At 39.6% G+C, this 115,343-nt stretch carries 115 protein-coding genes, 2 tRNA genes and 3 rRNA genes (2 of these 120 only partly in view); 68 read left to right on the forward strand and 52 right to left on the reverse strand.

Annotated elements, in window-relative coordinates; all coding sequences use genetic code 11:
- The 4 genes from HCN_RS02250 to HCN_RS02265 form a co-directional block, all read left to right on the forward strand.
- Window positions 1-142, forward strand: the end of a protein-coding gene (locus HCN_RS02250; RefSeq protein ID WP_002957049.1) for a phosphate signaling complex PhoU family protein. Its footprint begins 431 nt before the window's first position; the window shows 142 of its 573 coding nt (coding positions 432-573); its start codon lies off the left edge, out of view; its stop codon occupies window positions 140-142.
- A gap of 32 nt (window positions 143-174) precedes the next feature.
- Window positions 175-843, forward strand: a complete 669-nt coding sequence (locus HCN_RS02255) for a response regulator transcription factor (RefSeq protein ID WP_014666422.1) — start codon at window positions 175-177, stop codon at window positions 841-843.
- A gap of 29 nt (window positions 844-872) precedes the next feature.
- On the forward strand, window positions 873-2,579 hold the full coding sequence (locus tag HCN_RS02260; protein WP_014667519.1) for a sensor histidine kinase: 1,707 nt from the start codon (window positions 873-875) through the stop codon (window positions 2,577-2,579).
- Window positions 2,580-2,692: 113 nt separating this feature from the next.
- Window positions 2,693-3,964 (forward strand): adenine-specific methyltransferase EcoRI family protein, encoded by a 1,272-nt coding sequence (locus HCN_RS02265; protein ID WP_014666423.1) that lies wholly within the window; start codon window positions 2,693-2,695, stop codon window positions 3,962-3,964.
- Window positions 3,965-4,014: 50 nt separating this feature from the next.
- On the opposite strand, the gene HCN_RS02270 is transcribed toward HCN_RS02265, so the two are convergent.
- The 6 genes from HCN_RS02270 to HCN_RS02295 form a co-directional block, all read right to left on the reverse strand.
- A complete protein-coding gene (locus HCN_RS02270) occupies window positions 4,015-4,989 on the reverse strand; it encodes an iron-sulfur cluster assembly scaffold protein NifU (protein ID WP_014666424.1) in 975 nt (324 codons plus the stop codon).
- A gap of 103 nt (window positions 4,990-5,092) precedes the next feature.
- The gene (locus HCN_RS02275) at window positions 5,093-5,842 is read right to left on the reverse strand and encodes a PDDEXK family nuclease (protein WP_014667520.1); all 750 of its coding nucleotides are present in this window, start codon (window positions 5,840-5,842) and stop codon (window positions 5,093-5,095) included.
- Entirely contained in the window at window positions 5,843-6,814 is a 972-nt protein-coding gene (gene dcm, locus HCN_RS02280) for a DNA (cytosine-5-)-methyltransferase (RefSeq protein WP_002957043.1), read from the reverse strand.
- A 354-nt stretch (window positions 6,815-7,168) separates the two neighbouring features.
- Window positions 7,169-8,335, reverse strand: coding sequence for a NifS family cysteine desulfurase (locus tag HCN_RS02285; protein ID WP_014666425.1), 1,167 nt, complete (start codon window positions 8,333-8,335; stop codon window positions 7,169-7,171).
- Between the two features lie 121 nt (window positions 8,336-8,456).
- Complete coding sequence (locus HCN_RS02290) at window positions 8,457-9,962, reverse strand: SLC13 family permease (protein WP_014666426.1); 1,506 nt, start codon at window positions 9,960-9,962, stop codon at window positions 8,457-8,459.
- Window positions 9,963-10,002: 40 nt separating this feature from the next.
- Complete coding sequence (locus HCN_RS02295; RefSeq protein WP_014666427.1) at window positions 10,003-10,818, reverse strand: carbon-nitrogen hydrolase family protein; 816 nt, start codon at window positions 10,816-10,818, stop codon at window positions 10,003-10,005.
- A gap of 172 nt (window positions 10,819-10,990) precedes the next feature.
- Here HCN_RS02295 and purB point away from each other — a divergent pair, with 172 nt between their 5' ends.
- Genes purB through HCN_RS02310 form a run of 3 tightly spaced genes read left to right on the forward strand, consistent with a single transcriptional unit; the run spans window position 10,991 to window position 13,931 of the window.
- Window positions 10,991-12,319, forward strand: coding sequence for an adenylosuccinate lyase (gene purB, locus HCN_RS02300; RefSeq protein ID WP_014666428.1), 1,329 nt, complete (start codon window positions 10,991-10,993; stop codon window positions 12,317-12,319).
- 21 nt (window positions 12,320-12,340) lie between these two features.
- A complete protein-coding gene (locus HCN_RS02305) occupies window positions 12,341-13,303 on the forward strand; it encodes an HTH domain-containing protein (protein WP_014666429.1) in 963 nt (320 codons plus the stop codon).
- Between the two features lie 55 nt (window positions 13,304-13,358).
- Window positions 13,359-13,931 carry a hypothetical protein gene (locus HCN_RS02310; protein ID WP_014666430.1) on the forward strand — a complete coding sequence of 191 codons (573 nt, stop codon included), beginning with the start codon at window positions 13,359-13,361 and terminating at the stop codon, window positions 13,929-13,931.
- A gap of 49 nt (window positions 13,932-13,980) precedes the next feature.
- Here the strand turns inward: HCN_RS02310 and HCN_RS02315 are convergent, their stop codons facing one another.
- Window positions 13,981-14,331 carry a hypothetical protein gene (locus tag HCN_RS02315; protein WP_014666431.1) on the reverse strand — a complete coding sequence of 117 codons (351 nt, stop codon included), beginning with the start codon at window positions 14,329-14,331 and terminating at the stop codon, window positions 13,981-13,983.
- 254 nt (window positions 14,332-14,585) lie between these two features.
- Here HCN_RS02315 and HCN_RS02320 point away from each other — a divergent pair, with 254 nt between their 5' ends.
- The 6 genes from HCN_RS02320 (at window position 14,586) to HCN_RS02345 (ending at window position 19,573) form a co-directional block, all read left to right on the forward strand.
- Complete coding sequence (locus HCN_RS02320) at window positions 14,586-15,869, forward strand: citrate synthase (RefSeq protein ID WP_002957035.1); 1,284 nt, start codon at window positions 14,586-14,588, stop codon at window positions 15,867-15,869.
- 59 nt (window positions 15,870-15,928) lie between these two features.
- The gene (locus HCN_RS02325) at window positions 15,929-16,465 is read left to right on the forward strand and encodes a 50S ribosomal protein L25/general stress protein Ctc (RefSeq protein WP_014667521.1); all 537 of its coding nucleotides are present in this window, start codon (window positions 15,929-15,931) and stop codon (window positions 16,463-16,465) included.
- Complete coding sequence (gene pth / locus HCN_RS02330) at window positions 16,465-17,196, forward strand: aminoacyl-tRNA hydrolase (RefSeq protein ID WP_002957033.1); 732 nt, start codon at window positions 16,465-16,467, stop codon at window positions 17,194-17,196. The genes HCN_RS02325 and pth overlap by 1 nt, the downstream gene beginning before the upstream one ends.
- Window positions 17,196-18,272, forward strand: coding sequence for an LptF/LptG family permease (locus HCN_RS02335; RefSeq protein ID WP_002957032.1), 1,077 nt, complete (start codon window positions 17,196-17,198; stop codon window positions 18,270-18,272). Before pth ends, HCN_RS02335 begins: the two co-directional genes overlap by 1 nt.
- A 73-nt stretch (window positions 18,273-18,345) precedes the next feature.
- Window positions 18,346-19,026: a F0F1 ATP synthase subunit A gene (locus tag HCN_RS02340; RefSeq protein ID WP_014666432.1), complete on the forward strand. Its 681-nt coding sequence runs from the start codon at window positions 18,346-18,348 to the stop codon at window positions 19,024-19,026.
- Window positions 19,013-19,573: a thiamine phosphate synthase gene (locus HCN_RS02345; RefSeq protein WP_002957030.1), complete on the forward strand. Its 561-nt coding sequence runs from the start codon at window positions 19,013-19,015 to the stop codon at window positions 19,571-19,573. Before HCN_RS02340 ends, HCN_RS02345 begins: the two co-directional genes overlap by 14 nt.
- 9 nt (window positions 19,574-19,582) lie before the next feature.
- Here HCN_RS02345 and HCN_RS02350 read toward each other — a convergent pair whose 3' ends face one another.
- Window positions 19,583-21,727 carry an LTA synthase family protein gene (locus HCN_RS02350; protein ID WP_014666433.1) on the reverse strand — a complete coding sequence of 715 codons (2,145 nt, stop codon included), beginning with the start codon at window positions 21,725-21,727 and terminating at the stop codon, window positions 19,583-19,585.
- Window positions 21,728-21,832: 105 nt separating this feature from the next.
- Here HCN_RS02350 and HCN_RS02355 point away from each other — a divergent pair, with 105 nt between their 5' ends.
- The gene (locus HCN_RS02355; RefSeq protein ID WP_014666434.1) at window positions 21,833-22,963 is read left to right on the forward strand and encodes a DMT family transporter; all 1,131 of its coding nucleotides are present in this window, start codon (window positions 21,833-21,835) and stop codon (window positions 22,961-22,963) included.
- A 76-nt stretch (window positions 22,964-23,039) separates the two neighbouring features.
- A complete protein-coding gene (locus HCN_RS02360; protein WP_014666435.1) occupies window positions 23,040-23,411 on the forward strand; it encodes a TRL-like family protein in 372 nt (123 codons plus the stop codon).
- A gap of 9 nt (window positions 23,412-23,420) precedes the next feature.
- Here the strand turns inward: HCN_RS02360 and HCN_RS02365 are convergent, their stop codons facing one another.
- The 3 genes from HCN_RS02365 to HCN_RS02375 form a co-directional block, all read right to left on the reverse strand.
- The gene (locus HCN_RS02365; RefSeq protein ID WP_002957025.1) at window positions 23,421-24,224 is read right to left on the reverse strand and encodes a polysaccharide deacetylase family protein; all 804 of its coding nucleotides are present in this window, start codon (window positions 24,222-24,224) and stop codon (window positions 23,421-23,423) included.
- 3 nt (window positions 24,225-24,227) lie between these two features.
- The gene (locus HCN_RS02370; protein WP_014666436.1) at window positions 24,228-26,021 is read right to left on the reverse strand and encodes a Na/Pi cotransporter family protein; all 1,794 of its coding nucleotides are present in this window, start codon (window positions 26,019-26,021) and stop codon (window positions 24,228-24,230) included.
- A gap of 84 nt (window positions 26,022-26,105) precedes the next feature.
- Window positions 26,106-27,011 (reverse strand): AEC family transporter, encoded by a 906-nt coding sequence (locus HCN_RS02375; RefSeq protein ID WP_002957023.1) that lies wholly within the window; start codon window positions 27,009-27,011, stop codon window positions 26,106-26,108.
- Between the two features lie 192 nt (window positions 27,012-27,203).
- Between HCN_RS02375 and HCN_RS02380 the strand changes: the two genes are divergently transcribed.
- Together HCN_RS02380 and HCN_RS12340 are read left to right on the forward strand one after the other, a co-directional pair.
- A complete protein-coding gene (locus tag HCN_RS02380; RefSeq protein WP_014666437.1) occupies window positions 27,204-28,304 on the forward strand; it encodes an Mrp/NBP35 family ATP-binding protein in 1,101 nt (366 codons plus the stop codon).
- Between the two features lie 11 nt (window positions 28,305-28,315).
- Window positions 28,316-28,438 carry a hypothetical protein gene (locus tag HCN_RS12340; protein ID WP_002957021.1) on the forward strand — a complete coding sequence of 41 codons (123 nt, stop codon included), beginning with the start codon at window positions 28,316-28,318 and terminating at the stop codon, window positions 28,436-28,438.
- A gap of 3 nt (window positions 28,439-28,441) precedes the next feature.
- Here HCN_RS12340 and HCN_RS02385 read toward each other — a convergent pair whose 3' ends face one another.
- Together HCN_RS02385 and HCN_RS02390 are read right to left on the reverse strand one after the other, a co-directional pair.
- Window positions 28,442-29,773, reverse strand: coding sequence for a hypothetical protein (locus tag HCN_RS02385; protein WP_014666438.1), 1,332 nt, complete (start codon window positions 29,771-29,773; stop codon window positions 28,442-28,444).
- 31 nt (window positions 29,774-29,804) lie between these two features.
- Entirely contained in the window at window positions 29,805-30,215 is a 411-nt protein-coding gene (locus HCN_RS02390; RefSeq protein WP_014666439.1) for a hypothetical protein, read from the reverse strand.
- A 126-nt stretch (window positions 30,216-30,341) separates the two neighbouring features.
- On the opposite strand from HCN_RS02390, the gene lysA reads away from it, so the two are divergent.
- The 8 genes from lysA (at window position 30,342) to HCN_RS02430 (ending at window position 38,844) form a co-directional block, all read left to right on the forward strand.
- On the forward strand, window positions 30,342-31,652 hold the full coding sequence (gene lysA, locus HCN_RS02395; protein ID WP_002957018.1) for a diaminopimelate decarboxylase: 1,311 nt from the start codon (window positions 30,342-30,344) through the stop codon (window positions 31,650-31,652).
- 16 nt (window positions 31,653-31,668) lie between these two features.
- Window positions 31,669-32,748 carry a chorismate mutase gene (gene pheA / locus HCN_RS02400; protein ID WP_002957017.1) on the forward strand — a complete coding sequence of 360 codons (1,080 nt, stop codon included), beginning with the start codon at window positions 31,669-31,671 and terminating at the stop codon, window positions 32,746-32,748.
- Between the two features lie 12 nt (window positions 32,749-32,760).
- On the forward strand, window positions 32,761-33,693 hold the full coding sequence (locus HCN_RS02405) for a DUF2156 domain-containing protein (RefSeq protein ID WP_014666440.1): 933 nt from the start codon (window positions 32,761-32,763) through the stop codon (window positions 33,691-33,693).
- A 1-nt stretch (window position 33,694) separates the two neighbouring features.
- On the forward strand, window positions 33,695-34,510 hold the full coding sequence (locus HCN_RS02410) for a glycoside hydrolase family 25 protein (RefSeq protein ID WP_014666441.1): 816 nt from the start codon (window positions 33,695-33,697) through the stop codon (window positions 34,508-34,510).
- 20 nt (window positions 34,511-34,530) lie between these two features.
- The gene (locus HCN_RS02415) at window positions 34,531-35,496 is read left to right on the forward strand and encodes an alpha/beta fold hydrolase (protein WP_014666442.1); all 966 of its coding nucleotides are present in this window, start codon (window positions 34,531-34,533) and stop codon (window positions 35,494-35,496) included.
- Between the two features lie 157 nt (window positions 35,497-35,653).
- Window positions 35,654-36,841: a ribonucleotide reductasen gene (locus tag HCN_RS02420; RefSeq protein WP_014666443.1), complete on the forward strand. Its 1,188-nt coding sequence runs from the start codon at window positions 35,654-35,656 to the stop codon at window positions 36,839-36,841.
- 10 nt (window positions 36,842-36,851) lie between these two features.
- Window positions 36,852-37,985 (forward strand): acyl-CoA dehydrogenase family protein, encoded by a 1,134-nt coding sequence (locus HCN_RS02425; RefSeq protein WP_014666444.1) that lies wholly within the window; start codon window positions 36,852-36,854, stop codon window positions 37,983-37,985.
- Between the two features lies 1 nt (window position 37,986).
- Window positions 37,987-38,844, forward strand: a complete 858-nt coding sequence (locus HCN_RS02430) for a phosphate/phosphite/phosphonate ABC transporter substrate-binding protein (RefSeq protein ID WP_014667522.1) — start codon at window positions 37,987-37,989, stop codon at window positions 38,842-38,844.
- A gap of 65 nt (window positions 38,845-38,909) precedes the next feature.
- Here HCN_RS02430 and truD read toward each other — a convergent pair whose 3' ends face one another.
- The 4 genes from truD to recR all read right to left on the reverse strand — a co-directional run bounded on the left by truD (window position 38,910) and on the right by recR (window position 42,117).
- Entirely contained in the window at window positions 38,910-40,037 is a 1,128-nt protein-coding gene (truD, locus tag HCN_RS02435) for a tRNA pseudouridine(13) synthase TruD (RefSeq protein WP_081495222.1), read from the reverse strand.
- A 3-nt stretch (window positions 40,038-40,040) separates the two neighbouring features.
- Window positions 40,041-41,087 carry an alanine racemase gene (locus HCN_RS02440; protein ID WP_002957009.1) on the reverse strand — a complete coding sequence of 349 codons (1,047 nt, stop codon included), beginning with the start codon at window positions 41,085-41,087 and terminating at the stop codon, window positions 40,041-40,043.
- Between the two features lie 42 nt (window positions 41,088-41,129).
- Window positions 41,130-41,435 (reverse strand): c-type cytochrome, encoded by a 306-nt coding sequence (locus tag HCN_RS02445; RefSeq protein ID WP_002957008.1) that lies wholly within the window; start codon window positions 41,433-41,435, stop codon window positions 41,130-41,132.
- 82 nt (window positions 41,436-41,517) lie between these two features.
- Complete coding sequence (gene recR / locus HCN_RS02450; RefSeq protein ID WP_002957007.1) at window positions 41,518-42,117, reverse strand: recombination mediator RecR; 600 nt, start codon at window positions 42,115-42,117, stop codon at window positions 41,518-41,520.
- Between the two features lie 139 nt (window positions 42,118-42,256).
- Between recR and dnaJ the strand changes: the two genes are divergently transcribed.
- Window positions 42,257-43,423: a molecular chaperone DnaJ gene (gene dnaJ / locus HCN_RS02455; protein ID WP_002957005.1), complete on the forward strand. Its 1,167-nt coding sequence runs from the start codon at window positions 42,257-42,259 to the stop codon at window positions 43,421-43,423.
- A gap of 69 nt (window positions 43,424-43,492) precedes the next feature.
- On the opposite strand, the gene HCN_RS02460 is transcribed toward dnaJ, so the two are convergent.
- From HCN_RS02460 to HCN_RS02480, 5 genes are read right to left on the reverse strand one after another with little or no spacing between them, the layout of a single operon-like run.
- The gene (locus HCN_RS02460; protein ID WP_014666446.1) at window positions 43,493-44,146 is read right to left on the reverse strand and encodes a hypothetical protein; all 654 of its coding nucleotides are present in this window, start codon (window positions 44,144-44,146) and stop codon (window positions 43,493-43,495) included.
- A 6-nt stretch (window positions 44,147-44,152) separates the two neighbouring features.
- Window positions 44,153-44,722 carry a D-sedoheptulose 7-phosphate isomerase gene (gene gmhA, locus HCN_RS02465; protein WP_002957003.1) on the reverse strand — a complete coding sequence of 190 codons (570 nt, stop codon included), beginning with the start codon at window positions 44,720-44,722 and terminating at the stop codon, window positions 44,153-44,155.
- A 3-nt stretch (window positions 44,723-44,725) separates the two neighbouring features.
- A complete protein-coding gene (rfaE1, locus tag HCN_RS02470; RefSeq protein ID WP_014666447.1) occupies window positions 44,726-46,156 on the reverse strand; it encodes a D-glycero-beta-D-manno-heptose-7-phosphate kinase in 1,431 nt (476 codons plus the stop codon).
- A 10-nt stretch (window positions 46,157-46,166) separates the two neighbouring features.
- Window positions 46,167-47,171 (reverse strand): ADP-glyceromanno-heptose 6-epimerase, encoded by a 1,005-nt coding sequence (gene rfaD, locus HCN_RS02475; protein WP_002957001.1) that lies wholly within the window; start codon window positions 47,169-47,171, stop codon window positions 46,167-46,169.
- Window positions 47,172-47,198: 27 nt separating this feature from the next.
- Window positions 47,199-47,744 (reverse strand): D-glycero-alpha-D-manno-heptose-1,7-bisphosphate 7-phosphatase, encoded by a 546-nt coding sequence (locus HCN_RS02480; protein WP_002957000.1) that lies wholly within the window; start codon window positions 47,742-47,744, stop codon window positions 47,199-47,201.
- A gap of 222 nt (window positions 47,745-47,966) precedes the next feature.
- On the opposite strand from HCN_RS02480, the gene HCN_RS02485 reads away from it, so the two are divergent.
- The 8 genes from HCN_RS02485 to HCN_RS02505 all read left to right on the forward strand — a co-directional run bounded on the left by HCN_RS02485 (window position 47,967) and on the right by HCN_RS02505 (window position 53,159).
- On the forward strand, window positions 47,967-48,179 hold the full coding sequence (locus HCN_RS02485; protein WP_014666448.1) for a hypothetical protein: 213 nt from the start codon (window positions 47,967-47,969) through the stop codon (window positions 48,177-48,179).
- Window positions 48,180-48,380: 201 nt separating this feature from the next.
- Window positions 48,381-48,488, forward strand: a complete 108-nt coding sequence (locus HCN_RS12475; protein WP_220703538.1) for a Plug domain-containing protein — start codon at window positions 48,381-48,383, stop codon at window positions 48,486-48,488.
- 42 nt (window positions 48,489-48,530) lie between these two features.
- On the forward strand, window positions 48,531-48,683 hold the full coding sequence (locus tag HCN_RS11415) for a hypothetical protein (RefSeq protein ID WP_158309887.1): 153 nt from the start codon (window positions 48,531-48,533) through the stop codon (window positions 48,681-48,683).
- Window positions 48,653-49,279, forward strand: a complete 627-nt coding sequence (locus HCN_RS12345; protein ID WP_268899031.1) for a TonB-dependent receptor domain-containing protein — start codon at window positions 48,653-48,655, stop codon at window positions 49,277-49,279. Before HCN_RS11415 ends, HCN_RS12345 begins: the two co-directional genes overlap by 31 nt.
- Window positions 49,269-50,000 (forward strand): TonB-dependent receptor domain-containing protein, encoded by a 732-nt coding sequence (locus HCN_RS12350; protein WP_014667524.1) that lies wholly within the window; start codon window positions 49,269-49,271, stop codon window positions 49,998-50,000. Before HCN_RS12345 ends, HCN_RS12350 begins: the two co-directional genes overlap by 11 nt.
- A gap of 189 nt (window positions 50,001-50,189) precedes the next feature.
- Window positions 50,190-50,786 (forward strand): peroxiredoxin, encoded by a 597-nt coding sequence (locus HCN_RS02495; RefSeq protein WP_002956997.1) that lies wholly within the window; start codon window positions 50,190-50,192, stop codon window positions 50,784-50,786.
- Window positions 50,787-51,114: 328 nt separating this feature from the next.
- Complete coding sequence (locus HCN_RS02500) at window positions 51,115-51,504, forward strand: DUF485 domain-containing protein (RefSeq protein WP_014666449.1); 390 nt, start codon at window positions 51,115-51,117, stop codon at window positions 51,502-51,504.
- Window positions 51,501-53,159: a cation acetate symporter gene (locus HCN_RS02505; RefSeq protein ID WP_014666450.1), complete on the forward strand. Its 1,659-nt coding sequence runs from the start codon at window positions 51,501-51,503 to the stop codon at window positions 53,157-53,159. Before HCN_RS02500 ends, HCN_RS02505 begins: the two co-directional genes overlap by 4 nt.
- A gap of 130 nt (window positions 53,160-53,289) precedes the next feature.
- Here HCN_RS02505 and HCN_RS02510 read toward each other — a convergent pair whose 3' ends face one another.
- Together HCN_RS02510 and uvrB are read right to left on the reverse strand one after the other, a co-directional pair.
- Window positions 53,290-53,475: a hypothetical protein gene (locus HCN_RS02510; RefSeq protein WP_014666451.1), complete on the reverse strand. Its 186-nt coding sequence runs from the start codon at window positions 53,473-53,475 to the stop codon at window positions 53,290-53,292.
- Window positions 53,476-53,656: 181 nt separating this feature from the next.
- Window positions 53,657-55,633, reverse strand: a complete 1,977-nt coding sequence (gene uvrB, locus HCN_RS02515) for an excinuclease ABC subunit UvrB (RefSeq protein ID WP_014666452.1) — start codon at window positions 55,631-55,633, stop codon at window positions 53,657-53,659.
- A gap of 67 nt (window positions 55,634-55,700) precedes the next feature.
- On the opposite strand from uvrB, the gene HCN_RS02520 reads away from it, so the two are divergent.
- The 6 genes from HCN_RS02520 to acpS are packed head-to-tail and all read left to right on the forward strand — an operon-like array spanning window position 55,701 to window position 59,858.
- Window positions 55,701-56,003, forward strand: coding sequence for a hypothetical protein (locus HCN_RS02520; protein ID WP_014666453.1), 303 nt, complete (start codon window positions 55,701-55,703; stop codon window positions 56,001-56,003).
- The gene (locus HCN_RS02525; protein WP_002956992.1) at window positions 56,003-56,269 is read left to right on the forward strand and encodes a hypothetical protein; all 267 of its coding nucleotides are present in this window, start codon (window positions 56,003-56,005) and stop codon (window positions 56,267-56,269) included. The genes HCN_RS02520 and HCN_RS02525 overlap by 1 nt, the downstream gene beginning before the upstream one ends.
- 29 nt (window positions 56,270-56,298) lie before the next feature.
- The gene (locus tag HCN_RS02530; protein ID WP_014666454.1) at window positions 56,299-58,212 is read left to right on the forward strand and encodes a primosomal protein N'; all 1,914 of its coding nucleotides are present in this window, start codon (window positions 56,299-56,301) and stop codon (window positions 58,210-58,212) included.
- 10 nt (window positions 58,213-58,222) lie between these two features.
- The gene (gene rsmD, locus HCN_RS02535; RefSeq protein ID WP_014666455.1) at window positions 58,223-58,882 is read left to right on the forward strand and encodes a 16S rRNA (guanine(966)-N(2))-methyltransferase RsmD; all 660 of its coding nucleotides are present in this window, start codon (window positions 58,223-58,225) and stop codon (window positions 58,880-58,882) included.
- Between the two features lies 1 nt (window position 58,883).
- Complete coding sequence (fliL, locus tag HCN_RS02540; protein ID WP_002956989.1) at window positions 58,884-59,474, forward strand: flagellar basal body-associated protein FliL; 591 nt, start codon at window positions 58,884-58,886, stop codon at window positions 59,472-59,474.
- Between the two features lie 3 nt (window positions 59,475-59,477).
- Window positions 59,478-59,858, forward strand: a complete 381-nt coding sequence (gene acpS / locus HCN_RS02545; protein WP_014666456.1) for a holo-ACP synthase — start codon at window positions 59,478-59,480, stop codon at window positions 59,856-59,858.
- Between the two features lie 113 nt (window positions 59,859-59,971).
- On the opposite strand, the gene rsfS is transcribed toward acpS, so the two are convergent.
- From rsfS to nikR, 3 genes are read right to left on the reverse strand one after another with little or no spacing between them, the layout of a single operon-like run.
- Window positions 59,972-60,346: a ribosome silencing factor gene (gene rsfS / locus HCN_RS02550; RefSeq protein WP_002956987.1), complete on the reverse strand. Its 375-nt coding sequence runs from the start codon at window positions 60,344-60,346 to the stop codon at window positions 59,972-59,974.
- Window positions 60,347-60,380: 34 nt separating this feature from the next.
- Window positions 60,381-61,034 carry a nicotinate (nicotinamide) nucleotide adenylyltransferase gene (nadD, locus tag HCN_RS02555; protein ID WP_002956986.1) on the reverse strand — a complete coding sequence of 218 codons (654 nt, stop codon included), beginning with the start codon at window positions 61,032-61,034 and terminating at the stop codon, window positions 60,381-60,383.
- An 8-nt stretch (window positions 61,035-61,042) separates the two neighbouring features.
- Entirely contained in the window at window positions 61,043-61,474 is a 432-nt protein-coding gene (gene nikR / locus HCN_RS02560) for a nickel-responsive transcriptional regulator NikR (protein ID WP_002956985.1), read from the reverse strand.
- A 225-nt stretch (window positions 61,475-61,699) separates the two neighbouring features.
- Between nikR and exbB the strand changes: the two genes are divergently transcribed.
- Genes exbB through HCN_RS02575 form a run of 3 tightly spaced genes read left to right on the forward strand, consistent with a single transcriptional unit; the run spans window position 61,700 to window position 63,173 of the window.
- A complete protein-coding gene (gene exbB, locus HCN_RS02565; protein ID WP_002956984.1) occupies window positions 61,700-62,128 on the forward strand; it encodes a TonB-system energizer ExbB in 429 nt (142 codons plus the stop codon).
- A gap of 3 nt (window positions 62,129-62,131) precedes the next feature.
- Entirely contained in the window at window positions 62,132-62,512 is a 381-nt protein-coding gene (gene exbD / locus HCN_RS02570; RefSeq protein WP_014666457.1) for a TonB system transport protein ExbD, read from the forward strand.
- Window positions 62,478-63,173 (forward strand): energy transducer TonB, encoded by a 696-nt coding sequence (locus HCN_RS02575; RefSeq protein ID WP_014666458.1) that lies wholly within the window; start codon window positions 62,478-62,480, stop codon window positions 63,171-63,173. Before exbD ends, HCN_RS02575 begins: the two co-directional genes overlap by 35 nt.
- Window positions 63,174-63,357: 184 nt before the next feature.
- On the opposite strand, the gene HCN_RS02580 is transcribed toward HCN_RS02575, so the two are convergent.
- The 5 genes from HCN_RS02580 to HCN_RS02600 form a co-directional block, all read right to left on the reverse strand.
- Complete coding sequence (locus HCN_RS02580; RefSeq protein ID WP_014666459.1) at window positions 63,358-64,098, reverse strand: amino acid ABC transporter ATP-binding protein; 741 nt, start codon at window positions 64,096-64,098, stop codon at window positions 63,358-63,360.
- Entirely contained in the window at window positions 64,095-64,751 is a 657-nt protein-coding gene (locus HCN_RS02585) for an amino acid ABC transporter permease (RefSeq protein ID WP_014666460.1), read from the reverse strand. The genes HCN_RS02580 and HCN_RS02585 overlap by 4 nt, the downstream gene beginning before the upstream one ends.
- Window positions 64,751-65,410 carry an amino acid ABC transporter permease gene (locus tag HCN_RS02590; protein ID WP_014666461.1) on the reverse strand — a complete coding sequence of 220 codons (660 nt, stop codon included), beginning with the start codon at window positions 65,408-65,410 and terminating at the stop codon, window positions 64,751-64,753. Before HCN_RS02590 ends, HCN_RS02585 begins: the two co-directional genes overlap by 1 nt.
- An 88-nt stretch (window positions 65,411-65,498) precedes the next feature.
- The gene (locus tag HCN_RS02595) at window positions 65,499-67,565 is read right to left on the reverse strand and encodes an Lnb N-terminal periplasmic domain-containing protein (RefSeq protein WP_231997590.1); all 2,067 of its coding nucleotides are present in this window, start codon (window positions 67,563-67,565) and stop codon (window positions 65,499-65,501) included.
- A gap of 228 nt (window positions 67,566-67,793) precedes the next feature.
- Entirely contained in the window at window positions 67,794-68,231 is a 438-nt protein-coding gene (locus HCN_RS02600; RefSeq protein WP_002956977.1) for a DUF3015 family protein, read from the reverse strand.
- Window positions 68,232-68,424: 193 nt separating this feature from the next.
- On the opposite strand from HCN_RS02600, the gene HCN_RS02605 reads away from it, so the two are divergent.
- Window positions 68,425-68,970, forward strand: coding sequence for a hypothetical protein (locus HCN_RS02605; protein ID WP_014666463.1), 546 nt, complete (start codon window positions 68,425-68,427; stop codon window positions 68,968-68,970).
- Window positions 68,967-71,390 (forward strand): ATP-dependent nuclease, encoded by a 2,424-nt coding sequence (locus tag HCN_RS02610; protein ID WP_014666464.1) that lies wholly within the window; start codon window positions 68,967-68,969, stop codon window positions 71,388-71,390. Before HCN_RS02605 ends, HCN_RS02610 begins: the two co-directional genes overlap by 4 nt.
- Before the next feature lie 92 nt (window positions 71,391-71,482).
- On the opposite strand, the gene HCN_RS02615 is transcribed toward HCN_RS02610, so the two are convergent.
- Genes HCN_RS02615 through panD form a run of 8 tightly spaced genes read right to left on the reverse strand, consistent with a single transcriptional unit; the run spans window position 71,483 to window position 76,628 of the window.
- The gene (locus HCN_RS02615) at window positions 71,483-72,370 is read right to left on the reverse strand and encodes a carbon-nitrogen hydrolase (protein WP_014666465.1); all 888 of its coding nucleotides are present in this window, start codon (window positions 72,368-72,370) and stop codon (window positions 71,483-71,485) included.
- A gap of 6 nt (window positions 72,371-72,376) precedes the next feature.
- Window positions 72,377-72,541 (reverse strand): hypothetical protein, encoded by a 165-nt coding sequence (locus tag HCN_RS11420; RefSeq protein WP_015453311.1) that lies wholly within the window; start codon window positions 72,539-72,541, stop codon window positions 72,377-72,379.
- A complete protein-coding gene (locus HCN_RS02625) occupies window positions 72,534-73,217 on the reverse strand; it encodes a ThiF family adenylyltransferase (RefSeq protein WP_014666466.1) in 684 nt (227 codons plus the stop codon). Before HCN_RS02625 ends, HCN_RS11420 begins: the two co-directional genes overlap by 8 nt.
- Window positions 73,214-74,002, reverse strand: coding sequence for a 5'/3'-nucleotidase SurE (gene surE / locus HCN_RS02630; protein WP_014666467.1), 789 nt, complete (start codon window positions 74,000-74,002; stop codon window positions 73,214-73,216). Before surE ends, HCN_RS02625 begins: the two co-directional genes overlap by 4 nt.
- 9 nt (window positions 74,003-74,011) lie before the next feature.
- Entirely contained in the window at window positions 74,012-74,881 is an 870-nt protein-coding gene (locus HCN_RS02635) for a polyprenyl synthetase family protein (RefSeq protein ID WP_014666468.1), read from the reverse strand.
- 8 nt (window positions 74,882-74,889) lie between these two features.
- Window positions 74,890-75,933, reverse strand: coding sequence for a DUF7488 domain-containing protein (locus HCN_RS02640; RefSeq protein ID WP_014666469.1), 1,044 nt, complete (start codon window positions 75,931-75,933; stop codon window positions 74,890-74,892).
- A gap of 7 nt (window positions 75,934-75,940) precedes the next feature.
- Window positions 75,941-76,264 (reverse strand): YbaB/EbfC family nucleoid-associated protein, encoded by a 324-nt coding sequence (locus tag HCN_RS02645; RefSeq protein WP_002956966.1) that lies wholly within the window; start codon window positions 76,262-76,264, stop codon window positions 75,941-75,943.
- Between the two features lies 1 nt (window position 76,265).
- Window positions 76,266-76,628 carry an aspartate 1-decarboxylase gene (gene panD / locus HCN_RS02650; RefSeq protein ID WP_002956965.1) on the reverse strand — a complete coding sequence of 121 codons (363 nt, stop codon included), beginning with the start codon at window positions 76,626-76,628 and terminating at the stop codon, window positions 76,266-76,268.
- A gap of 974 nt (window positions 76,629-77,602) precedes the next feature.
- On the opposite strand from panD, the gene HCN_RS02655 reads away from it, so the two are divergent.
- The 7 genes from HCN_RS02655 (at window position 77,603) to HCN_RS02680 (ending at window position 84,688) form a co-directional block, all read left to right on the forward strand.
- Window positions 77,603-79,101, forward strand: a 16S ribosomal RNA gene (locus HCN_RS02655).
- A gap of 123 nt (window positions 79,102-79,224) precedes the next feature.
- A tRNA-Ile gene (locus HCN_RS02660) sits at window positions 79,225-79,301 on the forward strand.
- 215 nt (window positions 79,302-79,516) lie between these two features.
- Window positions 79,517-79,592, forward strand: a tRNA-Ala gene (locus HCN_RS02665).
- Between the two features lie 599 nt (window positions 79,593-80,191).
- A 23S ribosomal RNA gene (locus tag HCN_RS02670) occupies window positions 80,192-83,080 on the forward strand.
- 201 nt (window positions 83,081-83,281) lie between these two features.
- Entirely contained in the window at window positions 83,282-83,509 is a 228-nt protein-coding gene (locus HCN_RS10930) for a hypothetical protein (protein WP_015453216.1), read from the forward strand.
- A 245-nt stretch (window positions 83,510-83,754) separates the two neighbouring features.
- Window positions 83,755-83,870, forward strand: a 5S ribosomal RNA gene (rrf, locus tag HCN_RS02675).
- Together the 16S, 23S and 5S rRNA genes with 2 tRNA genes alongside form the textbook arrangement of a ribosomal RNA operon.
- Before the next feature lie 305 nt (window positions 83,871-84,175).
- Complete coding sequence (locus HCN_RS02680) at window positions 84,176-84,688, forward strand: ClbS/DfsB family four-helix bundle protein (protein ID WP_002956215.1); 513 nt, start codon at window positions 84,176-84,178, stop codon at window positions 84,686-84,688.
- Window positions 84,689-84,711: 23 nt separating this feature from the next.
- On the opposite strand, the gene HCN_RS02685 is transcribed toward HCN_RS02680, so the two are convergent.
- From HCN_RS02685 to HCN_RS02720, 8 genes are read right to left on the reverse strand one after another with little or no spacing between them, the layout of a single operon-like run.
- Complete coding sequence (locus HCN_RS02685; RefSeq protein ID WP_014666470.1) at window positions 84,712-85,596, reverse strand: ferritin-like domain-containing protein; 885 nt, start codon at window positions 85,594-85,596, stop codon at window positions 84,712-84,714.
- On the reverse strand, window positions 85,596-86,744 hold the full coding sequence (locus HCN_RS02690) for an MFS transporter (protein ID WP_014666471.1): 1,149 nt from the start codon (window positions 86,742-86,744) through the stop codon (window positions 85,596-85,598). Before HCN_RS02690 ends, HCN_RS02685 begins: the two co-directional genes overlap by 1 nt.
- Window positions 86,745-86,760: 16 nt before the next feature.
- Window positions 86,761-87,969: a phosphoglycerate kinase gene (locus tag HCN_RS02695; RefSeq protein ID WP_014666472.1), complete on the reverse strand. Its 1,209-nt coding sequence runs from the start codon at window positions 87,967-87,969 to the stop codon at window positions 86,761-86,763.
- Between the two features lie 47 nt (window positions 87,970-88,016).
- Window positions 88,017-89,498, reverse strand: a complete 1,482-nt coding sequence (locus HCN_RS02700) for an FAD-dependent oxidoreductase (protein WP_014666473.1) — start codon at window positions 89,496-89,498, stop codon at window positions 88,017-88,019.
- A 2-nt stretch (window positions 89,499-89,500) separates the two neighbouring features.
- Window positions 89,501-90,565, reverse strand: a complete 1,065-nt coding sequence (locus tag HCN_RS02705) for a Gfo/Idh/MocA family protein (protein WP_002956220.1) — start codon at window positions 90,563-90,565, stop codon at window positions 89,501-89,503.
- Window positions 90,566-90,579: 14 nt separating this feature from the next.
- Window positions 90,580-91,344, reverse strand: a complete 765-nt coding sequence (locus HCN_RS02710; protein ID WP_014666474.1) for a glycosyltransferase — start codon at window positions 91,342-91,344, stop codon at window positions 90,580-90,582.
- Between the two features lies 1 nt (window position 91,345).
- Window positions 91,346-92,311, reverse strand: a complete 966-nt coding sequence (locus HCN_RS10935) for a glycosyltransferase family protein (RefSeq protein WP_014666475.1) — start codon at window positions 92,309-92,311, stop codon at window positions 91,346-91,348.
- Between the two features lie 28 nt (window positions 92,312-92,339).
- Entirely contained in the window at window positions 92,340-92,639 is a 300-nt protein-coding gene (locus HCN_RS02720; RefSeq protein ID WP_231996639.1) for a hypothetical protein, read from the reverse strand.
- A gap of 93 nt (window positions 92,640-92,732) precedes the next feature.
- On the opposite strand from HCN_RS02720, the gene hypF reads away from it, so the two are divergent.
- The 7 genes from hypF to hypE are packed head-to-tail and all read left to right on the forward strand — an operon-like array spanning window position 92,733 to window position 100,917.
- On the forward strand, window positions 92,733-95,216 hold the full coding sequence (hypF, locus tag HCN_RS02725) for a carbamoyltransferase HypF (RefSeq protein ID WP_014666477.1): 2,484 nt from the start codon (window positions 92,733-92,735) through the stop codon (window positions 95,214-95,216).
- Entirely contained in the window at window positions 95,213-95,971 is a 759-nt protein-coding gene (hypB, locus tag HCN_RS02730) for a hydrogenase nickel incorporation protein HypB (RefSeq protein ID WP_002956224.1), read from the forward strand. Before hypF ends, hypB begins: the two co-directional genes overlap by 4 nt.
- A gap of 9 nt (window positions 95,972-95,980) precedes the next feature.
- A complete protein-coding gene (locus HCN_RS02735; RefSeq protein WP_002956225.1) occupies window positions 95,981-96,253 on the forward strand; it encodes a HypC/HybG/HupF family hydrogenase formation chaperone in 273 nt (90 codons plus the stop codon).
- On the forward strand, window positions 96,250-97,053 hold the full coding sequence (locus HCN_RS02740) for a glycosyltransferase family 25 protein (RefSeq protein WP_014667525.1): 804 nt from the start codon (window positions 96,250-96,252) through the stop codon (window positions 97,051-97,053). The genes HCN_RS02735 and HCN_RS02740 overlap by 4 nt, the downstream gene beginning before the upstream one ends.
- A 16-nt stretch (window positions 97,054-97,069) precedes the next feature.
- Window positions 97,070-98,197, forward strand: coding sequence for a hydrogenase formation protein HypD (gene hypD, locus HCN_RS02745; RefSeq protein ID WP_014666478.1), 1,128 nt, complete (start codon window positions 97,070-97,072; stop codon window positions 98,195-98,197).
- Window positions 98,198-98,209: 12 nt separating this feature from the next.
- A complete protein-coding gene (locus HCN_RS02750; RefSeq protein ID WP_014666479.1) occupies window positions 98,210-99,910 on the forward strand; it encodes an AAA domain-containing protein in 1,701 nt (566 codons plus the stop codon).
- The gene (hypE, locus tag HCN_RS02755) at window positions 99,907-100,917 is read left to right on the forward strand and encodes a hydrogenase expression/formation protein HypE (RefSeq protein WP_014666480.1); all 1,011 of its coding nucleotides are present in this window, start codon (window positions 99,907-99,909) and stop codon (window positions 100,915-100,917) included. Before HCN_RS02750 ends, hypE begins: the two co-directional genes overlap by 4 nt.
- 329 nt (window positions 100,918-101,246) lie before the next feature.
- On the opposite strand, the gene HCN_RS02760 is transcribed toward hypE, so the two are convergent.
- The 3 genes from HCN_RS02760 to secA form a co-directional block, all read right to left on the reverse strand.
- The gene (locus tag HCN_RS02760; protein WP_014666481.1) at window positions 101,247-101,492 is read right to left on the reverse strand and encodes an RNA recognition motif domain-containing protein; all 246 of its coding nucleotides are present in this window, start codon (window positions 101,490-101,492) and stop codon (window positions 101,247-101,249) included.
- A gap of 94 nt (window positions 101,493-101,586) precedes the next feature.
- Window positions 101,587-102,927: an ABC transporter permease gene (locus HCN_RS12560; RefSeq protein WP_014667526.1), complete on the reverse strand. Its 1,341-nt coding sequence runs from the start codon at window positions 102,925-102,927 to the stop codon at window positions 101,587-101,589.
- A complete protein-coding gene (secA, locus tag HCN_RS02770; protein WP_002956232.1) occupies window positions 102,927-105,482 on the reverse strand; it encodes a preprotein translocase subunit SecA in 2,556 nt (851 codons plus the stop codon). The genes HCN_RS12560 and secA overlap by 1 nt, the downstream gene beginning before the upstream one ends.
- Before the next feature lie 191 nt (window positions 105,483-105,673).
- On the opposite strand from secA, the gene lolA reads away from it, so the two are divergent.
- The 3 genes from lolA to HCN_RS02785 are packed head-to-tail and all read left to right on the forward strand — an operon-like array spanning window position 105,674 to window position 109,464.
- Window positions 105,674-106,210, forward strand: a complete 537-nt coding sequence (gene lolA, locus HCN_RS02775; RefSeq protein ID WP_014666482.1) for a LolA-like outer membrane lipoprotein chaperone — start codon at window positions 105,674-105,676, stop codon at window positions 106,208-106,210.
- A 15-nt stretch (window positions 106,211-106,225) separates the two neighbouring features.
- Window positions 106,226-107,863, forward strand: coding sequence for an anthranilate synthase component I family protein (locus tag HCN_RS02780; protein ID WP_014666483.1), 1,638 nt, complete (start codon window positions 106,226-106,228; stop codon window positions 107,861-107,863).
- A complete protein-coding gene (locus HCN_RS02785; RefSeq protein ID WP_014667527.1) occupies window positions 107,860-109,464 on the forward strand; it encodes a bifunctional anthranilate synthase component II/anthranilate phosphoribosyltransferase in 1,605 nt (534 codons plus the stop codon). Before HCN_RS02780 ends, HCN_RS02785 begins: the two co-directional genes overlap by 4 nt.
- 29 nt (window positions 109,465-109,493) lie before the next feature.
- Here HCN_RS02785 and HCN_RS02790 read toward each other — a convergent pair whose 3' ends face one another.
- Complete coding sequence (locus tag HCN_RS02790) at window positions 109,494-110,186, reverse strand: M48 family metallopeptidase (protein WP_002956236.1); 693 nt, start codon at window positions 110,184-110,186, stop codon at window positions 109,494-109,496.
- 56 nt (window positions 110,187-110,242) lie between these two features.
- Here HCN_RS02790 and rplI point away from each other — a divergent pair, with 56 nt between their 5' ends.
- From rplI to HCN_RS02820, 6 genes are all read left to right on the forward strand, one after another.
- Complete coding sequence (gene rplI, locus HCN_RS02795) at window positions 110,243-110,692, forward strand: 50S ribosomal protein L9 (RefSeq protein ID WP_014666485.1); 450 nt, start codon at window positions 110,243-110,245, stop codon at window positions 110,690-110,692.
- Between the two features lie 2 nt (window positions 110,693-110,694).
- Window positions 110,695-111,237 (forward strand): ATP-dependent protease subunit HslV, encoded by a 543-nt coding sequence (gene hslV / locus HCN_RS02800; protein ID WP_014666486.1) that lies wholly within the window; start codon window positions 110,695-110,697, stop codon window positions 111,235-111,237.
- A 10-nt stretch (window positions 111,238-111,247) separates the two neighbouring features.
- Window positions 111,248-112,576, forward strand: a complete 1,329-nt coding sequence (gene hslU / locus HCN_RS02805) for an HslU--HslV peptidase ATPase subunit (RefSeq protein WP_002956239.1) — start codon at window positions 111,248-111,250, stop codon at window positions 112,574-112,576.
- Between the two features lie 41 nt (window positions 112,577-112,617).
- On the forward strand, window positions 112,618-113,574 hold the full coding sequence (gene era, locus HCN_RS02810) for a GTPase Era (protein WP_014666487.1): 957 nt from the start codon (window positions 112,618-112,620) through the stop codon (window positions 113,572-113,574).
- Between the two features lie 17 nt (window positions 113,575-113,591).
- Window positions 113,592-114,599, forward strand: coding sequence for a L,D-transpeptidase Cds6 family protein (locus tag HCN_RS02815; RefSeq protein WP_014666488.1), 1,008 nt, complete (start codon window positions 113,592-113,594; stop codon window positions 114,597-114,599).
- Between the two features lie 86 nt (window positions 114,600-114,685).
- Window positions 114,686-115,343: the 5' end (the start) of an acyl-[ACP]--phospholipid O-acyltransferase gene (locus HCN_RS02820; RefSeq protein WP_014667528.1), read on the forward strand. The gene runs 2,831 nt beyond the window's last position; the window shows 658 of its 3,489 coding nt (coding positions 1-658); it begins with the start codon at window positions 114,686-114,688; its stop codon lies beyond the right edge, outside the window.

Raw genomic sequence — 115,343 nt, forward strand, 5'->3', positions numbered from 1 at the left:
TTGTTTTAGACAGATGAAAGAGCAGATCGCCCAAAAGCTACAAGATTCATATCTCAACGCACATTGGTGGCTTGAGATTCTTATGCTGTCAAAATATTTTGAAAAAATTGCTGATCATATCAGTGCGATGGCGTATGCGTAAGCTATAATTATGCGTTACATAAAGGATATAAAGTGATTTTTATACTTGAAGATGATGAGGGGATTTTGAGTCTTGTGCTGTATGCGTTAAACTCTGCAAATTTAAAGGCAAAGGGCTTTAGTCTGCCGAGTGAATTTTGGGAAGCTATGGCAAAGGAATCGCCTTCCTGCGTGGTGCTTGATGTGATGCTGCCTCAAGAAGATGGGCTAAGTGTTTTACACAAAATGCGTCAAAATCATAAGAGCAAAAATATCCCCGTGATAATGCTAACCGCACTTGGAAGTGAGTTTGATAAGATTAAGGGGCTAGATGGCGGGGCTGATGACTATCTTACCAAGCCTTTTAGTGCTTTGGAGCTTATTGCTAGAATTAAAGCGTTGTTGCGTAGAAGCCATACGCAGAATGATTGTGAGATGAGTTATGGCGATTTGAAATACTCTAAAACAATCCATAGCGTGAGTATAGGCGGAGAATCTTTACATCTCACATTAAAAGAGTTTGAGCTTTTGGGATTGCTAATGAGCTCTACTAATCGTGTTTTTAGCAGAGAAGAGTTGCTTGAAATTATTTGGGGGTATAATATCTCTGGGACACGCACGATTGATATTCACATTAACACCTTGCGTTCAAAGCTTGGCAAGTATGGCAAACATATCAAAACAATACGCGGTGTGGGGTATCAGTTTAATACAAACGCATAGCATAAGCTTCATTCACACAAAGGGGGAAAATGAAAAAAAAGATTTTTTATGCGATTTTTTTAGGTATCTTAAGTGTGCAGATTCTAAGTGTGCTGAGTGTAGCTTTTATCCTTGATAATCTTATTAAATCACAAAGCTTTGAGAGATTACACTACACGCTTAGGCATTTAAATACTGATGATATACAAGAGATTTTGTCCCAAAGGGAAAATATTCTTCCTGCTCCATATCGTATTACGCTGATTTCAACGCAAGGTCAAGTGCTTTATGATAGTAAGGCACAAGTAGAATCTATGGATAATCATCTTTGGCGACAAGAAGTCCAAGATGTTTTAACACAATTTGCAGCTCACGCGAACAAGCCCATTTTCACCCAAAGAGAATCTGCCACACTCAATGAGCAAACACTCTATGTCGCCACAATGATGAGTGTAGATTCGCAAAACATCATCGTGCGTTTAAGTGAGCAGAAAAAGGCTTTAAGCCTTGTGCTTTTTGACTTTTTGCCCTATTTGTGTGTGTTACTTCTTTTTGGCTTGGCACTAAGCGGGATTTTGGCTTCAATTTTGAGTAAGAAAATCATTAAGCCTATTGAAAATATTAATCTTTCTTTGCCCATACAGACAAATCCCTACCCAGAGCTTCAAATCTTTATGCAACGCATTGCCAAGCAAAAGAAAAAAATCAAAAAGCAACTCCGCATTATCAACGCACGACAGCACGAGATTGAGACGATTATCCAAAATATGAATGAGGGCTTTTTGCTCCTTGATAGCAAGGCTTGTATTAAATCTTACAATCATATCGCCCTTGAATATTTGCAGATAGATTCTATTGATACACTTTTTGAATCCCCACATTTAGCGACATTACAAGCCGAACTACAAAATATTATGAATAAGCCCCAAAATAATACAGAGGGTAGCGATTGTAGTTTTGAATGCGAGATAAAGGGACGCACTTTATATGTTATTGCCTTGCCTGTATGGGTAAAAACTCAGCTCCAAGCCATCGCAATGGTGCTTATTGATAAAAGCTCACAAAAACAAGCCCAAGATTTTAGAAAAGAGTTTAGCGCAAATGTTACCCACGAGCTAAAAACGCCCTTAGCCATTATCCTAGCAAGTAGTGAAATGCTAAAAAGTGGGCTTGTGAAGAAAGAAGATGAAGCGGAGTTTCTTACAAAAATTTATACAGAATCTAATCGTTTATTGACATTGATTGATAAGATTCTGCGTTTGTCATTTTTTGATGAAAATACCATTGAGCTAGAGAAAAGTCCGCTTGATTTGAGCGAGATTCTAAAGCGGGTGAGTAAGAATCTTAAGCCTTTGGCTGATGAGAAGGGCATTGAGATTGTTATTAGCATTAATGGGCGTGAAAGTAAGATTTGGGGCATTAGCTCTTTAATTGAAGATATGATTTATAACCTTGTGGAAAATGCCATTAAATACAGCAATGAGAAAAGTCAAATCACGCTACTTTTAAGCCAAAACGCCCAAGGTGTGAGTGTGTGCGTGAAAGATTCAGGTATAGGGATACCGCTAGAAGAGCAAGAAAGGGTATTTGAGCGGTTTTATTGCGTGGATAAGAGCCGCAGTAAGAAGCTTGGCGGCAGTGGGCTAGGGCTATCAATTGTAAAGCATATTGCTAAGATTCATAATGCAAAAATAGAGCTAAAAAGTCAGCTTGGAGTTGGCACGAGCATTCGCGTGGAGTTCCCTAAAACACGATAAATGTGATACTTGAGATATTTATAAAAACCTATAAGAGCTTTTTATAAAACAAATTTTCATTTTTTCTTTACTATAATTCCTATTTAAAAATCGCAAAAATACAAAGGACATAGATGAAGCAATATCTCTACATTGTGCAATCGCAGCTTGAAGTAAGTAAATGTAAAATAGGCATTACAAATGACCTTAATCGTCGATTGAAAGAATATAACGCCATCACAGGCATATCAAGCGATAATACTTATAGCATTCTCTTTGCTGCTGAAGTGAGCAATATGAGAGCCTTAGAGCAGGATATTAAAAATAACTTCGCTCATCTAAGAGAGCAGACAAACAGAGAAATCTACTTTTATAATCCAAGTCTTTTTGATATGTATGTGGATTTTATCTATGCGAGTGAGCATTTTCTCAAAAAAATCGTGCTAAAAGAATCTAAAAAGCCAAAAATCGCTAAACCAAAAACACCCAAACCAAGTATGAAAGACAGGGGCGTTACAAGAAAGACTTTGCTAGATAAGGCGATGAGAGTAAAGGACGATGAATTTTATACGCGTATGGAAGATGTGGAGAAAGAGCTCTCAATGTATCCTACAAAAATATGGAAAGACAAAGTCGTCTTTTGTAACTGCGATGACGCCATAGGCTCAAAACGCGACTATACAGACTCATCAGCCTTCGCACTTTATTTCATAAAACACTTTTTTAGACTAAAGCTTAAAAAGCTCATTTGCACACATTATAGTGGCAAGGTGGATTTGTTTAACGCAGGGACAAAGGGCTATATTTTTACCAAAGATGGTGCAAATGAGATGTTTGACACGCCAAAGGGCTATAATGGCGGCTTTGAAGAGACAGAATCTTTAAGGATTCTAAACGAAGAAGCGGATATTGTCTGCACAAATCCGCCCTTTTCTCGTGCGATAGAGTATTGGCAGATTCTAATAAGAAGTCAAAAGAAATTTATCATTATCTCAAATATTACAAATTGTGTAACCACCGCTTTTATTCCTTATTTTATGGATAAAAAGGCGTGGGCGGGATATACGCGGGTGGATTGGTATCTCAATCCAAAGAGAGTTGCCGTGGAGGCAGCAGGGCATTTTTTTACAAATTTTCCTATCAAAGATCGCCCTAATATCAAACGCTTAAAATTTATGCCACTTGATGAGATTCCAGATGTGTATAAAAGATTTGATGATGATAATATTTTATCTGTGGATAAAAATTATATTCCAAATGATTATGATAAACCCTTTGGGGTATCGGCAAGGCAGATTCTCAATGGAGTGTTAGAATGCGGATATATAATTGTCCAAAACAAGAAATATATGCCACACATCAATGGAAAAGAAAAATTCGCAAGGGTTTTAATCCAAAAATCTTAGTGAAGCTAGTTTCTAGCCACAAGCAAAGCTTTGCTAGAAACTAACTTCAATCATATCGGCAAAACGCGGATTTTAGAATCTAGTTGCTCTTGCAACACAGATTCTATGGCATACAATGTGCCTGTTGCCCCACTCGCACAGCCGCTACACGCCCCAAGATAGCGGATATACACATCAATGAATCCATCGCTTGTATCCTTAATGTCTAAAATCTCCATATCGCCCCCATCCATCATAAGCATAGGGCGGATATTGGCATCAATCACTTTATCAATCGCCTTTACCTTTTGCACCATTGTCATTTCAGCAAATGCGATGTCTCCGCCTTTATCAGCGACTTTTTTCATAGATTCTTTATCCATTTCAGCCCTGACTTCAGCAAGTATATCTACCAAATAATACTCCCTTTCCTCGTGTCCGCCCGGCTTAATGCAGCTTTTACAAAACGCCCCTGCTTTTGTGTAGTTTGTGATTTCTTCTACACTTTTTAAATCATTTAGTTTGATGACTTCTTTAATGGTAGATAGGCTAACTCTCGCACATTCACACACGATGATTTCACTCTCAAAGTCCGCTGCGTCCTTGCCTAGATAAATCCCCGCTGCTTTTTTAATCACATCATACGCCATAACAGAGCAGTGCATTTTCTGCCCCGGGACAGCCGGTGTATCAGGGTCATCACGCAAGGCGTGCTCTACATCAAGGTTTGTGATTTTTACCGCGTCCTGCACCTTTTTGCCAAGGCAGAGTTCTACCATCATATCGCTACTTGCAATCGCCGTCCCACAGCCAAAGCTTTTGAACTTCGCATCAATGATTGTATCATCAGAATCCACAAGCCAATACAGCCGCACCGCATCGCCACACGCTTCCGCGCCATAGTCTGCTACGATGAGTTTTGCTCCCTTTTCATCAGCATCTTTTTGTGTCAAAACGCCTAAATGTGTGGGATTATCCATTCTCTCACTTACTTTGTTTGAATATGCGTCCCATAACGCACCACCGATTAAATCATTCTTTGCCATTTTCTTTTCCTTTCAAATTTATGTTTAAACAAAAAGTTAGTAACACTTTATCTTGTGTTGCTAAGTTTTTGTTTAACTTTCCTTTCAAATTTGGTTTAGTTGCTTATTTTTGCATAAGTAACAGGGGATTAATCTTAAATTGCAACATTTTCGCACTTTCTCTGCCACCATCGCCACCTTTTCTTTGCATAGTAACCTTACCAATCTTAAGGCTTCTTTGTGGAGAAAACATAACTTCACCGCCATAAAAATTTATCACTTCATTGATAGGTTTTAGCACCCATTCTATGTTGCTTTCTAGTCTCAAAATTACCAAAAACCATTCGCTTGCAAACTGCCCTCTACCTTTTAAAATATCGTTTAAAATTAGAATCCTGTTTTCGTTAAAAAAGTTTAGAATCTTATCTTGTTCTTTTTGTGAAAATTCATTAAAAAACATTCGCCTTTTATCCTTTGGATTCTCTATTTTAGGCTCTTTTTCACCAACAAAATATTGCAAAATTTCATAAATATCTTTAGGAAAATTCCACAATTCATTATAGGAAGTAAGCCATCTTTTATCAATTTGATTGAAACCTTGATTATTAGAAACAAGTTTTACTTGGATATTTTGCACATCTTGCAATTTTTGTAATTTAATCTGCACTAAAATTACTATCTGCACATCGGCTTTAAAACTACCTTTGATTTTTTCTGCTTTTACTTCTTCTATTGATTCTAAGTCATAGCCCATAGCTTTAAGCCACTTTTGAGCTAGAATCTCATTTTGCCAATTATTAAAAATAGCCACAACAAAAGCTTCATTTTTGAATCCATTTTTTGCGGTTTGTGAGCCAAGCTTAACTTTATCCATTTATGCCCCCTTGCCGTCATTACATAATAAATCTTTGGCGATAGATTCTATAACATTAACACTCATTGCATTTCCGCATTGTCTTAAAATATCATTTTGCGATAAGTGCTTAATTTTTAACTCTATTTTTTGAATTTTTTCAAAGCCCTGCAATCTCAAAGCCTCTAAACCACTTAAGCGATAAAGTTCTTTATTAAAAACATAAAAAAGTCCTTGCCTATCTCGTCTTAGTGTTGGAATCTTGTTTTCATACAATCTTAAATCACTCTGTCTTGTATCAAGCACTAAAAAATCTTTATCTAAAATCTGTGTTAAATCAAATCTGCCTTTATTATATTTGTTTTCTAAAAATCTTAAAAAGGTTTGATAACTCTGCGAATCTCTGCTAAAAATGTTATCTTGTTTGGGCGTTAAAAACTCTTTTAATGCTTTTTTTGTCATTCTTTGACTAAAACTAAAATCACGCTTTTTATCCTTTCTAATCCCTACAAAATATACTCTCTCTCTAGCTTGGGCTAAGGCAAAATCAAGGCTATTTAAAAGCTTATGAAAAACTTGATAGCCACAAGATTCTAAAAGTTTTAGAATCTCTTTTAGCGTTTGCCCCTTATTGTGATTAAATAAGCCTTTAACATTTTCTAAGATAAAAAAGCTAGGTTGTTTAGCCTTTAGAATCTCAGCAAGATAAAAAATAATCTGCCCTTTTTCTTTATTCTCTAAGCCCTCTCTTTTGCCAACAATGCTAAAGCTTTGACAAGGAAAACCAGAAATAAGCAAATCAAAATCAGGCAAAGATTGTGGATTAATCTGCGTTAAATCGCCGAGTTCTAGCTCATTTGAAGTATTAAAAAAAGTTTTGTAAGTTTTAATGGCTGCCCTATCAATCTCACTAAAACCCAAGCATTTCAAACCACAAGATTCTAGCCCCAAACGCCCCCCGCCAATACCACTACAAAAATCTATAAAAGTCATCTTTTGCCCTATAATCGCAAATTTCTCATTAAAAATATGCGTCCCATAACGCACCACCGATTAAATCATTCTTTGCCATTTTCTTTCCTTTTTTTTGTTGTATAAATTTTACCGCTTAGATTCTAGAATCTAGCACATCAAAACACATTGCGGAAGTATCTTTATCTTTGAGATAAAAACATAAAATTCGCTTTTATTCAAAAACACAACACAAAACCCACATTCTAGCAGTTGCTGTATGGCTTTGTGGGCTTTATGGGGATTTTAGGGTAGGAGTTACCTAAAGCGGTAATGACTATCCTAAAATCCCCATAATCGCACAAATCGCATACCCAAATGCGAATGTCTTAGAATCTAGTTTTCATAACTACTAGAAATCGCCCTAAGTCTCCCCACCGCTTTCTTAAACACTTCAATAGTATAATCAATCTCTTCACTTGTAGTGAATCTACTAAGAGAGATTCTAATAGCTGTATGGGCTAGTTCCTTATCCGCTCCAATGGCTACCATTACAGGATTTGCCTCCAAGTCTTCACTCGCACACGCACTGCCCGTTGATGCAGCAATACCAGCTTTGTTTAAATCCCATAGCATTGCCTCACCTTCAATACCTCGCACACTAATGAGTGTCGTATTTGGGACACGATTTTCCCTTGTGCCAACGACAAACACATCAGGTATGCTTAAAAGTGCGTCTTCTAGCCTATCTCTAAGCTTTCTAACTTGTGTAAGCTCAAAGTCTAGGTAGTCTGTGGCAAGCTTCATCGCCTCGCCCATACCGATGATATAGGGGACATTGAGTGTGCCAGAGCGTCTGCCCCGCATATGCTCTCCGCCGTGTAAAAGCGGGGTAAGCTCCACACCTTTTCTAATATACAAGCCGCCAATGCCCTTTGGTCCGTGAAACTTATGTGCTGAAAAGCTTAGAAAATCCACATTTACCTTTTTCACACTGACTGGAATCTTGCCGATAGCCTGCACCGCGTCAGTATGGAAAAGCACACCTTTTTGTTTGCATAATGCACCAATCTCTTCAATAGGGAAAATAAGCCCGGTCTCATTATTCGCCCACATTATGCTAACAAGTGCGGTATCTTCACGCAGGGCTTCACGCACTTGCTCGGTAGTGATTGTGCCTTGTGCGTTAATGGGCAGATAGGTAACCTCAACACCCAAAGATTCTAAAAAGCTACAAGTTGCCCTAACTGCGGGGTGCTCCACCTCTGTGGTAACAATATGCTTCTTGCCCTTTTTCACGATCTCATCAAAATACACGCCCTTAATCACCCAGTTATTTGACTCTGTCGCACAAGAAGTGATGATAATATCATCATTATCGTCCGCATCAATGCCCTTGTATAGCTTCTCTATGGCTTCAGCAATCGCTGGGTGCGTCTCTGTGCCGTATTTATGCAAACTATTTGGATTCCCAAACTTTTCGCAAAAATAAGGCTCCATCAATGCCTTAATGCTAGGGTCTAGCATTGTCGTGGCATTGTTATCTAAATAAACCTTTTTCATCGTGGCTCCTAATTGTTGTTTGTTAAAAAAGTAAAGTTTATCTTAACCTTGACTAGCAAAGCGGCCAGATTCTATCATTTTATAATTAATTGATATTATCTTTTTTCATAAAATTATTTGCCTACTCTAAAAACCACCGCCAATACGCAAAGGCAAAGATACTCACAGCCACAATCCCCACAACACTTAGCAAGAATCCAAATCGCACCATATCCAACACTTTGATACCGCCTTTTTCAAAGACTATGGCATTAGGCGGTGTAGAGATAGGAATCATAAAAGAAAAACTCGCACAAATAGTAATCGCAAGCATTGTGATTGTCGGCTCATCTGCGACCAAAAACGACTGCGTAGCGGTATAAATGATAGGCAGTAAAATAGCAATAAGTGCCGTTGTGCTTAAAAAGCCCGTGGCGATAATCGCACACACACAAGCAAGAAGCAAAAATACAAAAAATGGCAAATTTGCAAACTGCATAAAATATCCTTCAAACACTCCACCAAGCTCGGATTGAGAAAAGGCAGTGGCAATACAAAACCCCGCACCAAACAAAAATATCAGCTCATAAGGGATAGATTTAGAATCATCCCAATCCAAAAACCCAAGCTTTGGCACAAACATCAGTAGCCCAAAGGCTAGTAAAATCACATTTTCATTTAGCCCCAAGCCATCATACAAAGGCTTAATGGGAGAGTTTAAAAACAGCACAACAAGCAAAAGAGCGATGAAAAATAATAACCGCTTGTGTTCAGTGCGAACTTGTATATTTTCAAATGCTTTAAACTCCACGCTATGACCTTGTGTGCCAAAAGATAGGATATAAATCATCGTATAAAGCATAAGGCAAGTAAGCGGAGCCATCATAAAAATCCAAGTGGTAAAGCTTATGCTATCAAAGCCAAGCTTTTCTAAGAATCCTAGGAAAATAAGATTCGGCGGTGAGCCAATAGGCGTTGTAATCCCGCTGATACTCGCTCCAAATGCCACAGCAAGTAAAAAACGCATTTTAAGAAAATAATCCTGCGTGATTGATAGGGCAATGGGTAGAAGCAAAATCGCGGTTGTGGAATTTGATAAAGCTGTGCCAAGCACACAAGAAGCAAGTCCAAGTGCGGAGATAACGCCCTTTGGATTCTGCGGAAAAAAGGAGAAAAACTTTTTGGCGATGATTTTATGAAGTCCGATTTTTTCTGTGGCGGTGGCTAGCATAAAGCCGCCCAAAAAGAGATAGATAATGGGATTGGCGTAATTTTCCGTGGCACTTTTGGTATCAAGTATGCCAAAGCTTGGGAAAAGAATAATAGGCAGAAGTGAGACAACCCCTAGTGGCAGGGCTTTATTCGTCCAAAGTGTAACAAGCAAGGCAATAATGCCAAGCAGGGCTGAAACCTTAAAAGAAGCCCCAAGATACACCCTTGCTAAAATTGCTGCGATAATGCCAAAAATAAGGGCTATGCCTACGCCTAGAATGATTTTTATTGTGCGTTCTTCTCTTGGTGCAGATTCTGATTCTATAGAATCTAAACTAGATTCTGGCGTGGCGTCCTTGATAAAATCTTTGATAGAGTCGTGGGTGGAATCTTGCGGGGTGGATTGTAAAGGTTGATGATTACTTTGTTGCAGCACTTGTGTCCTTGAAATAAGATGAGCCATTATAGCACATTTCTTAGATTCTAAATCCCCATTCTTTTTGTGCGTTTAGAATCTGCTCTTTTTCAATACTTACAAGTAGCATTCCCTCTTTATCGCCAAGATTTTCCTCAATCTCGCCATTGGCGTTAATAAACAAGCTATCGCCATAAAATTGCCACTGCGTTTCATCATACACGCCACTGCCTACACGATTGACACGCAAAAGTGCCATAGAGTTTGTAAAAGCACGCATAGAGCAGAGATTTCTCCAGCGTGTTTTGGAGCCAAAAGTATTGCTACAAGGCATAATCACAACATCTACTTTAGCATTCTTAAGCCTTAGCCATAGTTCATCAAAATGTGCTTCAAAGCCGCTAATCACGCCAAGATTCAGCCCACATTTCTCAAATACAGTGGGTGTTTTGGGGGATTTTGGAAGCTTATTATTAAAAAACTTCTTTTCATTCCAGTGTGGATAGGTAATAAGGCGTTGTTGATGATAAATATGTATGGAGTTTTTCTCATCATTGCTGATATGGACAATAGATTTATAAAGCTTGCCATTCCCACCATCTCCATTTTCGCCAAGTAGCAATGGAGCGATAATATCAAGCTTGTATTTTTTGGCTAGTTTTTGTAGCGTGTTTAGGGCGTTATGCGAAATGGCACTTATCATCTCTTTAGAATGATTTTTATCAAACTCCCTAAAAAATGGGTTAAAGACATATTCCCCAAACGCCACAAGGCTAACCTTTTGCTTTTTGCACGCACCTAGGTATTGATGCAGTCGCGTGTCGGTTGGGGAGAGTGGCGGGAGCTGTAAAAGGGCGATATTTAAAGGAGTATTCATAGGAATCCTTATCATTGTAGAATCTAGCTTTGGGCTTGTGATTTTACACTTGTCGTTTTCAATATTGTTTCAAATCCGCGATTGTAGCATATTAAGCTTAGATTCATTATAATTATCTCCACAAAGGCGGGTATAACGCGGTATAGATTTAACAAATGATGAAGGAGTAAAAATGGTAGAGCGATACGCAAGAGAAGAGATGAAAAAGCTATGGGATATGAATGCCAAATATTCTGCTTGGCTTGAAGTGGAAAAGGCGTTAGTGCGTGGCTGGAATAAGCTAGGGCTAATCCCCGATAGCGATTGTGAAAAGATATGCAAAAACGCGAAATTTGACATCGCTAGGATTGATGAGATTGAATCTGTTACCAAACACGACTTAATCGCCTTTACCACTTCTGTGGCGGAGAGCTTGGGAGAGGAGAGCCGGTGGGTGCATTATGGGATCACTTCTAGTGATTGCATAGATACCGCAGTGGCACTGCAAATGCGAGATAGCTTAAAGATTATTTTAGATGATATAAGACAGGTAAGATCGGCGATAAAGGTGCGTGCATATCAGTATAAAGACACGCTAATGGTGGGGCGAAGCCACGGAATCCACGGAGAACCTATCACTTTTGGGCTAGTTTTGGCGATTTGGTATGATGAGCTAGGGCGGCATTTAAAGGCGTTAGAATCTACGCTTGAAGTCATCTCTGTGGGGCAGCTAAGTGGGGCAATGGGGAATCTCGCTCATACGCCTATGGAGTTAGAAGAACTCGTCTGCAAAGAGTTAGGGCTAAAACCCGCCCCTGTGAGTAATCAAGTGATACAGAGGGATAGATACGCTAGGCTTATGAGTGATTTAGCCCTTTTGGCTAGTAGCTGTGAGAAAATCGCACTACAGGTGCGGCATTTGCAACGCACAGAAGTCTATGAAGCAGAAGAGTATTTTGAATCTGGGCAGAAGGGAAGCTCTGCTATGCCCCATAAGCGAAACCCGGTTTTGAGTGAAAATATCACGGGGCTTTGCAGAATGATACGCACTTATGCCCTGCCCGCAATGGAGAATGTCGCGTTGTGGCACGAGCGAGACATCAGCCATAGTAGTGTGGAGCGATTTATTTTACCTGATAGCTTTATCACCACAGATTTTATGCTAATGCGTTTAAAAGGGCTGCTTGAAAAGCTAGTGGTGTATCCTAAAAATATGATGAAAAATCTAAATCTCACCGGTGGGCTTGTGTTTTCACAACGAATCTTACTAGAGCTACCTAAAAAAGGCGTATCACGCGAAGATGCCTATAAAATCGTGCAAAGAAATGCGATGAAAGTTTGGGGTGATTTGCAGGAAGGCAAAGCGGCGGTAAATGACAAGGGTGAATCGCTTTATTTACAATATCTTTTAGCGGATAGCGAACTTGTAGGGCTTATCGGCATAGCGGCAATCCGCGAATGTTTTGAGTTTAGCTACTACACAAAAAATGTGGATTCTATATTCAAAAGGGTGTTTGGGTAGAGACTAAGAAAAAGGATAAAAATGCAAAAGAAAATGACATATTTGGAAGTGGCAAAAGCTGTGCTAGAGAGTGCGACTACTCCGCTTAAAGCGGGACAGGTTTGGGATATAGCGGTAGAAAAAGGATTGGATAAGAATCTAAAAAGTATCGGCAAAACACCAGAAATGACAATGTCAGCACAACTTTATGTGGATATACGCGATAGACAAGATTCTATCTTTATGAAAGCTTCAACTAACCCCACGACCTTTTGGCTAAAGGCAAGAGAGAATGAGCTGCAAAAGGGATTAGAATCTATAATGCAAACAAGCAAGATAAACCACGAGAAACAAAAAAGTAGGGGCTTTCACGAGCGGGATTTACACCCGCTGTTTGTGCGGTTTGCAAAAGATTATTTTGATGCGTATGCAAAGACTATTAAGCACGAAAAGAGTAAAAAGACACAAAGTGGGCAGGATAAGTGGAACTATCCCGATATTGTGGGTGTGCATTTTCCATTTAATGATTATAGTGAGAGAGAAACACTAGAGCTAAGTCAGAATCTAAACCGCCGCGATTTTAAGATTTACTCCTTTGAGCTAAAAGTTTCACTTGATTTTAGCAATTTGAAAGAGAGCTACTTTCAGGCGGTGAGTAACTCTAGCTTTGCAAATGAGGGGTATTTGGTGGTGTATGAAGAGCTAGATTCTGAAGTGTTTGATGAGCTAAGGCGGCTGCATAGTAGCTTTGGCATTGGGCTTATAAAGCTAGAGCTAGAGCCTACTGAATCTTCTGTGCTTTTGCCATCGTTAGTAAGAAACTTGGATTTTAGAACTATTGATATGCTAGTGGATAAAAACGCTGATTTTAGGGAGTTTATTGACACGATAAATGGCGATATACAGACAAATGATAAAAGGCGGATTGTCCTGCAGTATTATGATGAGGTGCTAGATGATGAGAGTTTGGATAGGTATTTGAGTGAGAAAGGCTTAAGGGGTTAGGTTTTTTGCAATCTTAATTTGGGGATAGTTGAAGCTATAAAAAAAAGGGGTGCTTATGCGGTTTATTGTGATTATGCTATGTGTGTTTTGGGCGATAGTGGCAGTGGAAGCTAGAGGTGCGGAATCTAAGCAAAAATGTCTTACCCAAGAGCAGATAGAGCAAAAAGCCTTTGCTGTGCGTGTAAGCAAGGAGTGGTTTGACACAGATAAAATAGAATCTATGTTGAGTAGGCTTAAAAGTTTATATCCGCAAGTCATATTTGTTAGGGCGTTATCGTGGGGGAATGAGAGTGAGATTCTAGCTTTTGAAGTGCCTGTAAAAGATGTGCGTGTGATAGGGCATAAGGATGATAAGAGTAGCGTTGATGATTGGTTTCCTAATGATGAAGGGTATGGGGACTTTAGGATAAATGGGCGTGAGATATCGTATAAAGAGCATTTGCCAAAGGGCAGTGTCTTAGCAGTCCAAAGTGCTACGCCCGGGAGTGCGAGTATTGGCGGGGTGGTGGAGTTTGTGCTTGAAAATGGGGTAAAGATAGAGCATAGAATCCACGAAGACGCCATAGGCACGGATTATTTTTACAACGCACAAGGGGAGATGTTGGTAGAGTGCGAGAGTGTGCTTTGAAAACCTTACACTCTCTCATTTGAAGTGAAAATTTTGAATCTAAGATGTATTACTTTTTCTTTTTATGACATTTGCGTCTGGCGCGTTGGGCTTTGCGTCTAGCAAGGAAAACTTGATAATGTGTTCTCCACCAAATGTAACTTTTAAGCTGTGAGCGTTTATGTGTCTCATAAAGTGCGCTAGCATCGGCATTTGGCTCAAGAGATTCTACGATTTGCAAAGATTCTTCTATGATTTGTTCAAGATCTTGATAGCCGCCTTCTTCTTGCTCTTTGGCAAGGAGTTCAAGCTTTTCTAAAATCTCTTTGGGCATAAGCTCTCGCTCGGCTTTTGTGATATTTAGCAATGGTGCGAGTTCTTCTCTGTCTTGGGTTGTTAAAACAACTTTATGCTTTGACATATTTCCTCCTTTTGCTGATTTGTTGGTGTATTATACAAAAAAATCAGCAAAACCCCGCAAAAATCGCTAAATTAAGAATATATTAAGTTTATTTGAATTTATTGCGGTGAGCATATATGATTTGACTGAATGTATCATTTGACACTTTTGGTGGCAGTTTTGCATAAAAATTTAATTTTTTTTTGACTTTATTGGGTGTTTGTGCCATAATGAAAGGGCGATTTAGATTCCAAATCTTACATAAAGGAGATGTTATGGCAACCATTACGCTAACAAATAACGCAACAAAAGAAAGCTTTGATTTTGAGCTGATTGAATGCACGAGAGGTCCAAAAGCGGTGGATTTTTCCAAGCTTTTTGAACGCACAAATATTTTCTCTTATGATCCGGGCTATGGCTCAACGGCTGGGTGTAAATCTACGATTAGCTACATTAATGGTAAAGAGGGGGAGCTACTCTATAAAGGCTTCCCGCTGCAAAAGCTTGTAGAGAAGTATCAATTTACCGATGTGTGTAAGCTTTTGATTACAGGTGATGCACCAAATAATGGTGCAGAATCTAAGGAGTTTGAAATAGAGCTTATGCATAGGAGTTTCCTGCACGAGGGGCTTATTAATATCTTTAATGCTTTCCCGGACACTGCTCACCCTATGGCAAATCTATCTGCTGCCCTTTCGGCTCTTTCTACATTTCACTTTCATCACTTGGATATGAGTAATGAAGAGGAGCGACAAGTAATGGCAAGACGCGCTATTGCTAAGATTCCAACGCTTGTGGCGTTTGCGTATAGACATTCGCTTGGGATTCCATATATTTACCCTGATGTGGAGCGTGGCTATGTGGAAAACTTCCTGTATATGCTTCGTGCGTATCCGGGCGGAAAAATGAAGCAAACAATTAGCGGTCCGGCTGAAATTACGCCTTTAGAGGTTGAGGCGTTGGATAAAATTTTCACACTTCACGCTGATCACGGACAAAATGCTTCCACAACAACGGTGCGTAATGTCGCTTCAACCGGAGCACACCCTTATGCGGCGTTGAGTGCTGGGATCAATGCGTTGTGGGGAGCAGCACACGGCGGAGCAAATGAAAAAGTGCTTGATATGCTTAATGAAATTGGCGATGCGAAAAATGTGGATAAATTTATCGCTAAGGCAAAGGATAAAAATGATCCATTTAGGCTTATGGGCTTTGGGCATAGGGTGTATAAAAACTACGATCCGCGTGCGAAGATTCTTAAAAAGCTTAAAGATGACTTGGACGCTAAGGGGATTAAGATGGATTCACGCTTGAGTGATTTAGCCCATAAGGTGGAGGAAGTGGCGTTGAATGATAGCTACTTTGTGGAGAGAAATCTCTATCCAAATGTGGATTTCTACTCTGGAATCATTCTTTCTGCGTTGAAGATTCCTGTTTCACTCTTTACGCCTATTTTTGTTATCGGTAGAATGCCCGGCTGGTGTGCGCAACTCCTAGAGCATATCAAAGATCCAACAACAAGAATCACACGACCTCGCCAAGTTTATATCGGGGAATAAAGTGTATTTAAGGGTTTTTAGCTATAATGCGACCCTTAAATTTTCAAAAAGGACTGACAATGTTAGAAGGACAAATTAGAGAGAGTATTTCAAAATCTCAAGCAAAGGCTTTGAGGAATGATGGTTATCTAATTGCAAACATCTATGGCAAGGGGCAAGAGAATATCCATTGTGCCTTTAAGTTGAATGATTTTATCAAGGCGGTGAAACACAAAAGCACATTGATTTTCCCTGTGAAAGTCGATGGAAAGACTTTAGATGTTGTGGTTCAAGAGTATCAAAAAGATCCTGTTACAAATACGATTATCCACGTGGATTTGCTTTTAGCTCAAAAAGGCGTAGTGAGTAAATATAAAGTTCCTGTGAGCGTAAAAGGCAGTGCAAAGGGGCTTAAGAATAAAGGTGTGCTATTTATTTCCACAAAGCGTATTAGCGTAAAATGCATAGCTGAAAAGCTTCCTAATACTTATGAACTTGATGTGAGTGATTTAGATGTAGGGGATTCTATCCTTATCCGTGATTTGCCACAGCTTGATGGTGTCAGTGTGCTAAATCGCCCTTCTGTTGCAGTAGTTGGAGTGATTAAAGCAAAATAATGTCCGCCCTTCTTATTGTAGGGCTTGGCAATCCGGGTGTCAAATACGAGAAAACTCGGCATAATGTCGGGTTTATGGTGCTTGATTTTTTATCAAAGGCTTTGGGTTTTGATTTTGCTTTTGATAAGAAGTTTAATGCTGAACTTGGGATTCTAAAAGCCTATAATCAAACGCTGTATTTTTTAAAACCTCAAACTTTTATGAATCTTTCTGGGGAGAGTGTAGCCCCTTTTGCTCGGTATTTTCAGCTTTCATCTGTGCTTGTTATCCACGATGAACTAGACATTCCTTTTGGTGATATTCGCTTTAAGTTTGCAGGATCAAGCGGTGGGCATAATGGGCTAAAATCCATTGATAACACGATGGGAAATGAGTATGTGCGTTTGCGTTTTGGTATTGGCAGGAGTGCTACACAAAGTGTGGTGGATTATGTGCTAAGCGATTTTAGTTTGCAAGAAATGGAGAGTTTTCACGCCCTTATGCCTCATCTGCAAGAGGCAATTTTGAGTTTTGCACAAATGGGGCAAGATAGTCTAAAAGATGTTGCGACAGCTTTGCAAAGTCGCTTTGGTATCAACGCAAGACAAAATGCTTCTAAACAAACCGCACAAAACAAAAAATCGCAAACTAAAGATTCTGCAAACTCTCTAGATTCTAAAAACATTCCTTTAGAAACTCATAAAATAGAATCTAGTTTTAGTTTTGCAACTAATCGTAAGGGCGGCGAGTAATGCTTATCCGTTTTGTGGGGTTTTATTATCTCAAATATTTTCTTATTATTTTTTTGGGATTGGAAGGCTTTTTTCTTGCCATTGATACGCTTAAATATATTGAAGAGTTGCCAGATTCTGCAAATTTGCTGATTTTATTTTTGTTTTATGATGGGGTTTTTGCGCTCACTTATACTTTGCCTATTTCGCTTGTTTTGTGTTCTATTATGTTTTATATGGCATTTCTTAAAAGCTCACAACTCACAGCTCTTATGGCTCTAGGCTATTCTAAAAGGCAGATTCTAGCACCATTGCTTTTGATTTCAAGTTTGCTGACTGCGGGTTTTATTGGGTTAAATGCCACGCCGTTTGCCTATGCAAAGGAATATGCAGAATCTATTATCTATCAAAACGCACAAAATATACGCGAGAATCTGCTATTAAAAAGTGGCAATCAATACATATTTCTCCGCAAACTTTATCCGTTGTTTAATGGTGAGGCAAGGGCAGAGGGCATTAAAGTTTTTACCCTAGATGAAAATAGCAATCTTGTGGCGTATCACGAGGCAAATGAGGCATTTTTTGAGAAAAATATATGGGTTTTGAAAAAGGCTAAAAGCGTGGATATTACAAATTCTCCAACGCTTGGAGAGAAGGCTTTGGATATAAGCTTGAAAGAAGAGTTAGAGATTTTAAAAGGTTTTAGCTCAAAAGTGCTTGAAACAATAGCACAAGATAAGCCTATTGCCTCTATTGTTGATGCCTTTGCCTCGCTTAAAATCGCCAAAAGGCAAAATGTCAGTTCCGATAAAATACGCGGGATTCTCTATGGGTTGCTTGTCATACCATTTTTCGTGCCTTTGTGTATTGCTATTATTGCCTATTATATTCCATCTTTGCCTAGATACGGGAATCTTACCTTGATTAGCTTTGTGAGTATTATTGTTGCGTTAGCGATATGGGGCGTGTTTTATTCACTCTCACAACTTAGTGTTGCTGGGCTTGTGTATCCTGAAGTAGGCTTGTTGCTTCCAATGGGAATTTTATGTGCTGTGTTTATGTGGCATATTTGGCACATTGATGAAAAGTTTTTATAAAATTAAAGAGTTTAAAGCAAAACTAACAAAAAACTTGGCATAATCCAAGCCATCTACATAAAAAGGCATTATTATGGATAATAGAGTTTTTACTTTCGCTGGTTTGATTAATGGTGATCACGATTTTATTATCGGGTTTCATACATTGCTTGTGGCAGTGATTATTTTGGTTCTAGCACGAGTTGCTACACACAGAATGCAGGTTGTCCCAAGTGGCATACAAAATGTATTTGAATATGTTATTTCCGGGATTGTCTCATTTGCTAAGGATATTGTGGGCGAGGAGATTGCGCGTAAATATTTTCCGCTTGCTGCGACTATCGCATTTTTAGTCTTTTTTGGCAATGCCATTGGCATTATTCCGGGCTTTGAATCTCCTACTTCAAGCTGGAGCTTTACACTTGTTTTAGCTCTTGTCGTGTTTTTCTACTATCACTTTGAGGGGATACGCGCTCAAGGTGTTTTTAAATACTTTAAACACTTTATGGGACCTGTATGGTGGCTTGCTCCGCTTATGCTTCCAGTTGAGATTATCTCGCATTTTTCTCGTATTATCTCACTTTCTTTCCGTCTCTTTGGGAATATCAAGGGTGATGATATGTTCTTGCTTGTTATGCTTATGCTTGCACCTTGGGTTGTGCCTGTGGCACCTTTTGCTATTCTTACTTTTATGGCGTTGCTTCAAGCATTTGTGTTTATGATTTTGACTTATGTGTATATTCACGGCGCAGTAGTCGTGGATGAAAACCACTAATTTCACTCCTATTCTTATTACGCCTTGCATTGACAGGGCGTATTTGCAAAAGCTCCCATTATATGCAAAATCAGCTTCTTGGCTTATGTATCGCCATAAAGATGATGAATTTGTTGATGATTTTTTAAGCCTTACTCGCCCTTTGTCTCACAAAACACTTTTGTTGAATCTGTCTTTTACAAACCCCATTGAAGCTGTAAAACTCTCAACAAGGTTTGATGGGCTGCATTTAAAATCCCATTTTTTAGATTTTATCGCTCCGCTAAAATCCCATTTTGCAGATAAAAAAATCATAGGCTACAGCGCTCATAGCATTGAAGAGGTAAAATCCGCCCTTGCCCTTGGGGCGACTTACTGCACCCTTAGTCCCATATATCCTAGCCAAAACAAAGGTAAGCCCCTTGGCATAGAATCTTTACGCAATCTCCCTAAATCCTTGCGTTCTCACATTGTGGCACTTGGTGGGATAAACAAATCTCATATCCAAACGCTTAAAAATCTAGGGCTATTTGGCTTTGCTGGGATTAGCTATTTTTTAGAATCTTAGTCAAAGATTCTATTGCTTTTCACTCTCTTTGGCATTGTGGATTTGCCACGAGATAGAATAGTTAAACAGCTCGTTATAAAGCGTGGCAAAGTCTTTTTTGTCTCCTAGTTCAAAGCTTTCATCCAAGGAGAGTAGTCCAAAATATTTTTTAGAATCTTTAGATACTTGCGAATCTTGCCATAGATAGCCAATATCTGTGGGGATTGGGTAGATTCCCTTTTTATCAATCCATACTGCCTGATTATAGCCAAAAGCATATTTTTCATTATCTATTTTGGCAAGTATATTTCTTCCGCCAAGACTCATATATGTCGTATTTGAAAGACTTAGCTCATAGAGTGTAGGGACAATATCCTTATGTGAGCCTGTGCGTGAGGGTTCATAGGTTAAATTTATTTTGTAGGCTTGTGGCACATAGAGATATAAAGGCACACTATGATACAAGGCTTTATCTGTACTAGGATTGCTTCCAGAATCTCTTATGCGGTGATCGCCCGTGGCACTTACAATGGTATTTTTTGCAAGATGTGATTGTTTAATGTTGTCCATAAATTTCCCAAACGCATTATTGGCGTATTGAAAGAGTTTTGCGGCAAGCTCAAGCCTTGCTTGAGATTCTTTTGAAGGTCTTAAGAGAAGTTCATCTGGCAAAGAAATGGGTTTTAAAGTGTAGTTGTGTGGGAGATGATAGGGTGGGTGATTGCTTGTGGTGAGTATGGCGATAAAGATTGGCTTTGTGGCGTTATTTAGAATCTCAAACGCAAGTTTGTAGGCATACTCATCAGGCACACCATAGGCACTCACATCTTGTTTGCTTGTAGGGTATTTATCCATAAGTGTGATGGCATCATAGACTTTGTGCGCTCCTTGAATCTTAATATAATCCCCCAAGCCACGCCAAGATGCATAGCCTGAAGTAATATAGATGACTTCATAACCAGAATCTGCATATATGGCAAATGGATTATATGGGAGTTTGATATTTTTTGCGTTGCCAAGCGAGATTTGAGCATCTGGACTATTGAAAAAAAGTCCAACAAACGAACCAGCCGTGCCATTTGCCCCACTTAAAAAGCGATAAAATACAAAATCAGATTCAAAATGTTTTCTCAAAGAGCCAAGCAAATCATTTGTGTCTTTATTGTCATATACAAGCATATTTGTGCCAAAACTCTCCATAAGATTTACAATAATATGCGGCGGATTACTTTGCAAAAAGCTAGAATCTGCTGTGGTATGCAGAAGTGGAAAGAGTTTTTCTTGCAACATTTCACCTTTTTGTATGTTAGGCTCTGCAAAATGCGTATTAAGCTTATAATTTGTCCTTGCCCAATCAAATGCGATAAGAGGATTTGTGGCGATATGATTAAGAAGGGGCAATGATGAGATATTATGATTGTTTTCTGAAATAGGATATGTCCCTAGTGAGCCACGAGCTGCGATAAAAACTAAAATAACAAAACAAATATGAATAAGCATATAAATAAAAAATGCGATTGTATGAAGCGAAACCTGCAATTTCTGCTTTAAAAAATGAATCTTAAGTGGAATCTTATAAACAAAAAGTGTGATAATGCCACAAAGTAAAGAAGCGAGAATCCCTAAAACAACAGGATAATCCTGCCGCATAATAGACAAAACCGCCAAAGTATCATCATCTTTTAACCCAAAGATAAAAATATCAATCTTGCTCCCATAAGTGCGGAAGTAGTAGAAATTCACAATAGCTGCAACCATAAACACAAAGCCAAGCAAAAACGCATAAAATGAAAAGAAAAAAGCAGAAAAGCGGGAGAAAAAAGAAGTTAGGGTTGCAGAGATTTTAGAAGTTGTCTTTTGCCCCCCCCCAGCTAAAAAGCTAAGCATTTTAAGAGCAGATTCTATCATATAAGCAATAAGTTTCAACCCCACAAAAATAAGCATTGCAATACCAATGCTTCGCATATCAAGTTTAAATCCCATAAACAGCATTGCATAAAAGTCCTGATGTTCCCATAACTCTTGCGGAATGTAGTGCAGCACCATTATGCTCCTAGCACAAGTGCAAAGTATAAGCAAGGCTAACATAAAACTAAGTGTTTGAAAAAGTGTTGTGTAGCTTAGTGTATTTGTGGAGATTTTATTTGTATGTGAATATGCTTGTGAAACTGACATAAAAGCCCTTTGTTACATAGTATTTGGCGGGATTATAGTGTATTTATGCTACAATTTCGCTAAAGGCTTTAAATAAGCCTTCAATAGCCTTAGTAGGAATCTTAAATGAAAGCCACACAATTTCTTGTAAAATCTAAAATTTGCCATTTTTTTACCAAAAAAGATACTATGAAAAATAATGGGGCAGGAGATTCTACAATTTCCATTCTTAAAAATTTTACGCTCAATAAATGCTCTGTTTCACACCAAACACATATAGAATCTAGCCCACTAGAAGCCAAAGCCCTAGAATCAAAATCACTAGAATCTAACTCCACAGATTCTAGCCCTTTGGATTCTAGCTTGGTCAAAAAGCCCAGCAAAATCTCAAAATTCCCCCAAAGCCCTAGCTTTTATATTCTCTTAGCTTTGTTGGCGGAAAGCTTTATCATCTATGCGAGTGTGCTAGTAAAGCTTACAGATATGTCGCCTATAAACTTGGGATTCTACCGCATAGCCTTAGCGTTGCCCATTTTCTGGCTTATGGCAAATACGCGTAGAAATGTCTTTAAGATTCCATTAAAAGATATTGCTTTTATGATGTTGGCAGGGATATTTTTTGCCTTTGATTTATTGTTTTTTAATCTCGCATTGCGGCATACAAGCGTGGCAAATGTGAATCTCTTTGCATCTTTAGCGTGTTTTATCCTTATGCCTATTGGCATATTTTTCTTTAAAGAAAGATTCAAAAAAAGTCTTTTAGTCGGGGCGATTGTCGCACTTTTTGGGATTTTTATCTTAGTTGGAGGCAAAGGGGAGTTAAGCGTAGCAACACCATTTGGGGATTTTATGGCATTTTTAAGTGTGCTGTGTTATAGCTGCTTTTTGGCTGTGATTTACTCACTAAGAAAGCGATATGGGACTTTGGAGATAATGTTTTTTGCTTGTATTGGCTCAAGTCTTATGCTTTTAGCCCTTGCGTTAGTCTTTGAAGGCTTTGAAGTGCCAAAGGATATGAAAGATTTTGGGATAATTGCTCTTATTGCGTTATGCGGACAGGTGATTGGGCAGGGTTTTTTTAACTATATTTTAGGCAAAGTGAATACTCAAACCTCTTCACTTTTATTGCTTTTTTCCCCCATAATCGCTGCGTTAATGGGCTTTTTTATCCTTGGTGAGAAACTTGGAATATTTGAGATTCTGGGTATTTTGGTAATTATCTTTGGTGTTTTTGTGGCAAAAAGAGAGAATTATTAGGAGCGTTTTTTTTTTTTTATAATGGGGCTACCCACTAGTTTCAGTGTAGTGTGGAATTTTCCTTAAGGAGTTTTATATGAAAAAGCTTATTTTGGCTTTAGGTTTAGGTGGCTCTATGGCATTCTTTGCAGGTTGTTCTGTAGCTGGGACAGCTCCGGGTATGCTTTACACAGACAACAGCACACCGGGGACTGCTACTTCAGCAAGTGGAGTTTCAAAAGAAGGAAGTGCGACTTGTAGCAATATCCTTGGTCTTGTGGCTATCGGTGATTGCTCTGTTGATACTGCGGCAAAAGCTGGTGGTATTTCTCAAATTAAAAGTGTAGATTCTAAGAATTTTGGTATCCTTGGACTTTACTCCACTTCAACAACAATTGTTAAAGGAATAATTCTTTTAGCACCTGCCCCCTTGCTTGTGGGCAGGATTTTCTCTTATGCTAGAATCTAGCCTAGATCTTTACTCTAGCTTCTTAAAACTAAATCCCTTTTTTTGCAGTAATGGCACGATTTCTTTAATCCCGGCAAATGTATTACTTTTTGGCTTGTTGAAGTGGTAGATGAGAATTGAGCCATTTTTGACTTTATTGACTTGCTTTATAATTTTCTCTTTTGAAAAGGTCGCCCCACCATCGCCTAACACATCAAATCCGCCGATTTCATAGCCTAAATCTTTGGCAATACTTACTGCCACTTCATCATAATACGCCGTGCCAGAGCGGAAGTATCTAGGGTGTTTGCCAGTGAGCTCAAAAATGCGTCTATCATTTCCCATTATTTCATTATAGACACCTTGGATAGAATCTGTGCCCTTAATATTGTAGATTGACTTGCCATTTACGCTAAGTGGGCGGTGAAGTGTGCCGTGATTTTGGATTGAAAAAAGCGGATTATGAGCCAAAGCTAAAAAATCCTGCTCGTGCTTGTCAATCCAGCGTGAGTTGATAAACAATGTCGCTTCAATCTTATTTTCACTCAAATAATCAATTAAAGCCTTATCATACGCCCCGCTACACGCATCAAAAGTAAGATAAACTACAGACAAAGTTTCACTAGGGAGAAGCGAAGTGATACCCTCCATTTTTTCTCCCCAAAGCTTAGGCGTGATACTAGCATATTTAACTTGCAAAGATTCTAGGCTTGGGGGTTCTTTGGAGGTTTGTTTATCTTGCGTATTTTGTGTGATGAAAAGCAATGCCCCCACACAAAGCAAGATTGCAAAGGAGATTCCAACAATACTAAAAAAAATAAGTTTCTTATTCATTTTTTACTCTCTCACACTCCCATCATTTGTGCTTTCTTCTAGCTCATTTTGATTTTCATCAAGCTCAAGACGCGTTTTTTGAATCTGTATCATCGCATTGGCAAGTTCTTTGGCGATATTATGGCTAAAACCCACAGCATTAAGCAGTGAAGTCCCACTTGGCACACTAATATCCTTTTTGCTTAGCATAGATTCTATATGCACAATTGAATCTTTATCAATCTCTTTAAAAGCCTTTTTTTGAGCTTTGAGCTTGATAATGGCGACTTGTGGGTGTAGCTCTTCATCGGTATTAATCTCTTCAATACTACGCAAAAGCAAGGCAAGGTGTGTTCTTAGGGCGTTGTATTCATTGGATAGGATTTTGTTTTGAGAGAGACTATTTTTTTTAAGATTTGGCTGTAAAAGCTCCATATTTTTAATGGCTTCAACAATGTGGCGTGAAGCAGAAGTCAGCATAGCAAACTTATAGATATAGGCTTTATCCTGTGTATGGGTTTGCACTTCTGTGGAAAAATCAAGTATGGCATTAAAAAGCACTTTAATTTTTTTGATATAAAAAATTTCAATATCCACATCTTCTTTCGCCCATATACGAGCCTTTAGCACATCATCTATTTTATCTTGGCTTTTTATATCTTGGCGTGAGAATCCAAGTGCGTGAGAGATAAGCTCAAAGGCATTTTCATACAAATGATACACTTCGTGTGTCAGAGCGATGAAAGCGGTGTCTTGATACTGCACAATCGTATCATTGACATATAAAGGCTTATCAACTTGTGAATCTTTGTCTTTCATTACAGATTCTAAAAATATAGCGATTTTAGGGATAAGCGGAAGGAGAAGCACTACGCCTACGAGATTGAAAAGTGTGTGAAACACAGCAATACGCAAAACACTATTTTCTTCCAAGCCCAAAAGCATAGAGATAGTGCTATTTACCAGCACAAAATAATCAAATATCGCAATCACAAGCAAGACAATGCTAAAGTTAAAAATACAATTTGCCACAGCTAGTCGTTTGCCATCAATATTTGTGCTAAGCGAGGCAATAACAGCTGTCATCACACCACCCACACTTGTCCCAAGTGTCGCTGCAAGGGCATTTTCATAGCTCATACTTCCAGCGGCAAAGGCAGAGATGATGATGGTAAGTGTGGCGTGAGAGCTTTGCACGATAGCTGTCATTAATGCTCCTAGCCCCACAAAAAGCAAAACCCCGCCTAAGCCCTCCATAGCATATTGTGAAAAATCTACAACTTCCTTGTATTCCTCAAATCCGTCCTTAATATACCCAACGCCCAAAAAGAAAAAGCCAATACCGATAAAAATCTGCCCTATACCCTTGCCTGCCTTTGAGCTTTGAAAATTAAACAGCACTCCGCCAACGATAAGTGGCAAGGCAAGAGCGGAGATTTTCATACCGCTAACCCCTGCAATAAGCCACGATCCCGCACTATTACCAAGATTTGCTCCAAACATCACACCTATACCTTGAGTAAGACTTAAGAGTGCTGCGGAGACAAAAGAGATTGAAAGCACGGAGACTAAAGAAGAGCTTTGCATAACTGCAGTAGCGATAGTCCCAAAAGTGATACTTTTTACAGCAGTGCTTGTGGAGCTTGTTAGGAGATTTTCTAAAAATCCACCATTAAACGCACGAAAACCACTTCCAAGGCTTAACATACCAAAGAGTAAAATCGCAAGTCCAGCACTGACATTTGTTAAAGCATCACTTGTAGATACAAGATAGATAATCGCCACAATACACAAAGGAATAAGATACTTTTGAAACATAGTTCCCCCCTAGATTTGCTATCAAAATTTTCTATACATTGTAGCTTGAAACACTAAATGCTTAAGCATTGAATCTTTATAAGATTACGCAAAAAATAGCCATAAAGGCACACTGATAAAGCTAAGCAAGATTCCAAACGCAATAGCACTCACTGCAAGTTTAGCATTTAGCCCAGCCTTAATGACAATCGCTCCAGCACTCACCACAGGGGGCATTGCCACTTCAATCAGTGCCATACGCCACAAGTCATTAAACCCACCAAAACCTACAATGACCACGATAAAAAGCAAAAGCGGAGCGATACACATTTTGCCAAAAAGCAAAAGGGCAGTGAGCTTCCACTCCTGCTTGATAGCTTTAAAACTCATCTGCACTCCAATGGCAAAAAGTGCCACAGGCGTAGCCGTTTGAGCTAGACTTTTAAGGGGCAAAAACAGCTCATCAGGAATCTGCAAGGGTAGGGTTTTAAGAGCTAATCCAAACAGCAGAGCAAGAAAAAGCGGACTTTGAAAGAGCCTTGAAGCCACCGCCTTAAACCCAAAGCCACCTTTTCCATTAAGACTTAAGATAAAAGGGGCAAAAAATGCAATGGGAATACCCGTAACAATTTGATCATAAATAATGACTTTGTTTGCATAAGATTCACCTAACGCCCCATTGACAATAGGCAGCCCCAAAAAGAGCGTATTACCAAATGCCCCCATAAAGCTTAATGCAATAAGAGAGTTTCTATCTAGTTTGAGAATCTTGCCAATGCTAAAAAGTGCTAACCCACCGCTTATGGAGCAAATAAAGCTCACAATACACACAACAAAAAAGTCCATATCCAAAGTAGCGTGATATGTGCCATTAAAAATCTGTGCAGGAAGTGCGAAGTTGAGTAAAAATCCAAGCAGAATTCCACTCTGCTTATTCCCTACAAGTCGCAAAAGCTTTGCTATGTAGCCGATAAAAATAAAGACACATACACTATAAATCGCAAGAAGCATTGTGGAAAAATCCTTGAGAATCTTTTAAGGTAAGTTGGGTTGGATTCTAGCGTAGATTCAATAATCTTTTGCCTATTTTTTAAGAAAAATTGTTTAATGAGAAGTTAAATTTTATTTGTATAATCCACCGCCTATGGTATAGGGATTCATACGCCCTTGTATCGTAGGATAGACAACTATAAAGGATTGAATATGCTAACACAAGAACAAATCACGCAGAATCTAAAAAATGTGATTTATCCAAATTTTTCAAAAGACATTGTGAGTTTTGGGTTTCTTAAAGAAGTGAAGGTAAGTGATGAGGGTGTATATATCCGCATAGATATTCCCTCAAGCGCACAAGAAGTCATTGATACACTGAAAATTGAGGTGCAAAAACAGCTAGATTCTCTACTGCAAGGACAGAATCTAAACTTAGAGATTAACCCCCCAAAACCCGCTCCAAAGCCCCAGCCAAAGACAAAAAACCTAGCCCCACATATCAAGCATTTTGTAATGGTAAGCTCAGGCAAAGGCGGTGTGGGTAAATCCACAAGCAGTGTGAATCTTGCTATCGCTCTAGCACAGCAGGGTAAAAGAGTAGGGCTACTTGATGCGGATATTTATGGTCCAAATATTCCGCGAATGTTAGGGCTTAATGCCACAAAGGCAGAAGTCAATGAAGCACAAAAAAAGCTTATTCCTTTGAAAGCCTTTGGCGTGGAAATGATGAGTATGGGTGTGCTGTATGATGAGGGGCAGAGCCTTATTTGGCGTGGTCCTATGATTATGCGAGCCATTGAGCAAATGCTAACAGATGTGCTGTGGAGTGAGCTTGATGTGCTTGTGATTGATATGCCACCGGGCACAGGTGATGCACAGCTTACACTCGCACAAAGTGTGCCGGTGAGTGCGGGGGTTATCGTAACTACTCCGCAAAAAGTCAGCCTTGATGATAGTGCGAGAAGCCTTGATATGTTTGATAAGCTTAAAGTGCCTATTGCTGGGCTTATTGAGAATATGAGTGGATTTATCTGCCCTGATTGTGGGAAAGAATATGATATTTTTGGCAAAGGCACAAGTGAGGATTTAGCTAGTCAGTATGGCACAAGCACACTTGCCCAAGTCCCGCTAGAGCCTAAAGTGCGTGAGGGTGGAGATAGTGGAAAGCCTATTGCGTTTTTTGAGCCAGATTCTAAAAGTGCTAAGGCGTATATGCAAGCCGCAGTAAAGCTTCTAAGCTTTTTAGAAAAGGTTTCATCGCAGAATCTTGCAGATAATAAGGACATTCAGCCTACGCAACATAAGCATTAAGCCACATTAATGTGTGGATTGAATCTAGCACAGAATCTATGCTAGATTCTGTATTTTATAGTGCGTGGGCTTTGGATTCTCATTCTATGGCAAGGCTTGTGAGTTTTTGTGATCGTGTGAAAAGTGTCGGCTAGATTCTAATCCGCACAGCAGCATTGTCTTTTTTGACATTCTTGCTGCCGCTTTGCTTCTAGCTCTTTTTGCTCTTTATCATATTCTGCCTTATGGCGTAAGAGTATGCCCCCTTGACAAGCTCCTTCTGCGGAAAGATTCATCTGCGGTGTGGCGTAATGCACAGATTCTAGATTTTGGCACGGATAGGCAAAAGATGAGTTAAGCTCATCTTTTTTCTCACAAAGCTTAGAAAAGATGGCCATTGTTTCTTGCTTTTGTTGGGTAAAGTTTGCATTAAGCTTTTCAATATCATATAAAGCCTCTAGGGTTATGAAATGTCCCTTTATTTGTGTGGATTCACGCATTTTTTGACATACTTGCTTTGCTTGTTCTTCACTCCATTTATCATCATTTGCAAATGGGAGAATTCTATCATATATCGTCCCATCATCTCTGTAAGCTATGCAGAGAAAGGGGAGATTATAAGGTGAGGTGATAGGCTGACTTAACGGGTAGTGCTTGTGTATAAGCGATATTTGCGTTTGTTTTTCTAATGTATCACATAACCTTCTATATTGCCGTTTTCTACGGAGTGTTTGCGTATACGCATTTTCAAGCTTGGATTTAGAAAAAATAGCTTGGAACAATAGGCTTATATCAAGCGTGGAGTTAGCAAAAGTAGAATCTGCTAAGTTTTTATCGTGCTTTGCTAGAAACGCACCATACAATGAGCCTAAAGGGTGATTTGTCTGTATACAGGAAATGAGATTATCATACTTAAGGCAGGAAGCAAGTAGGGCATTATCAACAGATGGGGGGCGAAAATATTCTTTCCTGCGAAAATTGTAAGATTCCACTTCATAAATGCTATGTGAAAGGCGAGTGCAATGCTCTTTGCGTTTCTGCTCTGCTTGGGATAATGGGCTATGGTAATACACAAGGCTTTTTATGGATAAGAAAAGTTGGTAACTTGATTTGATAAGCAATTTTAAAGGGTGCTTAGTGGGATTTTTGAAGTGATCTAAGCCAAAAATATCAGTATTATCACAAAGCTTCGTATATTGTGTGTAAAGCTCTCTTGCTCGGTTTCTCCACTGCTCTTGCTGAATCTTTAGCTTCTCTGTGTCTTTACCCCAAATGTAATACAATGGTGCATAATGCCAATTTGCCCTATCACAAGCCTCTTTCACGCCGTTGTTACAAAGACTTTGGGAAGTTGTGTTTGGCACATTAAGATAAGAATCTTGAATAAAAAGAATCTCATAAGGGCTAAAATCTTTCACAGAAAATTCCAATGTCTTAGCATAGCCACACAATAGCACAAACAAAAATGAGATTCTAAGTAGATATCGCATACAAGTCCTTTAATGATAACGCTAAGTCAATCTAAATATCTCTCGCATCAAGGGCACGATTAAGTGTTTTATTGAGCTCTCGCTCTAAATCGGGGTTTAGCTCCCTCAAACGCTCTTCTGTATGGATAATCAGCTCCGTTGAAGTATTTTTATGAACGGTAATAGCAAAAAGAAAGCTTTTTTTACGATAATCACTTAAGTCAAGCTCATCATAATGCTCAAAAAACATATCCACTGCTTTGGTGAGCTTGAGTATATTGCTTTTTGGACTATCTAGAATTTTCATAATTTCTTCTATGGTTACTTTGTGTTCTTCTTCATTAGATTGGTATTCGGGCTTTTTGGGTGCAGGACCAAAGAGCCACAACGCCACAAGTAGCACAAATAAAGCCACACAAAATACACTCACAAGTATAAAAACACTATCAGGGGACAATGACATATATATCCTTGAATATAAAGAAGTTGAGCGTGATTTTAACATAATATTATGCTAATGTGGTTAAAATTCTCGCCTTGGAAGCTAAAAACACAATATTTTAATTTTGAAGAAAATAATGGAGCATAAATGAAAGATATAGATTACCACACTCTTGCAGAGACTTATAAAACCCCGCTCTATGTATATGATTTACAAAAAATTTCTTCAGCCTTTTTGCGTTTAAAAGAAGCCTTTAGGGCGAGAAAATCGCTCATCTGCTATGCCCTAAAGGCAAATTCTAACCTTTCTATCATTCATCATCTAGGCACACTAGGCAGTGGAGCGGATTGCGTGTCTATCGGGGAAGTAAGGAGGGCGTTAAGGGCTGGGATTCTAAAATATAAGATTATTTTTAGCGGTGTGGGGAAGCAAGATAATGAGATACAAGAAGCACTGCAAAGTGATATTTTATTTTTAAATGTGGAGAGTGAAGGGGAGCTAGGACGCATAGAATCCATTGCAAAATCTCTCAATAAAGTGGCTAGAATCTCAATCCGTGTGAATCCAAACATTGATGCTAAAACGCACCCTTACATCTCCACAGGTTTGAGCGAGAATAAATTTGGCGTGGATATACAACAAGCTAAGGCAATGTATATTTTTGCTAAAAACTCACCGCATATTGAGCCGGTTGGGATTCATTTTCATATCGGCTCACAGCTTACGGATATTGAGCCTATCAAAGAAGCCGCCCATAAAGTCGCACAACTTGCTCATAGCTTGATTGCCTTGAAAATTGACTTAAAGTTTTTTGATGTGGGTGGGGGCATTGGCATACGCTATGAAGAAGAAAATCTTATTAATCCCTACGACTACGCCCAAGCGATTTTAGAGGCATTATATGGGCTTGATTTGACAATTATTTGTGAGCCGGGCAGATTCTTAGTAGGGGAGAGTGGCGTGCTGCTGACACGCGTTTTGTATGAAAAGCATAATGGTGAAAAACGCTTTGTAATCACTGATGCGGCGATGAATGATCTTATGCGTCCTACACTCTATCACGCCACGCATAAGATTGAGTATGTAGAGAAGATTCAAAATGCGGAGCATATAGGGGAGCGAAGTGTAGAATCTAGCCTTTGTGATATGTGCGATGTGGTGGGTCCCATTTGCGAGAGTGGGGATTATCTGGCTAAAAATATTGCCTTGCCAAAGCTCACACACGGCGATTTGCTAAAGATTGAAAATGTGGGGGCGTATGGATATAGTATGGCAAGTAATTACAATACGCGTTTGCGTCCGGCTGAAGTGGTGATAGAAAATGGCAGGGCTAGGCTTATTAAAAATCGTGAGTGCTTTGAATCTCTTATCAGCGATGAAGAAAAGCTCCTACACGATTCACAAACTATGGACTTACAAAGCATAGATTCAGCAGATTCACAAAGCGTGGATTCATAAATAAGGGGGGAATAAAATGGCAAAGTCTTTACTTGAGCTAAGAGGGCAGATTGATGCCATTGATGATGGGATTTTTGAGCTTTTACAAAAGCGTATGGCACTTGTAGCGGAAGTGGGAGCGTTAAAACATAAGCAAGGTGGGGCAATCTACCGCCCGGAACGAGAGCGAGAGATTATAGAGCGATTAGCAAAAGCAAAAAGCAAATACCTTGATATTCGTGCCATTGAGGCGATTTACCAAGAGATTTTTGCCATTTCGCGTAACCTTGAGTTGCCTGAAAAGGTCGGCTTTTTGGGTCCCATTGGGAGCTATACACATCAAGCGGCTGAAGAGCGATTTGGTGCGATGAGCGAGTATATACCGCTAAACACCATCAGTGCCGTATTTGAAGCCCTTTCACATAAACGCGTGAAATATGGCGTCATACCGCTTGAAAATAACACCAATGGTATGGTTGGCGAGAGCATTGACTTGTTAGCAAAGTATGAATTTAAGATTATTGCTGAAGTGATTTTGCCTATTCATCATAGTTTTTTGAGTAATTGTGAGCATCTAAATGAGATTCAAAAGATTTTTTCAAAAGATATTGCTTTTGGGCAATGTCAAAAGTTCCTTAACGCACATAATTTACACCATATTGAGCAAATCCCCACAGATTCCACAGCAAGGGCGGTGCAGTTAGCTTCTACCACGCCTTATAGTGCCGCCATTGGCTCAAAAATCGCTGGTAAGCTCTACAATCTGCCTTTAATGTTTGAGCATATTGAGGATACACAGCATAATAAAACGCGTTTTGTGATTGTGAGTGATTTTAGCAACGCACCAAGTGGGAATGATAAGACTTCATTGTTTGTGAATCTTAGGCGTAAAGATGAAGTGGGGGATTTGTTTAGACTGCTTGGGGATTTTGAGAAAGAGGGCATTAATCTTACAAAGATAGATTCTCGTCCTGTGCGTGAGAATGGGGATTTTAAAATGGGCTTTTTTATTGATTGTCAAGGGCATTATGAAGATGAAGCACTGCAAAGGCTCTTTGCTAAAAGGGGCGAAGAGATAAAATGGCTTGGAAGTTATATTTTTGCTGATATACGATAAGGGGCAGATTTTATGGGATATACTATGAAATATACAAAGCTTGATTTAAGTCATAAAGCATTGCTAGAGCCTTTCACAAAGCAAGGTGGGCGGTGGCTTTCAGACACAAACTTTACAAATATGTTTATGTGGCGACATTCACGCGAGATTTCATTTTGTATTTTTAAAAATCAGCTTATTATCCAAACGCAATATCCCACGCAAACGCCATTTGTATTTTATCCACTAGGGCAGGGGGATAAAAAGCCTATAATCACCGCACTGATAGAGCATTATGCGAGTTTGGGAGTGGCTTTAGAGTTTCACTCCCTGCAAAAAGATGAGGTGGAATCCTTACAGAGAGATTTTCCTGAACACTTTGAATTTGCCCAAAGACGCGATAGGTTTGAGTATATTTACAATACACAAGAGCTTATAGAGCTAAGTGGCAGGAAGTTTCATAAGAAAAAGAATCATCTCAATCGCTTCTATCTGCAATATCCTAATGTGTGCTTTGAATCTTTGGGGGTAGAAAATATAGAAGAGGTGCTAAGGATAAATAATCAGTGGTTCAAGGCGAGTATGGAAGCAAAGCAAGGTGATTCAAAGCAGGGCGAAAATGACAAGGGGTTATATTATGAGAATCTAGGCATTAATGACGCTTTGGCAAACTTTGAGATTTTGGGCTTAAGTGGGGGGCTTTTACGAAATGAAGGGGAGATTATCGCGTTTAGCTTTGGAGAAATGCTAGATTCTAAAATGGCACTTATACATATTGAAAAGGCAAATATCGCTTTTAGCGGGGCATATCAAGCCATTAATCAAGCACTTTTAAAACATAAATTTGCTAGTTCTTTATATGCTAATAGAGAGGAGGATTTAGGCATTGAGGGGTTAAGAAAAGCTAAACTCTCCTATCAGCCGAGCTTTTTGCTTGAAAAATATGATGCGAGATTGCGGGATTAGTATGAGATTAAAAGGCGTATTTGCTAGGATTTTTCACATTGGCAAATACGCTACGCGTTTGCTTGTGGTGATGGCTTTAGCCCTTGTGTTTTTTATCCTGCAACATAATGGGCTTGTGTGGTTTAATATGCCAAGTGATAAGAGCTATCCTATGAAGGGCGTTGATGTGTCCGCACATCAGGGCAAGATTGATTGGCAGATTCTCAAATCTCAAAATATTTCATTTGCTTTTATCAAAGCCACAGAGGGTAGCACTTGGGTGGATAAACGCTTTGCGTATAATTTTGCGGAATCTAGAAAGCAGGGGCTATATGTGGGGGCATATCATTTTTTTAGCTTTGATAGTTCGGGGCTTACACAGGCTCAAAATTTTATTGACAATGTCCCAAATATAAGAGATTCTAAGGCGTTGCCACCGGTTGTGGATATAGAGTTTTATGGCCCAAAGGCAAAAAACCCTCCGTCCCCCCAAAAAGTCTATGCTGAGCTTGATAGGCTACTTGTGGCGTTAGAGAAGCATTATAAAATAAAGCCTATTATCTATACAACGCCAAGCTTTTATGATATGTATTTGCGTGAGCGATATGCTAAGGCATATATGGAGAATCCGCTGTGGATTCGCTCTGTGTTTTTTGCACCAGATTCTGTGTGGGCGAGATTGTTTAATGTGTATATTCAATCGTGGAGCTTTTGGCAGTATGACCCACAAGGTGTATTGAAGGGCTATTCAGGTGGGGAGAAACATATTGATTTAAATGCGTTTAATGGCGATGAGAAGCAGTTACAATCTTGGCTTAAAAAGCAAAGAATACATTAAAGGATTGAAAGGAAATTGCAATGCAGATGTATAAAAATAAGAGTTTTGTCTCAAAGCAGGACGGATTAGAGATTTTCTATGATGTGTATATACCAGAAGTGCCAAATGCTACGCTTATTCAAATCGCACACGGAATGGTAGAGCATAAAGACCGCTATGAGTGGGTTGGCTCATATTTAGCCGAGTGTGGGTTTATTGTTGTAATCAATGATCATCGCGGACACGGCAAAAGTATTGATACACTTCACCCTTGGGGCGAGATGAATGGGCTAGATTCAAAACATATAGAATCTAGTGGGTTTGTCAAAGCCATTATGGATATGCATCAGCTTACACTTTTAGCTAAAGAGCATTTTAAGCCACAAAAATATGTGCTGTTGGGGCATTCTATGGGTTCGCTTCTTGCAAGGGGCTATGTGAAAATGCACCACCACGAGTTAAATGCCCTTATCCTTTCTGGCTCTCCTGCGTATAATCCTTTTGCGTCTTTGGGGGCGGGTTTGGCTAGAATCTTGCAGATGTGTGGATTAGAGATTCAAGGCAAAAAATGGATAAATGCCCTGTCTTTTGGCGGATTTAATAAGCCGTTTTTGCATAATGTAGGAGAGGATAATACAAAGGGTGGCTTTGCGTGGCTGTGTCGTGATAGGGCTGTGGTGGAAGCGTATAAGGCTGACAAGGCGTGTCAGTTTGTCTTTAGTTTGGAGAGTTTTATCGGGCTATTTAAGGGTATGGCGTGGGTGAATAAAGCTAATGCAAATCAGGCTAATATGGGGCAGAATCTGCCTTTGCTTATTACCAGTGGGAATAAGGATAGTTGCGGGAATTTTGGCATTGGGGTAGAAAAAATTGCAAATCAATATAGGCTTTGGGGCTTTGATGTCAGGCTTAAACTCTATGAGGGTGCGAGACACGAGATTCTAAATGAGACAAATAAGCAGGAAGTGATAGAGGATATTGTGGAGTTTGTGGGAAAGAATGTTTGAGAATATTATTAAGATAAAGTGAGTGGTAACCAAGCTATTTAAAATGAAGCAATTTTAAAAATATTTAAGCCAAAATTAAATAGTATTCCCCCCTTAGCTTTCCGTGAGAAAGAAAACAAGTCTTCAGTCTTGTAGAGCCTAATCCAAAAGTTTGTATATGCAAAAATCCTGCGTGTTTATGGGTGCGTTGCCACTTGGTGCATTCTTTTTTATGCGTCTTGAAAATGCCTTTTTGCTTTCACTAAAGGGAGCGGAGATTGAGCTTATAAGCGATTTTGACAATCTTGAGAGAGACATCATAATGTGGTGTCGCTTTAAGGGTGAAGAGTTCATTTGTAAGCAAAAAATAAGTAAAGATTTAGAATCTAAGGGCAATTTTTTGTATCTTATGCGTAAAAAATCGCCCACAAGATTTCACAAGTTTGATGCCACCTCGTCTGCCCCAGCAATGCACGGATTAGCCCCAAATGGTGTGCAAGTGGAAGTAGCAAGCCCGGAATATCACTTCACATATTTGCATAATAATGAGATTTGGAGCAACAATATAGCCCAAATCTATGAAGATTCTAAGAACGCACAATGGAATGCTTCAAGGGATATTTTGTGGCAGGAAATGCCTAGATTTAGCCCGGAGCTTGAGTTTGCTATCGCACAGATTATGACTTATCTTACAGAAAATGAGTTTTCAGCCCTTTATATTCCTAGTCGTTTTTTAGGGCAGATTTCCCCATTTTTTACCGCTGTGCCTTTGCTGCTTTCTAGCATTATAGGCGATGAAAGTCGGCATATTGAATCTTTTATAAAACGAGCAAATGTTACAGGGCTTGGGGTGCAATACTCCACACTCACTACCCAGCAGAGTTTATTTAGCCTGTGGAATGAAAAGGATTATTTCAAGTCAAGCTTTTTACTGCATATTATGGGGGAAGGGACTTTTATTGATTTGCTCAAATTTTTAGAAGATGGCTTTAGAGATTTGGGCGATTGGCAAAGCGCGAAACTACTCTCTTTGGCTAGAAAAGATGAGGCAAGGCACGTAAGCTATGGTATGGGGAATGTCAAGCACACTTTAGCTAACAATCCTGCTAAAATCGCCGCACTTAAAGATGTTGTGTTTCAGCGAAAGAATTATCTAGATTCACAAAGTGCTGAATCTTCACTCTTGCTTGAATCTATGGCGATTTTAAAAGGAGGAGGGCAAGAGTGTATAGCTCAAGGCTTTGATGAGGTAATGGAGCTAAAGTCAAAAATGGAGAGAAATCGCACGAGAAGACTTGTTGAATGTGGGATTGATGAGGATTTGGCTGTTGATTTAAGCAAGGCTCACACGCCTAATTTTATGTAAAGGAAGTGTAATGTTAGATTTAGAAAATATTGAAAATTTAAGCTTGGAGTTTGGGCGAAAATATGTAGCCCCCTATACAGATGCTATTGACAAAGAGGCAAGATTCCCAGATGAAGCATATAGTGAGCTAAAAAAGCAAGGATTCACGGGATTGCTTGTGCCAAAAGAGTTTGGCGGAAGTGGTGGTAACTGCCAGAATCACGCTTTGGTTTGCTATAACATTGCGCGTTTTGATGCTTCAAGTGCGTTGTGCTATATGATGCATAATGTTGCCACAGCGGTGCTTTGTGCTTTTGGCACTAGGGAGCAAAAAGATGAGTTTTTGCCACAAATTGCTAAAGGGGACATCACTTTTGCCCTTGCGTATAGTGAAAGTGGCTCTGGCACACATTTTGGCTCACCTGATATTACTGAAAAAACTGATGGGGAGCATAGGATTCTAAATGGGCGAAAAAGCTTTGTAACTTCTGCTGAAAAGGCAGATTACTATCTCACTTATACAAATTCCTGCGAAGTGAGTGGTGGGAAAAATAACTGGATTACGCCAAATAGTTTGCAAGGGCTTATCCACGAAGAGGGCGTGTGGAATGGGCTTGGTATGCGTGGGAATGTCTCAAAGCCCGTGCGTTATGAGAATGTGAGACTAGAGACAAAGCGTTATTTACTAGGCAGAGATGGCGAGGGGGGAACTCACGCTGGGCTAGTGGCGATGTATTTTGTCGTGGGGCTTGGAGCTGTGTATAGTGGTGTGGGGCAGAGTGCGTATGAATGTGCGTTAAATCATTGTAAGAGTAGAAAATACACTGATGGTAGCTCACTAGCGGATAAGGAATTAGTGCGGATTCACATTGCAAATCTTTATACCAAGACACAAAGTCAAATCGCCCTTGTGAAAGAAGCAGCAAGGGCATTTGATTGTGGGGATTCTAACGCGGCGTGCAAGATTTTTGCAAGTAGGATTAATGCTACTGAACTTGTTATGCAGATTTGTGAGTTGGCTATGCGACTTGGCGGTGGAAAAGCGTATAGTAAGTTATTGCCGCTGGAGCGGTATTTGCGTGATGCGATGGCAAGTCAAGTTATGGCGCCTAGCCTTGATGTGTTGCAAGTGTGGCTAAGTGATACACTTTTAGCAAAGGAGTAAAATGAGACATATTATTGTAGGAGCGGTGGCGTATGCACCGCAAATTGTGCCGATATGGGATATTATTAGGGAATATGCAAATGCGTATTTTAAGGATATTCGGTTAGATTATGTGCTTTTTAGCAATTATGAGCGGCAAGTGCAATGGCTTATGGAAAAAAAGATTGACATTGCGTGGAATACAAATGTCGCCTATATCCGCTCTCAAGTGGCAAGTGATAATGCAATGGAAGCGATTTTAATGCGTGATACGGATATAGGCTTTCAAAGCGTGTTTGTTACAAGGGAAAATGGCGTGAAAGATTTGCAGGATTTGCAGGGCAAGAAGTTTGGGCTTGGGAGCTTAGATTCAGCTCAGGCGGCGATTATGCCTTTACATTTTTTGCAAGATTGCACTTTGACATTACAGGAGATGTCAAGTTTAAGTGAATCTGCTCCAAGTAATGCGGTAGGCATTTATCGCTTTAATAGCGATGTGGGGAAGCACGGCGATACGGGCAGGAGTGAATTTGATGTGCTAGATAAAATACGCAGTGGGGAGCTTGACGCGGGGGCTATTGGCTCTGGCACTTGGGCTAGAATCTTGCAAGAGGGCAGTTATAGTGAGCTAAAAAGCTTTTATGTAGGAGCGGAGTATTGTCATTGTAATTTCACGCTTTCAAAAGACTTTGACAAGGGCTTAAGGGACGCATTTGTGGAAATGATGCTCTCTCAAAATGCACGAAAATCAGATTCTAAAATCGCACATATGATGAGCTTGGAAGGCTTAAATGAGTGGGTTTTGTGTGATGAAAAGGCATTAAAGGGCTATGAGATTATTTTTGAAGCGATGAAAAAACAGAATCTGCTTTTTGTGTAAAGCTTGTGTTGTGGGTTTTGCGGTGTTGTGGTGATAGAATTTGCTAGGTGGTTAAGGGTTTTTGCCTAAAGATTCTGTTGCCCTAGCAAACTTTCTAAAAAAATAGTCGCATAGCTCCCCTTTGGCAAGTAGAATTGTAGCTCGTATTGGGCTTTTTCCGCGATATATTTGCCTTTAATTTGCTCTGCCCATACCCACGCATAGCGTCTTGTGCCATTTGCCTTGATAGCAGAATCTAAAAAGTGAGATTCTATGTCTTTGGCTAGATTGTGTGCGTGAGTGAGCTTTAAGCCGCATAATGCCCCTGTTGGAGCGGTATTTTTAAGTATAAAACGCTGGGATTCTGCTATTTCATCTTCGCAGATAAAGTTTTTGCCATAGGGATAATGGCACATCACATCACCTTGCAAAAGCACAAAATGTTGTTTTTGTTTTTGCAGGGTTTTTATGAGATTTAGCGTGTAGTGTGGGCTATGCATGGCTTTAAAATCATCGTGGAAAAGAGCGTTTAGGACTTCGTTTGGGCTAAAGCTATGCAAAATCTGTGAAAACTGCAAACGCGTTTTTAACCAAGCGTTAAAAAGGTGGCTTTGATAGCTGGAGATGAGAAAATTACTCATCTTTTTATTTTTGATTTTAAGACTATTTTGGATAATTGCCTTACCACTTTGGAAATTATCTCCCTCTTTGCCAAAGCGTTGGTCGCCAAAATAGTTTGGAAAGCCACTTTGAGCGATGAGTTCAAGTGTGGATTCTAGCTTTGTAGCATTATGCGGTAGGAGCTTTTTAAGACGCATAAAAAATTCATTGCCTTTCAAATGCCCGATTTTGAGCTTGTTGTTATGGGCGTGGAGATTTAGAATCTTAATGTTATGCTCTTGCAAAATAGGCGAGATGAGATTTAGGCGAGATTCTAAATGGCGAGGAATGCTGATGTATTGATAGGTGGTAGCGGCTTTGTCTTTTAGCCCTGCATAGCCTATATCACGCACTTTTATACCTAGAATCTGCGAGAAAAGTTCAAGCATTTCAAAGGTGCTTAAGCCCTTTTTTCGCACATAAATTAGCAAATGTTCCCCATTGCCACTTGGCTCATAAAGCGGAATTTCTTTGACGACAAAATCCCTTGAAGATGCGTTAAAGTGGCATTGCAAGGGGCTGTGGCTAAAGGGATAGAATCTTGCAGAGTGCATAGGCTAAATAATAGTGCGTTTTATGCTGGGGGATAGGTGAGTTAAAATCTCATAGCTAATCGTGCCAAAGGCTTTAGCAAGGTGGGTTACATCATTAAACACACAGATTCTAGGCTCATCACAAAAGCACGAAAAGCAATCCATAGATGAACGCGGCAGAATCTGTAAGCCATTTGCGATATACACTTTGTGATTTTCATTTACACGGAAAAAGCCATCGCCATAGCCGATGTCATAGGTGCTTACAACCTGTGGGGAATTTAAAGTCGTGCAGCCACTATATCCTATCCGCTCTCCTTTGTCCAAAAAGCGTGTAGAAACTCTATCGGCATAGAGTGAGGCGACTTTTTGTAATTTATCACTTATGGGGTTTTCAAAGCTCACATCAAGATAGCCATACGCACCTATGCCTATGCGGACTAAATCATCTGTGATGCCCCCTTCACTTGCGACACGAATCGCCCCAGATGTGCTAAGGGAGTGGAATCTTGGCGGTGCAAAGCCATATTTTTGACTTAAATGAAGCACTTCTTGCTTGAGTTTAGCAAAATTGCTTTGTGTGTGGAAAAACACCGAATCTAAGTCATCACCATAGCCATTATGTGAAAACACACCGATAAGCTCTAGCTTTTTTTGTAAAATTGCCTGAATAAAGCTTTCTAACTCGCTAGGCTCTATGCCATTGCGATTCATACCGACATTGACTTTGAGTTCTACTTTTGTGCCTTGTGGCAGGGCGGAGATATGCTTTTCATCGTGGATAACAAAGGCGATATTTTTAGCAAAATCTCCCTGCGGCATACCATAAAAAGCCGTTACCTGTGGGAAAAATTTATAGATTTGTATCGCTTCATTGTAATTTTTGACAAATACACTCTTAATACCATATTCAGCTGCTATTGTAGCCATTTCTTTTAGTCCGTGTCCATAGGCATTGTCTTTTAAAACAGCAGCAATTTCTACATTTGACTTGTTGTGTGAATTGATATGTGAATGTATGAGATTAAGATTGTGTTTGTAAGCTTTGGAATCTAAAATAATTTCAGCCATAATGAAGTGGAAAAAGCCCTGCGGATTGCTCCGCAAAGGTATTTATTTAGGAAGTTTAGAGATATAATCTGCTAAAGCTTCAATGTCAGCATCGCTTAAATTCGCTGCTTGACCATACATAATAGCCTTAGCACCGCCGTTATCAGCAGTCTTTGCCCTATAGCCTTTAAGCTCTTTGACAAGCTCATCTTTAGCCATACCAGCAATGGTAACACCACCTTTACTTCCCGGAGCTACTTTTTTAGCATCAGCACCGTGGCAAGCGATACATTTTTTAAACACTGCAGGAGCTTCTGCAAACGCAAAACTAGCAAAACTTAAAAGTGTAAGAAAAAGCAACTTTTTCATTTTCAATCCTTTCGTTGTTGGAATAAATCAACGCGACAATTCTACAAATCAAAAATTAATAAAATCCTTAAAAACTGCTTTTTTAGAGTTTTACGCGTGAGTTTAAGGCTGCTAAAAGTGAAAGCTGATCAATAGAATCTAGCCCAATGCCTGTGGGAACACCTTGAGCGATTTTGCTAAATTGCAAGGGTGTATCTAATGGAGGCTTAATCTTATCTTCAATATAGAGCATAATAGCTTCATTGGCAAGACTAGGGGTTAAGGCAAAGATGATTTCGTGGATAGATTCTGCTTGGATTCTGTGATTGAGTAATGAAAAGTCAATCTGTTCTAAATCCTGCTGTGAATCTAGCACAAAATACCGCCCCTGAAACTCCCCCATCTCCTCAATAGTAAAAATATCGCGTGAGTTTGCCACGATACAAAGCTCCCCATTTTGCCGCGTATCATCAAGGCAGATTTCACAAATCTCACTTTCACTTAGCCCAAGGCATTTATTGCATTTTTTTACAACAAGGGCAGCATTTTCAATGGCGTGGGCGATATTTAAGCCTAGGAATTTATTTTCCACGCACAAAGAATATGCCATTTTTTGAGCAGATTTTTTGCCGATGGTGGGGAGTTTTTCAAGTGCGGCGATAAGGTCTGCAAAAGCCCTAAGGCTTGATTTGTAGCTATTCATTTTATGCCTTTTGTTGGGTGGGTGCGAGCGTGTAAAATAAAGGGTGCAATCATAACGCTAAAGAATTTAACTTTGCCTTATAAATTTTTGCTACAATCCTGTTTTTTATTTTTATCTTTTTACAATTTAGGAGCGGGTTTTGGAGACATTTGATTATTATGAAATCCTTGAAATCACACGCACAAGCGACAAAGAGACAATCAAAAAAGCATATCGCAAAATGGCATTAAAATATCACCCTGATAGGAATCCTGATGATAAGAATGCTGAAGAGCAATTTAAGCGTATCAATGAAGCCTATGAGGTTTTGAGCGATGATTCTAAGCGACAAATTTATGATAAATACGGCAAAGAAGGCTTGCAAAACTCTGGATTCAGCGGTTTTAGCGGGAGAGATTTTAGCGATATTTTTGGCGACTTGGGTTCAATTTTTGAATCTGCGTTTGGTGGGAGCTTTGGCTTTTCAAGTCAAAAAAGCAAAGGGGCATATAATCTTGATGAGATTATCGGGCTTGAGTTAAGCTTTAAAGAAGCAGTCTTTGGCTGTAAAAAAGAGATACATAATAGCTTTAAAGTTGCTTGTGGTGATTGTAAAGGCACAGGTGCAAAAGATGGCAAACTTGAAACTTGCAAAGATTGTGGTGGCAAGGGGCAGGTATATATGCGACAGGGCTTTATGACATTTGCTCAAACTTGCCCTACTTGTAAGGGGGCTGGGCAAAAAAGTGCTGAAAAATGCCCAAAATGTAAAGGCTCTGCATTTGAGATGAGTAGTGAAAGCTTTGAAGTGAGTATCCCAGAAGGCATTGATGATGGCAATAGAATCCGCATTGGTGGCAGGGGAAATGCAGATAAGAATGGAAAAAGAGGGGATTTATACATTGCGGTGAGTGTGGCAGAAGATGAAGTGTTTGTGCGTGATGGAGAAAATATCTATATGGAAGTGCCGGTGTTTTTCACTTCAATCGTACTTGGCACAACGCTTAAAATCCCTTCACTGCGTGGGGAACTAGAGCTAAAAATCCCACCAAATACGCGTGATAAGGAGCAGTTTGTCTTTGATAATGAGGGGGTAAAAGATGTTAATAGTGCGTATAGAGGGAAGTTTGTCGCGCAGATTAAAATCACTTATCCACCAAAACTAAATAGTGAGCAAAAAGCCCTAGTAGAGAAGCTCCAAGAGAGTTTTGGGGTAGAGAGTGAGCCATATAAGAATCTGTTTGAAGAATGCTTTACTAAGATTAAGCAGTGGATTCACAAGCACGATAAGCACGACACTAAAGCGGAGAAAAAGGGTAAGAAGTAGGCTTCACATCTCTTTTAAATTCTAGAATCTAAAATGTAGATTCAGGGCGTAGCCTACACTTTACAAGATCTAGCAACAAGACACTTTGAGTGTGTTGTTTGGCATAACTTGTATCCACATATCGTTATCTATGTCAATAAGATTTTTGCATTTATAGCAAGTAAGGTTAGCAAATTGCAGGGCAGTTATCTCTTTTTGCCTTAACTCCGCGTTTTTTTCTAAAAGCTCTAAAAAACTTTGATTAAACAAATATACGCTAAGTGTGCTGTCAATAACTTGCCCCTCTCGCATAGATTCTAAAATATCACTACACATTGAGCATAGCTCTAGCGGATAGTCATTATACAGCCCCACATCGCTTAAGCCCTGCTTGATAGTGAAGCTAAAGGCGTTGCGTTTTGTGATTTTAGCAAGATAGTGGCGGTGGGATAGCGTGTGGGCTTTATTTTCTAAGCTAAAGTCATTCTGTATCTCACTGCATTGGCAGAAATGGAGCTTTGGCAGCCCTTTGGCAAGGGAGTGCTTATAGCTTATCTGCCCTTCATAAACAAAGACAGGCTGCAAGATTCCATTGCCTAAGAGCGTATAGACAAAATAATGCCCAAAGATTAAATCTGCCAAAGCGACATTTAGTCCATCAGTGTGGAGCATATCACTCAGTGTGTCTTTGAAGCTTTCTTTTTCTATACTATGGATAGAATCTAGCGTTTTTGGCAGCAACATTAATCTTTACTTTTCTAGGCAGTTTTTTTCAATAATATCGCACAAAATATGTATCACAAGTATGTGTAGCTCTTGGATTCTAGGTGTGTCATTATCTGGCATAACAAGATTTATATCACTCACTTGGTTTAATGCCCCACCATCTCTTCCGCTCAAACCCACTACCATTGCTCCTAAACTTTTTGCGACTTTTGCGGCATTTAGGACATTAGCGGAGTTTCCGCTTGTGGAGATTCCAAAAAGCACATCGCCACTTTTGGCTAAAGCCTCCACCTGCCGAGAGAAAACAAACTCAAAGCCATAGTCGTTGCCAATGGCAGTAAGGGCGGAGGTATCTACACTTAGAGCAATAGCACTTAAGCCTTTGCGTTCTTTTTTGTATCTGCCGGTGAGTTCAGCGGCGAAATGCTGTGCGTCAGCGGCACTTCCGCCATTGCCACAGATGAGAATCTTATTGCCTTTATCAAGGGCACTTGTTAAGATTTTAGCGACTTTTTCTATTTCCTCTGTGAGAGAGAAAATCTTATTCACACTTTGGATATGGGCGTGAAATTCAGATTCTATAAATGCTTTCATATTTTACTCCTTTTTTTGTAGAGATTCTATAATATTTGTCGTGGAATACCCCTCTACAAAGTCTATCAGCACGACTTCCTTAGCATACTCCCTACCTACAACTTCTTTATTGTGATAATCCCCACCTTTGACAAGCACATCGGGTTTCAAGGCTTTAATGAGTTCTAGGGGCGTATCTTGAGAAAAGCTCACTACATAATCCACACATTCTAACGCACAGAGCATAAACGCACGATTTTCTAGGTTATTAATGGGGCGAGTTTTGCCCTTAAGACGGCGGATAGAATCATCGCTATTTAGCCCCACAATCAGCATATCGCCCTGCATTCTAGCTTTGTTAAGATAGGTGATATGCCCTTTATGGAGAATGTCAAAACAGCCATTTGTGAAAACAACCCTGCTTTGCTTAAGCCCCTTGAGTAAAGACATAAGGGCTTCTTGTGCGATGAATTTAGATTCTATATTATGCAAATGAGAAGGCTCAGCGTTAAGGTATTGTAGAATCTCACTATGTGTAGCCACAGCACTACCGACTTTGCCTACAACCACAGCTGCAGCGATATTGGCAAACTCACAAGCCTTTACAATATCACAGCCACTGCTTAAAGCAAAGCCAAGTGCGGCAATAACGGTATCTCCAGCTCCGGTAACATCATAGACTTCTTTAGCTTTTGTGGGGATTTGATGTAATGTGTTATTTTCAAAGATTCCAATGCCATCTTCGCTTAAGGTGATAAGTGAAATATCAAGGTTGCATTCATTTTTGAGCTTCATACCCGCTTGAATAAGAGAATCTTTATCCGTGATATTAATGCCCGTGGCGAGTTGAGCCTCTTTTTTATTTGGTGTGAGCAGTGTCGCACCGCTATACTTGCTGTAATCTACTCCTTTTGGATCACATAGCACAAGTTTGCTCTTATTTTTAGCATAAGTAATGATAAATTGCGTGAGTTCAGCAATTAAAAGCCCCTTGTTATAATCACTCACAATCACGCAATCCACTATATCTAGCACAGCGTGGATTCTCTGCATAATGTTTTCTTGTATTGTAGAATCTATGGGTTTTTTACTCTCCCTATCCACACGCAACACCTGCTGATTGCCAATGACAATGCGGGTTTTTTTAGTCGTGGGGCGGGAAGTATCCACAAAAAGATGAGAAATATCAACGCCCATAGATTCTAGCCTATCCCCAAGCCAAGTGCCAGAATCATCACTGCCAATCACACCACACACAAACACTTCAGCATTCAACGCCACAAGATTATGCACAACATTGCACGCCCCGCCTAAACGATTGCTCTCATTTTTGACTTCCACAACCTGCACGGGGGCTTCAGGCGATATACGCTCACAATCCCCCCATACATAGTGATCTATCATCAAATCCCCAACAACGAGAATCTTTGGACTTTTTGTCTCAAGGTTAAACATTTTCCACACCCTATTTGTGAGCTTTGTTAGCAAAAATGTTTTTAATCTCTTGTAGATATCGCTCTATGCCAGATTCAAGATTAAAATGTGGCGTGTAGGATAAATCCTGCTGTGTTTGCGTGATGTCCGCTTCTGTGTGTGTTTGAAAAAAACTATAAGGATTATCAAAATACTCTACTTCAAAGTCCCCAAGCCCAGCTTTGAGAGTAGCAACAATGTCATTAAAGCTTCGTGCTTTTCCACTGCCGACATTGTAGATTCCGCCATTTTGGGCTTCTATGGCTTTGACATTGGCTTGAATCACATCTTCTATATACACAAAATCCCTTTTTTGCTCTCCGTGCTTAAATAATCGCACTTTTTTATGCTCTAGGGCTTGTAGTCCAAGCTGAAGTATCATAGAAGCCGTTTTACCTTTATAAAACTCCCTTTCCCCATAGACATTAAAATATCGCAACCCGATGATGTGGCGGTGCGACTCATTTTGAAGGATTTTTCTTACACTTTCGTCCATACAAAGCTTAGAATATCCATATACATTTTCTGGATTTTCACCCTGTCCTACGATGTTTGGTGCGGGGGAGTTGCCATAAGTCCCTGCTGAAGAGGCATAAATCATAATAGCTTCACAATCTTTAGCAATCTCAAGGAGGTTTAAAAATGCTTCGTGGTTTGTTTTCATCACAAGCTCTTGATTGAGAACGGTGGTATCAGAAATAGCCGCTTGATGATAGATAATGTCAAAATCATACGCCCTTAGCTTTTCTAAATCCTTAGCATTGTTAATATCGCCTACAATCACATTGCCCTTAAAACCGATGAGATTTTTAAAATGCCCTAGAGAAGTTGGATTCCCACTTGGGAAAAGCTCATCATTGCGGAATTTATCAAAGACAAAAACTTGGGCTTGTGGGTGGTGCTTTTGAAAATAAAATGCAAGATTGCTCCCGATAAATCCCGCCCCACCGGTAATAAGAATCTTTTTATCCGCTAAATCATCATAAATGTATTTCATTGCCTACTCCTTGAAAATGTTTTTGCCTTATGGTTTGGTGGCTTGTATTATACTATGGAGTTGGTGCAAAGTGCTAATTTTTTGTAGATTTTTGATGTTGTGTTGGCTAGATTCAGTATTTTTTTCATCTTTTTGTAGCAAAAATTTACCCCAAATACCCGCATTCTCCGCACATTGCATATCTGTGATATTATCGCCTACAAAAAACGACTGCTTTAAATCAATCTCAAAATCTTTTAACGCAGCCTTTACCATACCGATATTTGGCTTTCTACACTCGCAGTTTTGGCTTGGCAGATGTGGGCAGTGGTAGATTCTATCAAAACAGAATCCTAGCTTATGTGTGAGCGTATCTTGCATATATTGGTGTAAAATAAAAAGCTCTTCTTGCGTATAGTAGCCTCGTGCAATGCCGGATTGATTTGTCATTACTAGCAACAAATAGTTTTGCTTTTTAAGCGTGGCTAAAAGCTCAAAAAGCCCATTGCAAAAGACAAAATCCTCTTTTTTATACACATAGCCCAAATCTTCATTAATCACACCATCTCTATCAAAAAACGCACATTTTTGCATAAGATTCCTTTTGATATTATCTGTAAAGGGTAAAACTATTTCTCATATGTCTTATAACAAAGAAAAATTAATTGTCATAAAGGCGTGATAGATTAAAGGTAGTAGAATATTGTTTTGCTTTGCAAAATCTTTTATTTTACCTTGTTTTATTAGAATCTCATCTTTATTGGGAATGTGGAGTGAGATGTTGGGTGGCTTGAAATGGCAGATAAGGGGTGGAGAATGAGTGTGAAAAGGCGTTTTTGGCAAGTCTGCATTTGTGTAAATATGCTAAGTGTGGGCTATGCTGATACTCTAATCAGCGAGAATCCCTTGCCTGCTACTCAAGCTCACGCAGATTCATCTCATACTTTGCAAGATTCTAAAGCTTATCCTGCTAGAGAGAGAAAACTGCCCCCTTCAGTTGTGGTTGCTTTGCAAAGAGATGTATTGTAAAATCCCACTCATCTGTCTTGGCAAGGTAGGGATACGCCCTTGCATAGTGGTGATGTGGCAAAGTCTATGTTGCAGATTCCAGCTTTTTCAATGACACGCAAGGGTGGTGGTGGCAGTGAAATCGCCTTTCGCGCTCAAGGTGCTTGAAGACTGCCTATTTTTCTTAATGGTGGGAATCTAAGCGGTGCGTGTGGCGGGAGAATGGATACAACTATCACTTATGTTTTCCCTGAAAACTATAATCGTATTAGCATTTTAAAAGGTTCTCAAGATGTGCGGTATGGGGTGCTATTGATCGTGATATTTTAAGGCTTAGTAAATCGCAATTTACCTTTGATGGCAGTGCGTTGTATGGGAGTTTTGGAAGATTTGATGCAAATGCAAATGTGTTGGCTGGGGGCAAATATGGCTAGATTCAAGCAATCTACTCGCATTATGAATCTAGGGACTATCGCTCCGGGGATAATAAGGTGGTGCATTCTGCCTATAATAGAGAATCTGTAAGCCTTATAGGCACACTCACACCAACGCAAAATACAGCCTTGGAGCTAGATATTGATTTGGGGCGTGGAAATGCCTCGTATGCTGATAGGGCAATGGACGCAAGGACTTTTGATAGAATCTCATATAATCTTGCGTATAAGCAGCACATTAGCGATACTTTTGATAGTCTTGAAGTGCGGCTGTGGCGGAATGAGATTGATCATATTATGGATAATTTTTCATATCGGCAAGTTGTGGATAATAAATATAATGTCAGCAACCCTAAACGCACAAATACCGGTGGGAGAGTGGAGGGAAAATTTTACTTTGGAAATGCGTGGGAACTCTATGTGGGTGGGAACTATAACCACGACTTTCACGCTTCGCGTATGCTAAGAGACAGCCCAAGCAAGAATGAGGCAAATGCAGTTTTAAATCAAGCTTACAAGCCAAACTTTACCTTTCAAACGCTGGGTATTTTCGCACAAGGGCAGTATATGCCTGAATCTAGTCATAGCATAGCCTTTGGGGCAAGATATGATACGCTCTCCACCTTGCAACACAGCACAGATAAAGAGGTGCAAAATCACCTTGGTAGCGGTTTTTTTGCGGTATGAGAAGTATTTTGATACGCTGACATTATATAGTGGCGTGGGTGTAGCCCAAAGGGGTGCGGACTTTTGGGAGCGGAGCAAGGGTGGGGGTATGGAGCTAAAGCCAGAGACAAATTCGCAGCTTGATATGGGGCTTGTGTATCAAGTGGATAGCTTTAATGCTAAGGCTTCGGCATTTATGTCGCATATTGTGGATTATATTGTGCTACATTATGGAAGTGCGACAAATGCGTTTAATACAAATGTGTTTTTGGGCGGTGGGGAGCTTGAGGCAGAATATATCGCGTGGAAAAGCTTACATTTTTATGGCTCACTTGCCTACATTTATGCGGAGAATCTAAAAAATGTAGTAGGATTTAAAGTTGGCTCACCACTGCCACAGATTCCACCATTACAAGGGCAACTTTCAGCTTTTTACGATAATGGTGGGTGGCTTTTGCGTTTGGATATGATTGCTAATGCGGCACAGCACCGCTATATGCTTGATTATGGTAGTGTGGTTGGCAAGGATTTAGGCAGGATGCAGGGCTTTGTAACTTTGAATCTTTATGGTGGCTATAAACGCAAATATTTTATGCTACTTGCTGGTGTGGATAATCTCACAAATACGCTTTATGCCTATCATCTCTCTAAAAATGGCGTAGGTATAGGTGACATAGCCCCAACAACGAGAATCTACGAGCCGGGCAGGAGCTACTGGGCGAAGGTTAGGATTTGTTTTTAAGATTTATATTTTAGATTCTATAAAATGGCTTGAAAAGGCTAGATTCTAGCTTTTGGGGTGAAAAATATGTGAAAAACAAAAGAATCTAAAAGAAATAAATTATCATTTAGGATTGAGTTACTTGCATAAAATACAATTACGCCTATGATAATAGATTTATTATCAATATTTTTTCTTAAGGAGTTTGATATGTTAGTTACAAAACCGGCACCGGATTTTACGGCTGAGGCAATTAAGGCAGATGGGACATTTGAAGACAGCTTCAATTTGTATAACAATATCGGCAAAAATGGTGCCGTAGTGTTTTTCTGGCCAAAGGACTTTACATTTGTGTGTCCAAGCGAGGTTATTGCATTTGATAAACGCGTGAAAGACTTTGCAGAGCGTGGTGTAAGTGTGATTGGCGTTTCTATTGATTCTAAAGAAGTGCATTTTGCGTGGAGAAATGTGCCTGTCAATGAAGGTGGGATTGGCGCAGTGAGCTTCCCTATGGTATCAGATTTGACAAAGCAAATCTCACGCGATTATGATGTGCTATTTAATGGTGCGGTTGCACTTCGCGGGAGCTTTTTGATTGATAAAAATAAAGTTGTTCGCCACGCTGTGATTAATGACCTGCCACTTGGACGCAATGTTGATGAAATGATTCGTATGGTTGATGCTATGCTGTTTGTTGAAGAACACGGCGAAGTATGCCCAGCGGGCTGGAATAAAGGCGATGAAGGTATGAAAGCTGACGCTAAAGGTGTGGCAGACTACCTAAGCAAACACGCTAACAAGCTTTAATCTTTTTTCTCGTTTCTCTAAGCCTGACTTTTTGTAGGCTTGGGGATTTTCTGCTAGATTCTTTTTGTTTTCTCTTTTTTGTATTTTCATAGGATTTTGTGCATTTGCAGTAGCTTCTTTTTTGCTTACATATTTTCAACTTACTTTTATATTTTTAGCTTAAAAATATATTAAAATATAGTGTTATGTTACTTTTTTACCATTTAAAAATGAGTTGGTATAAATTATTTTTAGTTACATATATTTTATTGTAGCATAGGAGTATGTTACTTTTAGTATCTATATAAGTGGCATAAATATACAAAAATACACAAAAAGGAGGAGAGTTATGAAACTATCTCAAAATCAGCTAAAAGCCATTATTAGATTTAAGAATTTTGTTTCTAAACGAAACAAAATTTCTTTAGTGCTTTCATTGGTAATACTCGCTTGTTACTATATTTTTATTCTAGGTGTAGGACTTGCTCCTGAAGTGCTTGGTTATCGTTTGGGACCTAGCTCAATTACGCTTGGAATTATTGTAGGAGTCTTTTTGATTGTTTTGTCTGTTGTGGCGACAGGGCTTTACACTTTTTTGGCAAATTCATATTTTGATAAAGATCAAGATGAGATTTTGCGTGAGTTAGAAGAAAGTGATGTGATAAAGCCTCTTCAAAATGGTGAGATTGATTATAAAAATTTTACAGAATCTAGCATAGCAAAGGGAGGTGGAGAATGAAAAATGCAAAACTTTTGGTTGCAGGGTTAGGCTTATTAGCAGGTGGCTCTGCATTTGGTGCGGCTTTTGATGCAGGTGGTGCAAAGGCAGATGTGAATCCGGTTGCTATCGGTATGTTTTTAGCCTTTGTTTTGGCAACATTATTTATTACCTATTTATCTAATAAAAAGAGTCAATCCGCAAGCGGTTTCTACACTGCTGGTGGCAATATTACAGGTATGCAAAATGGTATTGCGATTGCTGGGGATTATATGAGTGCTGCGAGTTTTTTGGGTATTACAGCGTTAGTTTTTACAAATGGATTTGATGGGCTAATCTACTCTATTGGATTTTTGGTTGGGTGGCCTATTATATTGTTTCTAATCGCTGAAAAGTTCCGCAATCTTGGGAAATTTACCTTCGCTGATATTACCGCATATCGCCTTGATGCAAAGCCTATCCGCGTTATCTCTGCCATTTCAGCATTAAGCGTGATTGTATTTTACCTTATCGCTCAAATGGTTGGAGCAGGGCAGCTCATACAAGTGCTTTTTGGACTTCCTTATGGCATTGCTGTGATTTTAGTTGGGATTTTGATGATTTGCTATGTTGTCTTTGGCGGAATGCACGCGACAACTTGGGTGCAAATCATCAAGGCTGTGCTGCTTTTGGCAGGGGCTAGTTTTATGGCGATTATGGTGTTGTATTTGACAAAATTTGATCTTACTTATTATTTTTCACAAGCCATTTCTCATCACCCAAAAGGTGAAGCGATTATGTCGCCGGGTGCGTTTTTGCCCGATACGATTTCTGCCCTTTCACTTGGACTTGCTTTGATGTTTGGGACAGCAGGATTGCCACATATTTTAATGCGATTTTTCACGGTGAAAGACGCAAAAGAGGCTAGAAAATCAGTGTTCTACGCCACAGGGCTTATTGGGTATTTTTATATCCTTACCTTTATCATCGGCTTTGGGGCTATCGCTTTGCTTTATGGGAATCCTGAATTTACAAAGCCCGATGGCTCTTATAGTGGTGTGGCAAATATGGTAGCAATCAGCTTGGCTGAAGTGCTTGGTGGCAATGTCTTTTTAGGCTTTATTTCAGCGGTGGCATTTGCTACGATTTTAGCGGTAGTCTCGGGTCTTGCGATTTCTGGGGCTGGGGCTATAAGCCACGACTTGTTTGTGAATGTCTGCAAAGATGGCAAATGCGATTCTAAATTAGAGATGAGAGTAACAAAAGGTGCGACTATATTCTTAGGGGTTTTAGCTATCGCGTTAGGATTCTTGTTTGAAAAGCAAAATATCGCCTTTATGGTGGGACTTGCGTTTGCGATTGCTGCGAGTGTGAATTTCCCTATTTTGTTGCTTTCAATCTATTGGAAAAATCTTACAACTCAAGGTGCGTTTTGGGGTGGGCTGATAGGACTTGTTGTAGTGCTGACACTTGTTGTTTTAAGTCCTAGCATTTGGGTGAAAAGCTTTGGCTTTGAAGTGGCTATTTTCCCTTATGATCATCCGGCAATTTTTACAATGCCTTTGACTTTTATAGCAATTTTTATTATCTCTAAGCTTGATGGCTCTAAACGAGCGGAGATTGATAGAAGTGGCTTTGAATCTCAAGACTTCCGCGCTCAAAGCGGTGTCGGTGCAAGTGAAGCGGTGTCTCACTAATTCTTGCAATCCACTTTAAAGGTGGATTGCAGATTCTAAAAGCTCCTTTGAAAAATGGGAGATTTAGAGACTTTCCTTGTTTTCTTTCTTATCAAGTTTAGCATTAAGATTTATAAGCTGCTGATGAATATCAATAATGAAAAAGTAAGTAAAAAGCTAAGATGACTAGCAATACTCCGGCAATGATAGCCATTAAACCACCTAAAACATTATTGGGCGATAGAAAACTTATGCCGTAAAGAACAGCACCAACAAGACTTAGCACATAGCATAGCTTGACGATAAAATTTCCCACAGATATGGTAAATTGAAACATTGTTTCTCCTTAAAATGCAATTTGTCCTTGTTATACAAGACATCGCATTATAAAAAAATGTAGGCATAAGCCTATAAAGTGAAGAGCGTTTTTTTTTTTTTTTGATTTGTATCATTTTGCTACAAAGTCATAATGTTTTGCAGGATAAAGATTCAAAAAAAAGCCTTTTTCATTTAAGCTTTTACATCTTGCGGATTTTAGCTATCTCATCGCGGATTCTAGCTGCTTCTTCAAACTCCAATGCCTTAGCGGCTTGCTGCATTTTAAGCGTTAAGTCTTTAATGATTGAATCTCGCTCTGATTTTGGAATCTTTTTATTTCCTTTTTCATAGAGCCGTGATAAGCCACTAGATTCTATTTTTAGCTCACTTTCAAGCCCCCTTTGCACGGACTTTGGCGTGATATTATGCTCCTTATTAAATGCTTCTTGTTTGGCTCGGCGATAGTCTGTAATATCAAACGCCCTTTGCATAGAGCCTGTAATTTTTTTAGCATATAAAATCACCTTGCCATTGACATTCCTAGCCGCCCTCCCCATTGTTTGAATAAGGCTTGTCTCACTGCGTAAGAATCCTTCTTTATCCGCATCCATTATGGCTATTAGGCTAACTTCCGGTAAATCCAGCCCCTCACGCAAAAGGTTAATGCCAATTAGCACATCAAATTCCCCTAATCGCAGCGAACGGATAAGATGATTTCGCTCAATGGCGTCAATATCACTATGCATATACCGCACCTTGATTCCAAGCTCCCCATAATATTTGCTTAACTCTTCTGCCATTTTTTTAGTCAGTGTGGTGATAAGCACTCGTTCATTATTTTCCACCCTTAGTTTTATCTCATCGTATAAATCGAGCACTTGATTATCACTATCTCGCACTTCATACAGCGGATCTAAAAGCCCTGTTGGGCGGATAATCTGCTCGGCAATATGGCTTTGACTAAGCTCTAACTCTAGCTTTGCAGGGGTGGCAGAGACAAAAAGAAAATGCGGGGCTTTATTGATAAACTCATCAAAACGCAAAGGGCGATTATCTAACGCACTAGGTAGGCGGAAGCCATATTCCACAAGCACTTCCTTGCGGCTTCTATCCCCCGCATACATTCCACCAAATTGCGGCAAACTCACGTGAGATTCATCAACGATAATAAGATATGGCTTTCCTTTTTGCTCAAAATAATCTAGCAAGGAATAAGGCGTCTCGCCCGGGGCTTTGCCTGTGAGATGTCTAGCGTAGTTTTCAATCCCCTTGCAGATTCCAGATTCTCTAATCATTTCTAAATCAAACTCCGTGCGTCCTTTTAAACGCTGATATTCTATTTGCTTATTTTCTAGCTCAAATTCTTGCAAACGCATTTCAAGTTCAGATTCTATATTTTGCAGGGCAAGTTGCAATCGCTTTTCACTTACGATAAATTGATTTGCCGCATACAGCACAAAGCTTTTTAGCCACGCTAGATTCTGCCTTTCCAACGCATCAAAAGCCCCAATGCGTTCAATCTCATCGCCAAAAAACTCAATACGGATAAACTCATTTTCATTATACGCAGGGAATATATCCACCACTTCACCATTTACACGGAAATTCCCCCGCTCAAAAATGCTGTCATTTCTCGTATAGCCCATATTGACAAGCTTTAGAAGCAAGGCTTTTTGCGTGTAGCTCTGCCCCACTTCTAGCTTTTCTATCATTGTTAAGTATTCTTGCGGGTTGCCTAGCCCATAGTTTGCCGACACTGAAGCTACCACAATCACATCATCATAGGCTAGAAGTGAAGTCGTGGCTGAAAGTCTTAAGCGTTCTAAATCTTCATTGATACTAGAATCCTTTTCTATAAACAAATCTCGGCGTGGGATATACGCCTCTGGCTGGTAGTAATCAAAGTGGCTGATAAAATACTCCACCTTGTTTTTTGGAAAAAATCCCTTAAATTCGCTGTAAAGCTGGGCGGCTAGGGTTTTATTATGCGTCATAATGAGAGTTGGGAGATTGAGCTTGGCAATGATATTTGCCATCGTGTAGGTTTTCCCACTGCCTGTAACGCCAACAAGTGTGGAATACTTCGCTCCATTAAGAATAGAATCTGTGATTTTTGTAATGGCTTGGGGCTGATCTCCTGCTGGAGCATATTGGGATTCTAGGATAAATTTTGCCATTTTTTCCGCACTCCTTGAAATTTTTGTGTTAGAATTATACTTCATTTTCACAATTAAAGGATTGGCAATGAGTAGTGTTATGGAAAAACTCTCCCAAAAAATAGAAGAAATGCTCTCCAAAATTACATCACAACGACAAGAAATAGAATCTTTACAGCTTGAGATTGCCTCACTCAAGGCACAAAACGAGGCAAAAGACACGCAAATTTCAAATCTTTATGAAGAGATTGCAAATAAAGATAGGGGTTTTGAAGATCTTTTTGCAAAAATTGATGAGGGGTTGCACGGCGAAAGCAGTAGCCCTACAAATCAGCAAACAAGCTTTTTTAGCGATGAAGCTTTAGATTCAAATAATAACCAAGGGCTATAATGGCACAAGAAAGCCTAGAAATAGCCCTAAATGGCAAACGCTATACCATTTCGCTTGATCCATTATGCGATGAGGTAAGAGCAGAGCTTAAGACGCTTTTTATGCAAGAGGTTGAGCCGCTCACCCTTTTAAAACTCTACATTACAAAAGCCCAAGAATACGCTCTTATTTGCAAATCCCTTGAAAATTTGTATAAATCCCTTGAAAGTGCGGATAATCTCCCGCAACAGAGCGTGCAAATTGAAGCATTGGGAAATATGCTTTAATGATATGCCCCTAAGCTTAAAGGTGAAGTTTGTATTATTACCTTATTGCCCCACTTGGCTTAAAATCCCCCGTTTTGACTTATGGCAGTGAAACGCAATGTGTGAAAGATGAGCTATGCTCTATCAATGTGCGAAATAAAGAGTGTTTGGGCGTTGTATTAGAATCTACACCCACCCCCACATTTAAATGTAAGATTCTAGAAAAAACGCATTTAAGATTTTTGCCCCATCAAAAAATGTTAGCTGAATTTATTATGCAGTATTATTGCGTGAGTTTAAGTCTCTCTTACTCGCTTTTCACGCCTTTTGATGAATCTTTGTGTGTTGCAAAAGATAAAGGGAATGAAGATTCTAAAGTGGATATTGTCCCACAAGTGAAGCTCAATCTCACACAAAATGACGCTTTGCATTTTTTACAAACACATACAAATCCTTTGCTTTTTGGCGATACAGGCAGTGGGAAAACAGAAATTTACATTCATCTTATCGCTCAAACGCTAAATGAGAATAAAAATGCCCTTTTTCTTATGCCAGAGATTGCCCTAACTCCACAGATAGAATCCCGTCTTAGGGCAGTATTTGGCGATATGGTGGGGATTTGGCATAGCAAAATTACAAAAGCACAAAAGAAAAAGTTTTTAGATAAGCTTCATAATGGCGATATACGCGTGATTGCTGGGGCTAGAAGTGCGTTTTTCCTGCCTGTTAAGAATCTTGGGCTGGTGATTGTAGATGAAGAACACGATGATGCGTATAAATCCCAAAGTGTGCCACATTATAATACGCGGGATTTAGCGTTGTATCTTGGAAAACAAAGTGAGATGAAAGTTGTTTTAGGCTCGGCTACGCCAAGCGTGTCAAGCTACTTTTATGCTACAAAGCAAAAGAGTTTATATCGTTTGAAAGGGCAGTATTTTGGCTCTAAAAAGCATATTAAGATTCTAAGTGATACAAATGCCAACTCTGCAAATGATACAGAATCTGCCTTGTTGCCCACAGAAATGATAGAAAAAATCCGCCAAAAGCTTGAGAAAAAAGAGCAAGTGATTGTATTTTTACCCACTCGCGCACATTACAAAATGCTTGTGTGTCAAACTTGTGGCAGTGGGGTGGAATGTGCGTTTTGCTCAGTCAATATGTCTTTGCACCTTGATAAAAATGCACTGATGTGTCATTACTGCCATTGGAGCAGGGCTATCCCTAGGGCTTGTCCGCAATGTGGGAGTGAAAATCTTAACTCTTTTCGCATAGGCACGGCACAAGTGGCTAATTTTTTACAAAGAGTTTTTGCGGATTCTAAAGTTGCTCTTTTTGATAGGGATAATATCACAACGCACAAAAGGCTCAAAGATACGCTAAAAGCCTTTAATGCCGGGGAGATTGACATTCTTGTTGGCACACAAATGCTAAGCAAGGGACACGATTACCATAATGTGAATTTGGCGGTGGTGCTAGGCATTGACTATGTGTTAAAAAGTGCGGATTATCGCTGTAATGAGCGGGCATCAAGTCTGCTATATCAAATCGCTGGGAGAGCTGGGCGGAAGTATGATGGGGAAGTGTGGATTGAGAGTGCAAATGGGGCATTTTTGGAGCAGTTTTTGGGGGATTATGAAGATTTTTTACATTTTGAGCTTAGTTCTCGCCCTAAGATTTATCCGCCATTTGTGCGGTTAGCGACTTTGACTTTTATGGATAGAAGCGAAAAAAAGGCGTTAGAGAATCTAGCAAAGGTGCGAAACTTATTGCAGGAGTATCCATTGGGGCAGGTAGAGATTGTGGGGGATTGCAAGGCGTTACTTGAGCGATTGTATGATAAATATCGCTTTGTGCTACTTGTGCGAAGTGCTTCTACGCGTGAATTGCTAGGGCTTTTGCATTATGTGCGTTTGCAAGCGGAAAATCTCTGCGAGATTGAGATTGATCCTTTGAATATCATATAAGGCGGCGGATATGGCAAAAGCACTAAGTGTAAAGGCACAAATGATAAAAACAAAGGGGGCAAATGATAAACAGCCAAGATTCTATATACAATCGGGAGTCTTAAAGCATTTAAAGCTGATATGGAATGCTAAATCTTCTACACGCCCAACAAAATCCATTGTAAAAGAATCTTTTTTTAATACAATGAAAAGTGAGATTGTAGATTGTGTGTTTATTGAGGGATTTGGGGGCTGTGGGTCTATGGGGATTGAGGCACTTTCACTTGGGGCGAGTGAAGCGGTATTTTATGAAATAGACACAGAGGCATATAAAATTTTATGCCAGAATCTTGCTAATGCTAAAAATGCAGCACAAAAGCTAGGAAAGATATTAAAATTTTCTACCTTTAATGCCGATTTTTTCAGCACCGATATTTTTACACAAGGCTTTATTCATACGCAAAAAGTCATCTTGTATTTGGACCCGCCTTTTTGCATACGGCAGGGAATGCAGGACATATATGAGCGACTTTTTGCGTTGGTTGGGAATCTTAAGCCTTGTGGGGTGCGGTTTATTGTTTTTGAGCATTTGAGTGGGTATAATATGCCGGAGATGTTGGGCGTGTATATACGGTATAAAATGCGAAGTTTTGGCAAAAGCACTCTAACTTATTATATTGCAAAGGATTAAAATGGCAGAAGAAGAAAAAGCAGCCCCACAGAGCGGGGGAGAGAAAAAAAGCAAAGCAATTTTGTTTGTGGTGATTGGCATTGTTGTGGTGCTACTGATTTTGGTTGGTATTGTGGTGTTTATGCTTATGGGTGGAGATGATGAGGGAGAAAAAAAGCAAGAGAACACCCCACAGGTGAAAACTCAAGCTACCCAACCCTCACAAAAAGCAGCACAAATTATTGTAGGCAATACAATCTCTGTGCGGAGTGTAGATAAGCTTCAGCCCGGTCTTATTTACCCAGCGGAAGGTCCTATTCCTTTTACTGTGAATCTTATGACACAAACAGGCAAAAGATACCTTAAAACAAGTATGCAATTTGAGCTTGATAAAGATGAGGCAAAGGCTATGGCGACAAAAGCCGAGCTTGATAATAAGATGCCGATGATTAAAGATGTTGTGAATGAGATTCTCTCATCTAAGTCTATTGAAGATGTGGCAACGACAAAGGGTAAAAGTCGCGTAAAAGATGAGATTGTCAAACGCATTAACGAATTTTTGATGGACGGCAAGGTGTTTGATGTATTTTTTGTTGAATTTGTGGTGAGCTAGGGATTGCTAGGGATTGATATTGTTAGCATAGAGCGTATGCAAAGGCTAGTAGAGCGTTTTGGTATAAAGGGGCTTAGGCGGTTTTTGTCTGCCGATGAGATAAAGCTTTGCTACAAAGATTCTAGCAAGGCTTTTAATATTTCTCGCATAGCGGGGTTTTGGGCGGCAAAGGAGGCTTGTGCTAAGGCACTAGGCGTTGGAATCTGCAAAGAGCTTAGTTTTTTAGATATGACTATTAGTAAGGATTCTAAAAATGCACCGCTTATGAATCTTACTCAAAGTAAAATGCGTGAATTTGGCATAGATGAGATAGCCCTAAGTATCAGCCACGATGGAGGATTTGCCATCGCTGCGGTGCTGTGTAAAAGATGTGAAAAAGCATAGAATCTTAAAAAAGATTCTAATAAATTTGTGTTGTAATCAAAGCGACATAAACTCTTAGTCTCAACAAGCAAAACTCGTTAAATCAAAACTTGTTAAATAATGTGGATAAATACTTAAGATTCTAGCCTTGCTTTATCATTTATTATCGTGTTTAAAAACTCTTCAAGGTTAAATCTCTTGCGATGATTTGGCGTAAAAATATGAATCATAATATCCCCCAAATCCGCAATAAGCCAATCATCACTCTCTTCTTCTGTGGCATAAAATATCTCGCCCTGTGGCTTTAGCTCCGTTTTCAAATGATCTAGCAAAGCAAAGGAATGCCGTCCTATCATCGCACTCACAATCACAACCTTATCTACAATATAATCCCTCCCGCTTAAATCAAAAATCTCAATATCCTCCCCCTTTTTATCCTCTAAAAGCGTTTGGATATGCTGCAATCTTTCACTGATTGTTAGCTGTGTTTTGATGGAATCTGTCTGCAAGTTTGCTCCTTTAAAATGACTTAAAAAGGCGATATTATAGCTTAAAATGTGCGTGGATAAAAGGAAAAATTTCTTGTGGTAACATTTTTAGTGCTTTGTTAATCTCGCCCTTGTGTAGAAGCTCTCGCACTTTGCTTGATGAAATAGCGTTAAAATGCGAAAGATTGATACTTGTTCGCATCTTTGGCGTAAGATTCTGCGGGTGGGTTATAGTGCTAGTTTCTCGCTTCACAACAATAAACTCCACAAGTTCGCATAAAGATTGTGAATTTTTCCATAAATGCAGGGTTTCAAAACTATCGCTGCCTAGAACAAAACAAAGTTTTGCTTGTGGGCTAGAATTTGGCTGATTAGAATCTAAAAAGCTAGAAATTTGCTTTTGTAAAGTGCGAATGCTTGTGATCGTGTGTATTGGGCGATTTTGCCTTATCTCATAATCACTGATTGTAGTCTTATCTCCACTTATTTGGGCTAGAATCTCACACATTTTAAGGCGTTCATTTGGGCTAAAAAGGGATTTTGATTTGAGCGGATTTTGGTAGTTTGGCAAAAGAATAGTGCGAATACAAAAGGGATTATTATTTAGGATTTTTAGAATCTCCAAATGTGCCAAATGCGGCGGGTCAAAGCTCCCACCATAAATGGCGATAAAATATGTAGAATCTTGTTTGAGATTGCTTGTATCCATAGTCTAGCTTACTCAAAGCGACTTGCACGCGTGAGCTTAGAGAATTTCACACCTTTTAGTCCGCCAATTTCAATGCTAAGATTCTCAATATTTTTGCCCTCCCCACGCAGAATGATTGTCTCAAGACAGTTGTGATGATCTAAATGAATGTGGGTATTGCAGAGAATCTCAACATTCCCATTATGCGTGTTTATGTGCTGAATGTCAATCATACGCTGATTAAGTTCGCGTTGATGATGATCGTAGATAATAGTTAGAACAGCCACGCCCTGTGTGCTTTCGTCTCCATTACTCCATACTTCTTCATTGAGCTTTTCTCGTATCATATCTCTAACAAGCTCTGAACGCGATGAATAGCCCTTGTGCGTGAGCTTTTCATCAAGAGTGTCTAAGAGATTTTGCGGTAGAGATACGCTAAAGCGGATAATGTTTTGCTTCATTTTTGCTTCCTTATGTCTTAGTGTGTTCTTGTGTGAAAAAGCATAAATGCCTATATTGTAGCATAGATTGCCAAAAACTATAAGGCATAGAAGTGTGAAATTTAAGTGGATTTAAAAGGAAGTGTAAAGTTATTTTAAGAATGATTTTTATAATATGCTAAGGCTAAAAAAATGATGAAGATTCATATTTTTTGACTGATTAAGGTATATTGTGGGAGCAGGATAATGGACATTTTGAAAGATTATATAGATCATATTATTTTTGTGATTTTGGGTCTTATGAGCTTTGTGGCGGTGTGGCTAAGCTGTGAGCGAGTGATATTTTATGCAAAAATCAATGTGGGTGAATACACTGATGAAAATGTGCTAGAAGAGGCATTGAGCAAGAATCTCACCGCATTGTATATCATTTACTCCAATGCACCTTATGTGGGGCTTTTGGGAACGGTTGTTGGGATAATGATAACTTTTTATGATATGGGAATGAGTGGGGGAATGGACGCTCAAAGCATTATGGTGGGGCTATCTACGGCGTTAAAGGCGACGGCTCTAGGGCTTGTTGTAGCCATTCCTACTTTGATTGTGTATAACTGCTTTGTGCGTAAAATGGATATTTTGCTTAATCGCTATAAGTTTTTGAAAAAACAAGGCTAGAAAATGAGAATCCCAAAAAAAGATGGCTTAAATATCGTCCCTTTCATTGATGTGATGCTCGTGCTTTTAGCTATTGTGCTAAGTGTCTCTACTTTCATCGCGCAAGGGCAGATTAAAGTAGAGCTACCCTATGCTAGTCAAAATGAGCAAAAACAAGATGAAAAGCCTGTCATCATCGCTATTGATGATAAGAATGTGATATATTTTGATGATAAGCAAATAGAGATAGAATCTTTAAAAGAGCAGATTGCAAAGATTGATAATAAGACACTCATTCAGCTCAAAAGTGATAAGGATTCTAAATTTGAGACTTTTATACAAATTGTGGATATTTTAAAGGAGAAAGGGCATGAAAACTTCGGCATTTCAACAAAATCCAAATAAAAATGCTACAAAATCAAGTCTTTTTACACCTGCTTTTTTAGGTTTTGCTATAAGTTTTGTGCTTCATATCGGGCTTGTTGTGTGGCTTTTTGGTGTGTTTCACAATGTGGAGTTGCAGCAAAATGGCGATAATATCACAACAATTGCCCTAGCGACATTTCAAGCCCCTTCAAATCAAGAAAATGTGGAAAAGCCAAAGCCTACACCTACGCGACAACATAAAAAGCAGATTCAAAAAGAGCAAGTCAAAAAGCAGGGCAAACTTGCCAAGCAAGAAGAGCTAAGCCCCCCACCAACCCCAGCTCCAAAGGCAAAGCCTGATGAAAAGGCAGAAGAGGGCGAGATTATCCAAACGCTTTCGTATAGAAATGGTGATGAAGATGAGACTTTTTCTCAAATCAAACGCGCCATTGATCGCAAAAATAAATATCCAAATATGGCAAGAAAGCGAGGCTTAGAAGGGGAGGTGATAGTGGAGTTTGTGATATATAAAGATGGTAAGGTGGCTAATATCCGCATTATTAAGCCTTGTCCGCACGATCCTTTTAATGTCGCTGCGATGAATGCTATCAAAAAAGCACAAAGGGATTTCCCAAGGTTAAGTGTAACGACAAAAATAGAGTTGCCTATTGTGTATGAGCTAAAGACTGATAGAATTTAATGCGAGATTTGTTTAAGAGCAGCAAATAGGCTTGGGAGCGTGGGTAAGAAGTTGTTTTAAGAATCTAAACTTTGTGAGCGTGGGCTTGTGAGTGTAGCAAAATAGAATCTTATTGCCTAGATTCTAGTCTTGCTATTTGTTAATATTTTTAAATCCACTTCTTTACATAAAAGTTAAAAAGCCTTTAAAGTTCAAAGACATTTAAAAATCGTTTTGCCCTTTGGGTTGTGGGATTTGTGAAAAATACTTCTGGGCTACTCTCTTCTGCGAGTTTGCCCTCATCAAAAAAGCAGATTCTATCCGCCACCTTTTTAGCAAATCGCATTTCGTGCGTTACAATAAGCATAGTCATTCCCTCTTTAGCAAGTTCCAAAATCACTTCAAGCACTTCTTTTACCATCTCTGGATCAAGTGATGCGGTAACTTCATCAAAAAGCATAATTTCAGGATTCATACATAATGCACGCACAATGGCTACGCGTTGCTTCTGTCCTCCGCTTAGCTCTTTTGGTGAAGCATACATTTTTTGGGCTAATCCCACGCGTTCTAAAAGCTTTGTGGCTTGGGCTACAACCTCCTTTTTCTCACGCTTTTGCACCTTGAGCGGTCCTAGTAAAATATTATCCATTACGCTCATATGTGGAAAAAGATCGTAACTTTGAAACACCATACCTATGCGTTGGCGGATAGCACTCCACTTTGCTTTTTTGTGATTGAGTAGTGTGCCATTTAATAGAATCTCTCCACTTTGGATAGATTCTAGTCCGTTAATGCAACGCAAAAAGGTGCTTTTGCCACAGCCACTTGCTCCTAAAATTACTACCACTTCGCCCTTTTTGACTTGCATAGAGATGTCGTTCAATACAAAATGACTGCCATCATAAGTCTTTTTTAAATGTCGTATGTCAAGTAAGATTTCACTCATTGATATTTTTTCTCCAAGATTCTACTAAGATAAGAAAGCGGATAGCACAAAAGAAAATATGTCGCAAAGATTCCGCCATATACCCAAAAACTTGCATTTGTTTGGGATTTATTCAGTTCAATTATCTGCTGTCCCACTTGTAATAAATCTGCCGCTCCAATTAGGGCTACAAGTGAAGTTGTCTTAATCATACGGGTTGAGAGGGAAACAATTGAGGGGAGTAATCTTTGCAGGGCTTGAGGGAATATGATATAGAGCATAATCTGCCACTGCTGCAGTCCTAATGCCTTGCCACTTTCCACTTGGTGCTTTGGCAATGAGGTGATAGCCCCCCTTACCAAATCGCCAACTTCTGCTATACCCCATAAACTAAAAACAATAATGGCACTTTGAAAGGCACTTAGGCTTATATCAAAATATTGCGAGATTCCAAAAAAGACAATAAAAAGCCACGCCAAAATGGGAATAATGCGAATGCACTCAAGGTAGAATCTGCATAAACTTACAATAATAAGATTCTTACAAGCCATAATAAAGCCAAGCACAAGCCCACCAAGTGTGGAAAAGATAATGGATATAAGGGCGATTTCCAAAGTAAGTGTTGCCCCTTGTAATAAACGCATAAAATTTGAACCTATGAAAAAAATCTCCATTACAGCACCCTTTTTTTATAGGACTTTTCAAGTAGTGAAAACACAAATGACAAAGGCAAAAGCACCACAAGATAGCTTAAGATAAGCATTAAAAGGGCTTCATTTGTTTTGTAGTAGTTTGTGATAATATCTTTGGTTACAAACATCACATCAGCAAGGGCGATGACGCCTACAACTGAAGTTTCTTTGAGTAGAAAAATGACATTTGCACCAATTGAGGGCAGGGCAACGCCAAGGGATTGAGGCAAGATTACATATCGCATCATTTGAAATGAGTTTAACCCTATGCTTTGGGCAGATTCAATTTGGGATTTGCTCATAGATTCTAAGCCGGTGCGAAAACTCTCACACATATAGCCCCCACCTAAAAATGCCAAGCCTGTAATCGCACAAACATATTCACTAAGCGAAATGCCCATAACCCCGTGCAATCCATAGTAGAGAAAAAAGAGCTGTATAAGCAAGGGCGTGTTTCTCGCCACTTCCACATAGGCATTAACAAGATACCGCACAAAAGGGACTTTTAAAAACAAAATCCACGCACAGATAAAGCCAATAAGAAGTGAAAGCAAAATGCCAAAAAATGAAATATAAAGTGTCAAAGAGAGAGCTTTAGCAAATATCGGCACACATTGCTGCATAAACTGAAAATCAAGCATTTATTTTATCCCTTGTGTCAAAACGCGTTCATTATAAAAGTGCTAATTATATAAGGAATTGTTAAATTTTACACGACATTATATCAAACTAAAAATACACTCTTAGTCCTAGCATAGAAGTGGGCTGGGGCTTTGTATATAGCTCATTTTGCACGAGAGACACTCGCCCAAACAAGCCAAGATTCTGGATAAGATTGACACTGAGTGTGCTATCAAGATGGTGGCTAAAACTTTTAAGCGTGTAAGCTTTGAATTTATATTCAAGTGTGGCTTTTAGGCGGTTATTATCGCTTATATTAAGCCCAAGCACTTGAGCTAAGGCAAAGTCTGGCTGGTTATTGTAACTAAGAAAAAATGTAGGCTCAAAGAGATAATATACATAGGCAATATTGCTAAAGTTATAGCTCATTCCCCCACCAAAGTTTATAAAATAATGCAAATTCTCATCATTAAATGTCCTATTAAAGCCCATCTCTGCACGATATGAAAAGGGTTTAAAAAACTTCCCCATAGGTGCGATAGAGGCAATAGATAAAATATTCATCTCATAAATCTTAGCTCCATTTGTCCCTTGTGTCCCCTGCATACTTGTATCATAATACCCAAGCACTCGCATAAGCTCAATTTGTGCACCTTTGAGATAGCCCACATCATTATCAGTTATATCGTGGTAGGTGATTCTAAAATCAAGGGCTGGGTGGAATCCTTGTGCGTTGTGTAAAAGTAGGGGCGTTATCCTAAGGCTTTGATTGCCTTCAAGGGGATTTGTCTTTGGTGTGTGTATTTGCGGTGGGGTGTTAGAGCCAAGTGTAGAGCGTGTGGAGGCGAGATTGTGGGCGATTTGTGTGTATTGCTCTTTGGGTAATTTGCCTTTGATAAAGTGATATTCACTCAGTTCTAGGGCGGATTCTAAAATGTATTGCTTATCTTGCAGTGAAAGTTTAGAATCTTGCGTAATGTCATTTGGTTGCTTTTCTCCAAGGGCTAGTTTTTTAGCAAGTTTGACAGATGTATTACTCATTAGTTTGCCATAGGTGTTGAGTTTGGTGTGTTTGCTTGGGCGGTAAGTTTGGGTGGTGATAAGTTGTGCCTTTTGTAAGACAAAAAGCGTTTCTGGGGGATTAACCTGATAGATAAATTGATGTCGCAGTTTGAGGGTAGGGCGTGCTACTTCAAGCAGCCAAAGCACATTATATGAGCAGTTTCTGTGGAAAAAATAATATGAGCTAAAAGCATCACTTAGCTCCCAAATGTGATTATAAAGTTGCGTAATCTCCTGCGGTGTGAGATTTAGCTCATATTCCCATATATCGCGGGATTCAGTGTTTGAATATTCTTTGATTTTATCATAATAGGGCAGGATTGAGTAGCTCCCTGTGTAAAGTCCAAAAAGCCCCTTAAATCCAAACACTATGCCATTTTCTTTTGTTTGATCTGCATCGGCTTGGTAGTTTATAGCAAAGCTTAAAAGGCGAGATTGAAATTTAGAATCTAAAAGCAAAAAGGTGTGTCCAAACATAGAAGCAGGGGAATTAATATGAGCTGAAGGGAAAACAATACTCGCCTTTGTAGGTGCGACATAATCACGCATAGCGATAAATTCTTCGCACTCCATTTGTGGTAAATCCTGCAAATCAAGATGCTGTTTTAAAAAATACAGTCTTGCTGGGAAGCGACATAATGCGTGATAGTCTTGTTTTTGTATGGAGCGAACAGGGAGCTTAATCTCATTTTTTTCAAAAAATTGGATTTGCTCTTGGCGTCTTTTTATAATTGCTTCTGGAATCTCCACAGATTCTACAGATTGATAAAATGCTTTGATAGTCGCTTCAAGCTCACTTTCAGCAAGGCTTTTGTGTTTGTCTTTATGTGGCAGTGGGGTAAGAAAAAAATAAGGCGAGATAATTTCACTCGTAGAAGAATCAATATGTAAAAGATCTTTCCATTCTTTGCTTTCAGCAAGTTTTAGAGCTTTGGCAGATTCTAGAATCCTAGATACTTCCGCAGTGGTGGCGGTAGTTTGGTTTGTATTTTGCCCAGATTCTAGAATCTGCTGTGGTGTTGTGGCGTTTGTTATCTCATTTGGTTGGTTTGAGCCATAGCTTTGAGTCATACAAACAAACAAGGCAGAAAGAATGTATTGAAGTTTTTTCATAGTATTTGAGCTTTTAGAATCTTAGGCTAATAGCTTGTAGGGAATGCAAATGAGTGTTTTTAATCATATTTAAATATCCTTTTAGATTTGAGTGTATAAAAGTTTAAGCATTTATAAAAAAGCGTGGATTGTAGCAGATTTTGACTTATCATTGGCTTGAGAAGAGATTAAAGGCTAAGATAGGTAGATTTGAATCCCCACGCCATAGCGTGGAGAATACAAGAAAAATTATAAACTTGCAGCACCATCAAGCACATCGGCACTTTGTGCGTTTGCGTTTGCATAAAGTTTGTGGTAGTTTTCTTGAAGAGCAACTTTGAATGCTTCTTTATCATCTACATTAAGAAGTTCTACAAGCGTATCAAGGTGTTCGCCATTGCCACGAGCGATTTCTTGTGAAAGTGCGTCCATATTTGCCGCTACAAACTCTTGAGTTCTGCTATCCATAGCGATTTTGCCACTTTTACAGCCCAAAGTCCCTGAAGTGATACCAAAAGTTTGGTTAAAAGAAGTAGCGTTTGTCGTTACTTGCAGAAGATTCCAAAGAAGACCTTGTTTGTCAATAAGGTATGAGCCAAGACCGCAACCTGTATTTGTATTTGCCGCAGCAAACGCCCCACTTACCAAACTTGCACTAAGTGCTACGCTAACGAGAAGTTTTTTCATCGCTTATCCTTTAAAAAGAAATTATCCCTTGACTAAGGAGACTTGGCATTATATCCTAAGTAGCTAAAATTGGGCTGAAATATTTCTATTTTACATTTTTTGTAAAATAAATATTGACAAAATATTTTATAAAGGCTATAATTTCGCAAGTTGTAATTGCTTAACATATTAACTAGAATCTAAAAGGATTATTATGGTAAAGCCAACAAATAAAACAAACACAGACCAAACAAGTCAAGCCCCTCCAAAGCTACTAAGAGAGAGGCTAAAAGAGATTGAGATTCGCCTTGTAGATTTAGCGGACTTTTTAGGTATCTCTCGCCCAACAGCATATAAATTCATACAAATGTATGAGACAGGCTATAAGGACAACATAGAAGGAAAGCTACTAAAATTCTTTGATTTTGTGATGAATGAAAAGGGGCTTACTAAAAGCAAGGCAATGAGCTATATCGTGGAAAATCTCGTGCAGCCAAAAGCAAAAAGCACGCAAGATAGAACTCAAACCATTGCAAATCTTTTGAAAAAGGAAAATAGTGTGAAAATAGAATTCATTGATATGGTAGCACAAACGCAGGTGCTAGATCCCATTTTAGAATATTTGCTAGAGTGTCAAAAGATTCTAGCAAAAAGCAAAAGGGCATTAAACGAAGAGGAGGTGGCAAAAATCACGCCACTAAATGAGCTTTATAACAAGCTTGGCTTACGACTTGACATTAAGATAAAGGAGCAAAAATGAATACGCGAAGCATAATATTTGAAAATTTTAGGAATCTAGGCATAAAAGATTCTAAGCAAGAAAACCTTAGCAATAAATTGCAACTAGGATCTATTGATGGAGAGCATATCGGCGGATTATTAATTCTGCTTGGTGGCAATAATGATGGGAAAAGCAATGTGCTAGATGGGATAAGCCTTGCAGTTTCCAAGTTAAAAGATAGCGACAAACCAGACTATCGCAGACATAAAGAAGAGCCAAAGCTAACCCTAGAGTATAAAATCACAGATGCAAAGATATTGGAAGAGATAGCAGAATCTACAAAAGATACACAAGAGCAAGATATAGATTCTAATTTTTCGGGTAAAACTTTTGGGATATTTTTTACTGAAGGTAGCCTAGAAAAAGGTGTGGAGCTTAATGAAAGTGATACGCAAGAGGAGTATTGTGAATTTATCCAAAATATGTTTGAAAGCTCTCAAGTACATGGAATCTATGGCTATGATGAAGCAGGAGATAGGAAAGAAATCCGCCTTATCTTGCCAGAGCATAATCGTATGTTACTTTGCAGTGTAGATCGAGGCGGCAAGGCATTGAAGTGTTTTAGTGCCGTGCAGAAAAAATACAATGAAATTAAAGACAAAGACAGAGCAATTAAACTTGCCTGTAAATTTGTGATTGGCGATACTAAAGCTCCCAAAAATTGCGATGACGCAAAAGAATTGCGAGAGTTTTTAAAGGGCGAGTTTGAAAAAGCAGAATCCAACCAAACAGAATCTCAATCAAGCATTAGTGCTCCACAAGTGGAATCATACATTTTTAGGGCAATACTAACACCTAATGGATTAGAAACAAACTTGCCAAAAGAGTTGGAAACATATAGAGATTATGATACTGAACGAGCAAGAGAACATATGAAAAATGTCTTAGCTATGAAACAGCACGCATATTCAAGTAACACACGCAAAGAAATGGAAAACATAGAATCTGCTATCAAAGGTGATATAACATTTAAGGAGTTGCAAAATCACTATAATACCTTACAAAATATGGTGGAAGAAGATTACTATCTCAATAGAAATTCAAGCCTACAAACTCTCTTGCAAACACCACTTGAAAGCTTTCAAAAAGATATGCAAAGACAAAAGGATAGAGATATTATTAAAGAGCATTTTGATATTACATTTTTGCCAAATATCGTGCTATATAAAGAAAATGCGATTGCTAAAAAGGATCTAAAAGTAGAGCCTAGCAAGATCAATAAATCGAGCTTTTTTCAAGCACTTTTTACAATTTTGGACGAAGATATAGCGATGATACAAGAGGATTATAAAGAAAATGATAGCGATTATCTCACCACCACGCAAAATGAGATTAACAAGCTTTTTACAAGCACAATCGATAAACGCTTTAATGATTTGTATTGCTTGGAGCAGCCTGTATATAGCTTTCATATTAAGCTAGATTCTGCGTTTGTGGAGCTAAGTATAAGAAAAAATGGTGATACTATCAACCTAGAGCGACAAAGCACAGGCTTTAGAAAATTTTTCAATCTCTTTTTTAATTTTCTCTACAAAGGCGAGATTGGCAGAGGCGATATTGTCCTAATTGATGAGCCAGAAAATAGCCTAAGCATACCCGCCCAAAAGGATTTGCGTAAGTTTCTTAAAGACTATGGCAGGAAAAGTGGGATTTTATTTATCATAGCCACACACTCGCCCTCTATGCTAGATATTACCCACCTTGATGAAGTGCGGATTGTCAAGGCATTAAACTCTTTAGAATCTAGCGAGATAGAAAATCCAAATCCAAAAGGCTCACTTATTATCAATGACTTCTCAATGCTAGGCTATGGGGCAAGTGATACGCTTGATAGCATACGCGAAGCATTGGGGACAGATATTGAGTTTGATAAAACGAAGCTTATATTTGTAGAGGGCATTATGGACTATAATATCCTAAACGCGTATAGTCAATTTTATGATTACAAAGATTCTAATAAACTGGTATTTCTGCCTCTTAGCGGACTTGGCAGGAATGATACAGAATCTAGAGATGAAAATGATAATAAAGCGTTGCAGTTTAGCCCTGAGCAAAAGCAAAAAGCAGAAAATCTCATCACTTTTGCAAAAAGATTGCGTATCCACCCCATTTTGCTAGTGGATAATGACGGAGCAGGAAAGGCTATGAAACAAGGCGTTGAAGATGAAGAAAAATTTAAAAACAAGATTTCAGTCATCACGCTTAAAGATGCTTTTACAATCATTAAGGATAACAAAGAATGTTTCAAGGACGACTTTAAAGACTTAGAAAAACTTGAGAAAATAAAAATAGAATCTTTATTTAGCAAGGGAGATGAAAAAAATTTGGCTTTGATACTTGCAAAGAAAACAAGCGATCAAGTATTGTCTCAAGCGTGTTTAAAAACACAGAGAATCTAAAAGAAAAACTCTCACAAGAAAGCAAGAAAAATTTTAACAAGCTATTTACCTACCTTATTGGTTTCAAAGAGATGAATGGTGCCTAAACGCTCCTAATTGCAGAATCTTTTTAGCATTGGCTTATAAGATTCTATCCGTCTATCGCGTAAAAATGGCCACATACGACGGACTTCCTCGCTCCTACTTAAATCAATCTCAACACTAATAATCTCTTCTTTATCTTCGCTTCCTTGTGCGAGTAATGCCCCTTGTGCATCAAAGGCAAAGCTAGAACCCCAAAAGCGTATGCCTTGTGCGTTGCCACTATTATCTTTTTCAAATCCTACGCGGTTTATCGCAAGGGTTGGCAGTCCATTAGCCACACTATGCCCCCTTTGTACGGCTATCCACGCCTCTTTTTGACGCTTTTTTTCTTCTAGTGAATCTTCATCAAACCAGCCAATCGCTGTGGGGTAGATGAGAATCCCCGCTCCTTTTAACGCCATTATCCTAGCCGCCTCAGGATACCACTGATCCCAGCAGATTAAGACACCAAGTTTGCCAAGGCTTGTTTGTATCGGCTCAAAGCCCAAGTCGCCGGGCGTGAAGTAAAACTTCTCATAAAACTGCGGGTCATCAGGAATGTGCATTTTGCGGTATTTTCCTGCAATGCTTCCATCTGTGTCAAAGACAACGGCGGTGTTGTGGTAGATTCCAGCGGTGCGTCTTTCAAAAAGTGAAGTGAGTAGCACTATCTTATGCTTTTTGGCAATGTTGCTAAAATAAGCAATATCAGCTTCAAAGTCATTGGCATAGTCAAAAAACTTAGGATCTTCACTTTGGCAGAAGTATTCTCTTGTGTGGAGCTCTTGTAATGCCACAAGCTTTGCACCGGATTCTGCGGCTTGTTGGATAAGTGAGGTGGTAGAATCTAGCATCGCCTTTTTCTCGCCTTTGTAGTTTTGCTGCAAAAGTGCCACTTGAAGTTTTGTGCTTTTCATAGATTCTTACTCGCCTTCATCATCATATTCATCATCAGGGTTTGCATAGTCATCATCATCATACCCACTATGGCGGAAATCCTCTTCCTCATCATCGTAAAAGTCTCCGTCAAAATCTGAATCTTGCTCTAAGTCATCATATTCATCATTGTAGTCATCATATTCACGCATTTTGGTCTCCTTGTGTGTGTTTAAGTATATCTTGGATAATTTCACTTGCGATGGTTAGCCCAAAGCCCGCCGTTACCGCACTAAAGCTCCCTAAAGCCTTGCATTTTGGCACTTCTGGGCTAAAGACAACCTTAAAATTCTTTTTTATTCCTGCTTTTTTGAGATTATCTCGGAATTTTCTCGCAAATTTATCGCCATAGCTTTTCCATACACTCGCCACGCATATATGCAGGGGACTTAGCTTTTTAGCACTGCCTGTGGATACGATATAATGACCTAATGGCTTATTTGAAGCGATTTTAGCGATTTGAACTTTGGCATCAATATCATCAATAGCATCAACAATATAATCAAATCTCATAATGTCAAATTCGCTTAAAAATGCTTTATCTACGCATTTTTGTAATGGCGTAATGCCCGGATAGAGTTTAGCTAAGACGAGCACCTTTGGCTCATTGATATGTTCAGAGCCAATTTGGCGATTTTGATTTGTAACATCAAAGCTATCTTTATCCACGATTGTAATATTCACTAGCCCACTTCTGTATAAACAATCCACCACAAAGCTCCCCACACCGCCTACGCCAAAGATAATGACGCTTTTTTGTTGTATGGATTTAAAGCTTTCTCCAAACAAGATTCTAGAACGCGTGTATCTATCAATAATTTCACTCATTTTTGTATCCAAGATTCAAGATTTTTGCTATCTTCATAGCTTGTCATATCAAGCTTAATGGGCGTTATGGAGATGTATTTGTTATGTGTTGCGTTAAAATCAGAGCCATTAGCAAAGGGTGTATCAGCGCGTTCTTCCCACTGCAATGGGTGCAATCCTAGCCAATAGTATTCCTGTCCGCGTGGGTTTCTATGCACCTGTGCGTCATCAGCATAGATTCTATGCCCCATTTGCGTGATTTTATAGCCCTTGCAGTCTTTTGGCGGAATATGCGGGATATTGATATTTAAAAATTTACGCTCTCCCAATGGATAGCCACGCGAAAAAATCATCTCTACAACTTCAGCAATACACTGCTTGGCAAGTGAAAAATCAAAATGTTTAGAGCGATTTTTATCAGGCATAAGCTGTGAAATCGCAATGGAAGGCACCCCTTGGATACACGCCTCCATAGCCCCAGCAGCCGTGCCAGAATAGGTAATATCCTCTCCCATATTTGAGCCTAGATTAATCCCAGAAATGACCAAATCAGGTTTTTGCTGATAGAGTGAATGAAGGGCTAGATACACACAATCGCTTGGTGTGCCATCTTCAAGCTTGTAAAAATCATCATCAATCCGCACAAAGCTTAAAGGACGCGTGAGAGTTAGCCCGTGTCCGCAGGCGGATTTTTCACTTGCTGGAGCTACAATGGTAATGTGAGCTAGATTCTGTAAGGCTTCTTTAAGTGTGAGCAGTCCGCTAGAATCAAAGCCATCATCATTTGTGAGTAAGATTTTTTTCATTTGTTTCCTTTATACAATGTCTTGAAAATAGTTTTCTAAAAGCGTGTTTAGGCTTTGAGCTATGCTAGATTCAAAGCTTTTTAGCTCTTGTTGCAAGTTTTGCCTTTGTCTATGAAACTCCGCTCTTGCCCCATCTAAGCCTAGCAAATTGACATAGCTATTTTTGTGGCTGTCATTTTGCGTTGTTTTCCCCGCTTGGCTTGAATCTTGACATATATCAATGATGTCATCGCGGAGCTGAAAATATACGCCAAGCTTCAAACCAAAGTCATACAAAGCCTTGCGGAGTTTAGAATCTGCATTTGCAATGATAGCGCCAAACTCTAATGAAGTGGCGATGAGTTTAGCGGTTTTATTAGTATGGATAGTTTGGAGTTGCTCTAGGGTTAGAGTTTGATTTTCAAACTCACAATCAAGCATTTGCCCTAGCACCATTCCGCCAATCCCGGCATTTATGGCTAAAGATTCTATGAGAGCGAGTTTGAGTTGTGAATCAAGCCTAGCTTGAGCGAGCAAGGCAAAGGCATAGGTATTTAGTCCATCGCCTACAAGCAGGGCTAGAGTTTCTCCATACTTTGTATGCAATGTAGGGTGTCCCCGCCGCAAAGAGGCATTATCCATACAGGGCAAATCATCGTGGATAAGCGAATAAGTGTGAATACACTCAATGCTTAGAGCTGGAAGAAAGGCATTTTTTATAAGCTGTGGGGCAAGGGCATTAAGAACGCTAAAAATAAGAGCAGGGCGGAATCTTTTGCCGCCATTTTGCACCATTTCCCACACGGCTTTTTCATAATGCTGATGAAAGCTTGGAATCTGCGGGGCTTGGGCTAAAAGAAAAGATTCAAAATCGTGTAAAATTTCTGTGATGTGCTGCATTTTTCCCCCTATATTTTGATAAAAATCTCAAGCCCATCACGCAGGATAAGCAGCTGAATCTTACCATCAAACTCTTCATTAAATGATGCTTGTGAAAGAAGCATTTTCAAGCGTTCAAAGCGTTTATGCGTAGTATCTGTGGCTTGTGTGATAATGGGATTTTTATTAATAAATAGAATCTTATCATTCACTCTTAGTTGGCTAAAGCGTCCAGCAATGGCGAGGTTTGTGCTTTGGATAATCATCTCATCATTTAGGGTGATACCAAAGCGTTCTAAAAAAGTCTCTCTTAATAAGAATCCGCCATAGCGTTGATTGACTTTCACAAGCAGTGTCATCGTTTTGTCGCTGCGTTTTATAAGCACTTTGGCTTGAGAATCTTTTTTGAGATTACTCATAATCCACTCTATCTGCCCACTATTTGAAACTTTCGTGCCATTAATGCTTACGATCTCATCTTGGGGCTGAAAGGGATTGTTTGGAAAAAATGGATCAATGAAACTCACAATAGGCTTTTGAGAATAAAATCGTATGCCTAAATCGCCGTAGTAGGCTGATTTTTGATTTAAGAATCTATCAATATATTTTTTTTCTATGAAGCCATTGTTGCCAACACCCAAGCCATAGATTTGATAGCAGATATTGCCTAGGACGCCGTTTTGTGAGGTTTTGTTTGAAAATCCTGCGTAGTCTATAAAGCCATTTTGTCGCTTTGTAATATGCCCGATGCTTGGGGTGTGACTGAGCGAAATGATGGCGAGTTTTTTATCATTTAGGGTGCGTGTATCAAGTGGGAGAAGCTCATAGCTTTGCTTGGTTTTTGGGAGAGCTAGGAGATAAAGTCCCACAAATGGGTCGGCTTTTAGAATCTTTACATTTTTAGGGGGTGTTTTGGCATATAAAATATGATGTTGTGTTGTGCCGACTTTAAGACTTATGGCGTAGCTTGAATCCACAGGTGTGCTAGCAGCTTTGAAGTATTTAACACAATGGGAATAATCATAGGCAAAGGCGTGGCTACACAGGCTAAGGATAAGCGTTGCCAATAGCATTATGTGCTTAAGCATTATTCTTACCACCAAAAATATTTAATCCTCCAAGGTTGCCAAGGAGATTCATAGCACTTGATTGACGATTTTCTTCCACACTCTTGCGAAGGTCATTAAAGGCACTCATCAGCAGAATCTGAAGCGATTCTTTATCCTCAAGCAAACTATCATCAATACTAATATCAATAATCTCTCCATTGCCATTGGCACTTATACTCACTAGCCCACCGCCACTTTTTGCTGTGAGGGTGGTCTGCTGATTGCGTTCTTCTAGCTCTTTTATGGAATCTTGCATAGAGCCTAGCATTGCTCCAAATTGACTTGGATCAAACATTTCACACCTCGCTTGTTATGGATAGAATCTCATTATTTGCCCCAACTTGCACGATTGTAGGCTGATAGCTTTGCAACTCTTCTTGACTGTATGTGGCATAGGCTACGATGATGATAATATCCCCCACTTGTGCCTTTCTAGCCGCAGCACCATTGAGACAAATCTCGCCCTTTTTGTCGCCATAAATGACATAAGTGCTAAATCGTTCGCCATTATTGATGTTTAGAATCTCTACTTTCATACCTGCTAGAAGTTTTGCACTTTTGGCAAGATTTTTTTCTATGGTAATTGAACCCACATAATTGAGATTAGCATCACTGACTTGTGCGCGGTGAATCTTGGAATAGAGCATTTCAAATTGCATAATGTGCCTTTATTTTTGATGTTAAGATGTGTTGTGCTGTGTCATTACACATAATTTGTAAGCGGAGATTCTATCATAAGATTCTTATTATATTGTTAGGGTGTGGTAAAAGTTGCTAGGCTTTAAAGATAATAAGTTTCTAAAGTGATTAAGCAAAAATATGTGTTGGGGTGGGGGAATTATCAAAATACAAAAAAATATTGATTTTGTGGCAGTGTGTGGGTTTTTTGGGCTTATGTAAAGGTTTTTTTGAAAAGAAGCATTAGATTCCATTTCTACTTAAGCCCCCCTTAAGCTTTAAGTATGTATTATTTCACTCCCATTTGATTGAGCTTCTAGTCTCTTCTCTTAGGTTTTTATTTCTATATGATGTTTTTAGCTTTTCTCTCTAGTGAATCTAAAAACCATAAAGTAATGTCTAAAACTTTAAAAGTGAAGTTATGGGAGTATTGAGATTACTTTATAAAGTGATTTAAAGTAGTAAGATACTTTTTAGTTTGCTTTTTCTATGGTTGTTCTTTATCAATATAATCGTTGTTCATAGCTTTTAAGATATAAGCTTAAAGTTATTATAGTGGATTATATTTGGTATGATCTTTGACATCTAAGCAAGAAAGTTAAGTTACTTTATTACTTATTTATAAGCAATAAAACAGACTTAAGTTTCTTAGTTCATTATACATAACTCATTTATGACTTTGAGAAAGATTCTATGCAGTCTAAAGGCTTTTTAGAATCTACACTCTAGTCTTTGTGATTTTTAAACTAAGAGACAAGGACAAACTTTAATTTCAAGTAGTTGATTTGCTAAATTACTTGTTCTATGGAATGACAATATTGTTTTACTTTAGATTTATTACCATAGATTCTTATGGAGAGTTTAGCCATTGATTGATTCTTTGGCTCAAATTCCCCATTCTTATGGAGAGTTTGCTACTATTAATTATTTTTGATAGATACAAACTCCCATAATTCTTATGGAGAGTTTGATCCTGGCTCAGAGTGAACGCTGGCGGTGTGCCTAATACATGCAAGTCGAACGATGAAGCTTTTAGCTTGCTAGAAGTGGATTAGTGGCGCACGGGTGAGTAATGCATAGGTTATGTGCCCTTTAGTCTGGGATAGCCACTGGAAACGGTGATTAATACTGGATACTCCCTACGGGGGAAAGGTTTTTCGCTAAAGGATCAGCCTATGTCCTATCAGCTTGTTGGTGAGGTAATGGCTCACCAAGGCTATGACGGGTATCCGGCCTGAGAGGGTGATCGGACACACTGGAACTGAGACACGGTCCAGACTCCTACGGGAGGCAGCAGTAGGGAATATTGCTCAATGGGGGAAACCCTGAAGCAGCAACGCCGCGTGGAGGATGAAGGTTTTAGGATTGTAAACTCCTTTTGTAAGAGAAGATTATGACGGTATCTTACGAATAAGCACCGGCTAACTCCGTGCCAGCAGCCGCGGTAATACGGAGGGTGCAAGCGTTACTCGGAATCACTGGGCGTAAAGAGCGCGTAGGCGGGTAGTCAAGTCAGATGTGAAATCCTGTAGCTTAACTACAGAACTGCATTTGAAACTGACTATCTAGAGTATGGGAGAGGTAGGTGGAATTCTTGGTGTAGGGGTAAAATCCGTAGAGATCAAGAGGAATACTCATTGCGAAGGCGACCTACTGGAACATTACTGACGCTGATGCGCGAAAGCGTGGGGAGCAAACAGGATTAGATACCCTGGTAGTCCACGCCCTAAACGATGAATGCTAGTTGTTGCCCTGCTTGTCAGGGCAGTAATGCAGCTAACGCATTAAGCATTCCGCCTGGGGAGTACGGTCGCAAGATTAAAACTCAAAGGAATAGACGGGGACCCGCACAAGCGGTGGAGCATGTGGTTTAATTCGAGGATACGCGAAGAACCTTACCTAGGCTTGACATTGATAGAATCCGCTAGAGATAGTGGAGTGCTGGCTTGCCAGAGCTTGAAAACAGGTGCTGCACGGCTGTCGTCAGCTCGTGTCGTGAGATGTTGGGTTAAGTCCCGCAACGAGCGCAACCCTCGTCCTTAGTTGCTAGCAGCTCGGCTGAGCACTCTAAGGAGACTGCCTTCGTAAGGAGGAGGAAGGTGAGGACGACGTCAAGTCATCATGGCCCTTACGCCTAGGGCTACACACGTGCTACAATGGGACATACAAAAAGATGCAATATCGCGAGATGGAGCAAATCTCTAAAATGTCTCTCAGTTCGGATTGTAGTCTGCAACTCGACTACATAAAGCTGGAATCGCTAGTAATCGCAAATCAGCAATGTTGCGGTGAATACGTTCCCGGGTCTTGTACTCACCGCCCGTCACACCATGGGAGTTGTATTCGCCTTAAGTCGGGATACTAAATTGGTTACCGCCCACGGCGGATGCAGCGACTGGGGTGAAGTCGTAACAAGGTAACCGTAGGTGAACCTGCGGTTGGATCACCTCCTTTCTAGAGATATGTTAAGATATTTGTTTATCTTAACCAAAGCTATAAAGAGTATAAAAAACTTAACAGACTTGCTTAGTTTTCAGGGATCTCCAAATACGAGACATTATATATAGCAAGCTTAGTGGGCTTATAGCTCAGGTGGTTAGAGCGCACCCCTGATAAGGGTGAGGTCAGAGGTTCAAGTCCTCTTAAGCCCACCAAATGAAATTCTTTTTTACGCTTTTGAAAGAGTTTTCAAAGTTTTTTCGGTCATTACCTTAAGGTAAATCCCTTCAAAAACTTTTCAACAACTTTCAAAATCATTAAAAAATAATTCCATTTAAATTATCAAAGCTAAAGGTAGAAGTTAGGCTTTATTGCATTATTGAAACATTAAGTAATGTATTTTAGATTCTATATTTAGTGATGATTGCAAGGGGAATTAGCTCAGCTGGGAGAGCGCCTGCTTTGCACGCAGGAGGTCAGCGGTTCGATCCCGCTATTCTCCACCATTTTGAGAATGGTCTCTAAGCAATGCTATATCAATAAACGATATGAATAGACAATGAGGTGTGTTAAAGGTATGTGAAGTCTAATGCAAGGTTTTACTTCTTTTTATCTTTCTTATCCTTAGAATCTTTAGTCTTTAAGTTAAGAGAGTAGAGAATAAAAAGGAATAATGAGAATTTGTTGGAATCTATTGTATTGCAATGTAAGTTTAATAGATTTTCAATATAACAAAGTAAAATAAGAATATAAGAAAACAGAAGCTTTGCATTAGACTTTAGTCTAAATGTTATTTGAAATTTTATTGTTAATAGCCTAAATAGTAATTAACTACAATTACGCGACATACTTGTCTTATTGAGGCAGGGTTTTATTAGGTCAGTGCAATGTGATATGTTAGAGCTTATGAAAATGGATTCTAAGATAGAGCAGAGTATTAGATTTAAGTTTTGCTTTTGATTTTGGATGAGAAATTAATGTTGTGAAGCAATTTGTGCGGAGACTAGACTTAGTGTCTGTCGCACAAGCAAATTGCGAACTCATTAATTTATCGCCAAAAGCATAGCAAAGAATCTTGCATTCAATAAGGCAGTATCCTTAGAAGTAAAAAGCTTTTAAGGGCAGATGGTGGATGCCTTGGGTGATAGAGGCGATGAAGGACGTACTAAGCTGCGATAAGCTATGGGGAGCTGCTAAGAAGCTTTGATCCATAGATTTCCGAATGGGGCAACCCAATACATAGAGATATGTATTACCTTTAATGGAGCGAACCTAGCGAAGTGAAACATCTCAGTAGCTAGAGGAAAAGAAATCGTAATGAGATTCTCCTAGTAGCGGCGAGCGAACGGGGAAGAGGGCAAACCAGTAGCTTGCTACTGGGGTTGAGGACTGCAATATCCACTTGAATAATGTAGCAGAAGTGTTTGGAAAAACACATCACAGAGGGTGATAGTCCCGTATGCGAAATATTATTCATAGGTAGCAGGATCCAGAGTAGGCCAGGACACGTGAAATCCGGGCTGAAGCCGGGGAGACCACTCTCCAACCCTAAATACTACTATCACACCGATAGCGAACAAGTACCGTGAGGGAAAGGTGAAAAGAACCGCAGTGAGCGGAGTGAAATAGAACCTGAAACCATCTGCCTACAATCATTCGGAGCCCTATGATTTATCAGGGTGACGGACTGCCTTTTGCATAATGATCCTGCGAGTTGTGGTATCTGGCAAGGTTAAGCACACGCGAAGCCGTAGCGAAAGCGAGTCTTAATAGGGCGTTTAGTCAGATGCTGCAGACCCGAAGCCAAGTGATCTATCCATGGCCAAGTTGAAGCGAGTGTAATAGCTCGTGGAGGACTGAACTCGTACCCATTGAAACGGGTTGGGATGAGCTGTGGATAGGGGTGAAAGGCCAAACAAACTTGGTGATAGCTGGTTCTCTTCGAAATATATTTAGGTATAGCCTCAAGTGATAGTAATAGGGGGTAGAGCTCTGATTGGGCTAGGGCTGCTCACCGCGGTACCAACCCCTGTCAAACTACGAATACCTATTGCCTTATCTTGGGAGTCAGGCGGTGGGTGATAAAATCAATCGTCAAAAGGGGAACAACCCAGACTACCAACTAAGGTCCCAAAGTTCTATTCTAAGTGGAAAATGATGTGAAGTTACTCAGACAACCAGGAGGTTGGCTTAGAAGCAGCCATCCTTTAAAGAAAGCGTAACAGCTCACTGGTCTAGTGATTTTGCGCAGAAAATATAACGGGGCTAAGATAGACACCGAAGTTGTAGATTCTATGCTGGTGCATAGAGTGGTAGAAGAGCGTTCGTATCAGCGTTGAAGGCATACCGGTAAGGAGTGCTGGAGCGATGCGAAGTGAGCATGCAGGAATGAGTAGCGATAAAAGTGGTGAGAATCCACTTCGCCGAAAGTCTAAGGTTTCCTACGCGATGCTCGTCATCGTAGGGTTAGTCGGGTCCTAAGACAAGTCAGAAATGGGTAGTCGATGGAAAATGGGTTAATATTCCCATACCAACATTAGTGTGCGATGGGGGGACGCATAGGGCTAAGTAGCGTTAGCTGATGGAAGTGCTAATTTAAAAGCGTAGATTGAGAGATAGGTAAATCCGCTCTTGTATTCGAAACTTGAATAGCTTGTTGCGATCTTCGGATCAAGATGAGTGCTACTGACGCCGTCGTGCCAAGAAAAGCCTCTAAGTTTAGCTAATGTTGCCCGTACCGCAAACCGACACAGGTAGATGAGATGAGTATTCTAAGGCGCGTGAAAGAACTCTGGTTAAGGAACTCTGCAAACTAGCACCGTAAGTTCGCGATAAGGTGTGCCACAGCAATGTGGTCTCAGCAAAGAGTCCCTCCCGACTGTTTACCAAAAACACAGCACTTTGCAAACTCGTAAGAGGAAGTATAAGGTGTGACGCCTGCCCGGTGCTCGAAGGTTAAGAGGATTCGTTAGCAGTAATGCGAAGCGTTGAATTGAAGCCCGAGTAAACGGCGGCCGTAACTATAACGGTCCTAAGGTAGCGAAATTCCTTGTCGGTTAAATACCGACCTGCATGAATGGCGTAACGAGATGGGAGCTGTCTCAACCAGGGATTCAGTGAAATTGTAGTGGAGGTGAAAATTCCTCCTACCCGCGGCAAGACGGAGAGACCCCGTGGACCTTTACTACAGCTTGGCACTGCCGATGGGAGCATTATGCGCAGGATAGGTGGGAGGCTTTGAAATCTTCACTCTGGTGGAGATGGAGCCATCCTTGAGATACCACCCTTAATGTTTCTGTCTGCTAACTGGCTAGAGTTATCCTCTAGCAGGACAATGCCTGGTGGGTAGTTTGACTGGGGCGGTCGCCTCCTAAAAAGTAACGGAGGCTTACAAAGGTTGGCTCATTGCGGTTGGAAATCGCAAGTAGAGTGTAATGGCATAAGCCAGCCTGACTGTAAGACAAACAAGTCGAGCAGAGACGAAAGTCGGTCATAGTGATCCGGTGATTCTGTGTGGAAGGGTCATCGCTCAAAGGATAAAAGGTACCCCGGGGATAACAGGCTGATCTCCCCCAAGAGCTCACATCGACGGGGAGGTTTGGCACCTCGATGTCGGCTCATCGCATCCTGGGGCTGGAGCAGGTCCCAAGGGTATGGCTGTTCGCCATTTAAAGCGGTACGCGAGCTGGGTTCAGAACGTCGTGAGACAGTTCGGTCCCTATCTGCCGTGGGCGTAGGAGAGTTGAGGAGAGCTGTCCCTAGTACGAGAGGACCGGGATGGACACGCCACTGGTGTAGCAGTTGTTCTGCCAAGAGCATCGCTGCGTAGCTACGCGTGGATGTGATAACCGCTGAAAGCATCTAAGCGGGAAGCCAACTCCAAGATGAACTCTCCCTGAAGGTCGCAGCAAGACTAGCTGCTTGATAGGGTAGGTGTGTAAGCATAGTAATGTGTTTAGCTGACTACTACTAATAGACCGTTTGGCTTTTTATATAAGGATTACTGCCTTATTGAGTGCAAGATTCTAAAAGATTATTGTTTAAGTTTAATTATTCAAGTTTATATATGCGAGTTTATATATGTAGGTAATAGATTTAGAATGAGAAGCTTAGATATAGAATCTGCTTTGATAAGAGGGAAGTGTAATTGAGAAGTGTAATTGAATGGTTAGTTACTAAATACGAAAGAATAACATTGAGACTTTATGTATTATATAGATTCTTAGTCGTTGCATTAGCATATGTTTTTATGCTAATGCAATTTGTTAGAAAATGCGGTAGTGTAAGCAGTGCAAAATCACTTGTGTGGCTATTAACACCATTACCCTATAAGGAAAATGGAAATAAGGACAAAAGAAAATTTTCTTTAAGAGTGTTAAGCTATGTAGAAAATGCTTTTAAATGCTTGGTTGTAGAATCTTAGTCAGTGTGGGTTAAGATTCTAGCTTGAGCGTTTAGTTTAGTATTCATCTCTTTTTTGTTTGTTTCTATGAAGTTTGGCTTTGATTGAGCTTGGCTTAAAAGTTGGGCTTAAGATAGATTCAAACATAAAAATAAACATAGCATAATATCTCTTGGAGCTTGTGTAAGTTTTTAGGGCTACTAAGCTTTACTTTTTTAAATTGTAGAGCTTTAGCTTATTAGTTGATTTGTCTTTATTTCCCTTTTCCTTGTGTTTATAGAGAGAAGGCAACACCCAGCTCCATTCCGAACCTGGCAGTTAAGCTTCTCTTCGCCGATGATACTGCACCTTTCAGGTGTGGGAATGTAGGTCGATGCAGGGATAGGGAGATTCTTCTTTTTACTTATTTTTTACTTCGTTATATAGAATCTTGCTGTTTGCTTTTGGTTGTTTGATTGAATTTGTTTGGTTTTATGGATTTAAGATAGTGTTGATTGATTTGCTACAAAGATTTGGATTTTTAGTTTCGTATTGATTGTTCTGTTGGTTAGATTCCCTTGAGAATACTTGGTTTGAGATTGTGATTAGTTACTTTGGATTTTTCATCTTTATATTTTTTTTGTTAGATAAAATGGGCTAAAATGAGATTGTGATTTGAGATTGATTTTTTTTTGAGAAAGGAAATAAATGTCTCGCCCTACGACAAAGTTGCAATTACAAGAAGCTTCACAGACAAATTTTGAAAAGCTCTTTGCAATTATTGAATCTATCCCGCTTGATGCCCAAAATACTCATTTTGCCTACAATGAACGCGACGAGACACTTAAAGATGTGCTTATCCATTTATATGAATGGCAGAATTTACTACTTACTTTTGTGCGGACAAATCTCAATAAAACTAGTGATTTTATCCCTTTTTTGCCGCCACCCTACAACTTCAAAACTTATCCAAAAATGAATTGGGCAATTAAAGAAAAACACCACGCCACTTCACTAGAACACGCAAAAAGTTTGCTTTATCAAAGCCATACAGAAGTAATGGAGCTTATCGCCACTTTACCGCTTAAAACACTTTTTGTGAAAAAGCATTATAAGTGGTGTGGCAACACAAGTCTTGGTAGCTATTGTGTGAGCAGCACTTCAAGTCATTATGACTGGGCAATAAAGTGTATTAAAAAGTATGTTAGGGCTTTAAAGTAGATTCTATAATTCTGTAAGATGTGCTATGAATTTGTGGAATAAAGGTGTGTTAAACACTCCAGCTCTTCAGCAGAAAAGCCCGCTTGTAGCCTTGCTTTGTGATTGAGTATCTTTGGCACGGAGTGGAATTGCTTAAAATTTTGAAGTATTGCTAGAAAGTCCTCCGGGCTTGTTTTGGTATTGGCATATCTCCACCAAAAATCCCCTTTTCTTACGTGTTCTATCTCATCGTGCAGGATAATCTCAAGCGTTTGTAGAATCTGCGGAATACTCTCGTGTTCAAAACGCTCAATCTTAGCTACCACAAAAGGATTTGCATCAAGTCCATTTGCTTCTAAGCCACGATGAAGCAATGCCATTCTATCTCTAAAATCCTGCGTAGCACTCTGTGCGTCAAAAAGCTGGGAATGCACAGCAAAATCTCCATATTCATAGCCTAAACTATGAAGTGAATCTAGCAAAAGTCTAAAGTGATTTGCCTCTTGCAATGCCACAATAAGCCAATCACGATAATATTGCAGAGGCAAATGTCTAAAGCGATACATCGCATCAAGGGCTAAATCAATCGCACTATATTCAATATGCACGATAGAATGCAATACTTTAGCAAGGGATTGCACGCTTTTGATATGCTTTGGGCGGCGGATTTTTGTAGGGTGGGTGATAGTGCAAAATCGTTGATATGATGGGTTTTGAAGTGGGCGAATAGGGGAGTGAAAGTCGGTAAAAAAATGCTGTATCTCCTGCGTTTGGAAGCTAGATTCTAAATAATAAGAATCTAGTGTGTTTGAAGGCAGATTCTCACTTTCTAATAGCTCTTGTGCCATTTGCTCTATATTGGCAATAAGCTTTAGCTTTGCTTCTGGGCTTTGAGCAATCATTGCTTCAAAAATCAGCGTAAAATCCATTAGGCTTCCTTTTTGATATGAGTCATATGATGATAAAACACAAATGATGTAAGGCTAAGAGTGATTGCAAGTGAGATGATAAGCATTTGCCAACCAAACAGCTCAAAAACAAAAGATGAGAGATAAGAGCCTAGCGTCCCGCCTGTGTAATAAAAGCTGAGATAAAGCCCACTTGAAGCGGCTTTATACTTTGGATTGAGTGAGTTGTTGAGAGCATTTAGCACGGAGTGTGCGATAAATGAGCCAAAGCACATAACAAACATTCCCACATATATCCACATAAGCGAATGCAAAAGAAAGACGCACAGCCCTAGGGCAAAAAGATTTAGGCTTAAAAAAATGGTTTTTTCTCTGCCACCACAAAGCTTGATGATAGGATTAGCAAGAAGTGAAACGACAATCCCTATGCTATAGCCCAAATACAACCTACCAAGCTCATTTTGACTGATATGCGGAAACATCTCTTTTGCATAAAAAGGCAGAGTGTTAAGCACAGCCTGAAAACTAAAAAACATCACAAACACGCTACTTAGCACCACTAGCGAAGTTTTATTGCCAAGTAGTGGGAGAATCTGTGAGAATGTAAATTGAGTAAGCTTGGAGGCTTGATTTGCAATCCAAGATAGGCTAAAGATTCCACCTAGTGTTAAGCTCACCCCCAAAAGGATAAAGCATATTTGCCACGAAAAAAGCTCTGTGAGATATGCTCCACCCATTCTGCCAATAAGCCCACCTGCAATGGTGGAGGCGATATAAATACTGACATTAAACTGCAAAGAGCCACTTTGTGAGCGTGTGAGAATGGTAAGTAGTGTGGTAAGAATAGCTGGAAAAAATAGGGATTGAATAAAACGCAAGAGTAAAAAAGTCTCCAAGCTTTCGCACCACGCAAGGAGAATCTGAAAGATTCCTGCAACAAATAGCGAAAGGCTTAAAATCAATTTTGGTTGATGATTTTCTAAAAAATAGCCATAAAAAAGCGGTGCAAATGCCATAGGTAAAAGTGTAATGGAAGTAATGGCAGATGTGTTTTGTGCAGTAGTACCAAACTCTAGGGCTAGAAGCGGTAAAATCGGCTGAGGGATATAGATACTAGAAAGCGTTATGATTGCTATGTAAATAACGCTAACTTTTGTCTTTATATCCATTGTTATGCCATTTTATTTACTTTCGCTCTAGCACCTTAAATGCAGGGAGAATCTTACCCTCAAGCAGCTCTAGGCTTGCCCCGCCACCTGTGGAGATAAAGCTCATATTATCTCTTTCCCCTGCCCTATCAATCGCATCAGCCGTATCGCCCCCACCAATCAGGCTAAAAGCATAGGTATCACTCACAGCGTGAGCGAGATTAAATGTCCCACGAGAGAAGGCTTGAATCTCATAGATTCCCAAAGGTCCATTCCAAATAATCGTTTGAGAATCTCTCACCACCTCGCTAAAAAGCTTACTTGTCGCAGGTCCCATATCCACCGCCATAAAGCCTTCTGGCACATCTTGTGCGGGTGTGATTTTAATCTGCGTATGCGATTTCACATCATCAGTGCTTACCACATCAACAGGCAGGTAAATTTTTACCTTTTTTTCCCTAGCGTGTTCTAGAATCTTTTTAGCCTCTGCCACAAGATATTCTTCTACAAGGGATTTTTGCATATCATATCCACAAGCTTTTAAGAATGTATTGCTCATCGCCCCACCGATGATAATCTTATCCACAACATCAAGGATATTATATAAAAGTGCGAGTTTTGAACTCACCTTGCTACCACCAACGATAAGCAATACAGGCTTTAGCGGATTTGCCATAGCTTTGGCAAAAGAATCTATCTCTTTTTTAAGAAGTAGCCCCGCCACACGCTCTTTAGCAAACTCCGCAATCCCACAAGTGCTAGAGTGCGCTCTGTGGCTTGTCCCAAAGGCATCATTGACATAAATATCACAAAGTCCGGCAAGCTTTTGCGACAAATCTTTATCATTTTTTTCTTCCCCAACGCAAAATCTAATATTTTCTAATAAAATCACACTGCCACTTGGGCTTTGCTCCTGTAATAGCACTGCTTCCTCAATGCTTTCTGCAAAGCCCACATCTCGCCCCAAAAGTCGCTCCACACGCTTAATAACATGTTTGAGTGAAAATTCCGCACTTCTGCCCTTTGGGCGTCCAAGGTGGCTTACTAGCACAATATTTTTAGCGTGATTATCAATGCAGTAATTAATGGTAGGCAGTGCCTCGCGGATTCTCGTATCATCACAAATGTCAAAATCCTCATCCATCGGCACATTGAAATCCACTCGTATAAGCACCCTTTTACTATTCACATCAATATCTCTTACACTTTTTGTATTTTTCATAAGTTCAATTCCAGCTTCTCTCATCACCATACTCCTTTAAAAATAGTGTGGTATTTTAGCATAGAATCAGTTTATATTGAAAGGTTAAACTCCATCGTAAGCAATTCTGCTATCTCATAAATATTATCAATCTTTCCGCCCATAATGGTGCAAAAGCCCTTCAGTCCATAGTCTTTAGCAAAGATAATTGGTCTGCCATCATCAATTTCATTTTGAATCTGCAAAGTTTTAATCTCATAGAGTGAATCTAGGTATTCTAAAGATTCTAAAATTGGCATATAGCGTCTTGCATCAGCTTTCATTAATGGAAAATTGCTCGTTGCATTTTGCATAAAGGCTTGAAGTATCGTATAAGGGCTTGTGGTTTGTGTGGGTGGGTTATTAGAATCTTGTAGATTATAAGCTTTAAGCTTAGATTCTAAGGAAAAATCCCGCCAAGCAAAATGCGGCGTGTATCGCACGTGGCTTAGCGTATAGCAGTCTTTTGAAGGATATGGCATAAGGGAGAAAAATGCCCCGTCCATTATCGTTACTGATATGTTTTGTAAGCTTTTAGGGACATTTACAAGTGCCATTTCTGTCATTTCAAATTTAAGTGGGAGTGGGGGCAAGTGTGAATTTTGCAATAAATGATTTATACCAGCATAGGTGCAGTTGAGAATCAATGGGGCATGTAGTTTTTGTGTTTCCCGCATTGTCTCTTTTTGTAATTCAGCTTGTGGCGAAAAATCACTGCGGTCAATATTTCTTAAAATTTTATTTTCTTTTTCTTTAAGGGGGAGGGGTTTAAATTTGCAAGTATGGGTTTGTAGCTTCGCTACTGCACACGAAGTCGCTCCCTCCCCCTTAAAAATCCCCCACCCCGACAACGCTTTCAAGGTAGGCGTTTCACTTTGTGAATCGCCACCATTGATTTTTATTGTGGCAAAGTTGTGCTTTGCCACTTTAGCGATTGCAGAATCCGCCGAAATAGCATTACAAGCTGAATGCCCTATCTTTTGAATCTCAACGCATAACCCAACCTTATCCTCTTTAACACAAACCGCTTGTGTATTTGTGGCTATTTCTATCTTTTTAGATTCTAGCCTTTCTTTTAGAATCTCCCTTAAAATCGCCGCGTCAAAGGCGTATTCTCGTGTCAAAAACACATCACTTACAAGCTTTTTATTAAACATCGCTTTAATGTGATTTGGCACAGATTCTATAAAAATATCAAATTGCTTAAAAAGTCTGTAAAACTGCGTGTTAGAAGTCTTTGAGCCGATATTTGCAATCGCATAATATTTAGCAAAATCATTTTTTATAGCGGATTTAAACTCATTGCAAAAGGTTTTAAAATGCCTTGAGCTACTCACAGCCGTGCTTAGGCTACGCGGATAGTGGTAGCCATTATGCACACGGGCTTGATTATTTAAACTTGCGTGAAGCAACAAATCACTTTCTTGCTCTAGCACCAAAATGGAGTTATATTTCTCCTTAAGCTGCAAAGCGATATACGCCCCAAAGAATCCACCACCGATAATAATGCAGTCGTATTTATCTAACTTTGGCATTTTTAAGGCTTTGGAGTAGAATCTTGGGCGAGATTATGGGCTTGTGAGAGAAGGGCTAGGGTAGTGTGAGAAAATCTTAAATGTAGATTCTGCGTTGTCTCTTGGGTGCTTTTAAGTGATTCTGCGCTTAAGGCTCGGTCATTTGCCTTTGAGCCACTCCCTTTACCTTTGCTTTGAAAAGCTCTGCTTTCTTTAGTAAAACACTTAAAATCACTCCAAGATACTTCCGCAGAGGCGTTAGTGCAAGATTCTAAGCTTGTAGAATCTTGCTTCACTCTCGCACACATATTTTTAAAACTCTCCACAGCAAAGCTAAGATTATTTTTCTCATCAAAAATGGGTAAAGATTCACTAGAATCTATTGTGCTAAGCGGTGTGGGGGATAGCATATCAACGCTGATTATAGAATCTGTTGTGCTGATACGCAACAATCGCTTTTTATCATTTGAAAGTAAGCTGCAATGAAGTAATAAAACAATCTCTTTTTTACTCCCTTTCTCTTGCAAGGCACTAAATTCCAAAGTCGCACTTTGTTTTTTGGAATCTAAAAATTTGCACGACTTCACACAAAGATTATCTAAAAGTCCAAGCTCCTGCATAAAGGCAAATACGCTTATATAATGCACTCCTATGACTTCTAGCACACTTTCATTTTCATAAAAATTGCCATATTGTGTGATTTCTGCCTGTATAGATTCTATATGTTTTTCTTGCAATATTTGCAGGGCATAGAGAATAGATTGCGAAAATGTGTAAATATAATCTGTGAATAGAATCTTATTGTTTTTTCTAGCTAGATTTAGCAGTGTTTCAAACTCCTCTTTTGTGGCGGTGCTAGGCTTTTCTACAAAGACATTGCAGTTGTGTTCAAGGGCGAGTTTTGCAAGCTTAAAATGTGAAGAAAGCGGTGTAGCGATAAAGGCTGAATCTGCTTTATCTAAAGCTTCAATTAAGACTTCATCTTCGACATCACGCCCAAAGATATGAGAAATTTTATAATGTTTTTGAATGTAGTGTTGCAAAATCTTGCCCCAATAGCCCCTGCCAATAAGAATTGCCTTTTGCATATTAATCCTTTTTATTATTTTTTCAGGCGTAAAAGCTTAAAAAGTCGCCAAATTTCACTTAAATAAATGCGTGAGAGTGAAAAGATTCTCACTTTAGAATCTGTGCTTTCATCTTCCCACTTTACAGCGATTTCTTTTATAGGAATGTTGTGATATTGTGCTATAACTAGCATTTGTGTGCAGTAAAACCAGCTTTTATCATCATTGCAGAGATTTTTTAGATTTAAAGCCACTTGCGATTGATAGAATTTAAATCCACACATCGCATCGCTAAACTTTGCTTTGAGTGCGATTTTAAGGATAAGATTTAAGGTGCGAGAGAGAATCTCCCGCTTCAAACTTCGCCCAATCACCACAGAATCTTTTAAAAGCCTAGAGCCTACAATAATCTCTACGCCATTTTTTAGATTCTCATACACTTCTTGTAAGTGCCCTATATCCGTGGATAAGTCTATATCCATATAGCCGATAAAGCCACAAGGCTCACTTCTTTTAGTATTATGTGCTATCGCTTCCCTTAATGCCAAGCCAACACCCCTTTCTTCCAATCGCAAATACTCTACTTGTGAAATAAACTCTAATGTGTTGGCATTCAGCTCTTCACATAAACTTTTGGCAATCTCTTGTGTAGAATCGCTTGAGCCATTATCCACAATGCTTATAATGTGTGGAATCTTTGCTTCCCTTAGAAACGCCATTGCCCCTCTTATGCCATTTTCAAGCCGTTTTTCTTCATTTAGCACAGGGATTATGATGTTTAAAATTTTATTAGATTCCATACTAATGCCTTTGTATATTTTTGTTTTCAAAATTAAGATTGACTGAACTTGTCTCATTGACAATTTCATAGGGCGTAGCACCTTTTAGCTTGATGAGAGCAATTCGCACATATTCGCCAATGATTGAAAGCATTAAAAACAGCCCGATATTCATAGCCACCATATACAGCGAAGTAGAAGTCCAGCCACTTGCGATATGGGGTAGTAAAAAATAAGTGCTAAGGATATAAAGTGCATAAAATGCGTTCCCACAAGCAAGTAACAAGCACATACAAGTACCAAGCCTAAGCAGCTTGTAAGATTCCCCAAAAATCACATCAAGCCCCAAAAAGAGAGAATCTAAAAACTTTCTTTTTGGATAAGACTTTGGCGTGTAGGGATATTCACAAATGTTTAGCGTTGTGTCAAAATGCAGTAGTCTTAAAAGCTTAATATCGTGTTTATGCGATAAAAGTGTGTGGATAACCTTGCGTGAAATCACGCAAAATTCACTATAATCTTCCCTTGCTTTATTAGCAAAAAGAGCAAGTGTTTTGTAGAAAAGCTTTGAGCCTAGCTTTTGCAAGATATTTTGCTTTTTATTCTTCCTTGTGCCAATCACCATATCATATTGCTGTGCAAGTGAAAGCATAGATAAGCAATCAGCAATAGAATCTGTTTTCAAATCCATAAAAAGCAGATAATCGCCAATGCAGTTTTGCAAAAAAATCTCATATTTTAATGAGCCTAGATTTTCATAACTACAAAGCGGGGAGCTTATCTCTAAAATCCGCACATTAGGAATAGAAGCAAGATTTTGCGTCGTCTTTTTGGTGCTTTTAGCGGATTCTGCACTCAAGGCTCGGTCATTACCCTTTAGGTAACTCCCTTCGCCTTTCGCTTGAAAACCACTAAAATCACTCAAAAATACTTCCGCAGTGGCGTTTGTGTGTTTGTTAGAATCTGCTTTTTGTTTTTCACAAACCAAGTGGAATGGATTGCTAGAATCTTTGGTGCTAGATTCTGTTTGTGTGGAATGTGGATTTATATCGGGGGGGGGGGGGGGTAATATGTGTATTTTGCTGTTTTATTGTGTCTTTGTGATTTTTATCAAACATATCAAATAAGGGATTAAGGATTAGAATCTCAAAGTAGGCAAAAGATTCTTGTAAATGCTTACTTAATTCACGCAATAAATCCATATTGATATGATTATCTAAAAGGGCTATGGATATAACGCGGTGTTTATCTTGTAGTGGTTTTTGCGAAGTGGAACTATGTGAATCTACGCTATTTTGCATACAAGCCTCTCTCATAAAATTTCCCAAATAATGTTGCCTTTAAAATTTGTGCCATATTCTAACACAGAATTATTAAATTAATTTGGGTTTGAATGCTATACTTTGCCTATGAAAAATGCCGATAAACTTCCCAAACCAAATACACACATAGACGCAAAAACCGCCTATGCCATAGAGCTTTTTGGCATAATACAAGGCGTGGGATTCCGTCCGTTTGTGTATCAGGTAGCCACGAGCTTAAATCTCAAAGGCTATGTGCAAAATCGCTATAATTCCCTTTATATCTATCTTGAATCTACTTTAATCCAAAGTGAGCAATTCCTGCAAGAGATTTTGCAAAATCCCCCGCCAAATGCCGTTATACACGCTCACACAATGCACCAAGTTCCTTTTGTAACACCCCCTTATAGCGATTTTAGAATCCTTGCTTCAAGCACAGAAAAGCAAGATGACAAGCTCTTTTTGCCACAAGATGTAGCGATATGTCAGGCGTGCTTACAGGATATGGGCTGTAATACAGGGCAAGATATAAAACAAGATACAAAACAAAACTCAAGGCAGAATCCACGCTTTCAGGACTATGCTTTTACCACCTGCTCTTATTGTGGGGCTAGGCATTCTATTATCCACGCTCTGCCTTATGATAGGACTAATACTTCAATGCGGGAATTTAAAAAATGCAAAGATTGTGAGCGTGAGTATCACACTCCCACAAACCGCCGATTCCACGCCCAGCCCATATCCTGCAATCAATGTGCCATTAGAATGCGTCTTATTATCCCTAGCCTTAAAAAATCTTACATATTTGCCTACCCCAAAGCCACAAGTGATATTTTGCTCCTAGCCCTTGTGGCTCAAAAAATAATGGAAGGTAAGATTATTGCTATTAAGGGCGTAGGCGGGTTTAATCTCATCGCAAGTGCGACTAACATTCAAGCCATTATGTCGTTAAAAAAACGCAAAAATCGCTCAAAAAAGCCCTTTGCCATTATGTTTAAAAATCTGCAAGATATTGCTTCTGTGGCGGAGATAAATGAGAGTGAGAGACAAGCTCTATTATCCCCACAAGCCCCCATTGTGCTACTCAATAAACACTTTCATAATCGCCAACACAATCGCTCCCATAATAAGCGTGAAAATGCGATTCTAAGCTCGCAAGCCCTAGAGCTTATCGCACCGCAAGTATCAAGCATTGGGGCGATTTTGCCCTATAATGGCATAATGCACCTGCTGTTTAGATTCCTAAATACTCCGCTTATTTTCACAAGTGCGAATGTCAGTGAAACGCCTATTATCACAAAGCTTGATGAGCTTATGGAAAAGCTTAGTGGCGTGTTTGATATGGTGCTTGATTATGATAGGGAGATTACCCACGCCCTTGATGATAGTATTATGCGTTTTATGGCAGGGGAGTTACGCCCCTTGCGTTTATCGCGCGGCTTTACACCGCTATTTTTACCCTTTGGAAGCAAAAAATTGTGCTTAAGCCTAGGAGCGCAGCAGAAATCAAGCCTAAGCATAGTCTATAAAAATACGCTTATTAGCCCATATTTTGGGGATTTACACAATGTGGATTCTATATGTCGTTATGAAAAAGAGCTGCAATTTTTTCTTAGTCTTTATGTGAATAAGCCTAAGGTGATAGTGAGTGATTTACATCCGCAGTATGCTTCAACGCATTTAGCTAAGAATCTTACAAATAACACAGCCTTGCTAGATTCTGCTACGGATTCTGCGACAAGTTTAGATTCACCGCAATTTTTACAGATTAGTCATCATAAAGCCCATTTTTATGCGATTTTGGCTGAATCTAATGCTTTAAACAATGATGGTTTTGGCATTATATGGGACGGCACGGGGCTAGGCGAAGATGGGGGCATTTGGGGCGGGGAGGGCTTTATATATGATTCTAAGCATAAAAGTATGAGCAGAATCTTTTCTCTTAAGCCCTTTGCATTGCTAGGTGGGGAGGGGAGTATCAAAGAGATAGGCAGACTTGCATTAGGCTTGTTATGGAGCTATGGCATACAGACACAGAATCTAGCAACAAAGAATATAGAAAAGAGAGAGAATATAAGCCTTTTGCAAAATGCGTTTGAAAGCAAAGTGTTTTTGCAAACAAGTTCTATGGGGAGGCTTATTGATTGTGTGGCGTGTTTGCTTGGGATTTTAGAAGTTCAAAGCTATGAGGGGCAAAGTGGGGCATTGCTAGAATCTTATGCTTTGCGTGAAAGGGCGGAAGTCTCTCCTTATCCATTTAAGATTGATAATGGTGAGATTGACTGCAAAGCGATGATAGAAGAGATTCTAAAAACGCAAGATAAGGCAAAGGGGGCAAAGCGGTTTTTAGAGACTTTGGCATATATGGCTTTAGAGATGAGTGAAAAGGTGCTAAAAACAAAAAGGGTGCGTGTGTATTTTAGTGGCGGGGTGTTTCAAAATAAGTTTTTGTGTGATAGAATCCACACTTTGTTTAAAGAACATAATATACCTTTTTATATGCATAAGATTTTACCTTGTAATGATTTTAGTATCAGCTTTGGACAGGCGGTTTGTGGTAGTATGGAACAAAATAAAGGAGATGTAAAATGAGTGAAAAACTTGAAGGGCTTCATCATAATGAGTTTAACCGCAATGAGCGACTAAAAAATAACGCAAATTTGAATAAAAAATCCGTTGAAATTGTCCGCAAGATTCTCTCAAAAAATGATGTAAAAGCAAATGAGCTAAGGGAGCGGTATAAGGATTTAGGCGTATATGTAGTGAATCTTATGAGTTCGCCCGGTAGTGGGAAAACGACATTGCTTGAATCTTTAAGCGAGTTTGAGGGGTTACGATTTTGCGTCTTAGAGGGGGATTTACAGACAAATCGCGATGCGGCTAGGCTAAAGGCAAAGGGGGTAAGTGCCTATCAAATCAGCACTGGGGAAGCGTGTCATTTGGAAGCATTGATGATAGAATCAGCTCTCAATGAGCTAGAAAAGCAATGTGATTTTAAGACAATGGAGTATTTGTTTATAGAAAATGTGGGGAATCTCGTGTGTCCGGCAAGCTATGACTTGGGGGCGAGTTTGAATCTTGTGCTACTCTCAACGCCAGAGGGTGATGATAAGGTGCTAAAATACCCTACAATGTTTATGTGTGCGGACGCGGTGATTGTGAGTAAGGCAGATTTAATGGAGCATTTTAATTTTGATATAAATCGCGTGAAAAATGACTTAGCACAGCTTAAGGCAGATGTGCCACTTCTACTAACAAGCTCTAAGGATAGGGCGAGTATTGAAAATGTGAAAGATTTTATAAGCCAGAGAAAAGCACAAAATTACCATTCAAATCATCAGTTTTAAGGAGTGAAAATGTGTCTAGCTATACCCTCTAAAGTTGTGGAGCTAAAGGAAAATAATGTAGCCGTGGTGGATACGCTAGGTGTAAGGCGTGAGGCGAGTTTGGACTTGCTAGATGAATCTGTGAGTGTGGGGGAATGGGTGCTTTTACATATAGGCTTTGTGATGAGTAAGATTGATGAACTAAGTGCGATGGAAAGCTTAAGGCTTTATGATGAGATTTTAAAAGCAATGCAAGAAGAGGATGAGGCGTTGCTTAATGCTAATGGTGGGGTTAGAGAATGAAACTTTTTATCATCAATCTCCCACAAGCCACAGAACGCAAAGCCTTAATGAGTAAGCAATTTGAGAATCTAGATTCAAAATTAAAAGAAAAATATGAGATTATATTTTTTAATGCTATTAACGCACAAGCAAAAGAGCATTTAAACTTCAAACAATACTCTAAAATAAAAAGTATTCTTTTTCGTGGAAAGGAATTAAGCGATGGGGAAAGAGCTTGTTTTGCAAGTCATTATACACTTTGGCAAAAATGTGTAGAATCTAATGAACCCATAATCGTGCTAGAAGATGATGTTGAGATTCTCCCACACTTTTGGCAAGAGCTAGAGCGGATAGAACAAAGTGCGTTTGCGTATGTGAGACTTATGTATCTTATCACGAAGGCAAAGTTTTATGATTTGCAAAAAGGCTTTCACTTTACTTTTAATAATGTCGCTGGCACACAAGGCTACTATCTCACACCCACAGCCGCAAAGGCATTTATAGAATCTGCCAAATCGTGGTATCGCCCTGTTGATGATTATATGGATATGTTTTATATCCATAAGATTCCCATTGTGTGTGTGAAGCCTGTGATACAAGAAGTGAGGGCAAATACCACGATTAGTGGGCGATGGCAAAAGCCATCATTGCTGCTTAAAATCGTGCGAGAATGTGTAAGATTGCTTTTTCAAACAAGGCGATTTGTTTTTCTATTCTTTTTTAAAAACACTCTTCTTTTGCCAAAAGAATCTTTACAAAAAATACACTTAGGACGAGAAAATAGTGAGATTCTAAGAAGCAAAGATATATTTAATTTATAATATTTTGGAGCGTGATATGCCAAATTTAGATTTGATAAGCTTAGATTTAATTGAAAATTTTCGCGATAAAGATGTGATCGCAGGCTTTGCCAAAAAGATTGCGATTCTAGCTCAAAGTTTAAAAGAAAAGCTCGTGATTATGGAAGTGTGTGGTGGGCATACGCACACACTTATGCGATATGGGCTAACTCAGCTTATGCCAGAAAATATTGAGTTTATCCACGGACCGGGCTGTCCAGTGTGCGTAATGCCTAAAAATCGCATTAATCAAGCCTATGAAATAGCGATGCAAAAAGACACGATATTATTAAGCCTTGGTGATATGATTAAGATTCCCGGAAGCTATGGGAGCTTGGCAGATGCAAGGGCTAGGGGGGCTAGCGTGCAGTTTTTGTATTCCCCACTTCAGGCTTTAGAGATAGCTAAAAATAATCCGCAAAAAAAGGTTGTGTTTTTTGCCATAGGCTTTGAGACGACAACGCCAATGACTGCTGCCCTTGTGGAAAAAGCCCTGCAAGAAAATATTACAAATCTCTTTTTTCACATTAATCATGTGCTTGTTCCCCCGCCATTATGTGCGATTTTAGATTCTAAAAATTCACGCATTAATGCTTTGATTGCCCCTTCACATGTGAGTGTGATAAGTGGAGCTAAGATTTATAAAGATATTGTGGAGAAGTATAGTATTCCTGCGGTGGTGAGTGGTTTTGAGCCGGTGGATATGATGGAGAGTGTGTATAGGCTTGTGAAGCAAAAGGTGGAGGGCAGAAGTGAGCTTGAGATTCAGTATAAACGCGTAGTCAGTATGAGTGGGAATCTTAAAGCCCAAGCCTTGGTGGAAAAATACTTTACCAAACGCAAAAGCTTTGAATGGCGTGGGCTTGGCAACATCGCAGATTCAGCTTTAAAACTCAAAGAGCAATACGCATACATAGATGCTGAAGTGGTGTTCGATGAGATTTTGAGTAAAGATTCTGTGGCGGATAATAGGGCGTGTCGCTGTGGGGATATACTGCGTGGTGTGGCAAAGCCCTTTGACTGCAAAGTCTTTGCCAAAGCTTGCACACCAAGCAATCCTTTAGGGAGCTGTATGGTGAGCAGTGAAGGGGCTTGTGCGGCATATTATAAATACGGCACATTATAGGGGCGTAATGGCGTGTTACAAAATGGTGGCAGTATGAGTGAGATAAAAAAGCGGCTATGCGATGGGGCAAAGCAGTATTATGAGTATCTTTCATCGCATAATCTGGGTTTGAGTGAAATCCCCATTAGTGTGCCGACATTGCAAGATGATACGCTTATTCTTTCACTTAGAGGCAATGTGGCGGATATGGATTTGAAGCTTAGTAGTGCTTTGATTTTGGATATAGATTCTATGCATTATATGGTGGGCGATGAAGAGAATATTGAGCTGCAATATTATGATGAGCGTCAAAAGGTTGTGTATCTCACGCTAGATTCTACACTCAAAGAGAGCGTGAAAAAAAATCTAAAAAAGCTTAGACTTTTTAGCGATTTGAAGTTTTTGGTTAAAAATGTGGAAGAGTTTTTTGAAAATTTTGGCGATAGGCTAAAGCTACCTACATATATAGAATCTAGCGTTATTCCCATTATCCCCACTTTGAGTGATGAGCAAAATCAAGCCTTAAAAGTCGTGCTAAGTGAGCCTTTAAGCTATGTATGGGGACCACCGGGAACGGGTAAAACGCAAAAGGTGCTGTTTGAAGCGATTTTGCATTATATGAGGCAGGGTAAAAGAGTGGCGGTTGTAACAACGACAAATAATGCTTTGGAGCAGGTGCTTATTACGCTGATTAAGCAATTTGATACGCTAGGGCTAGATAGAAGCAGTATTTTGCGGCTTGGCACACCAACTATGGGCTATATGAATGCGTATTGGCAGACTTGCGATCCTAGCCTGTTGCAACAAAAGGGAGCAACGAATCTTTTTAATTTTCAAGATACGCTTAAAACTCGCTTGAAAACCACTTGTGTGGTGGGCGTAACCCTTGATGGCTTTATCAAGCGATATGAGAGTTTGGAGCTAAGTTTTAGCCATATTTTTTTAGATGAATGTGCGTATGCACCGCTGACTAAAACCTGTGCGTTGTGTGTGGAAGGCACACCACTCGCATTTTTTGGCGATCATAAGCAGCTGTTTCCCGTATGCGAAATGCCTAAAACCGCCCTTATGCAACAAGAGAATGAAAATGCGTTTGTGTGGAATCTCTCTGCTTTGTTTTTGGAATCTTTTTTTAATGGCGAAAAGCCTAAAAATCTCGCACAAGCGTATGAGCAAAGTGGAGAAATCCCACAATATAGGCAAATGCGATGTGTAAATCTAAGTCGCACACATCGCTATGGGGATAATCTCGCACAGATTTTGGATAGATATGTATATCGTATCGGGTTAAGGGGCAAAGATGAGCCTATGGAGATTTTTGCCATTGATAGTGGAGCAAAGCAAGAGATAGAGACACAAATCAGTCAAAGTGAAGTGAGGGTGTGTGAGATTCTAAGCACAAAGCTAAAAACGAGTGAATATGCTATCATCACGCCCTTTGTGAAGCAAAGACAAAAACTTGGGCTTAAAATCCCACGCGATAGGATTTTTACCATTCATGGCTCACAAGGACAGGAGTTTGATAATGTCATCTTTTCACCGGTGAGTTTGCACTATCATTTGACAAATTCATATCAAACCCACGCCCTTTATGCCCTAAATGTAGCTATATCGCGTGTGAAAAAGCGACTTTTTGTCGTGTGCGATTATGCCTTTTGGAGTAGGCAAAAAGGACAGCTTTTATCAGAGATCTTGCAACAAGCTCAACTTATCACTTTAGAGGACTTATTATGAAACAAACACAAATTACACTCTCTCAAGGTAGTGGGGGACTAGAATCTAACTTGCTTTTAGAAGAGATTATATATGAGATTTTGGGTGAAGTGCTTGTGCATAGTGGCGAAGATGCGGGGGTGTTTGACAGCAAAAAGCCCTTAGCCATAAGCACGGATAGCTATGTGATTAGCCCGATTTTTTTTCCCGGTGGCGATATTGGCAAATTAAGTGTGTGTGGCTCAAGCAATGATGTGGCTATGCGTGGGGCAAAGCCTATGTATCTCACACTTGGCTTAATCCTTGAAGAAGGCTTTGAGATAGAATCTTTAGAAAAGATTCTAGTTTCTATCAAGCAAGAAGCCCTTACGGGTGGGCTAAAGATTCTATCTGGGGATACAAAGGTTACTCCAAAGGGCAGTGTGGATAGAATCTTTATTAACACCACGGCGGTAGGGGAGATTCAGGGTGCGGAATATAGCGTGAAAAATTTAGCTCTAGGTGATGAGATTATTGTAAGTGGGGCGATTGGCACACACGGGGCGGTAATTTTCTGCCAAAGAAATGAGATAAATTTACAAAGTGATTTACAAAGCGATTGTGCGCAGCTTTATCCTATGCTTGAAGGGCTACAAGAATGCAAGATTCATAGTATGCGTGATGCGACAAGGGGGGGCTTAGCAGCGGTGCTGAATGAGTGGGCTAGGGCTATGTGCGTGGAGATAGAAATTGATGAGGGTGGCATTCCCATTTTGCCGCAAGTCAAAGGGGTGTGTGAGATTCTAGGGCTTGAGCCATTGAGCCTAGCAAATGAAGGTGTATGTGTGATGGCTGTGCCACAGGGGGAAAGTCAAAAGGTGCTAGAAATTTTACATTCCCATAGCCTTGGCAAAAATGCTTCTGTGATAGGGCGGATTAGCAAAAAGGCGGAGAGTGTCAAAAATGCACGGGTAATTATCTCTAATGCGTGGGGTGCTAGAAGATATGTGGAGTATCCGCAAGGGGAGCTACTCCCTAGAATCTGCTAATCCGCAGCGTCTCTTGGGTGCTTTTAAGCGATTCTGCGCTCAAGGCTTGGTCATTTTGCAAGTGTAGGTTTGCTTCATTGCACACAAAGTCGACTCACTCGCTCCCCCTTAAAATCCCCCATTAGATGACGCTTTCAAAGTAGGTATTTCACATAAAAAAATGAGCGTAGTTGTAAAAGTCTTGTGATGGTATAAAACGAGTGCAGAAAAGTTTTGATAGTCAATGATAAATAGCAGAATCCCTAAAAACCACTCTTTAAAAAACGGATTTTAGAATCTGCTAAGACTTGTTTATTGATCTAAGATGTGGCATTGCTTTTTTTGTTTTATTACTCGCGGGGTCGTGCTTCATTCACTCGCAAATTGCGTCCGCGAAAATCCTTTTCATTGAGTGCTTCAATAGCCTTTAACGCGGCATTATCTTCCATTTCAACAAATCCAAAACCTTTTGGTCTGCCACTTTCCCTGTCATTAATAAGTTTTACAGAAAAAACCTCGCCAAATTGAGAAAATAGCTCTCTTAACTCATCTTGCGTAACCGCATAGACCAAATTTCCTACATAAAGTGTTTTCAAAGGAACTCCTAAATAAAGTAATATCCGCATTTATCGGGCGTTTGGTATGCTAAGATTTATTTACTTACAAGTCTCTTAAAAAAGGAGTTTTATACTACTCGTTGCGTAAAACTTGCAAGGTATCTACCATTGCTGCTTTTTTTGCAGGATAATACGATGACAGACAAACAATAAGCACCGCTCCAAGAATGGTGAGTGAAAAATCTAGTAGCGATAAATCAAGCGGAAGTTTTGAGCTGCCATACACATCAGCGGGTAAGGAAATAATAGGAAAAGTATCTAGCACATACAATGCTACGCCCGTTAGCACAATGCCTAGCACAATCCCACTTAAGCCAATAGTATTGCCAACCCAGAAAAACACCCCTTTAATCTCCTGCCTACTTGCACCAAGTGAGAGAAGCAGGGCAATCTCTTTTCTACGATTCATCACAACCATAAGCAAAGAGCTAATAATATTCAAACTAGCCATTACGATAATAAGCATAAGCACAATAAAAAGTGCGCGTTTTTCAAGCTCCATAGCAGAAAAAAAATTGCCATTTTGCTGCCACCAGCCCTCAATCCCAGCCCTTTGTGGAAACTCTATCTCTAAAAAGTTGCGGATAGGCGTAATATCCTCCATAGGTTTTGGCGTGTGGATATGGATACCATCATAAATGCCCGGGGGCAGTCGGCGGATTTTCTGCAAAGCACTTAGATTTGTATAAGTATAGGCTTCATCATACGCCCTAAGTCCAGATTCAAAAAATCCAGCAATGTTAAACCGCTTTGTAATAGGCGTGTAGCCAAAGCCAGAAGGCTCAAGCTGTGTGAAAAATAAATCAAGCTTATCATTAACTTCTAAGCCAAAATTTTCTTCAAAGCCCTTGCCAATAAGGATTGAAAACTCTTTTTGACTAAAAGCAAGGATATTTTGCTCCCTTATATGTTGCGGTGTGTTTTTAAGCGTTTGGCTAGAATCTTGCGTGTTATTTGTTTTTTGAGAAACATTGAAGCTTTGAGATTCTGCAGAATCTTGCAAAATCTCTTGTGATTCTAGAGCCTTTCTTACCACTTCATTGATTTGAGATTCTGCATTCATATCTACGCCAAAGACCATTGCCGCATTCATTGTGTTGCCCACCTTGCCAACAGCTTGATAACGCAAATATGGGCTAAAGAGAAATTGCGGAAACTGCTTCTTTAAAGCTTGCAAAATCTCATCATCAACACCCGCATAAGTCGTAGAATACACGCTCAAAGGGTAGTTCATCACAAAAAGTTTGCGTTCAAATTCCTTTGTCATACCATTCATTATAGCCATCGCCACGCACAGCACCATTACACCAATGCCAACGCCAAAAAACGCTAAAAGTGCCGTGATAGAGATAAAAGGCTGTGTCTTATCAAAGCGTAAATATCGTGGCAGTAAATAGAGAATCAAAGCTTTCATTAAGCAAGTAGCCCTTTTTTTGGTCCGCTCTTGCCGTGGCAGAGTTTGTATTTTTTGCCACTACCACAAGGGCAAGGGTCGTTACGAGAGATTTTTGCTTTTTGGGGCTTTGAACTTGAATCTTGTGCTTCAAAAGTTTGTAAATCTTCATTGAGTTCTTCTTGCATATCTTGGAGCATTTTATCAGCCACCTCCTCTTCTTGCTCTCGTAGCTGAATAATATGGAGCATTCTCGTGGTTTCAGTTTTGAGATTTTCTATAAATTCCAAAAAGAGATTGTAGCTTTCCTTTTTGTATTCCACGAGCGGATCTTTTTGATTATAGCCTCTTAAACCGATACCGGTTTTGAGATTATCCATTGTGTAGAGATGCTCTCGCCACGAGCTATCAAGCACTTGTAAGTAGATGATGCGTTCAATTTGGGAGCGTTGGGAAGATTCTAGTTTTGACATTTTTTCTTCATAGCTTTGGCTCATTTGGGTGATAAGCTTTTCTAAAAGCTCATCATAGCTAAGATTTTCACAAGATTCTAGTTTGAATCCTAGCTCTTCACTAAGTTGAGCTTGAAGGGAAGATAAATCAAAATTAGAGGCATCATCACCGGGCAATATCTGTGCTTTATACAGCAAGGATTGTGCGGTGATTTCGCGGTTTGTTTTGATACGCTCTTCAAGGGAAAAATCTTCACTTAGTAGCTCATTTCTTAGCTTATACACCGCCTTTCTTTGCTCATTTGCCACATCATCATATTCAAGCAAATGCTTTCTAGATTCAAAATGGAGATTTTCCACCTTTTTTTGCGCACTCTCCACCGAGCGTGTAACAAGTCCAGATTCTATATGTTCGCCTTCTTTCAAGCCTAGCCGCTCCATAATGCCTTTAATCTTATCGCTCCCAAAGATTCTAAGCAGCGAATCTTCTAGGCTTAAATAAAATTGGCTCACTCCCGGATCGCCCTGTCTTCCAGCCCTACCGCGTAGCTGATTGTCAATGCGGCGGCTCTCGTGTCTTTCCGTGCCGATGATATATAGTCCTCCAAGCTCTCTAATTTCATCAGTGATTTTTATATCAACCCCGCGTCCTGCCATATTTGTAGCAATGGTTACGGCTCCTTTAACACCCGCATCTTTAATGATTTCGGCTTCCTTGCTGTGTTGTTTAGCATTAAGGATTGTGTGCGGGATTCTGCATTTTTTAAGTAGCTCGTGGAGAATTTCACTCTTTTCAATACTTGCTGTCCCTACAAGCACGGGCTGCCCTTTCTTATGTAGCTCTGTAATCTTGTTGATGACAGCATTAAATTTCTCCCTTTCACTTTTATAAATTAAGTCATTTAAATCCTTGCGTTGCACAGGGACATTTGTAGGGATACTCACCACTTCAAGATTATAGATTTGTAAAAATTCAGTGGCTTCGGTTTGTGCTGTCCCTGTCATACCCGAGAGTCTTTCATACAAGCGGAAGTAGTTTTGGAATGTAATATCAGCCAAAGTTTGGCTTTCTTCTTTAATATCCACTTTTTCCTTTGCTTCAATGGCTTGGTGTAGCCCTTCACTAAAGCGTCTGCCCTCACTTAGCCTACCGGTAAATTCATCAACAATCACCACTTCATTATCCTGTACCACATAGTCTTTGTCTTTAATAAAAAGATAGTTTGCTTTCAAAGCTTGGTCTAGGTGGTGAGATAAAGTAGCGTTTTCTATGCTGTAAAGATTATCTACCTTAAACAAAGATTCAGCATTTTTAATCCCCTCTTCTGTGAGTAAAATTACGCGATTTTTCTCATCTATGGTAAAGTCTATTTCATTTTTAAGCTTTTGGGCTACGCTATTAGCGATTTGATAATGCTCTAGTGTGCGATTAACCGGACCGGATATGATGAGAGGCGTTCTAGCTTCATCAATAAGGATAGAATCTACTTCATCAATAATGGCAAAATAATGCTCCCTTTGGACTTTTTGGCTTAAATCGTATTTCATATTATCCCGCAAATAATCAAAGCCAAATTCATTATTTGTGCCATAGACAATATCCGCCCTGTAAGCTTCAAGCCGTGCATTATCATCACGCAAATCATTAGTGATAATCCCCACACTAAAGCCTAAGAAGTTATACAATGGCTCTAGCTCCTTTGCATCGCGGTTAGCAAGATAGTCATTCACAGTTACTATGTGAACGCCTCGCCCACAAAGTGCGTTTAAACACACCGCAAGTGTAGCTACAAGCGTTTTACCTTCTCCTGTTTTCATTTCCGCTATGCGTCCATCATTGAGCGTCATACCGCCTATAAGCTGCACATCAAAATGTCGCATACCAAGTGTGCGTTTGCTTGCTTCACGCGTGATGGCAAAGCTTTTGTGCAACACATCTTGCAGTGAAGCTTCGCCATTTTGCACAAGTATCTTTAGCTCATTAAAAGCATTTTGCAACTCCGTATCACTAAGTGAGGCATAGCTAGATTCTAAGGCATTTATTTTTTGCACTTCTTTGGTGTAGAGCTTGATGAGTTTATTATTGCGTGAGCCAAGTATTTTTGAAACAAGAGATTTTAGCATTGAAAAGCCTTTGATATAAAATGATGTGAAAAAGTGAAAAAGTTTGGGTTTAAATTTAGCAAACCATTTGAGCAAACTTGAAAATTAGGCGGTATTCTAGCACATTTTTAACGCAATTTGTAACATACTTTGGGTAAAATCCCGGCTTTAAAACAAAAGATTACAAGGCAAATAAGATAAAAGGAGCAAAAATGAAAATTTTTAGAATCTGTGTGTTGGTGTTGCTAAGTTTGAACCTTAGCTTTGCGTTGGGGGAAAATCTCCAAAGTATTGAGGCGGATTTTGAGCAGTTTATTGTCAGTGAAGAAGGGATTCCAGCCCATTATGAGGGTAAAATCTATGGAAAAGCCCCAAACAAAGTGAAATGGGACTATACAAATCCTTTAAAAAAAGAAATTTATATGAAAGACAATGCTGTGCTTATCTATGAGCCAAGCATTGAGCAGGTCAGTCGCTCACATTTGAAAGAAAAAACGGATTTTATCTCTATTATCAAATCTGCTAAAAAACAGCCTGATGGCACATATCACACAAAGATTGAAGGCACACAATATGTGCTTTTTGTGGATAAAAATGACACACCAGAGCAGATTGAGTTTGTGGATTCTATGGGATCAAAGACGATATTAAAGCTCACAAAGGTTAGGCTCAACCCAAAGATTCAAGATAAGATTTTTGAGTTTAGCATTCCCAATGGCGTTGAGGTTGTGGATATAAAAACGCGATAGCAAAGGGGTTTAAGAATGTTTGATTTTCGCACACAAAATAAGCCACAAATCGCACATAAAGAAGTGCTATGTGATAGCTTGAGTCCTTTATCTGTGCTTTTTGCACTCAAAGCAAAGGTGCTTTTAGAATCTGCATATAATGAAACGGGCAAGGATAGATACTCGCTTGTGATTTTAAATGAAGCTTTTAGGGTGTATAAGGAAGAGGGCATACATTATCTTGTAGTAAAAGGTGTAAAAACGCCCTTACATCAGGCATTACAAGGCTATCTCACAAGCGAGAATATCAAAAAATCTTTAGGGATAAGGGCGGATTTTGTGGGTTTGACAGAATCTAGAGAATCTAAAGGAGCAGATTCTAAGCAGGACTTTTTAGAGAATTTAGCCATTGTGAGAAGTCTTGCTCCAAAGCCGGAGCAAAGCCCACATTTACCCTTAGATTTGCCCCTGCCTCTTGGTGGGGCGGGATATATCGGCTATGAGTTTTTTGCCGAGATTGAAAATGTGAAGTTTAGTAATCCACCGCTGTATAATGCACCGGAATGTGGCTTTATCTTTGGAAGGGATTTTCTTATTTTTGATCATTTGTTTGATAGACTGCATATTGTGAGTGTAAGCTATGCGTATGAAAAAGAAGCCATTGATGTGGCAGGGCAGGTGGCTAGTATTGCTAAAAAGCTAGAATCTTTAAATGTAACTTCATCATCTCTAGAATCTACGCAAGATCCACAGGCTCAATGCTATAAGATACAAAACGCCACTTCCCAAAAAGAATATGAAACAATGGTAGAAAAGATTAAAGATTCAATCTATAAAGGCGACTTGCTGCAATGTGTGCCAAGCCAATCTATGCAGGTAAAATCCCCTATCCCGCCACTTCAAGCGTATAGAAATCTGCGTCATCAAAATCCTAGCCCCTATATGTTTTATTATGATTTTGATGATTTTGTAATTTTGGGGGCAAGTCCGGAGATTATGATTCGTCTAAAAACAAGTGATGAGATAAGCCATTTTATCCTGCGACCCATTGCTGGGACACGCCCAAGGGGCAAAAGTGTAGCGCAAGATTTGGAGCTTGAAAAAGAGCTTTTAAATGATGAAAAAGAAAATGCCGAGCATTTAATGCTCTTAGATTTAGCAAGAAATGACGCGGGAAAAGTGAGTGTGGGCGGAGGCGTGAGTGTGATAGCAAGGAATAAGATTGAGCGGTATTCTCGCGTTATGCATATTGTCTCATCAGTCCAAGGGGAGCTAGATTCTAAGCGTTTTGCAAAAAGAGATGCACTCAAGGCAGCATTTCCCGCTGGGACACTAAGCGGTGCGCCAAAGATTGCTGCCATAGAAATGATAGAATCCTTAGAATCTACGCGTAGGGGCGTGTATGGCGGAGCGATAGGCTATTTTACGCAAAATGAAGATATGGACTTTGCTATTGCTATTCGCAGTGCTGTGTATCAAAACGGCGTATATTATATGCGTTCTGGTGCTGGTGTGGTGCAAGATTCACATTCTAGGGCGGAATACCTTGAGACGCAAAATAAGATTCAATCCTTGTTAGATATGCTAAGGGGACAGAATGAAGTGGAGCAGAGTAAAGTCAAGCAAAATAATGGGGGGCGGAATAAAAAAGGATTAAAGGAGGAGGCAGAATGATTTTATTGATTGATAATTACGATTCTTTTACCTTTAATATTTATCAGGCTTTTTACCGCTTTGGCTTTCCTATTCAAGTCGCAAGAAGCGATAAGATAAGCATTCAAGAGATAAAAGATATAAATCCGCAATATATCATCATCGGTCCGGGTCCCAAAAGCCCAAAGGAAGCGGGAATATCCATTGAGATTGTTAAAGAGTTTCAAGGCATTATCCCCATTCTTGGAATCTGTCTAGGACATCAGGCGATTATGGCGGCTTTTGGTATGGAGATAGTAAATGCTAAACATATCATTCACGGCAAAGTTGAGCCTTTAAAGCACAATCAAAAAGGGCTTTTTCGCAATATCTCGCCAAATACGCCTATTGTGCGGTATCACTCGCTTGTGGGCAGAGTGCAGGATTTGCCCACAAGCTTGGAAGTGAGTGCGTGGAGTGAAGATGGCGAGATTATGGCGATTGCTCATAAGTCGTATCATCTTGTGGGTGTGCAGTTTCACCCAGAATCTATTGGCACAATTGATGGTGAAAAAATGCTGCTTAATTTCCTGCATTATAGAAATGAGATTATCCCCATAAAAGATTATCTAAAAAGCACATTGCAAGGGCAGAATCTTAGCTTTAAACAAGCCTATGATGTGATGGACGAGATTACAGAAGGGAATGTGAGTGATGCGCAAATAGGCAGTATTCTTACAAGCCTTGAGATAAAGGGGGTGAATGAAGAGGAGCTAGCGGGATTTGCTTCTGTGCTAAAGAAAAAGGCAATTTCCTTTGCTTTGCCTAAGAGTGATGAGGTGCGGCTTGATATGGTAGGCACGGGCGGCAGTCCCAATAAGACTTTTAATGTCTCTACAACAAGTGCCTTGCTCCTTGCTGCTGGTGAAGTAAAGATTATTAAACACGGCAATAAGGCTGTAACCTCGCAATCTGGCTCGGCTGATTTGCTTCAAGCCCTAGGGATTAATGTCAATATGGAGATTCACACCGCTCAAAATATCTATAACCAGCTAGGCATTACATTTTTATTCGCTCAAAAGTTTCACGCTGCTATGCGGTTTGCCGCTCCAGCAAGGGCAAGTCTAGGTTTTAAGACAGCTTTTAATCTTATCGGTCCCCTAGCAAATCCTGCGAGTGTTACCCATCAATGTATTGGCGTATTTGATAAGTCTTATACGGAGATTATGGCTAGGGCTTTGGCGATTTTAGGCATAAAAAGAGCCATTGTGGTGAGTGGCTTTGATAACTATGATGAGATTTCACTCTCCGCCCCTACACAAATTACAGAGCTAGATAATGGCAAGATTCACAGCTATGTGTTTAACCCCTCTGTTGTGGGGCTAGACTTTGTCCATTATAGTGCGTTAAAAGGTGGGAGTTGTGAAGAAAACAAACAAATAACGCTTGATATTTTTAATGCTACGCTACCTGTGAAGTCTTCCCCAAAAGCCCAGCTTGTCGCACTCAATACCGCAGTGGGATTGTATCTAGCAGGGAAGGCAGAGAGCATAAAAGAGGGCTATTTCCTAGCAGAAAAGATTATAGAAACTAAGCGTGTGCTTGAAGTGCTAGATGCGTTTGCAAAGCTATCAAAAGAGTAGTGTCAAATCAGTAGTGGCGTCAAAGAAACTTATATAGAGAGCCTTTGTAATAACGCGGGATAGAATCTCGCTTGTTTCCGCAAGGCTTTGCGATGAGCCTTGGCATTTGGGCAAAATCTCTCTACAAGATTCCAAAAACTTTGTGAGTGATTTTTATGCACGATATGGCTTAACTCGTGGATTATTACATAATCAATGAGTTTTTTATCCGCAAAAATGAGCATAAATGAGAATCGTAAGCGATTGTCAAAAGTGCAGCTCCCAAAGCGACTTAGGGCATTTGTGATTTTTATATCCTTATACACAAGCCCCATATTTGAAGCATAAAAGGCACATTGTTGCGTGATGTGGTCTAAAAGTAAAGTGCGTAAAATGGCTTTAAGGCGGTGGGGTTGTGGGGAGTTAGGCGTAGATTCTGTGGTAGATTCTGTCAAAATCTTTTCATACTCTAGCCACTCTCCAAAGACAAGTATTTCTCCTGTGTGAGATTGTAAAAAATTGTGAGAATCTTGCTTTTGTGTTTGGAGCTTGGCAAGGGTAGTGTGAATCCAGCTTTGATGAGTGTGAATAAAATCTAGAATCTGCTTTTGGCTAAAGGCTTTAGGCACACGGACATACAAAGACAAATCCGCCTTAATCACAATGCGTGGATACATAATCGCCTTAGATTCAATGTAAATGGACTTGGCGTTGGGATAGGAATTTTGCAGAGCTTTTAACATAATATTGCCACTTTTAGCTATAATCTTGCCTTTTATTATAACGCAATGGAGAAAATATGAAAGTTTTACTTTTAGAGAATGTGCAGGGGCTTGGCAAAAAGGGCGAGATTGTAGAAGTTAAAGATGGCTATGGGAAAAACTTCCTTATCGCTAAGGGCAAGGCAAAACACGCCACAAATGAAGTGATTAATAAATATAAGGCAGAGCAGAGAAAATTAGCCGAGCTTGAAGCCCTTAAAATTGCCGAACTCAAGCAATTAAAACAAACTTTAGAATCTTTACATCTTGTTTTAGAGAAAAAAGTTGGGGCAAATGACACGCTTTTTGGCTCTATTACAAAAGATGAGATAGCCCAAGCCTTACTCGCACATAAAATTGAAATTGATAAAAAGCATATTGAGATTGATAAGGCAATCAAGCATATTGGCGATTTTTCTGCTCTTGTAAAACTTGGACACAGCATAAATGCTACGCTTAAGCTCACTATCAAAGCACAAAAGGATTAATAATGTTTGAAGCGACAACCATACTTGGCTATAAGGGCGAATTTGAAGGGAAGAAATGTGCTATTATCGGTGGCGATGGGCAGGTAACCTTTGGGAATTGTGTATTGAAAAATAATGCCACAAAAATCCGCACACTTTATAATGGGCAGATTCTAAGTGGCTTTGCGGGAAGCACGGCTGATGCGTTTTCTTTATTTGATATGTTTGAGCGGATTTTGGAAGGACGCAAGGGCGATTTGGTGCGAAGTGTATTAGAGTTTAGCAAGGAATGGCGTAAGGATAAGTATTTGCGGAAGCTTGAAGCGATGATGATTGTTCTCAATACCGAGCATATTTATATTTTAAGTGGGACAGGCGATGTGGTAGAGCCAGAAGATGGCAGAATTGCTGCGATTGGCAGTGGGGGGAACTATGCTCTAAGTGCGGCTAGGGCGTTAGATAGATACGCACAGATTCCGCCAAAGGAGCTTGTGGAGAAGTCTTTGCATATCGCAGGGGAGCTATGTATCTACACAAATACAAATATTAGAATCTTAGAACTTTAATGGAGCAAAAATGAAAGAAAATATGACACCAAAGCAGATTGTAGAATATCTTGATGGCTATATTATAGGGCAGAGTGAAGCCAAAAAGGCTGTGGCGATTGCGTTAAGAAACCGCTATCGTAGAATGAAGCTTGATAAGGAAGTGCAAGATGAGATAACGCCTAAAAATATTTTGATGATTGGCTCAACAGGTGTGGGAAAAACGGAAATTGCACGGAGAATGGCAAAAATGATGGGATTACCCTTTGTCAAAGTAGAAGCGAGTAAATACACGGAAGTGGGCTTTGTAGGGCGAGATGTGGAATCTATGGTGCGAGATTTAGTCTTAGCGAGTGTGAATCTTGTAGAAAATGAGCATAGACAAAAAGCACAAGCGGAGATTAATGACTACATTATTGAAAAAATTACCAAAAAGCTTTTGCCACCATTGCCGCAAGGGGCGAGTGAATCTAAGCAAAATGAATATGACATAAGCTTTGCTAAAATGAAGCAAAAAGTGCTTAAAGGCGAAGTGGATGAGCTAAAAATTGAAATAGAGATAAGCAAAAAGGCACAAGTGGGCGATGATAATCTGCCGCCAGATATGATAAAAGTCCAAGAGTCCATTTTTAAGGTGCTAAATGTTACAAATGATAAGGTTAAAAAGGAAGTGAGTGTCAAAGAGGCAAAAGAAGCTTTGATGTATGAAGCCACAGAATCTGTGTTAGATTCAGAAGCTATACGAGCAGAGGGGCTAAAAAGGGCAGAATCTAATGGTGTAATTTTTATTGATGAGATTGATAAGGTCGCCGTGGGGAGCAAAGATAGCTCAAGGCAGGATCCTAGTAAAGAGGGCGTGCAAAGGGATTTGTTGCCTATTGTTGAAGGTAGTGTGGTCAATACAAAATATGGGCAGATAAAGACAGATTATATTTTGTTTATCGCCGCAGGGGCGTTTCACTTTAGCAAACCAAGTGATTTGATACCAGAATTGCAGGGGCGATTTCCCTTGCGTGTGGAGCTAGATTCACTCAACGAAGAGAGTTTGTATAAGATTCTAACCCAAACAAAAAGCTCACTTTTGCGGCAGTATCAGCTCTTACTTGATACAGAAAATATTAGGCTTGAATTTAGCGATGAGGCTATACGCGAGATAGCAAAGCTCTCTCATAGTGCCAATGAACGCACAGAAGATATTGGTGCAAGGCGGTTGCATACGACTATTGAACGAGTGCTAGAAGAGATTAGCTTTAATATTGATACCTATCAGGGCAAGGAAGTTACCATTACCGCGGAGATGGTGAAAGAGCGATTAGGAGATGTGGTAGAAAATGTGGATTTGGCACGATATATTCTCTAGGCGTTTCTATGGCTCTAAGCAGGGATTAACAAGGGGATTATATGTCTAAATCTTGTTTAGAATCTTATGAAAATATAGAATCTCAAGTGAGTTTAGAATCTGGTGTGAATCTGCCTACCCGCTCTGGGTTTGTGGCTACACTTGGCAGACCAAATGCTGGGAAATCAACGCTTTTAAATCATCTTCTAGGGGAAAATCTAGCCCTTGTTTCACATAAAGCAAACGCCACGCGTAAGCAACTCCAAATCATTGTGCCTTATGCCCCGCTTAACACACAAATAGTGTTTGTAGATACACCCGGGATTCATCATCAAGAAAAACTGCTTAATCAATATATGCTTTCACAGGCTTTGAAGGCTATGGGCGATTGTGATTTGGCACTCTATCTTGCACCGATTACCGATGATGTGAAGCATTATCAGCTTTTTTTAGAACTCTATCAGGGCAAACATATTTTACTTTTAAGTAAAAGTGATACTTGCAGCAATGAAGCGATACTCGCAAAAATGGCAGAATATCAAAAATTTGATAAGCATTTTTTAGCCCTTTTGCCTTTTAGTGTAAAAAAGGGTTTTGATAGGGATTTGCTTTTAAAGAGCATTGCGAGTTTTCTGCCACAATCGCCCTTTTATTATGATAATGAGTTGCTAACACCATCTTCAATTAAAGAAATTTATAAAGAAATGATACGGGAAAGTTTATTTGAGAATCTCAGTGATGAGATTCCTTATGAAGCAGATGTGATGTTAAAGCGATTTGAGGAGGGGGAAAAGCTAGATAGAATTTTTGCGGAAATTATTGTGGAGAAGCAAAGTCAAAAGGGCGTTGTGATAGGCAAGGGTGGTTCTAGTATTAAACGCATTAGCAAATGTGCGAGAGAAAAAATTTTAGCTTTAAGCCCAAAGTCTGTGTATCTCAAGCTTGATGTGAGCGTGTATAAAGGCTGGAGTAAGCAAAAAGACCTATTGAAAAAAATAGGGTATGATTTTACTTTATAAATAAAGGAGTGAAAAGTATGGGATTTGTGAAAAAAGTGCTTATATGTATGGCGATGTGTGTGGGGTGTGTATATGCCCTAGATCCACAGCTTGTAGCATTAGTCAATGAATATAAAAAAAATGGCATAGGCAGTATAGAATCTAAGCTTGAAGGGTATTTGACAAGCAAAGAATATTGGGCAGAGTATCTTAAAGGAAACGCGACAGAATATGGGTATTTTGAGGATTTGAAATTTTTATTTGTATCAAACAAATCTGCTCCATCACTGCATTTGTATCAATTTAAAGATTCTGTATTGCACGAGCTTGGCAGCTCTTCAGCTCTTGTGGCAAAAGGTAAGGGCAATAAGAAAAAAGAGGGTGATTTGACAACGCCCATTGGTTCGTATGATTTAAATGCACGATTAACCGGGCTTGATCAATACTATGGACCTTTGGCATTTTCTACAAGCTACCCAAATGTGTATGATCAATCACTCAAAAAAACAGGCGGCGGAATCTGGATTCACGGATTACCTTTAAATGGCAATAGGGAAGAGCTGAATACGCGGGGCTGTATTGCCATTGACAATGAGTTGTTGAAAAAGTATGATAGGCTCATTGATTGGAAAAAAACAATGCTTATCACTTATGAGGGGGAGTTAAAACCTGCTGATGTTGATGAACTCGCCCTTGTGCTTTCAAGCTTGTATCAGTGGAAAAATGCGTGGCAAAAAAGTGATTTGACAAGCTATCTTGCCTTTTATGATGAAAAGGACTTCTATCGCCCCGATGGTATGAGTTTTAAATCTTTTAGGGAGCATAAGAAAAATATTTTTGCTAAAAATGAAGATAAGGTGATTAGAATCTCACTTGTAAATGTCTCAATCTATCCAAATGAAGCCCATAGAAATATGTATCGCATTAGCTTTATGCAGGATTACAAAGCCACACTTAAAGGTAAGCCAAGCTTTAGCTCTGTGGGCAAGAAAGATATGTATGTTGTGGTGGAGAATGGTAAAATGAAGATTCTAAGTGAAAGGTAGAATCTGCCTATTCTGCGTTGTTTTTTGTTTAATTCAGGTAGAGTCTAACTGCAACGAAACTATATCATATTAAGGAGCGAAGGGTTATGAATAAACTATGGAAAATTGCTGGATTTACACCATTTGTTTTAGTGGCTTTCATTAATGCTTTTGTGGATTTGGGGCATAAAATCACTATCCAAAATACGCTGTATAAAGTCTATGATGGCAGTGAATTGACATTGCTTACAAGTATTATTAACGCCCTTATTTTACTGCCTTTTATTCTGCTTTTTACGCCTTCTGGATTCTTGGCTGATAAATTTCCTAAAAATATCGTTATGCGTGTGAGTGCGTGGTTTTCTGTGGGGATTGTGAGCTTTATTACGCTGTGTTATTTTATGGGCTGGTTTTGGCTTGCATTTATTGCTACATTGCTTATGGCGGTGCAATCAGCGATTTACTCTCCTGCGAAGTATGGTTTTATTAAAGATTTGGCAGGCAAAGATATGCTTGCTTGGGGAAATGGAGCTATGCAGGCAACGGCTATCGTGGCGATTTTGGCAGGTATGAGTGTGTTTTCACTCTTTTTTGAGACAATGTATAGTGCAAGTGGCTTGGGATTTTTAGCGACAAAAGGTGAGATTTTACAAAGCATTGCTCCACTTGGTTTTGTTCTTATGGCGTGTGCTGTGGCGGAGCTATATTTATGCTATCGTTTGCCTACAATGACACAAGGCAGCAGTGAAAGCTTTGATAAAGAAG

This window comes from Helicobacter cinaedi PAGU611, assembly GCF_000284635.1.
Taxonomy (GTDB): Bacteria; Campylobacterota; Campylobacteria; order Campylobacterales; family Helicobacteraceae; genus Helicobacter_C; species Helicobacter_C cinaedi.

Bases quoted from the DNA above. Each gene is read 5' to 3' on its own strand.
- truD (WP_081495222.1), bottom strand. From the start codon at position 40,037: ATGCACTCTGCAAGATTCTATCCCTTTAGCCACAGCCCCTTGCAATGC.
- hslU (WP_002956239.1), top strand. From the start codon at position 111,248: ATGAAAGAAAATATGACACCAAAGCAGATTGTAGAATATCTTGATGGC.
- pheA (WP_002957017.1), top strand. From the start codon at position 31,669: ATGGCAAAGTCTTTACTTGAGCTAAGAGGGCAGATTGATGCCATTGAT.
- nadD (WP_002956986.1), bottom strand. From the start codon at position 61,034: ATGGATACAAGCAATCTCAAACAAGATTCTACATATTTTATCGCCATT.
- HCN_RS02345 (WP_002957030.1), top strand. From the start codon at position 19,013: ATGAAAACCACTAATTTCACTCCTATTCTTATTACGCCTTGCATTGAC.
- HCN_RS02600 (WP_002956977.1), bottom strand. From the start codon at position 68,231: ATGAAAAAACTTCTCGTTAGCGTAGCACTTAGTGCAAGTTTGGTAAGT.
- HCN_RS02405 (WP_014666440.1), top strand. From the start codon at position 32,761: ATGGGATATACTATGAAATATACAAAGCTTGATTTAAGTCATAAAGCA.
- purB (WP_014666428.1), top strand. From the start codon at position 10,991: ATGGTAGAGCGATACGCAAGAGAAGAGATGAAAAAGCTATGGGATATG.
- HCN_RS02580 (WP_014666459.1), bottom strand. From the start codon at position 64,098: ATGAGTGAAATCTTACTTGACATACGACATTTAAAAAAGACTTATGAT.
- HCN_RS02380 (WP_014666437.1), top strand. From the start codon at position 27,204: ATGCTAACACAAGAACAAATCACGCAGAATCTAAAAAATGTGATTTAT.
- hypD (WP_014666478.1), top strand. From the start codon at position 97,070: ATGCCAAATTTAGATTTGATAAGCTTAGATTTAATTGAAAATTTTCGC.
- HCN_RS11415 (WP_158309887.1), top strand. From the start codon at position 48,531: ATGGGAGTTTTGGAAGATTTGATGCAAATGCAAATGTGTTGGCTGGGG.
- HCN_RS02370 (WP_014666436.1), bottom strand. From the start codon at position 26,021: ATGTTTCAAAAGTATCTTATTCCTTTGTGTATTGTGGCGATTATCTAT.
- HCN_RS02410 (WP_014666441.1), top strand. From the start codon at position 33,695: ATGAGATTAAAAGGCGTATTTGCTAGGATTTTTCACATTGGCAAATAC.
- rfaD (WP_002957001.1), bottom strand. From the start codon at position 47,171: ATGAAATACATTTATGATGATTTAGCGGATAAAAAGATTCTTATTACC.
- HCN_RS02690 (WP_014666471.1), bottom strand. From the start codon at position 86,744: ATGGATATAAAGACAAAAGTTAGCGTTATTTACATAGCAATCATAACG.
- HCN_RS02335 (WP_002957032.1), top strand. From the start codon at position 17,196: ATGCTTATCCGTTTTGTGGGGTTTTATTATCTCAAATATTTTCTTATT.
- HCN_RS02710 (WP_014666474.1), bottom strand. From the start codon at position 91,344: ATGGAATCTAATAAAATTTTAAACATCATAATCCCTGTGCTAAATGAA.
- HCN_RS02505 (WP_014666450.1), top strand. From the start codon at position 51,501: ATGAAAAATGCAAAACTTTTGGTTGCAGGGTTAGGCTTATTAGCAGGT.
- exbB (WP_002956984.1), top strand. From the start codon at position 61,700: ATGGACATTTTGAAAGATTATATAGATCATATTATTTTTGTGATTTTG.
- HCN_RS02520 (WP_014666453.1), top strand. From the start codon at position 55,701: ATGAGTAGTGTTATGGAAAAACTCTCCCAAAAAATAGAAGAAATGCTC.
- rfaE1 (WP_014666447.1), bottom strand. From the start codon at position 46,156: ATGTTTAACCTTGAGACAAAAAGTCCAAAGATTCTCGTTGTTGGGGAT.
- lolA (WP_014666482.1), top strand. From the start codon at position 105,674: ATGAAAATTTTTAGAATCTGTGTGTTGGTGTTGCTAAGTTTGAACCTT.
- HCN_RS02265 (WP_014666423.1), top strand. From the start codon at position 2,693: ATGAAGCAATATCTCTACATTGTGCAATCGCAGCTTGAAGTAAGTAAA.
- hypB (WP_002956224.1), top strand. From the start codon at position 95,213: ATGAGTGAAAAACTTGAAGGGCTTCATCATAATGAGTTTAACCGCAAT.
- HCN_RS02480 (WP_002957000.1), bottom strand. From the start codon at position 47,744: ATGCAAAAATGTGCGTTTTTTGATAGAGATGGTGTGATTAATGAAGAT.
- HCN_RS02310 (WP_014666430.1), top strand. From the start codon at position 13,359: ATGCGGTTTATTGTGATTATGCTATGTGTGTTTTGGGCGATAGTGGCA.
- HCN_RS02740 (WP_014667525.1), top strand. From the start codon at position 96,250: ATGAAACTTTTTATCATCAATCTCCCACAAGCCACAGAACGCAAAGCC.
- HCN_RS02680 (WP_002956215.1), top strand. From the start codon at position 84,176: ATGTCTCGCCCTACGACAAAGTTGCAATTACAAGAAGCTTCACAGACA.
- HCN_RS02415 (WP_014666442.1), top strand. From the start codon at position 34,531: ATGCAGATGTATAAAAATAAGAGTTTTGTCTCAAAGCAGGACGGATTA.
- HCN_RS02780 (WP_014666483.1), top strand. From the start codon at position 106,226: ATGTTTGATTTTCGCACACAAAATAAGCCACAAATCGCACATAAAGAA.
- HCN_RS02610 (WP_014666464.1), top strand. From the start codon at position 68,967: ATGAATACGCGAAGCATAATATTTGAAAATTTTAGGAATCTAGGCATA.
- surE (WP_014666467.1), bottom strand. From the start codon at position 74,002: ATGAAAAAAATCTTACTCACAAATGATGATGGCTTTGATTCTAGCGGA.
- hypF (WP_014666477.1), top strand. From the start codon at position 92,733: ATGAAAAATGCCGATAAACTTCCCAAACCAAATACACACATAGACGCA.
- HCN_RS02295 (WP_014666427.1), bottom strand. From the start codon at position 10,818: ATGAATACTCCTTTAAATATCGCCCTTTTACAGCTCCCGCCACTCTCC.
- HCN_RS02735 (WP_002956225.1), top strand. From the start codon at position 95,981: ATGTGTCTAGCTATACCCTCTAAAGTTGTGGAGCTAAAGGAAAATAAT.
- nikR (WP_002956985.1), bottom strand. From the start codon at position 61,474: ATGAAGCAAAACATTATCCGCTTTAGCGTATCTCTACCGCAAAATCTC.
- HCN_RS02430 (WP_014667522.1), top strand. From the start codon at position 37,987: ATGAGACATATTATTGTAGGAGCGGTGGCGTATGCACCGCAAATTGTG.
- era (WP_014666487.1), top strand. From the start codon at position 112,618: ATGTCTAAATCTTGTTTAGAATCTTATGAAAATATAGAATCTCAAGTG.
- HCN_RS02325 (WP_014667521.1), top strand. From the start codon at position 15,929: ATGTTAGAAGGACAAATTAGAGAGAGTATTTCAAAATCTCAAGCAAAG.
- hypE (WP_014666480.1), top strand. From the start codon at position 99,907: ATGAAACAAACACAAATTACACTCTCTCAAGGTAGTGGGGGACTAGAA.
- HCN_RS02440 (WP_002957009.1), bottom strand. From the start codon at position 41,087: ATGGCTGAAATTATTTTAGATTCCAAAGCTTACAAACACAATCTTAAT.
- HCN_RS02385 (WP_014666438.1), bottom strand. From the start codon at position 29,773: ATGCGATATCTACTTAGAATCTCATTTTTGTTTGTGCTATTGTGTGGC.
- recR (WP_002957007.1), bottom strand. From the start codon at position 42,117: ATGAATAGCTACAAATCAAGCCTTAGGGCTTTTGCAGACCTTATCGCC.
- HCN_RS02485 (WP_014666448.1), top strand. From the start codon at position 47,967: ATGAGTGTGAAAAGGCGTTTTTGGCAAGTCTGCATTTGTGTAAATATG.
- gmhA (WP_002957003.1), bottom strand. From the start codon at position 44,722: ATGAAAGCATTTATAGAATCTGAATTTCACGCCCATATCCAAAGTGTG.
- HCN_RS12560 (WP_014667526.1), bottom strand. From the start codon at position 102,927: ATGAAAGCTTTGATTCTCTATTTACTGCCACGATATTTACGCTTTGAT.
- HCN_RS02285 (WP_014666425.1), bottom strand. From the start codon at position 8,335: ATGAAAAAGGTTTATTTAGATAACAATGCCACGACAATGCTAGACCCT.
- HCN_RS02700 (WP_014666473.1), bottom strand. From the start codon at position 89,498: ATGCCAAAGTTAGATAAATACGACTGCATTATTATCGGTGGTGGATTC.
- HCN_RS02305 (WP_014666429.1), top strand. From the start codon at position 12,341: ATGCAAAAGAAAATGACATATTTGGAAGTGGCAAAAGCTGTGCTAGAG.
- HCN_RS02425 (WP_014666444.1), top strand. From the start codon at position 36,852: ATGTTAGATTTAGAAAATATTGAAAATTTAAGCTTGGAGTTTGGGCGA.
- HCN_RS02625 (WP_014666466.1), bottom strand. From the start codon at position 73,217: ATGAGTGAAATTATTGATAGATACACGCGTTCTAGAATCTTGTTTGGA.
- HCN_RS02790 (WP_002956236.1), bottom strand. From the start codon at position 110,186: ATGTTAAAAGCTCTGCAAAATTCCTATCCCAACGCCAAGTCCATTTAC.
- HCN_RS02445 (WP_002957008.1), bottom strand. From the start codon at position 41,435: ATGAAAAAGTTGCTTTTTCTTACACTTTTAAGTTTTGCTAGTTTTGCG.
- rplI (WP_014666485.1), top strand. From the start codon at position 110,243: ATGAAAGTTTTACTTTTAGAGAATGTGCAGGGGCTTGGCAAAAAGGGC.
- HCN_RS02390 (WP_014666439.1), bottom strand. From the start codon at position 30,215: ATGTCATTGTCCCCTGATAGTGTTTTTATACTTGTGAGTGTATTTTGT.
- HCN_RS11420 (WP_015453311.1), bottom strand. From the start codon at position 72,541: ATGCGTGAATATGATGACTACAATGATGAATATGATGACTTAGAGCAA.
- HCN_RS02365 (WP_002957025.1), bottom strand. From the start codon at position 24,224: ATGAATAAGAAACTTATTTTTTTTAGTATTGTTGGAATCTCCTTTGCA.
- uvrB (WP_014666452.1), bottom strand. From the start codon at position 55,633: ATGGCAAAATTTATCCTAGAATCCCAATATGCTCCAGCAGGAGATCAG.
- dcm (WP_002957043.1), bottom strand. From the start codon at position 6,814: ATGACTTTTATAGATTTTTGTAGTGGTATTGGCGGGGGGCGTTTGGGG.
- HCN_RS12475 (WP_220703538.1), top strand. From the start codon at position 48,381: ATGGATACAACTATCACTTATGTTTTCCCTGAAAACTATAATCGTATT.
- hslV (WP_014666486.1), top strand. From the start codon at position 110,695: ATGTTTGAAGCGACAACCATACTTGGCTATAAGGGCGAATTTGAAGGG.
- HCN_RS02350 (WP_014666433.1), bottom strand. From the start codon at position 21,727: ATGTCAGTTTCACAAGCATATTCACATACAAATAAAATCTCCACAAAT.
- HCN_RS02720 (WP_231996639.1), bottom strand. From the start codon at position 92,639: ATGAGAGAGGCTTGTATGCAAAATAGCGTAGATTCACATAGTTCCACT.
- HCN_RS02645 (WP_002956966.1), bottom strand. From the start codon at position 76,264: ATGTTTGATCCAAGTCAATTTGGAGCAATGCTAGGCTCTATGCAAGAT.
- HCN_RS02695 (WP_014666472.1), bottom strand. From the start codon at position 87,969: ATGAGAGAAGCTGGAATTGAACTTATGAAAAATACAAAAAGTGTAAGA.
- HCN_RS02615 (WP_014666465.1), bottom strand. From the start codon at position 72,370: ATGAAAAGCACAAAACTTCAAGTGGCACTTTTGCAGCAAAACTACAAA.
- HCN_RS02605 (WP_014666463.1), top strand. From the start codon at position 68,425: ATGGTAAAGCCAACAAATAAAACAAACACAGACCAAACAAGTCAAGCC.
- HCN_RS02260 (WP_014667519.1), top strand. From the start codon at position 873: ATGAAAAAAAAGATTTTTTATGCGATTTTTTTAGGTATCTTAAGTGTG.
- HCN_RS02815 (WP_014666488.1), top strand. From the start codon at position 113,592: ATGGGATTTGTGAAAAAAGTGCTTATATGTATGGCGATGTGTGTGGGG.
- HCN_RS02355 (WP_014666434.1), top strand. From the start codon at position 21,833: ATGAAAGCCACACAATTTCTTGTAAAATCTAAAATTTGCCATTTTTTT.
- HCN_RS02595 (WP_231997590.1), bottom strand. From the start codon at position 67,565: ATGAAAAAACTTCAATACATTCTTTCTGCCTTGTTTGTTTGTATGACT.
- HCN_RS02460 (WP_014666446.1), bottom strand. From the start codon at position 44,146: ATGTTGCTGCCAAAAACGCTAGATTCTATCCATAGTATAGAAAAAGAA.
- secA (WP_002956232.1), bottom strand. From the start codon at position 105,482: ATGCTAAAATCTCTTGTTTCAAAAATACTTGGCTCACGCAATAATAAA.
- HCN_RS02635 (WP_014666468.1), bottom strand. From the start codon at position 74,881: ATGCAGCACATCACAGAAATTTTACACGATTTTGAATCTTTTCTTTTA.
- HCN_RS02340 (WP_014666432.1), top strand. From the start codon at position 18,346: ATGGATAATAGAGTTTTTACTTTCGCTGGTTTGATTAATGGTGATCAC.
- HCN_RS02510 (WP_014666451.1), bottom strand. From the start codon at position 53,475: ATGTTTCAATTTACCATATCTGTGGGAAATTTTATCGTCAAGCTATGC.
- HCN_RS02575 (WP_014666458.1), top strand. From the start codon at position 62,478: ATGAAAACTTCGGCATTTCAACAAAATCCAAATAAAAATGCTACAAAA.
- HCN_RS02500 (WP_014666449.1), top strand. From the start codon at position 51,115: ATGAAACTATCTCAAAATCAGCTAAAAGCCATTATTAGATTTAAGAAT.
- HCN_RS02270 (WP_014666424.1), bottom strand. From the start codon at position 4,989: ATGGCAAAGAATGATTTAATCGGTGGTGCGTTATGGGACGCATATTCA.
- HCN_RS02315 (WP_014666431.1), bottom strand. From the start codon at position 14,331: ATGTCAAAGCATAAAGTTGTTTTAACAACCCAAGACAGAGAAGAACTC.
- pth (WP_002957033.1), top strand. From the start codon at position 16,465: ATGTCCGCCCTTCTTATTGTAGGGCTTGGCAATCCGGGTGTCAAATAC.
- HCN_RS02685 (WP_014666470.1), bottom strand. From the start codon at position 85,596: ATGGATTTTACGCTGATTTTTGAAGCAATGATTGCTCAAAGCCCAGAA.
- panD (WP_002956965.1), bottom strand. From the start codon at position 76,628: ATGCAATTTGAAATGCTCTATTCCAAGATTCACCGCGCACAAGTCAGT.
- HCN_RS02640 (WP_014666469.1), bottom strand. From the start codon at position 75,933: ATGCTATTGGCAACGCTTATCCTTAGCCTGTGTAGCCACGCCTTTGCC.
- HCN_RS02320 (WP_002957035.1), top strand. From the start codon at position 14,586: ATGGCAACCATTACGCTAACAAATAACGCAACAAAAGAAAGCTTTGAT.
- HCN_RS02590 (WP_014666461.1), bottom strand. From the start codon at position 65,410: ATGCTTGATTTTCAGTTTATGCAGCAATGTGTGCCGATATTTGCTAAA.
- fliL (WP_002956989.1), top strand. From the start codon at position 58,884: ATGGCAGAAGAAGAAAAAGCAGCCCCACAGAGCGGGGGAGAGAAAAAA.
- HCN_RS02420 (WP_014666443.1), top strand. From the start codon at position 35,654: ATGCAAAAATCCTGCGTGTTTATGGGTGCGTTGCCACTTGGTGCATTC.
- rsmD (WP_014666455.1), top strand. From the start codon at position 58,223: ATGGCAAAAGCACTAAGTGTAAAGGCACAAATGATAAAAACAAAGGGG.
- HCN_RS02525 (WP_002956992.1), top strand. From the start codon at position 56,003: ATGGCACAAGAAAGCCTAGAAATAGCCCTAAATGGCAAACGCTATACC.
- HCN_RS02375 (WP_002957023.1), bottom strand. From the start codon at position 27,011: ATGCTTCTTGCGATTTATAGTGTATGTGTCTTTATTTTTATCGGCTAC.
- HCN_RS02785 (WP_014667527.1), top strand. From the start codon at position 107,860: ATGATTTTATTGATTGATAATTACGATTCTTTTACCTTTAATATTTAT.
- HCN_RS02585 (WP_014666460.1), bottom strand. From the start codon at position 64,751: ATGGAGATTTTTTTCATAGGTTCAAATTTTATGCGTTTATTACAAGGG.
- HCN_RS02360 (WP_014666435.1), top strand. From the start codon at position 23,040: ATGAAAAAGCTTATTTTGGCTTTAGGTTTAGGTGGCTCTATGGCATTC.
- HCN_RS02705 (WP_002956220.1), bottom strand. From the start codon at position 90,565: ATGCAAAAGGCAATTCTTATTGGCAGGGGCTATTGGGGCAAGATTTTG.
- exbD (WP_014666457.1), top strand. From the start codon at position 62,132: ATGAGAATCCCAAAAAAAGATGGCTTAAATATCGTCCCTTTCATTGAT.
- HCN_RS02275 (WP_014667520.1), bottom strand. From the start codon at position 5,842: ATGGATAAAGTTAAGCTTGGCTCACAAACCGCAAAAAATGGATTCAAA.
- lysA (WP_002957018.1), top strand. From the start codon at position 30,342: ATGAAAGATATAGATTACCACACTCTTGCAGAGACTTATAAAACCCCG.
- HCN_RS02495 (WP_002956997.1), top strand. From the start codon at position 50,190: ATGTTAGTTACAAAACCGGCACCGGATTTTACGGCTGAGGCAATTAAG.